A 111836-nucleotide genomic window follows, 5' to 3' on the forward strand; every position below is an offset into this window, starting at 1 on the left:
TATCGCCTGCGCGGCCGCTGGCCGCTCGGCGACCTGCTGATCTCGGTCTACGAGCTGCCGGCGGCCCGCAATGGCGCGGCGTTGCGCAACAGGGCCGGCTCGCGGGCAAAAATGCGGCGGATCGCATCGGCGGCCGAATAGGTGTCGCGCGCGCGATAGGTCTCGGCGAACAGCGGGTCGGCGAGCTCGGCGAAACCGCCCTCGTCGGGCCCGATCAGCGGCAGGCCCGAGGCAAGCGCCTCGGACGCGACCAGGCCGAACGGCTCGGCGTCCGATCCGTGGATCAGCGCATCGCAGCTCGCCATGATCCGCGAGAAGCGGACGCGGTCGTATACGGGTCTGAAGATCTTGATGTGCGGGCTGCCGGCGATGCGCTGTTCCAGCGCGCCGCGTTGCGGGCCATCGCCGATCAGCATCAGGCCGACGGGCAGGTCGTTCGCCGCCGCCTCGACCGCATCGATCACCAGCGGCCAGCGCTTTTCCTTGTGGTGTCGGCCAAGGCCGAGCAGCAGATGGCCCTCGGGCGGCAGGCCAAGCTGGGCGAGCAGCGCCACCCGCAATTTCTCGTCACGCAGATCGGGCGAGAACCAGTTTCGCTCGATCCCCAGCGGCATCGACGCATCGACCTTCATCCCGCGGCGGCGGAAGCGCTTGGCGAGTGCCGGGCCGTTGGTGACGAACGCGTCGTAATATTTGAGGAAGTCGTTCATGTAGCGCGTGTACCAGGCGAATGCCTGCTCGACCTGGATCGGCGTGGCCACGCTATCCAGCCAGCGCTGCGGATAGGCGCCGATCTGGTCGCCGTGCGCGAAGAACACCTTCACGGCATCGCCCTTCCAACGCGCCACCGTCCAGGACGGGCGCCAGGGCGAGCTGCACTCGACGATATCGGGCTGCAGCTCGTCGAGCAGGTTCCAGATCGGCTCGTCGAGGACGAAGATGCCGTAATTGCGATCGAGGATGAGCGGCGGCGCCTTCATCCAGTAGATCTTGCCGCCGCCGGGACGCTCTTCGATCGAATTCTCCAGCGCGGGCGCGACGACGATCAGTTCATGGCCCATATCGGCCATGATCCCCATCTTGCGATCGAGATAGGTACGCACGCCCCCGCCGGTGGGCGAGTAGAACTCGTTGACGTCGACGATGCGCATGCGCGGCACCTTCCTTAGTCTTCGAGCGGGCCGAAGCCGCCCAGGCCCTTCAGATATTGGGCCGTGATCGTGATCTGTCCACCACCGGGGCCGACATTGACCAGCGCCTGGCGCACCTTGGGCCGGCTGCGGCCGAGCTTCTGGTTGCTCGGAAAGCCTGCGCCGTCCTCCCAGAAGTTGAACTTGTTCTTGCCGTCGCGGTCGTGCGTGAACAGCACCGCCCAGGTGCCGGCGCTGGGCGCGCGGATGCACAGGCGGACCGGCCCGGAGGCGGGCGTGGTCGCCCAGATCCGGCGGAACGGCTTGTTCTCGCGCTTGAGCGAGGTGTCGTCGCGCAGGAAATCGGTCTCGTTCGGCGGATAAAGCTCAAGCTTCAGCCGGCCGGTGCGATCCTTGAGACCGGCGATGTTCACATAAAGCGAGACGCCGGCGCGGGTGGCGCAATTGCCATCGACCGGGTCCTGCTGCGCGGCGGCGGGCGTCGCAGCCAAGGCGAGCGCGGCGGCGAGGCCGGCGATCAGGGGGCGGATCATTGCTGCTTGTTCCTCGTGAGCAGGGCCTGGGCGCTGAAGCCCCCGATCAGCGCGACGTGCGTAAGTAGGGTAAGGCCGGCGATCAGCGCCATCAGTTCGGACATCGCCGAGCCCTGGCCGATCACCACGCCGGTGATCGCGGCGAAGGCGGCTTCCTTGCTCGGCACCAGCGGCAAGCGCCAGACGAGCAGGCGGCCGGCCGCCATCATCAGCCACACGCCGATCGACACGTTCGGCATCGCCAGATGCCAGGCGATCGAAACGAGCAGCGAACCGGTGACGATGCGGGCGCAATGCACCAGGAAGATCCACCAGAGCTCTCGGCGAGGCAGCGAGAAGACGCGCTTCGAGAAGATCAGGAAGGGCACCGACATCAGCACGAGCACCGCGACCGAGCCGACCACGGCCAGCTTGTAGTGCGGCGGCACCAGGCCGAGATAGAGCGGCAGGCCGACCAGCATCATGATCAGGGTGATCGCGTTGCCGGCGATTGCCGACAGGATCATCACGTCCTTCACCGCGCCGAAGGGCGCCGCCACCATCTGGGTGCGCTGGCGCGCCCAGGCGTAGAAATACGCCTCGCCCGAATAGCCGAACAGCACTTCGTTCGAGATGCGCTTCTTGTGGAGCGCGGCGAGCCCGGCGAGCGGGATCTGCCAGAGGCGCTTGAAAATCACATAGTCGAAGGTCGGCGGGCCGACATAATAGAGCGCGAAGACCAGGTAGAAGAGCGGGTTGGTCGGCAGGTTGCGATACAGGCCTGCCAGCCCCGATCCGAACAGCTCGCGGCCCAGCGCCACGATCATCAGCAGAGTCAGCGCGCCACCGACCAGCGCCGGCCAGCGCCGCTTGATCTTTTCGACGGGCTCCAGACCCGCAAGGTCGGGTGCGCCCGGGAGGGGGGCGGCCTCGACAACGCTCGTGTTCACCGAAGCCTCCAGACCTGGTTCATTCACCGATTCATGTTCCGCGGCCCGAGAATTCGAGCGATTACAGCATTTTATCCGCGCTTTGCGGCGTTCAGCCCCCCAGAAACGCCAACGCGAAAATGGCTGGTGACAGCAGAATGCGGTTTATTGCGGGGGCGATTTGGGCCTAAGAGTGGCAATCCGCAAGGGCTTATGTTGCACTGCACCCAAAACAAACCGGCTCAGCACATCCTCACCTATGCCCAGCGGCTGCAGGGCGGCGGGGTGGAGCGGGCGATGCTGCGCATGGCCGCGGGTTGGCTGAACGAGGGCCGCCAGGTGACGCTGGTGCTGGGCAGCCGCGAGGGACCGCTGGCCGCCGAAATCCCGCCGCAAATCGAGCTGATCGAGCTGGGCGATGCGCGCTATTCGGCGCTGCTGTCGCTCGCGGCGCACGTGCGCGACGTTCGCCCTGATCTGATCTTCTGCGCGGGCAATCACTATAGCGGGATCGCCGCGGCGACCCGGCTGCGGCTGGGACGCAACTGCCCGCCGATCGTCGCCAAGGTCTCCAACGCGCTGGTCCGCCCCGAGCTCTCGCCGGGCGCGGCGTGGCGCTATCGGCGATGGCTGAAGCTGCATCCGCGCTTCCTCGACCATGTCGTGGCGATGACCCCGGCGATGGCGGCGGAAGCGGTGGCGGAGATGGGCATGCCCGCGGACCGGGTGAGCGTGATCGCCAATCCGCCAGCGGCGGCGATCGCCGGAGCGGTGCCGGTGGTGCTGCCCGACGGCCGCTACCTGATCGGCGTCGGCCGGCTGGAGCCGCAGAAGCGCTGGGACCGGCTGCTCGCCGCCCTGCCCCGGCTGGCGGACCAGGAGATCAGGCTGCTGCTGCTCGGCGAAGGCGGCGCGCGGGCCGCGCTGGAGGCACAGGTGGCGGCGCTGGGGCTCGGCGACCGGGTGACCATGCCGGGGCACGCCGGCGATCCGTTGCCCGCGCTCAGGGAGGCCGCGGTAGCGGTGCTCACCTCGGACTATGAAGGCGTGCCCGGCGTGCTGCGCGAGGCGCTGTCGGTGGGAACGCCGGTGGTCTCGACCGAATCGAGCGTGGCGGTGCGCGAGATCGTACATGGCGCCGAACTGGGGACGGTGATCGACCGAGAAGATGCCGACGGGCTGGTCGCAGCACTCGACCATTGGTTGCGCGCCGACGCGGTGCGGCCCGCGCCGGTGGCGGCAGCGGGCGATCCGATCGCGGAGTATCTCGCGCTGTTCGATCGGGTGGTGGCGATATCCCAACTTCCGTCATCCCCGCGAAGGCGGGGCTGACGAATTAGAGTTCAGCGCAGCTTCAGCCGCGCCCCCACCCACAGGGTCCGCGGCATCGCGCGCTCGACTACCCCGGGGCCGCTGATCCCCGCCTGGACCTCGGCGTCGAAGATATTCTCCGCCCGGACCTGGAGCGCAAAGCTGCGGGTGAGCGGCAGCGCGGCGGTGGCGTCGAGGGTGACAGCGCCCTTCAGCGTGCGGCTGTTCTGGTCATCCTCGAACTGCGGACCGGCATAGCGGGCGGTGAGCGAGGCACCGGCATCTTCGTGTGCCCAGCCGAGCGTGGCGCTGGCCTGGTGCTTCGCGGTCTGGGCGGGACGCAGACCGTCCAGCGCGGCGGCAGCGCCCGAAGCGGAGACGCGCGAATCGGTGAAGGCATAGGAGGCGGCAAGGCTCAGGTCGCCTGCGGTCCAGCGGCCGTCGAGCTCGACGCCCTTGGCAGTCACCGCATCGAGATTCTGGCGCTGGCGGTAGAAGCCCGCCGCCGAAACCACCCCGACGCCCGGGAAGGTACCTGGCCCCTGGGCCAGCGTGACATTGGCGATCGCGCCGTCGAGCCGGTTCCAATAGCCCGTGGCGCGCAGGGTGAGCGCGGCGGTGGGATGCCAGTCCGCGCCGATCTCGGCACCCGTCAGCCGCTCGGGATCGAGCCCGGCATTGGCCGCGGTGGCGTCCGCGCCGACTCGGAAGGGGCGGTAGAGCTCGTTGAGCGTCGGCGGGCGCCAGCCGCGATAGGCCGCGGTGCGCAACGTCACCGTGCCGAGACGGTAGGCAGCGCCGGCGCGGCCTGAAGCTTCCCAGCCATGGCGATCGGGGAAGCGGCTGTCGGTGATCGTCGCGCCGCCGGCCAGCGGCGTTTCCAGCAGCGAGCCGTTGGTGATGTCCCAATGGTCGAGCCGGCCGCCCAGGCTGAGCGTCAGCGGGCCGCTTTCGTAGCTGGCGTCGGCGAAGCCGCCGAGGGTCAGGCTCTCGCCACCGGCGACGCGGCGCCGCGTGGGGCTGCCGGCGACATAGGTATAGAGCTCCTCGGTCTCGCCCGAGACGCGGCGCAGGTCGCTGCCGAGGCGCAAGGTCACGCCGCCACCCACGGGTGGCGCTATCTCGAAGCGGGCACCGATACCGGTGGCGGGGACCGCATATTGGTTCAGCGTCGGGGTGACACTGGTGCGCGCATCGTTGACGCTGGCGAAGCCCGAGGCGAAGCCGCGCGTCTGGAGATAGGCGAGCGCCGACCAGCCCCAGGCGCCCTTGCCGACGATCCGGACACTGGCATCGGCGCCTTCGCTCTTCACCTTGGTGAAATCGACGCCGCGGTCGCGGTGATCGGTGAAGGCGGAAAGATTGGCCTGGAGTTCGGTATCGCCGCCGAGATCGGTGACGGCGCGCAGGGCAATGGCGGCCTGCTCATAAGGCGCGGGACGATCGACCGGGCCGCGATTCGCTTCGACGATCGGCGTGAAACCGTCACCCCGGGCATATTGCGCGGCAAGCGTGACGAAGCCGCTGCCGAGATTTGCCGCGCCGACGCCGGAGAGGTCGATGCTGTCGCGGCTGCCGTAAAGCGCATCGAGGTTCAGGGCGCCGAGTTGCGCGGGACCGCCGCTCTCCAACTCGATCGTGCCGGCGAGCGCGCCCGGCCCTGCATAGCCGCTGCCGCTGCCGCGGACGATGCGAGCGCCGGCGAGGCGACTCGGGAGATAGGCGGGGAACGCCACCCAGCCGCCGAACGGATCAGCCTGGGGTACGCCGTCGAGCAGCAGCAGTGCGCGGCTGGAGGCGTTGCCGCCGAGACCGCGCAGCGTGATGCCCTGCGAGGTCGGGTGGGCCGAGCGCGAATCGGAGCGGCGGAACTGGGCGAGCCCGGCGGCGTCGCGCAGCGCGTCTTCGAGGCGCCCGCTCGCGGTACCGGCGATGCGGTCGCGGCCGATCGTGACCACATCATAAGCGGCGTCACCCGGCGGCGCTTCGAGCCCGCGGCCGGTGACCACGATCTGCGCTTCGTCCGCGTCCTGCGCGAAGGCGGGGGCGGCGAGCAACAAGCCCGCCGCCAGCCCGAGCCGCCTCACTTGGGCGCCACGGCGTCGGGATGGGCCGCGGCGAAGGCGGGCAGCGCGGTGGCGGCTGCGTCGATCGCGACGAGCTTTGGGAAGGCATCGAGCACCAGCTCGAAACGGCGGGCATTGTACATTTGCGGCACCAGGAAAAGATCTGCGACACCGGGAGCGGCGCCGCCGAGGAACGGACCGTCCCCCGCCATCGCCTCCAACGCAGTGAACCCTTCCGCGATCCAGTGGCGGGTCCATTCGTTGCGGCCGGCTTCGTCCACGCCCATTTCCTTGAGCCGCCGCATCACGCGGAGATTGTTGAGCGGGTGGGTGTCGGCGGCGATCACCAGCGCGCGGGCCATCGCGGCGGCGCGGGCATCGGGATCGGCGGGGATCAGCCGGGGCTCGGGATGGCGCGCGTCGAGCCAGTCGATAATCGCCAGGCTCTGGGTGATCACCGTGCCATCGACTTCGAGCGCGGGCACGAAGCCCTGGGGGTTGCGCGCGAGATGCTCGGGGCTGCGCTGCTGGTTCTCTAGCAGCAGGATGTCGCGGCGCTGGTAGGTCACGCCCTTCAAGTTGAGCGCGATGCGGACGCGGTAGGCGGCCGAGGAGCGGAAATAATCGTAGAGGATCATGCCGCGCCCGTCGGTGGATCAAGATGGGGCGGATCGAGCTGAGCCGGTGCCTCCTCCGCATAGCCCTTGCGCAGCCGCGCCCGCCATTTGAGGCGCGGGCCATGCTCGGGAGAAGACGCACGGTGCGCGCGCTCGGCCTCGCTCTCCAGCGCGACCTTGATCATCGCGACGATCGGATCCGCAAGCGCCAGACCGAGCACGCCGAACAGCGTGCTGGCGAGGATCTGCGACGAGAGCGTGAGCGCCGGCGGCATGTCCACCGTGCGGCGTGCCACCATCGGGATGACGACATAGCCGTCGAAATTCTGCACGCCGAAATAGATGATGATCGCCCAGATCCCGGTATCCTGCCCGGCGCTGAAGCCGACCGTGACCATCATCACGCCCGAGACGAAGGCGCCGATATTGGGGATGAAGGCCAGCACGCCGGTTATGATGCCGAGCAGCAGCGCCATCGGCACCCCGGCGATGCTGAGGAATATCCAGATCAGCACGCCCTCGACGAGCATGCCGAGCAGGCGCCCGGCGAGCAGGCGGCGCATCGTCGTCGCCATCCGGCCGATGGTGAGGGCGAACTGGTCACGCGCGTCGGACGGCACCAGCCATTGCAGCCCGCGCTCATAGATGCGCGGCTCGAGCGCCACGAACAGGCCGATGATGACGATCATCAGGAAGCTGGAAACGGCGCCGATCGCCGAGCCCACCGCCGAAGTGAGCCGGCCGACCGATCCCAGCGCCTGCTGGACGAGGCCGGTCAGGTCCGAGCGACCGGGCATCAGCCCGAGCTCGGCGACCCAGGCGGCGACCTTGTTGGCCTGGACTTCCAGCGTGTGGCGAAGCTGCTCGGCCTGGGCCGAGATCTGGACGCCGGTCATGTAGAAGATGCCGCCGAAGAAGGCGATCACCAGCACGATGACGATCACCAGCCGCAGCGTGCGCGGGATGGGCAGGATGCGCCCGAGCAGGCGCGCGCCGCCATTGAGCATCGAGGCGAAGACCAGGCCGCCGAAGATGATCAGCAAGGGCTGGATCAGCAGCACGACCAGCGCGACGGCGATCGCCATGCCGAACCACACGCTCGCCTTCTTGATCTCGGCGCGGACCATCGGATCGCGGAGCTCGTTGGGCCCCGGCTCCTGGACGACATCGATCTTGTCGGAGGCGAGCGGATCACTCATTGGCTGTCCCGTTGCGGATGGAGTGACGTGCCGGCGCGGCCGGGGCGGAAGCTTTGCGGCCAGGTCAGCGGGTTCCAGCTGGCGCTGCCGTCCAGGCTGAAGGTGATGAACTCGGCGCGGCCGCCGATATTCTCCCAGGGCACCGGGCCGCCCAGCCCGTTCTGGCTGAGCGGGAAGCGGCTGTCGGCCGAATTGTCGCGATTGTCGCCCATCAGGAACACCTTGCCCTGGGGCACGCGGATCTCGGGATAATTGTCGCCGCGGCCCGGGCGGAAGCCGAGGTCCACCGTGTCGTAGGAGCGGCCGCCCGGCAACGTCTCGCGGAAGATCGGCAGGCGGCAGAACTGCTTGCCGTTCCGGATGACGAGGAAACCGGGATAGTGATCCGCGTCGCAACGGGTGTTGGCATCGACCGCGATGTAGCGATCCTCCATCGCGCGGCGCGGGATCGCCTGACCGTTCAGATAGACGATGCCGCCGCGCACGCCGATCGTGTCGCCGGGCAGGCCCATCACGCGCTTGATGTAATCGGTGTTGGTGCCGGGCGGCGTGACGATCACCACGTCCCCGCGCTCGGGCAGCTTGCCCAGGATGCGGCCCGGCATGTGCGGCAGGACGTGGAAGGTCGGCGTCACCCAGCTGAAGCCGTACGGATATTTGGTCACCACCAGCCGATCGCCGACGAGCAGGCCGGGGAGCATCGATTCGCTGGGGATGAAGAAGGGCTTGGCGATCAGGCTGTGGAAGCCGAGCACGGCGAGCACGAGCCAGAAGATGCCGCGCGCCTCTGCCCACCAATCGGTGCGCGGGCGGGCATCCGCCTCCTCCTCATATGCTTCCTGTCCGAGTGCCAACTCGTCCGCCGCCATCAACCTTCCTTCACCGCCTCGATCATCACCATGGCAAACGCCCAGGGATGATCGTCCGTCAGCGTCAGATGCACCTTGGCGACGTGACCTTCGGGGGTGATGGCGTCAAGCCTGGCCTTCGCGCCGCCGGTCAAAGCCAAGGTAGGTGCCCCCGATGGCGAATTGACGACGCCGATGTCCTTCATGAACACGCCTGCGCTGAACCCGGTTCCCACCGCCTTGGAGAAGGCTTCCTTGGCGGCGAAGCGCTTGGCGAGCGTGGCGGCGTAATTGTGCGGGCGGGTCCTGGCCTTGGCGATCTCGGTATCGGTGAAGCTGCGCTGCTCGAAGCGTGTCCCGAAACGGTCCAGCGACTTCTGGATGCGCTCGATATTGCACAGGTCGGAGCCCAGGCCGAGGATCATCGCCCTACCCTCACCGCGCCGCGTCCATCAGGTCGCGCATGCGGCGGATCACCGGGGCGAGTCCGTCGAAGATCGCCTCGCCGATCAGGAAATGGCCGATGTTGAGTTCCATGATCTGCGGGATCGCGGCGATGGGAATGACATTGTCGAAGGTCAGGCCGTGGCCGGCATGCGGCTCCAGCCCGGCCTTGACCGCCAGCGCGGCGGCATCGGCGATGCGGCGCAGCTCGGCCTCCCGCCCATCCTCGGCCAGTTCGCAATAGCGACCGGTGTGCAGCTCGACCACCGGCGCGCCAAGGCGCAGCGCCGCGTCGATCTGGCGCTCGTCGGGCTCGATGAACAGCGAGACCCGGCTGCCATTCTCGCGCAGCCTGGCGACCATCGGGGCGAGGTGGTTGTGCAGGCCCGCGGCATCGAGCCCACCCTCGGTGGTCCGCTCCTCGCGCTTCTCGGGCACGATGCACACCGCGTGCGGGCGATGGCGCAGCGCGATCGCCAGCATCTCTTCGGTCGCAGCCATCTCCAGATTGAGCGGCACGGTAAGTTCGGCCGAGAGGCGCGCGATATCCTCGTCGGTGATATGACGGCGGTCTTCGCGCAGGTGCGCAGTGATGCCGTCGGCGCCGGCCTCTGCCGCGAGCAGCGCCGCGCGCACCGGATCGGGATAGCCCGAGCCGCGCGCGTTGCGCACGGTGGCGACGTGATCGATGTTCACGCCGAGGCGGAGAGGGCCTGTCTCGTCAGGCAATTGCGCGACTGCCAGGCTTGGTCGCGGGGATCGCCGCCAGCTCGGGGGGTAGCTGGTCGGCCGGATAGGCCGGCACGTCCATCTTGAGCAGCGAGACCAGCGGCACGCCGACATCCGCGGTGCCGTTGGAACGGTCGACGATGCAGGCAGCACCGAGCAGCACGCCCGGATGCTTGCGGATCGCGGCGATGCATTCGCGCGACGAAAGCCCGGTGGTTACGATGTCCTCGACCATCACTATGCGGGCGCCTTCGGGGATCTCGAAGCCGCGGCGGAGCTGGAACTCGCCGTCCTCGCGCTCGACGAACAGCGCCTTGCAGCCGAGCGCGCGCGCAGTTTCATAGCCGGGGATGATTCCGCCGATCGCCGGCGAGACGACCATATCGACCTGCCCAAAACTCTCGCGAATCAGCTTTCCTAGTGCACTGCACACACGTTCGGTGCGGGCAGGGTCTTCGAAAATACGCATCTTTTGCAAGAAGATGGGAGAGCGAAGGCCAGAAGAAAGAATGAAATGGCCTTCGAGCAACGCACCTGCAGCACGAAACTCGTCCAGAACTGCGTTGCCTTCCAATGTTCGCTCCATCGTCTTCGGGATTGTCATTTTCCCTTAGGACCAGCGCCTATCGACCGCAACGGGCGATCAAAAAGGGTTGAGAATGGATGCGTGCCTCGTATACGCCAGTTGCACTGGGGGTAATCCTTTCCCAGCCCGGGGCTCTCGCGGAACAGGGTGAAAATTGACGATGCGCATGCTTGGGTTGACTTCGACTCTCCTGGCAGCGGGGCTGGCTTTCGCTATGCCCGCTTCGGCCCAGGGGCCAGTTACGAACACTGCCGCCCCGGCGGCCAGCACGGCCGCTCCGGCGCCGGCTGCAGCCGCCACGCCGACCGTGGCCGATCCCACCCTCGATGCCGCTGGCAAGCCGTTGACCAAGGCGGCCCCGGGCATCGGCCAGCCGACCGCGGATGCGATCACGCTGCAGGAGCAGGTTACGCCGACCGGGCGCGAAGCGCACTGGTTCCACAATGTGGTGCTGGTGCCGCTGATCACTGCGATCTCGATCTTCGTGCTGGTCCTGTTGCTCTGGGTGATCGTCCGCTATCGCCGGGCCGCGAATCCCGAGCCGAGCAAGACCGCGCACAACACGACGATCGAGATCATCTGGACGCTGGCGCCGGTGCTGATCCTGATCGCAATCGCGGTCCCGTCGATCCGCCTGCTCGCCGCGCAGTTCAAGCCGGCGCCCAAGGACGCGATCACGCTGAAGGCGATCGGCAACCAGTGGTTCTGGAGCTATGAATATCCGGACAATGGCGGCATCCAGCTGACCGCCAACATGCTGAAGGAGCGGGCCGACGTGCCTGCCGGCCAGCGCTACCGCACCGACGCCGACGGCCCGCGCCTGCTCGCGACCGACACCCGCGTCGTTCTGCCGGTCGGCGTGCCGATCCGGCTGGTCACCACTGCGCAGGACGTGATCCACAGTTGGGCGATGCCCGCCTTCTGGATCAAGCTCGACGCGGTGCCGGGCAAGCTGAACGAAACCAGCTTCATCATCGAGAAGCCGGGCCTGTATTTCGGCCAGTGCTCCGAACTGTGCGGCGCGCGCCACGCGTACATGCCGATCGCGGTGGAGGCCGTGTCGCCGGCCGAGTTCGCCCAGTGGGTGAAGTCGAAGGGCGGCACCATGCCGGCCGAGGTCGCTGCGGCGGCTGCTGCTGCCGCCACGGCAAACGCGGCGGCTCCGGTCGCTGCGGCCGAGGGCAACAGCGCCCAGCCGGCCACCGAGAACACCACCGCCACCCCGGCGACCACCAATCAGGCCGCGACCGCGAACCCCGCGGGCGCCGGCAACGCGGGCAACTGAGACCATGACCGATATCGCCCTCCACGCGCATGACCACGAGCATGCGCACGCCCATGACGACCACGGGCACCACGATGCCGATCACAAACCGGGCTTCTTTGCCCGCTGGTTCATGTCGACGAACCACAAGGACATCGGCACGCTCTACCTGATCTTCGCGATCATCGCGGGCATCATCGGCGGCAGCATCTCAGGCCTGATGCGCGCCGAGCTGATGCATCCGGGCATCCAGTATCTGCCGACCTGGCTGACGATGCTGCACGGGCACGGCTCGTTCGACGATGCGATGCACTTCTGGAACGTGCTGATCACCGCGCACGGCCTGATCATGGTGTTCTTCATGGTCATGCCGGCGATGATCGGCGGCTTCGGCAACTGGTTCGTGCCGATCATGATCGGTGCGCCGGACATGGCGTTCCCGCGCATGAACAACATCTCGTTCTGGCTGCTGATCCCGGCCTTCCTGCTGCTGCTCGGCTCGCCGTTCGTCGGCATCGGCGCGGGCACCGGCTGGACGGTCTATGCCCCGCTCTCCACCTATGGCGAGCCTGGGCCGTCGGTCGACATGGCGATCCTGTCGCTCCATCTGGCGGGCGCCAGCTCGATCCTGGGCGCGATCAACTTCATCACCACCATCTTCAACATGCGCGCGCCGGGCATGACGCTGCACAAGATGCCGCTGTTCGTGTGGTCGGTGCTGATCACTGCCTTCCTGCTGCTGCTGGCGCTGCCGGTGCTCGCCGCCGCGATCACCATGCTGCTGACCGACCGCAACTTCGGCACCGCCTTCTACGATCCGCAATATGGCGGCGATCCGGTGCTCTACCAGCACCTGTTCTGGTTCTTCGGCCACCCCGAAGTGTATATCATGATCCTGCCGGGCTTCGGCATCGTCAGCCAGATCATCGCGACATTCAGTCGCAAGCCGGTGTTCGGCTATCTCGGCATGGCCTATGCCATGGTCGCGATCGGCCTGGTCGGGTTCGTCGTGTGGGCGCACCACATGTTCACCACCGGCATGTCGGTCACCGTGAAGATGTACTTCACGGCCGCGACCATGGTGATCGCGGTGCCGACGGGCGTGAAGATCTTCTCGTGGATCGCCACGATGTGGGGCGGCTCGATCAGCTTCAAGACCCCGATGGTCTGGGCGATCGGCTTTATCTTCATGTTCACCGTCGGTGGCGTGACCGGCGTCGTGCTCGCCAATGGCGGCGTCGACGACTATATGCAGGACACCTATTACGTCGTCGCGCACTTCCACTATGTGCTGTCGCTCGGCGCGGTGTTCTCGCTCTTCGCCGGCTTCTACTACTGGTTCCCGAAGATGAGCGGCCGCATGTACAGCGAGCTGCTCGGCCAGCTGCACTTCTGGGTGTTCTTCATCGGCGTGAACGTGATGTTCTTCCCGATGCACTTCCTGGGCCTGCAGGGCATGCCGCGCCGCTATCCCGACTATCCCGATGCCTATGCGCATTGGAACTATGTCGCGACGATCGGCTACATGATCATGGCCACGTCGATGCTCATCTTCTTCGTCAACATCATCTGGTCGCTGTTCGCCGGCCGCAAGGCCGAGGGCAATCCCTGGGGCGAAGGTGCGACGACGCTCGAATGGACGCTGTCGAGCCCGCCGCCGTTCCACCAGTTCGAGACGCTGCCGGTCATCGAGGACGGGCATCACCACTGATGCTCGGCCTGACGGGCTGAAACGAGAAGGCGCCCCGGGAGGAAACTTCCGGGGCGTTTTCTTTGGTCCGCCTTGGTCGCGCGCCGGGCGGCTTTGGTCGCGGCACAGGTGGCGGTTCATCGCCGCGAAAGATGCGCAGGCGGAACGAGAGGAAAATATCCAGGGAGACCGACGATGAAGTTCCTGTCCGGCGCATTCGCGATGCTGCTCGCCATGCCCGCCGCCGAGGCGCAGGCACTGCCCGCGACGCCCGATGCGGTGATCCAGATGCAGCCGTGGCGCACCCGCTGGGCGCTGGAGGCGGAGATCGGCGGCAGGAAGCACCTCTATCTGTTCGACACCGGCGCCGGCATCACGCTCGTCTCGCGCGAGACGGCGAAGCAGGCGGGCTGCGAGCCCTGGGGCCGCGCCACCGGCTACAACATGATGGGCACCCGCTTCGACGGGCCGCATTGTGGCGAGGATGTCGCGATTACGGTGGGCGGGATCACCGCCAGGCCACCGATGACTGGCCTGATCGACATGGCCGCGAACAACCCGCGCGATGCCGCGCTGGACGGGATCATCGGGCTGAACCTGTTCGAGGGGCGCACGGTGACGCTCGATTTCGCCGCGGGCACGATGACGCTCGAATCGGAAGCCAGCCGCGCCGCGCGCATCGCCGGCATGCGCCCGCTGCGTATCCGGCTGAAGCGCGAGCTCGACGGCAGCGCGCTGGCGGTGATGGCCGCCGTGCCGACCAAGAAGGGCGCGCTGTGGTTCGAACTCGATTCGGGCAATGGCGGCACGGTGCTCGTCTCCAGGCCGGTTGCGGCGCTGGTGGGCATGGATCCCGGGCAGGAGGGCAAGCAGGCGGCGGACTTCGAAGTGCTGGGCGACATCCGCGCGACAACCGCCGACGCCTTCACGCCCGACATGATCATGGACGGCAATCTCGGCATGCCCTTCCTGCGCAACTGGGTGGTGACGCTCGACCTGGCGCGCGGCCTTGCCTGGATCGGCAAGCCGCCGGTGCCGCCCAATCCCGCCGTGCCGCTCGAGCAGGCAGTGCAGCACTGATCGTCGCAAGACGGGGCAAATCGTCCACTTTGCCGCGGACGCCACCTGCCCTATAGGCCGGGGCGACATCATGAGCACTTCCGCATCCACCATCACCCTGCCCGCCGAGTGGCGCGACTTCCTGGCGCTGACCAAGCCGCGGGTGATGACGCTCGTCGTCTTCACCGGCCTGTGCGGCATGCTGGCGGCGCCGGTGCCGATCCACCCCGTGCTGGGCTTCACTGCGATCCTGTGCATCGCACTGGGTGCGGGCGCGGCGGGCGCGCTCAACCAATGGTATGAGGCAGATCTCGACGCCAAGATGAAGCGCACCGCCAAGCGGCCGCTGCCGGCGGGGCGGATGGACAAGCAGTCGGCGCTGCACTTCGGCGTGGGGCTGGCCGGGTTCAGCCTGGCGCTGATGTATTTCGCGATCAACCTGACGGCGACGCTGATCCTGGCGGCATCGATCCTGTTCTACGTCTTCGTCTACACGATCTGGCTCAAGCGCCGGACGCCGCAGAACATCGTGATCGGCGGCGCCGCGGGCGCATTCCCGCCGATGATCGGCTGGGCGGCCGCGACGGGCGACGTGACGACGCTGCCCCTGCTGCTGTTCGCGCTGATCTTCCTGTGGACGCCGCCGCATTTCTGGGCGCTCGCGCTGTTCGTGAAGACCGATTACGCCAATGCCGGCGTGCCGATGCTGCCGGTGGTCGCGGGCGAACGCTCGACGCGCATCCAGATCGGGCTCTACACGATCCCGATGATCCTGTGTGCCGCGTCGCCCTGGCCGCTGGGGCTGGCCGGGCCGATCTACGGGATCACCGCCGCGGTGATGTCCGGCCTGTTCCTCGCCATGGCGGTCCAGGTGGCGATCCGCCGCTCCGAGCCCGAGGACGACATGGCGCCCGAGAAGCGGCTGTTCAAATTCTCGATCCTCTATCTCTTTATCGTTTTTGGCGCGCTCGTCGCCGACAGGTGGTTCGCATGACCGATGATCTGATCCAGGCCCCGCCTGCCGCTGCTCCCAACCCGGTCGGCGAGACCGAGTTGATCCGCGCCCGCCAGCGCGCGCGCGCGCGGGTGATGGCGGTGCTGCTCGGCCTGTTCGTGGTGCTCGTCTTCGCCATCTCGATCGTGAAGATCCAGCTCGGCCATCCGGGATGAAGTGGCCGAGCCGGAACCTGCGCGTCGCGATCCTCGCCGGCATCGGCGTGTGCTCGATGACCGGGCTCGGCTTCGCGGCGGTGCCGCTCTACCGCATGTTCTGCGAGGCGACCGGGCTCAACGGCACCACCCAGCGGGGCCTGCGCGCGCCGGGCAGCGTCGGGCAGAAGATCACGATCGCCTTCGACAGCAATGTCGCCAAGGGCATCCCGTGGAAGTTCCAGCCCGAGCGGCGATCGGACACGATCGATATCGGCGGGCGCGACATGGCGTTCTTCACCGCCACCAACACCTCCGACCATGAAGTGACCGGCACGGCGACGTTCAACGTCACGCCCACCTTCGTCGGCAAGTATTTCACCAAGATCCAGTGCTTCTGCTTCACCCAGCAGACGCTGAAGCCGGGCGAGACGGTGCGCATGCCGGTGATCTTCTATGTCGACCCCAAGATCCTCGACGATCCGGACGCGCGCGACGTGCAGGAGATCACGCTTTCCTACACCTTCTATCCCGCCGAATCGCCGGCGATCGCAGCGGCCGCCGCCAAGGCGCACTGAACCCCTAGGGGCGTGCGCATCAGGGTTGTTGCGGGAAGCGAATTGGCACCGTAAAGCTTTGGCAAAAGCATAGGACAGGGAAGATCGATGGCCGGGGCAAAGAACCACCAATACCATATCCTTCCGCCCAGCATCTGGCCGCTCTTCGGCGCGTTCTCGGCGCTGGTGCTGGCCGCTGGCGGCATCATGGTGATGCACAGCTATCCAAGCGCCTACCTGGTGTTCTTCGCCGGCATCGCGCTGGTCGCGATCACCATGTTCGGCTGGTGGGGCAAGGTGATCCAGGAAGCGCATGCCGGCGATCACACGCCGATCGTGCAGCTCCATCTGCGCTACGGCATGATCCTGTTCATCGCCTCCGAAGTGATGTTCTTCGTCGGCTGGTTCTGGGCGTGGTTCGACTTCTCGCTCTTCCCCTCGACGGTCGAGGCGGTGGGCGGGCAATGGCCGCCCAAGGGCATGGAAGTGCTCGACGCCTGGAAGTTCCCGCTGCTCAACACGCTGATCCTGCTGCTCTCGGGCTGCACCGTGACCTGGGCGCATCATGGCCTGATCCACAATGAGCGTGGCGGTGCGTTGAAGGGGTTCTGGGGCCTGCTCGGCGTGGGCGAGAACGACACGGTCAAGAAGGGCCTGTGGCTCACCGTGGTGCTCGGCCTGCTGTTCAGCTGCCTCCAGGCATATGAATATAGCGAGGCGCCCTTCCCGTTTAAGGCGGCGTCGGAGCATGGCTCCAGCTATGGCGGCGCGTTCTTCATGGCGACCGGCTTCCACGGCTTCCACGTGATCGTGGGCACGATCTTCCTGATCGTGAACCTGGTGCGCGCATACAAGGGCGACTTCACGCCGAAGCAGCATTTCGGCTTCGAGGCGGCGGCCTGGTACTGGCACTTCGTCGACGTGGTGTGGCTGTTCCTCTTCGCCTCGATCTATGTCTGGGGCGGCTGGGGCGCGCCGGTCCACGCCGGCTGAGCGTGACCGACCACAATAGCGACTCTTCCGGGGGAGGCGGCCCAGTGTCGCCTCCCCCGATCCTTTCGGGGACCAGGGGCGCTTGCCCGCGCTGCGGGGCGCCGACCCTGTTCAGGAACTTCACCAGCTTCGCCGACAAATGCAGCGCCTGCGCGCTCGACTTCACTCGGTTCAATGTGGGTGACGGGCCGGTCGTGTTCCTTACGCTCGGCATCGGCGCGCTGGTCACCGGGCTGGCCTTGTGGGTGGAGTTCACCTTCCAGCCGGGCCTGCTGATCCACGCGCTCCTATGGATCCCGATCACCACCGCGCTGGTGGTGCTGGCGCTGCGCTTCTCCAAGGGGCTGCTGCTCGCGCTCGAATATCGCAACCGCGCGGGCGAAGGCCGCGTTCGAGACGCATGATGCCGCGCTTTCCGCTGATCCCGACGATCGTCGTCGCCCTGGCCGTCGCCGCGATGATCGGCCTTGGCTTCTGGCAGCTCCAGCGCCGAAGCGAGAAGTTCGCCGCGCTGCAGCTCTATGCGCAGAATCTGGGCAGGCCCGAAATGGCCTTCCCCCGGCTGCCGGTGGGCGACGAGAACCTGTTCCGCCGCGCCAACGCCTTCTGCCTCGAAGTGATCGGCTGGCAGAGCCAGGGCGGGCGATCGGTGAAAGGCACCAACGGCTATCGCCACATCGCCCAGTGCCGCACCGGCGCGGAAGGCCCGGTGCTGCTGGTCGACAGGGGCGTGGCGGCCAACCCGACGTTCGAGCCGGTGTGGAAGGGCGGCAAGGTGACCGGCACGATCACGCACGCGCCCGATCATCGCCCGATGCTCGCCGGACTGTTCGACAGCGAGCCCAAGCACCTGATGCTGATCTCGGATAGCGCCGCGCCGGGTCTGGAGCCGACCGCGCGGCCCGACCTGTCGAGCGTGCCCAACAACCACCTCTCCTATGCCGTGCAATGGTTCCTGTTCGCGCTGGTGGCGTCGGTGATCTACGTCCTCGCGCTGAAATGGCGGCAGAAGCCGAAGGCCTGATCGGTGGCGTGAGATGGCGGCGCTAAACATAGCCTATCTTGTTTGGCTTCCCCGCGCCCGCTAGGCCCCGCCCCATGCAATATCAGAGCACCCGAGGCAGTGCGCCCCTGCTTGGCTTCCGTGACGTGACGCTTGCCGGGCTGGCGAGCGACGGCGGCCTGTACGTCCCGACCCGCTGGCCCAGCTTCAGCCGCGAGCAGATCGAGGGGCTCAAGGGCCTCTCCTATGTCGAGACCGCGGTGCGGGTGATGCTGCCTTTCGTCGGCGAAGACCTCAGCGAGGACGAGCTGCGCGAGCTGTGCACCCAGGCGTATGGCCGCTTCGCCCAGGCCGCGGTGACGCCCCTGGTCCAGCTCGACCACCGCCATTTCCTGCTCGAGCTGTTCCACGGACCGACGCTGGCGTTCAAGGACGTCGCGCTCCAGCTGCTCGGCCTGTTCTTCGAGAAGTTCCTGACCGGGAGCAGCGAGCCGCTGACCATCGTCGGCGCGACCTCGGGCGACACCGGCAGCGCGGCGATCGACGCAGTCGCCGGGCGGCACGGCGTCGATGTCTTCATGCTGCACCCCAAGGGCCGGGTGTCCGACGTGCAGCGCCGCCAGATGACCACCGTGCTGGCCCCCAACGTCCATAACATCGCGATCGAAGGCAGCTTCGACGATGCCCAGGCGATGGTGAAGGCGCTGTTCAACGACCGCGACTTCACTGGGCGCTTCCGCCTGAGCGCAGTCAACTCGATCAACTGGGCCCGGCTGATGGCGCAGGTGGTCTATTATTTCTACGCCGCCGTCCGGCTGGGCGCGCCGGCGGGCAAGGTCGCCTTCGCCGTGCCGACGGGCAATTTCGGCGATGTCTTCGCCGGCTATGTCGCAGCCAGGATGGGCCTCCCCATCGAGCGGCTGGTGGTCGCCACCAACGTCAACGACATCCTCCACCGCGCGCTTTCGAACGGCGACTATTCGGCGGGCATTGTCACGCCGACCGCGGCACCGAGCATGGACATCCAGGTGAGCTCGAACTTCGAGCGGCTGCTCTCCGACCTCGCCGGCGGCAGCGTCGCCGAGCAGATGGCCGGCTTCGAATCAAGCAAGGCGATGCGGCTGACCAATGCGCAGCAGCAGGGCGCGGCGCAGATCTTCGCCAGCGACCGGATCACGCCCGACGAGATGAACGAAGCGATGCGCTGGGCCTCGGCCGAGACTGGGCAGGTGATCGATCCGCACACCGCGATCGGCCTCGCCGCCGCGCGCCGGGCGGACCTGCCCGCCGATGTGCCGGTGGTGACGCTGGCGACCGCGCACCCGGCCAAGTTCGCCGATGCCGTCGAGCGCGCGACAGGCATGCGGCCGGCGCTGCCCGCCCGCGTGGGCGACCTGTTCGACCGGCAGGAGCGCTATGACGTGCTGCCGGGGACGCTGGAAGCGGTGCGCGAGTACATCGCCGAGCGGGCCAAGCCGCGGGCATAACCCCTTTATCGTCATCCCCGAAGGCAGGGATGACGGATTTGGGATCGCGCACTAAGAGACCCCAATGGACCTGATCACTCTCACCGGCGAGCCCTGGGCGGACTATGGGCTGGTCGACAGCGGCCATGGCCGCAAGCTCGAGCGCTATGGCAAATACCGCTTCATCCGCCCCGAGCCCCAGGCGATGTGGGCGCCCGCGTCCGACAATTGGGACGCGCATGGCGAGTTCGTGCCCGGCGCCGACGAGGATGGCGGCGGGCGCTGGAACTTCACCAAGCCGGTGCCCCCGGAAGGCTGGCCGCTGCGCTGGGAGGAAGTGCGCTTCACCGCGCAGAACACCCCATTCCGCCACCTCGCCTTCTTCCCCGACATGTCGCCGGTCTGGCACTGGATGCGCGCCCAGATCGACGGGATGGATGCGCCCGAGTGCATGAATCTCTTCGGTTACACGGGGGTCGGCTCGCTCGCTTTGGCGGCCAAGGGTGCGAAGGTGACGCATGTCGATGCCTCGAAGAAGTCGGTCGCGGAAGGGAAAGCCAATGCCGCGCTGTCGGGCATGGAGGACCTGCCGATCCGCTGGATGATCGACGATGCCGGCAAGTTCACCGCGCGCGAAGTGCGGCGGGGACGCCGCTATGACGGGATCATCCTCGATCCGCCCAAATGGGGCCGCGGACCGAATGGCGAAGTGTGGAAGCTGGAGGAAGGCCTGCCCGGCCTTATCGCCGACACCACGAAGCTGCTCGACGCCAATTCGCGCTTCCTGTTCCTCACCGTCTATGCCGTGCGCATGTCGGCCCTGGCGATCGGCGAACTGCTGCGCCAGCATGTCGGGCATCTTCCAGGCAAGGTGGAATGCGGCGAGCTCGCCGTGCGCGAGGAAGCGCGCGGTCTGCAGCTGCCGACCGCGATCTTCGCGCGGTGGAGCCGCTGATGGGCCTCTCGGTATTCCTCGCCACCGCAGTCGCCGACACGGTCGAGGGCCGCCGGCCCGGCGGGCGCCACGCGATGCTGATCTATGTCTCCGCCGACAGCTTCGAGGCGGCGCAGGCCAAGGCCGCCGGCATTGCGCTCGGCACGGGCTGGATGCTGGTGCGGCTGGAGAAGGGCATGGAAGTCGCCAACCCGGCCGCCAATGACGATCCGATCCTGCGCGCCGCCGCCCAGGACGCGCTCGCAGAAGGCTCGGCGATGGTCATCTATGGCGACGAGCTGCCGCCCGAGGCCTAGCCGCGCTCACGGACCCCTGAAAACTCTCGTCATCCCGGCGAAAGCCGGGATCTCAGGCGAAGGCGCGGGGAAAGCTTTCGCCGGGATGACGGATCGACGCTAGCTCCGCCCCATCCGAATCGCCGCTCCGGCAACGAAGGGGCAGCCCGCCACCAGCAACAGGCTCACCGCGCCGAGCAGCTTGAGCGCGCCGGGCTGATCTGCGGTGGCGCCGAAGATCAGCAGCGGGACAGCGAAGGGCAGCATCACCAGCCCCGCCAGCGCCCCCGCCCCGCGCAGGCCCGCGACCAAAGCGGCGGTGGCGACGCCAAGTGCAGCCAATCCCGGCGTGCCGATCAGCAGCGCGATCAGCAGCGGGACAAGCGCGTCGCCGGGAAGCTGGAGCAGGCCCGAGGCGATCACCGTGGCGGCGAGCAGGGCGGGCGCAAAGCCGAGCCAATGGCCGGCGACCTTGGCCGCCGCGATGCCGGCATCGGGAAGCCCGCGCACCGCGAGCTGGTCGAGCACGCCGCTCTCGAGGTCGGGCGCGACCAGCCGTTCGACCGGGAGCAATGCCGCCAGCAGCGCCGCCGCCCAGATCACGCCCGGCGCGATGCGGGCGAGCAGCTTCGAATCGGGGCCGACCGCGAAGGGGAACAGGGTCGCGACGAGCAGGAAGAACACCACGGGCAGCGCCAGCCCGCCGGTGCTCCAGGCGCGACGCAGCTCGCGCCGGACGATCGCGGCGTAGGTGCTCACAGCGCCACCGCGCGGGCATCGGGGAGCGCAATGGGCAAGTGCGTGGCGACCAGTGCGATGCCGCCAGAGGCGCGGTGCGTGGCGATCAGGCCTTCGAGCAGCGCTGCCGAGGCAGCGTCGAGGCCATTGGCGGGCTCGTCGAGCAGCCAGACCGGCGCACCGCTCGCGACCACCCGGGCGAGCGCGGCGCGCCGACGCTGGCCGGTGGAGAGCAGGCGGACGGGCACCGGAGCGAGATCGGCGAGGCCGACCGCGGCCAGCGCCTCGGCCACCACTTCGCGGCGGCCGTCGAGACCGGCCCAGAAGCGCAAGGCGGCGCCGAGCGGAAGTTCGGGGTCGAGCGCCGGTACCTCGGCCATCAGCGCGCGGGCGCCCTCCCCTTCCACGCTGCCGGCGGCAGGGGCGAGCAGGCCTGCGGCGATGCGGATCAGGCTCGACTTGCCGGCGCCATTGGCGCCGGTGACCAAAGCCGCCTCACCCGGCGCGAGCGCGAGGTCGAGCCCCTCGAACAGCAGCCGTCCGCCGCGCAGGCACGCGACGCCGCGCAGGGCAAGGCGCGTCACTCCGCAGAATCCTCCAGCGCGTGCATGTCGTCGTCGGAAAGCCCGAAATGATGGCCGACCTCATGGACCACGACATGGGTGATCAGCGCCTCCAGCGTCACGCCGGTGTGCACCCATTCGTCGAGCAGCGGGCGGCGAAAGAGATGGATCTCGTCGGGCATGCTCACACCGTCCCAAGCCGATTTCTCGCCGACCGGGCGACCTCGATAGAGGCCGGTCAGGTCGAACGGATCCTCGATCCCCATCTCGTCGAGGGTCTCGTCATCGGCGAAATCCTCGACCACCAGCACGATGTCGGCAAGATAGGCGTTGAACGGATCGGGGATGCGCGCGAGCGCGGCGCGGGCTAGCGCCTCGATCGCGGCGGCGTCTGGGGCTTGCCCGGTCATCGCTGCGGGCATAGGCCGGGGAACGGAGCTACGGCAAGGGAGGCAGGGGAAATGGTGGCGCGGTTGACCGACGGACTTCGCGAGGAATCGCTCGCGGCGCTGCCCGACTGGCGCTGGGAGCCGGAGCGCGATGCGATCACGCGGCATTTCGCGTTCAAGGACTTCAACCAGGCCTTCGGCTTCATGACCCGCGTCGCGCTGATCGCGGAGAAGGCCGACCACCACCCCGAATGGTCGAACGTGTGGAACAAGGTCGACATATTGCTGACCACGCATGACGCAGGCGGGCTTTCGACGCGCGATATCCAGATGGCGCAGGCTATCGACGCGCTGCTCTGACTATTTGAACGCGCGGCCCTGGAGCTTGCGCAGCGTGCCGGGCATCCAGCGCTGCATGAACCACAGCCGGTGCGCGGTCTTGCCGACGCGGGTGTGCACGTCGCGACGGATGACGAGCATGTGGCGGACGGTCTTCACCACTTCGCCGACCGGCGTGATCTCCAGCCCCGCCGCGCGCACCGATTCGCGCACGTTGCGGTTCGAGTCCTGGGTGACGTGGTCGAGCAAAGGCGTGTCGATGAAGCTGGGCATCAGCGAGCCGACATAGATGCCTTCCTTGCCCCATTCGGCGTTCAGCGCCTCGGCAAAGCCGCGCATCGCGAACTTGCCGGCGCTGTAGATCGACATGCCGGCATTGCCCGAGATTCCCGCCGCCGAGCTGGTGATGATCATCGCCGATCCCGGCGTCGCCTTGAGCAGGTCGTGCGCGGTGCGGGCGCCGTAGACGACGCCGTTGATGTTGATCGACAGGCCGCGATCCACGTCCGCGTCCGACATCGTCTCGAGCTGGCCGCCAACGGCGATGCCGGCATTGTTGAACAGGAAGTCGAGCCGGCCGCCGCTCTTCGCGACGAACGCGGCTAGTGCGGTTTCCCAGGCGGTTCGGTCGCGCACGTCCATCGTGTAGGCCTCGGCGCCAGGGATCGCGGCCTTGGCGGCTTCGAGGCCGGCGGCATTGATGTCGGCCAGGCCGACCAGCCAGCCGTCCGCCGCCAGGCTCTTCGCGACCGCGAGGCCGATGCCCGATGCGCCGCCGGTGATGAATGCCGCCTTCGTCGCCATGTCCCCGCTCCTGTTCTTTTGACCTTTGCGACTTCATCCCGCACAAACACGATCGATGCCAGAGCAAAGCCGCTCCGTTACCTTCAAAAATGTCAGCAAGGTCTGGCCGGGGGGCGTCAGGGCCGTAGATGGCGTGTCGCTGGAGGTGGCCGCGGGCAGCTTCGTCGCGCTGGTCGGTGCATCGGGATCGGGCAAATCGACATTGCTTAAGATGGTCAACCGGCTGATCGCGCCGAGCGAGGGCCAGGTGCTGGTGGGTGGCGAACCGGTGGATGCCGGGCCCGCGCCCGAGCTGCGGCGGCGGATCGGCTATGTCTTCCAGAATGTCGGGCTGTTCCCGCACATGCGCGTCGGCGAGAATGTCTCGATCGGACTGAAGCTGGCGGGCGAGAAGGACACGGCGGGGCGCGTGGCCGAGCTGCTGGAACTGGTCGAGCTTTCGCCAGGGATCGCGACACGGATGCCCGATGCGCTTTCGGGCGGGCAGCGCCAGCGTGTCGGCGTGGCGCGGGCGCTGGCGACCGGGCCGGGCATCATGCTGATGGACGAGCCGTTCGGTGCGCTCGATCCGGTGACGCGCGACGGGCTGGGCAAGGCGATCCGCGCGCTGCACGACCGGATGGGCCTCACGACGATCCTGGTGACGCACGACATGGCCGAGGCGCTGCTGCTCGCCGATCGCGTGCTGGTGATGGAGAAAGGGCGGATCGTCGCCGATGCCACCCCGCGCGAGTTGCTTGCCGGCAAGGGCGGCCCGGCGGCGGGCGCGCTGGTCGCGGTGCCGCGCGAGCAGGCGCACCGGCTGGCGGAGCTGGAGAAGTGATCGGCGCCCTTGCCCGCGTGCCCGAGCTGCTGGCGCAGCATCTGCTGCTGGCGTTCGCGGCATTGCTGCTTGGATTGGTGATTGCGCTGCCTTTGGCGGTGCTCTCCTCGCGAAACCGTATCGTGGGCAAATTCGCCCTGGGCTTTGCCAGCCTGGTCCAGACCATTCCGAGCCTGGCGCTGCTCGCGCTTTTCTACCCGATCCTGTTGTCGCTCTCGACCTTGGTGGGAGGCGGGATCCCGGCGCTGGGTTTCCTGCCCTCGCTGCTCGCACTGTCGCTCTACGCGCTGCTGCCGATCCTGCGCAACGGTGTGACCGGACTTGCGACGATCGATCCTGCGGTGATCGAAGCGGCGGACGGCGTGGGGATGACTGCGGCGCAGAAGCTGTGGCTGGTCGAGGCCCCCTTGGTGCTGCCCGTGCTGATGGCCGGCATCCGCACGGCCGCAGTGTGGACGATCGGCGCGGCGACGCTGTCTACCACCGTTGGCCAGCCGAGCCTGGGCGACCTGATCTTTGCCGGGCTTCAGACGCAGAACTGGTCGCTGGTGCTGACCGGGTGCGTTGCCGCCGCAATGCTGGCGCTGGCGGTGGATGGGCTGCTGGGGCTGGCCGAATATGGCCTGGCTAAACGCAAACGCAGGCTGGTCTGGGCGAGCCTAGGGATGTCGCTGGTGGCCGTCGTCATCGCGCTGGTCCCCGCATTGCCGGCGGCGCGGGGCACCGTGACCATCGGCGCCAAGGGCTTTTCCGAGCAATATATCCTGGCCCGGCTGATCGGGCACCGGCTGGAGGCAGCGGGCTACAAGGTCCGCTACCGTGAGGGGCTGGGTTCGGCGGTGGCGTTGAGCGCGCTCGCGGGCGGCGATGTCGATGTCTATGTCGATTATTCAGGCACGATCTGGACCAACGAGATGCAGCGCAGCGACGTGCCACCGCGCGACGCAATCGTGAACGGTGTCGCGAGCTGGGCACGCGACAAGCACAAGGTGACCTTGCTGGGCTCGTTGGGTTTCGAAAATGCTTATGCCTTCGCGATGCGCGGCGAGGACGCAAAGAAACGCGGGATCGCCAGCATCGCCGACCTTACCCCGGTCGCCGGCGGCCTGAACCTGGCCACCGATGTCGAGTTCCTGGAGCGCCCAGAATGGGCGGCGGTGAAGAAGGCCTATGGCCTGAGCTTCAAGTCCGCCCATCCCTACCAGCCGACCTTCATGTACCGCGCATTGGAAAGCGGGACGGCGGACGTGATCCCCGCCTTCTCCTCGGACGGGCGAATCGCGGCGGACAAGCTGACCATCCTCAAGGACCCCAAGGGCGCGATCCCGGGTTACGATGCGATCCTGCTGCTAGCGCCCGCCCGCGCCGATGACCTGCGCTTCCAGGCAGCGCTCAAGCCGTTGATCGGCGCGATCAGCGTCGAGCGGATGCGCGAGGCGAATTACATGGTCGATCGCGACAGCAACAAGGCAAGTCCCGATGACGCCGCAAGGTGGCTGGAGCGTGGACTCGCGCGATGATCTTCTGTTATCGCTACCAGAAATAATAAAGAGGAGAGAGAAATGCGGCCTGGCCTGAAGCTGTTGCTGTCGACCACGATCATCTGGGCCGCATCGCCCGCTTTCGCGCAGCACGCGCCGACAGCGCTGTCGGATGCCGCCACCGCGCGTCCGGAGAAATGGCCGACCGCCGGCTCGCAGGGCCTGGTCGATTCCGCCACCGAAAAGTTCGTGACCGATCTGATGGCGACGATGACGCTGGAGGAGAAGGTCGGCCAGATGATCCAGGCGGACATCGGCGCGATGAAGCCCGAGGAACTGCGCCAATATCCGCTCGGCTCCATCCTGGCCGGGGGCAGCTCGCCGCCGCTGGGCGCCCCCGATCGCTCGCCCCAGGCCGATTGGGTCAATACCGCCCAGGCTTTCCGCAAGGTGGCGATGGAGCCGCGCGGCAAGCATGCGCCCATCCCGCTGCTGTTCGGCATCGACGCGGTGCACGGCAACAGCAATGTCGTCGGCGCGACGATCTTCCCGCACAATGTCGGGCTCGGCGCGATGCACGATCCCGCGCTGATGCGCCGCATCGGCAAGGCGACTGCCGAGGAGACGGCGGCCACCGGTCCCGAATGGGCGTTCGGCCCTACCCTCACCGTGCCGCAGGACGAGCGCTGGGGCCGCGCCTATGAAGGCTATTCGGAAGATCCCGCGATCGTGCGCGCCTATGCCGGCGAGATGGTCATCGGACTGCAGGGCGAACCGGGGACGAGGGACCGGATCCAGAAGGGCTATGTCGCCGCATCGGCCAAGCATTTCCTCGGCGACGGCGGCACGTCCGGCGGCGTCGACCAGGGCGATGCGCGCGTGTCCGAGGACGAACTCATCGCCATCCACGCCCAAGGCTATGTCCCCGCGATCCAGGCCGGCGCACTCACCGTGATGGCCAGCTTCTCGAGCTGGAACGGCACCAAGATGCACGGCAACAAGTCGCTGCTGACCGATGTTCTCAAGGGGCGGATGGGCTTCCAGGGCTTTGTCGTCGGCGACTGGAACGGCCATGGCCAAGTGCCCGGCTGCACCACCACCGATTGCGCGGCGACCTTCAATGCCGGACTCGACATGGCGATGGCGCCAGACGGTTGGAAAGGGTTGTTCGAGAGCACCGTCACGCATGCGAAGGACGGCACGCTCCCGATGGCCCGCATCGACGACGCAGTGCGCCGCATCCTGCGGGTGAAGGCGAAGCTGGGGCTGTTCGATCCCGCCCGCCCCTTCGAGGGCAGGGCCGGGGTGATGGGCAGTGCCGAGCATCGCGCGATTGCGCGCGAGGCGGTGGCCAAGTCGCTGGTGCTGCTCAAGAACCAGGGTGTGCTGCCAGTGAAGGCATCGGCGAACGTGCTGGTCGCCGGGCCCGGCGCCGATTCGATGGGCCAGCAGACCGGCGGCTGGACGCTGAGCTGGCAGGGCGACGGCAACGACAATTCGATGTTTCCCAATGGCCAGACGATCTTCTCGGGCATTGCTGAGGCAGTGAAGGCCGGCGGTGGCACCGCGACGCTCTCCGCGGATGGCAGCTTCACCGCCAAGCCCGATGTCGCGATCGTGGTGTTCGGCGAGCAGCCCTATGCCGAGATGCGCGGCGACATCGCTACGCTGGAATTCCAGGCCGGCGACAAGCAGGCGCTGACCTTGCTCAAGAAGCTGAAGGCGGCGGGCGTGCCGACCGTCTCCGTGTTCCTGTCAGGCCGGCCGCTCTGGGTGAACCCGGAGATCAACGCATCGGATGCCTTCGTCGCCGCCTGGCTGCCGGGCAGCGAGGGCGCGGGCGTGGCCGACGTGCTGATCGGCGACAAGGCGGGCGGGCCGCGCAAGGACTTCGCCGGCACGCTGTCGTTCAGCTGGCCCAAGACCGCCGGCCAGTTCACGCTCAACAAGGGCCAGCCGGAATACGACCCGCTGTTCGGACTCGGCTATGGGTTGAGCTACGCCAAGCCGGGCAAGTTGGCTGCGCTGGCCGAAGCGCCCGGTTTCGATGCCTCATCACTCAACACCAGCGTCTATTTCGCCAAAGGCGTGGCGCCCAAGCCGTTCAGCTTCGCCGCCGAGGCGGCAATCACGCGCGCGCCGATCGACGGACCGCAGACCCAGGAAGGCGCGCAGCAGCTCAGCTGGACCGGAGGGCCGGCAAAGCTCAGCATCGGCGGCGCGCCGATCAATCTCAGCCGCGAGACCAATGGCGATCTGTCGCTCCAGATCCTCTACCGGCTCGACCGCGCGGCGACGGGTCCGGTCACGCTGACCATGGGCGAGGGCAAGGGCTTTGACGCAAGCAGCCTGTTCACCGGCGAGACCGGCAAGTGGCGCACAGTGAAGGTCCTGCTCAAATGCTATCAGCAGAACGGCGTCGACGTGAACGCAGTCGGCGCGCCGTTCGTGGTGAAGGCGGCGGCACCGTTGAGCTTCAGCCTGGCGGACGTGCGGATCGTCTCGGATCCCGCCAATTCGATCTGCCCCGGCAGCAAGTGACGATCGAGACGGTCGCGATCGCCCGCGGCCCCTATCGCGCCGAGCTGATCACGCTCGGCGCGGCGCTGCGCGTGCTGCAGGTGCCCGACCGCAACGGCGCGCGGGCGAATGTGGTGCTCGGCTTCGCGGAACTGGACGACTATCGCGGGGCGCCGCGCTTCTATGGCGCGGTGACCGGACGCTATGCCAACCGGATCGGCGGCGCGCGCTTCACGCTGGACGGGGTGGAGCACGAGATCGCGGCGAATGACGGGGCGAACAGCCTGCATTCGGGCCCGCTCGGACTCGACCAGCAGCATTGGGACGTGGTGGCGCTGACCGAGGACGCGGCGACCTTCCGCCATGTCAGCCCCGCCGGGCATAACGGCTTTCCCGGCACGCTGACGGTGGAGGCACGCTACCGGCTGGAAGACGACGGCCTGGCCGTGGTGCTGACGGCGACCACCGACGCGACGACGGTGGTGAACCTCACCCACCACGCCTATTTTAACCTGGCCGGCGAGGCGAGCGGGGCGACTATCCTCGACCATGTGCTGCACGTGCCCGCGGGCCGGACGACGCCGGTCGATGCCGGACTGATCCCGACGGGGGCGCTGGCGGACGTGGCCGGCACGCCCTTCGACTTCCGCACGCCTACACGGATCGGAGAGGAGATCGATGCGGCGGACGAACAGCTCCGCATCGGCCAGGGCTATGACCATAATTTCGTGATCGACGGCGCGGACGGCGCGCTGCGCCGGGTCGCGACGCTGTTCGATCCCGCCTCGGGCCGGGTGCTCGATCTCCATTCGAGCGAGCCGGGACTGCAATTTTATTCGGGCAACCATCTCGCCGGCGGCGCAGCCGGAACCAGCGGGCGCGTCTATGCGGCACGCGACGGGCTGTGCCTGGAGCCGCAGAAATTTCCTGACAGCCCCAACCAGCCGAACTTCCCCTCGCCGCGGCTCGATCCGGGCGAGGTGTATCGGCACGACATCGCCTTCCGGTTTCGGATGGCGACGGACGTGAGCCAGGCTTTCGGCTCTTAGCGCGCCTCCCTGAAAGGGAAGGGTTGGGGGTGGGTGGTTGACCGCGATACGGCAACCATCACGCTTGGCGCATCAGTATCACTTGGACCCGACCCACCCCCTCGACCCCCTCTCTTCCAGGGAGGAAATCAGGTTACGCTACCACCTTGCCATCCACGCGGCGCGGGATGCCCGCATCACCGTCGCGCAGGTCCGCGGGCAGCAACGCCGCCGGCAGGTCCTGATAGGCAACCGGGCGCAGGAAGCGATCGATCGCCAGCGTGCCGACCGAGGTGCTGCGGCCATCCGCCGTCGACGGATAGGGGCCGCCATGGACCTGCGCGTCGGTCACTTCGACGCCGGTCGGCCAGCCATTGGCGAGGATGCGGCCGGCAAGGCGCTCGAGGATCGGCAGCAGCTTGGCCGCGGCTTCGGTATCGGCATCGTCGAGGTGCAGCGTCGCGGTGAGCTGGCCTTCGAGCAGCGACACGACCTTGAGCAGCTCCTCGATGTTCGCGCAGCGCACAAGCAGCGAGGCGGCGCCGAAGACTTCCTCGGCATGGCTCGGATCGGCGATGAAGTCCGCGCCGGTCATTTCGAACAGCGCGGCGCGGCCGCAGCTGTCGGAACCTTCCTGGCCCTGCGCCACTTGCTTGAGGCCGGGTGCCGATGCCCAGCGCGCGACACCGCTCTCATAGGCCTTGAGGATGCCTGGGGTGAGCATGGTCTGCGCAGCCGCGCCCGACACCGCTTCGGTCGCCGCCGCGAGGAAGCGGTCGAGCGCCGGGCTCTCGAGCGCGAGGACAAGGCCGGGATTGGTGCAGAACTGGCCGGCGCCCATCGTCAGCGAGCCGATATACGCCTTGCCCAGCGCCTCGGCGCGCGATTCGAGCGCGGCGGGGAGCAAAAAGACCGGATTGATGCTGCTCATCTCGGCATAGACGGGAATCGGCACCGGACGGCTCGCGGCAAGCTTCATCAACGCCGTGCCGCCGCCGCGCGAGCCGGTGAAACCGACTGCCTTGACGATCGGGTGGCTGACCAGCGCCGAACCGACTTCGTTGCCCGCACCATTGATCAGCGAGAACACGCCGGCGGGCATGCCGGTCTTCTCCACGGCGCGGGTGATCGCGGCGGCGACCAGCTCCGACGTGCCGGGATGCGCCGAATGGCCCTTCACGATCACCGGGCAGCCCGCGGCCAACGCCGAGGCGGTGTCGCCACCGGCGACCGAGAAGGCGAGCGGAAAGTTCGAGGCGCCGAAGACGACGACCGGGCCGAGCGGGATCATGCGCAGCCGCAGGTCCGGCTTGGGAGCAGGCTGGCGATCGGGAACGGCGTGATCGATGCGCGCGCGCAGATATTCGCCGAGGCGCAGTTCCTTGGCGAACAGGCGCAGCTGGCCCGAGGTGCGGCCGCGCTCCCCGGTGAGGCGGGCATGCGGCAGGCCGCTTTCCTGCATCGCCCGCTCGGTGAGCGTTTCGCCCAGCGCGTCGATCTCGTCGGCGATCGCTTCCAGGAACACGGCGCGGGTCTCGCGCGGCAGGGCGGAATAGATCGGGAAGGCGGCTTCGGCGGCCGCGGTGGCAGCCTCGACATCTTCCTTGGTCGCCATGCTGAAGCTCGGCTCGAGCGGTGCCCCGGTCGAGGCGGCGACGGCCTGGAAGCCGGGTCCGTCACGGCGGACGCGCTTCGATGCAATGAACAATTCGCCGGTCAGCGCCATGCCTGCTCTCCTGTCGTACATTCTAAAAAGTTAGCGGTAACATTGCCCGAGGGGGACTTAGGCAGCGCCATAGCAAATTGCAATTGGGCGGTACGATCGAAACTGCGTCCGGTTTAGCAGGAGATCCGGCGGCGGGGCACTTCACCCGACACCGGCTTGCGCGCTTCCATCGTGTCCGCGAAGCCGCGCTCGACGAGCCGGGCCATCGCATCGTGCGCGCGCTCGGCATCCTGCGCCTCGATCGCTTCGAGCACCGCGAGGTGGACGGGCAGCGCATCGTGCGGCGCCGGCAGATGCTGCTGCTTGAACGCCGTGGTCAGCTCGATCGCCGCCGCGACGCCACTGGTGAGCGAGATGATGAAATCGTTGCCCGACGCTTCGAGCAGCGAGGAGTGGAATGCCTCGTCGCAGCAGCGGCCCTCCTCAGAATCGAAGCCGTGCTTGTCCACGCCGGCCAGCCCTTCCTGCATGCGGACGAGTTGCTCGGGTGTACGACGGAGCGCAGCGAGGCGGGCGGCGTCGGGCTCGACGATGCGGCGCAGCTCGAACAGGCTCTCGATCAGGGCATCATCGGGCTCGCCGGCGAAGATCCAGGTCAGCACATCGGGATCGAGCAAATGCCATTCGCGGCGCGGGCTCACCTGGGTACCGATCTTGGGGCGCGAATGGACTAGGCCCTTGGCAGCCAGGATCCGGATTGCTTCACGATAGGCAGTGCGGGAGACCTTGAACTGCTCACTCGCGGCGATCTCACCTTCCAAGATCTCGCCGGGGGCCAACTCGCCTGACACGATCCGGATGCCGAGCGTGCGCGCCACCGTGCCGTGGAGGCGCAGCGAGCGCGGCCGCGGCTTGCGGGCACGGGACTTTTTCTCTGTGCGCGGGATCGACGCTTGGGGCTGCCTGCTGGGCATGGCCCTGCCTAAGCGCTTTGCATCCTACTGCCAAGCCTGCGCGAATCACTAGGAGGTGTAGGAATTCCTGGGCACGCGGAACCGCCGCTTGGGCGGGGCACCCCAGCTAAAACATCAATATTATCAGTGGGGTAGCGAGATGGCGGAGACGGAGGGATTCGAACCCTCGATACGGTTTCCCGTATGACGCTTTAGCAAAGCGTTGGTTTCAGCCACTCACCCACGTCTCCGGATCAGGCTAGAGGGATGGGCCTATAGCAGGGGTTTCGGCAGGATCAACGCCCCGTTTGACGCGAAATCGACTCAATTTGACGATCGTTCATTGCCGGGACAGGCGCGCCCTCTAAAAGACGGGCATCTGGTGGACTGGGGTAATTCGACCATGCGCGTTCGGGATCTGGTGCTGATGGCGGCGACGGCCGCGCTTGGAATGGGAGCCTTGCCCGCTTCCGCGCAGCAGCAGCAGATGACCACGATCGACCCCAACACCGCGATCGATTCGGACCTGAACACGCCCCCGCCGGCCAAGGACCCCTATGACCGCCCGGCGCAGCAACAGGACGTGCCGCCGGCGCAGCAGCCCCAGCCCTATCCGCAGCAGGCGCCGCAACAGGGCCAGCCCTACAACGGCAACCTCAGCCCGCGCCAGCAGGCCACCACCTATCAGCGCGACGAGCTGGTCGGCGCCGCCGAAGGCGTGTTCGGCAAGGGCGCATCGGGCCTGGCCAAGCTGCTGGAAGACATATTGAAGGACCAGGGCCAGCCCAACGGCTATATCGCCGGCAGCGAAGCCTCGGGCGCGGTCGGCGTCGGCCTGCGCTACGGATCGGGCATGCTGTTCCACAAGGTGGAAGGCGAGCGGAAGGTCTATTGGACCGGCCCGTCGATCGGCTTCGACCTGGGCGGCGACGCCAACAAGGTGTTCGTGCTGGTCTACAACCTCTATGACAGCCAGGAGCTGTACAAGCGCTTCCCCCAGGGCGAAGGCCATGCCTATTTCGTCGGCGGCCTCTCGGCATCCTATCTGCGCCGCGGCGACGTGGTGCTGATCCCGGTGCGGCTGGGCGTCGGCTGGCGGCTGGGCATCAACGCGGGCTATATGAAGTTCAGCGAGAAAAAGCGCTGGATGCCCTTCTAAAAGGGCCCCTTCCCCCTTCCCGTCCTCTCCCGCGAGCCGGAAAACGCACCAGCTAACGAACCATATAGGCACTTTTCTCTTGACAGCGTCACGCTGATGTGGCACAAGTAGAGCACGCTGAAGAATTGCGAGTCGGGCCGGGGCGGCAACGCCTTCCGGCCCTTTTTCTTGTCGGGAGAGGAGCCGTGGAGAAGAAACAACGGAGCTGGACGCGCTGGACCACGAAGAAGCGCACGGCATTCCTGGATGAGCTGGCGGGCACCTGCAACGTTCGGGCGGCAGCGGTCGCGGCCGGAGTCACGCCGCAATGTGCCTATCGGCTGCGCCGCAAGGACATCGGCTTTGCGGAGGAATGGCATCAGGCGTTGCTGGCCGGGTACGAGATGCTGGAGACCGAGCTGCTCGGCCATCTGCTCTCGGGCAGCTCGGAAGAGGCATTCGAGCGGCCCGACGGCATGCGCGTCAACCTGAAGGACGTGATGCACCTGCTCAAGCTGCACCGCGACAGCCTGCAGGGCAAATGGCGCGGCGGGCCGCCGATCCGGCGAGCGGATCCCGAGGACACCAACAAGGCGATCCTGAAGAAGCTGGACGCAATCGACCGGGCGCGCGCAGCGGAGCGGGAAAGTGATTGACGCCGAGGCGCTGTTCGAGCGGATGCTCGCGCTTTCGCCCTCCGAACGCGTGAGCGTGCTCTATTCGCTGAGTGCGCCGCAACTGCGCGAATATGGCGAGCGCTGGTGGCAATGGGCGCATGGCGGCCAGCGCGAGCCGCGCGGCGATTGGCGCATCTGGATGATCCGGGCCGGCCGCGGTTTCGGCAAGACACGGGCCGGCGCGGAATGGATTCATGCCCGGGCGCGTGCCAATCCCGGTGCGCGGATCGCGCTGGTGGGTGCCAACCCGGAGGATGTGCAGCGCGTGATGATCGAAGGGACGAGCGGGCTGCTTGCCGTGGCGCGCCCGGACGAGACTTTGGTGTGGCATCGTAGCCAGGGTGAACTGCGCTTTCCGAGCGGCGCCTATGCGCAAGTCTATTCGGCCAGCGCCGCCGACAATCTGCGAGGGCCCGAGCATCACTATGCCTGGTGCGACGAGCTGGCGAAATGGGGCCGCGCGGGTGTGATCGCCTGGGACAATCTGATGTTGGGGTTGCGGCTGGGCGAGGCATCGCAAGTGCTGGTGACCACCACGCCGCGCCCGGTAAAACTGATGCGCAAGGTGATGGCGCTTCCGGGCTTCCAGGAGACGCGAGGGCGGACCCGGGGCAACCCCTGGCTGCCGAGGAGCTTCGTCGAGGCGATGACGCTGGATTATGGCGGCACGCATCTCGGCCGGCAGGAACTGGATGGCGAGTTGATCGACGAGCTGCAGGGCGCGCTGTGGCAGCGCGCGCAGATCGAGGCATGCCGCACCGCAAGGCTTCCCGAGCGGGTGCGCACGGTGATCGGCGTGGATCCGCCGGCGGGGGTGGGCGGCGATGCCTGCGGGATCGTTGCCGCTGCGCTCGCGCGCGACGGCAGGGCCTATATACTCGAGGATGCCAGCGTGCAGGGCGCGACACCCGAAGGCTGGGCGCGGGCGGTGGCGGCCTGTGCCGCGCGGCACGGCGCCGATCGGGTGGTGGCGGAGAAGAACCAGGGCGGCGCGATGGTGAAGAGCGTGCTGCTCGGCGCCGATAGCGGCCTGCCGGTGACCCTGGTGCATGCCAGCCAGGGCAAGGTGGCGCGGGCCGAGCCGGTGAGCCTGCTCTACGAGGCGGGCAAGGTCCGGCATTGGGGCAAGTTCCCCGCGCTGGAGGACGAGCTGTGCGGGCTGGTGCTGGGCGGCGGCTATGAAGGGCCAGGCCGTTCGCCGGACCGCGCCGATGCGCTGGTCTGGGCGCTGACCGAGCTGATGCTGCGCCGGCGCGCGCAGGCGGCGGTGCGGGGACTGTGAGGGGCTCGGCTCTCCCTGCCCTTTCATCGTCATCCCCGCGCAGGCGGGAATCCAGGATAACAGCGCGACGTCCTGCCTGACCCTGCATCCCCGCCTTCGCGGGGATGACGGAAGAAGAAGCGGGCGGGGCGATCAACCAGGAGAAACCGACATGACGGAACGGACATCGTTCCGGCGGGCGATGGCGCTTGCCGGGGTGCTGGCGCTGTGCGGCTGCGCGATCGGCGGCACCATGCTGGCGAGTGCGGCAAGCACTGCGCTGATCGCGCGCTTCGATGCGGACAAGGACGCTGCGCTCGACGGCGCGGAAGTGGCGGCGCTGGTCGCGGCCACGGTGCCGGGCAAGGGCCGCGAGCTGGAGGTGCTGCGGGCCGGCATCGCGGCGGGATATTGGACGCGCGACTGCGATCGGGATGGGCGACTGACTGCGGGCGAGCTCGCTGCTGCGAAATGCCCCTCCTTTCTTTCCCCGGCGAAGGCCAGGGCTCGGCCTTGAAGTTTCTACGCTGAGTCTGGGCCCCGGCCTTCGCCGGGAAAAGATGCTCGGCCGTCCGGCAATTCAGGAGATCTCGTATGAAATGGTTCGGACGCAAGTCCGCGCGCGATGGCGCGCGGCCGGCCTTGTCGCCGGGCGGAAGCTTCATTGGCGGCGTGGGCGAATGGCCGCGCAGCTATGAGGCGCAGGTCCGCGAGGCCTATTGCCATAATCCGGTGGCGCAGCGGGCGGTGAAGCTGGTCGCCGAAGGTGCGGGCAGTGCGGGGCTGAAGGCAAGCGACCCCGCGCTGCTCGCGCTGGTGAGCGCACGATCGGGCGGGCAACCGCTCATCGAGACGCTGGCAGCGCATCTGCTGCTGCACGGCAATGGCTATGTCCAGATCCTGACCCACGATGGCGGCGCGGTGCGCGAGCTCTATGCGCTGCGGCCCGAGCGGATGTCGGTGGAGCCCGATGCACGCGGCTGGCCGGTCGCATATCGCTACAAGGTGGGCGAGAATGTCGCACGGCTCAGCGCGGAGGACGAGGCCGGGCGCCCGGCGGTGGTGCACATCAAGGCCTTCTCCCCGATCGACGATCATTATGGGCTGGGCTGCCTGGGCGCGGCGGCGGGCGCGGTGGCGATCCACAACATGGCGGTGCGCTGGAACAAGGCGCTGCTCGACAATGCGGCGCGGCCCTCCGGGGCGCTGGTGCATGATCCGGGCGATGGCAGCGTGCTGGCGCCCGACCAGTTCGCCCGCCTCCCTGACCTTCGAGGTGGAGGCCGATGCGGCGCCGGTGGCGGCAGGCGATATCGCCGTGGCGCTGGGCGCGGTGGCGGCGAGCGACGCCAGCGTGGCGCTGGCGGGCTTTGCGGCGCAAGGGACCAGCCTAGCGGCGGTTACCGAGGCGCTGGCGGGCGCGGCGGGCGGCTGGTTCGGCGAAGGGCCGGTGCTGCGCTGCGGGCCGGGCGAAGCGACGCTGGTCGCGGACAAGGGTGTCGACGGGGGCGGACGGGGGAACCGGGCGATTGCCGCGGCGACGGGTGTGCCGGGGACGCTGACGCTCAGCCATTACGACCCGGCGCGCGACTATCAGATCGGCGTGCAGCGCGCCGGCCGCGCCGGCACGGGGCTTCGCGAGACGCGGATCGAGCTGCCAGCCGCGATCGATGCGGGCACTGCACGCATGCTCGCCGAGGCGGCCCTGCTCCGCGCCGATACCGAGCGGACCCGGCGCAGCGTGCGCCTGGGATGGGAGGCGCTGGCGGTTCCGCCGGGCGCGCGCGTGCGGATCACCGGCACGCCTGGCCTCTGGCGCGTCGACGGGTGGAAGTTCGAGGCGATGGCGGTGACGCTCGATTGCGTCGCGCTCGCACCCGAAATGGCGCCCATCGCCGCGAGCAGCGGGAGGATGCTGGCCGCCGAGGACGTGTCGATCGGCCGGACCGTCGTGCACGCCTTCGAACTGCCGCCGATCGACGATACCGGCTCGACCGGTCCGCGGCTCGCCGTGGCCGCCGCCGGTACGGCGGCTGGATGGCGCCGGGCGGCGCTGCTGCTAAGCACGGATAGCGGGGCCTCCTGGCAGGCGATCGGCGGCACGCAGGGCACCGCGGTGCTCGGGACGGTGGTTATTCCGCCGGGACCCGCATCGGCAGGACTTGAGGACCGGCGCAATAGCGTCGAGGTCGAACTCGCCGATGCTGCGATGCAACTGGACGATGCCGACGCGGCAGCGCTGGACGGCGGCGCGAACCTGGCGATGCTGGGCGACGAGCTGATCCAGTTCGCACACGCACAATCGCTGGGCGCGCGGCGCTGGCGGCTATCCGGCTTGTGGCGCGGGCGGCGCGGCACCGAACATGCCATCGGCAGCCAACAGGCCGGGGACCGGTTCGTGCGCATCGAAGCGGACTCCCTGGCGCTGATCGACCTGCCGCTCGCGACGCTGGGAGGAACAGCGCGGGTACTGGCGGAAGGCGCAGGGGACAGCGGCGAGGCCGCGCAAGCCCAGGCGGCCGTGGTTGGCATCTCGCTATTGCCGCTTCCACCGGTGCATCTGGCCGCGCGCCTGATGGGCGATGGCGGCGTGCAGCTACGCTGGGCCCGCCGGAGCCGCAGCGACTGGGCCTGGAAGGACGGCGCCGATGCCGCCTCCGCGCCGGGCGGCGAGCGCTATCGCCTTGCCGTTTTTCCAGACCACGGGCCCGCGTGGGAAGTGGATCTGCACGCGGCGGAAGCGACGCTGAGCGCCGCCATCTGCGCCGAACCGCTCCGGATCGAGGTTCGCCAACTTGGCGTTGCAGGGCTCTCGCGCGCCGCGACCCTGGCACTGCCGATATCGGGAGACGATGCATGACCGACACGACCGACCGACTCGCCCTGCCACTGCTCGTGGCCGGACAGGCGCAGAAGGAGATCTACCATAATGAGGCGATCGTCCGGCTCGACCTGCTGACCCAGGCGGCAGCGGAGGCAATCGGCGTCGACGCACCGCCAGCGGCGCCGCTGCCTGGCCAATGCTGGATCATCGGCGGCGCGCCCGAGGGGGATTGGCTGGGGCATGCCAGCGAAATCGCCGGCTGGACGGAGAGCGGCTGGCGCTTCGTCACGCCGCGCGAGGGCATGCGGCTGTGGCTGGGCGAGACGGCGGGATTCGCTCTTTTCAGCGCAGGCAGCTGGCGCACCGGCGAGGTGCATGGCCGGGTTTTCGTCGGTGGCGAGCAGATTATTGGTGCACGGGCGAACGGAATCGCGGAACCAGTTGGCGGTACGGTGGTTGATGCCGAAGCGAGGGCCGCAATTTCTGCGGCGCTCGTCGCCTTGCGCGTACACGGTCTGATCCAACCAGACGAACTGTGACGTTCATGCAACAGTACCGGGATTTGTGCGCTTGCGTAGAAACTTTCGTTTCGGTACTGAGTTTTTGCTGTCCGTAGTGACATCATGAAAGGGGATTAAAATGCGGAAGCTTGCCGTAACTCTGGCACTTGCGACCACCGCGCTGAGCACGCCCGCCTTCGCCCGCGACGACGCGTGGTATGTGGGTGTCGAAGGCGGCGCCATGCTCGTCGAGGACATCAAGTTCGACGTCGGCACTGCGAAGGATGCCGCCACCGCCCACCACAAGGCCGGCTACGACGCCGACGCCGTTGTTGGTTATGACTTCGGTCCATTCCGCGCTGAAGCCGAGGTCGGCTATCGCGCCGCTTCGGTCACGCGCCTCAACAGCGCAGTGACGACTCCGATCCGCAACGCCGCTGGCGCTGCGCTCAACGCACCTGCCGGCGACTATTCGTATGCCGGTGGCCGTTCGTCGGCGCTCAGCTTCATGGTCAACGGCCTGCTCGACTTCGGTGAAGACACCGGCGTGCAGGGCTTCGTCGGCGGTGGTGTCGGTGTGGCGCGCGTGAAGAACAACATCGCGCTCAACACCTATGGCGACTCGCTGGACGATTCGGACACCGTGTTCGCCTGGCAGGCGATTGCGGGCATCCGCGCTCCCCTGTCGGACTCGATCGACGTCTCGCTGAAGTATCGTTTCTTCAACGCCGACAATGTGAAGCTGACCGACGTTTCGGGCCGTGCGCTGGAGACCCGTTTCCGCTCGCACTCGATCATGGGCGGCCTGATCTTCAACTTCGGTGCGCCGGAGCCGGTTCCGACCCCGACCCCGACCCCGGAAGTCACCCCGACCCCGACCTGGACCCCGACTCCGGAACCGACCCCGACGCCGACCGTGGTCTGCACCCCGGGACCGTACATCGTGTTCTTCGACTGGGATAAGTCGGACATCACGCCGGAAGCCGCGAGCATCCTCGACAACGCCATCAGCAACTACCAGAACTGCGGTAACGCGCAGGTCATGCTGGCTGGCCACGCCGATCGCTCGGGTTCGGCAAGCTACAACGTTGGCCTCTCGCAGCGTCGTGCCGACTCTGTGAAGGGCTACCTCACCTCGCGTGGCATTGGCGCCGGCGCTATCTCGACCGAAGCTTTCGGTGAGAGCAAGCCCCGCGTCGAGACCGCCGACGGCGTTCGCGAACTGCAGAACCGTCGCGTGGAAGTCACCTACGGTCCGGGTTCGGGCTACTAAGCCAGACCCGTCCGGAAGGACTGAGAATTGGGGAGGTCGGGAAACCGGCCTCCCTTTTTCTTTGGGTAGGCAGGATTGCGCCGTCTTGCCCAACGCGGCTAGCGGAACGGCATGGCTGATCCCTCGGGCGCCCTGAAGCTCGGCAATGACGGTGCCGAACATTTGCCGGGCGCGGCCGCAGCCGTTCGCGAACGGCTCGAGGCCGTGCTGGCAACCCTGCCCCAGGATCGCCCGGGGCTTCGGCTCCATGGTATTGACGGGCTGAAGCCGCTTCTCGATGCAAAGGGAGCAATCGGGCAGCTAGCCGCCGAACCGCTGGGAACGCTGCGACCCCCGTTCGCGCGATCCTCTTCGACAAGGCCCCTGGCGCGAACTGGGGGCTGGGCTGGCATCAGGATCGGACGATCGCCGTCGCCGCGCGGCGGGATGTACCGGGGTTCGGCCCGTGGACGATCAAGCGAGGCATGGTCCACGTCGCGCCGCCCTTCGCGTTGCTATCAAACATGCTGACGCTGCGCGTGCATCTCGACCCCGTACCGGAGGATAATGCCCCACTGCTGATCGCGCCGGGATCCCACCGGGCGCTCGTTCCCGAGGATGCGATCGAGCACATTGTGGCGAAGCAGGGCGTGTTCACCTGCCTGGCCGAAGCCGGAGATGTCTGGATCTACGCCACGCCGATCCTCCACGCCTCCGAAGCGGCCAGGCGGCCGATGCGGCGACGCGTGCTGCAGGTCGATTATGCCGCAGCCTGTCTCCCGCAAGGCCTCGACTGGCTGGGAATCTAGGCGCCTTCCGCCTGAAGCGCGCCGGCCAGCCACGCCGGCACCAGCGCGTCGCCCAGCGCCTCGACGCGTCGCAGCTCGACCATCAAGCCAAGTTCCGGATAGAGGGCACGCGTGCGATCGCCTGGTTCGCTTGGCGGTGCGACCACCAGCCGGCGATTGACCTTGGCGCGGTAATGCATGCGCGCGGTGTTCTCCTGGCCGACATAACAGCCCTTGGCGAAGCTCACGCCGCCCAGCTCGGAAGCGTTGCATTCGAGCCACAATGTCTTGTCCTGGCCGAGTTCCTCGGCGCCTTCGGTCACGCCAAGGCGGAGGCGATGCTCCTTCCAGCCGGTGGCGGCCTCCCCCTTCGCAACCCCCAGCCAGCGATGGCCGAGCACGGCAAGACGCGGATCGGGGACGCCTTGCCCCGACCGTAGCGACCAATGCACGCCGCCCTCGACCGGCTCGATCGCGATCGCACGGCGCAGCCGGTAGATCGCCAGACGCCGGACCAGCGCCTCGCGCTGCGCAGCCTCGCAATCGACCAGAATCGCCTCCCCGTCTGCCCAGAGGATGAAATCGAACAGCGCCTTGCCCTGCGGCGTGAGCAGCCCGGCCCATTGCGGTGTCTGAGGCGTCACCGCATCGAGATCCTGGGTTACCAATCCCTGGAGAAATCCGCGAACATCTTCGCCCGAAATACGGATGAGGGCGCGGTCGGGTAGCCAAGTGCTGGAATCGCTCATCCCGAACAGGTAGGGGGTGGGCGGGGGCGACGGAAGAGGCGCGGATATGAATGTCGATCTGAAGCTCAAGGGCGGGCGCGTGCATCTGCCCGGTGGACAGGCCGAAGTGGATGTCGGCGTCTCGAACGGCCGCATCGTCGCGATCGGCGGCGCGCTGGAAGCAGGCGAGACGATCGACTGCACCGGGCTCGACGTGCTGCCCGGCGTGATCGACAGCCAGGTCCATTTCCGCGAGCCGGGGCTCGAGGCCAAGGAAGACCTGGAGAGCGGCGCGCGCGCGGCAGTGCTGGGCGGCGTGACCGCGGTGTTCGAGATGCCGAACACCAAGCCCAACACCGATTCGGCCGAGGCGGTGCAGGACAAGCTCGCCCGCGCCAAGGACCGGATGTGGTGCGACCACGCCTTTTATGTCGGCGCGACCAACAACAATGCCGAGCAGCTCGCCGAACTAGAGCGGCTGCCCGGCACTGCCGGCATCAAGATCTTCATGGGCGCCTCGACCGGCGACCTGCTCGTCTCGGACGACGCGAACCTGGCGCGCGTGCTCGCATCTGGGCATCGCCGCGTGGCGATCCATGCCGAAGACGAGTTCCGCATGCAGGATCGCCTGGGCGAGCGCGTGCCCGGCGATCCTTCGAGCCATCCGGTTTGGCGCGACGACGAAAGCGCGATGCTGGCGACACGGCGCATCCTGGGCCTGGCGCGCGCGGCGCGGCGGCGCATCCATGTGCTGCACGTGACGACCCCGGCCGAGCTCGAGCTGCTCGGCCAGAACAAGGACATCGCGACCTGCGAAGTCACGCCGCAGCACCTGACGCTGGCGGGCGAGGAAGCCTATCCCACGATCGGCACCTTCGCGCAGATGAACCCGCCGATCCGATCGGGCGCACACCGGGCCGGCCTGTGGCACTGGCTCAACCAGGGCGTGCCGGACGTGCTCGGCTCCGACCATGCGCCGCACACCCTCGCGGAAAAGGCTAGGCCCTATCCCGATTCGCCCAGCGGCATGCCCGGCGTGCAGACCTTGCTGCCGCTGATGCTCAACCATGTCGCGGAGGGACGCACGACGCTCCAGCGCGTGATCGACCTGACCAGCGCCGGCCCGCAGCGGATCTTCGGGATCGCGGGCAAGGGCCGCATCGCAGTGGGTTATGACGCCGACTTCACCGTGGTGGATCTGAAAGCGCGCTGGACAGTGGAGGAGAGCTGGCTCGCCTCGCGCTGCGGCTGGTCGCCCTTCACCGGCATGCAGCTCACCGGCAAGCCGGTCGGCACGATCGTGCGCGGCAACCGGGTGATGTGGGAAGCCCAGCTTGCCAACCAGGCGATTGGCCGGCCAATCCGCTTCGAGGCGGTGGAGTTCGGGTGAGGACCATCTCGCGCACCGATCGCGCATCGCGGCTGATCAAGGCGCCGGCCAGCCAGATCTATCGCGCCTTTATCGATCCCGAGGCGCTGGTCCGCTGGCTGCCGCCCGAGGGGATGACCGGCGAAATGCTGGAACTCGATGCGCGGCCGGGCGGCGGCTACCGGATGGCGCTGCACTATGAAGACGCCGAGCATGCCGCGCCGGGCAAGACGTCCGAGCATAGCGATGTGGTCGAAGCACGCTTCGTCGCGCTGAACCCAGGCAGGGGCATCGTCCAGTCGGCGGTGTTCGAGTCGGAGGATCCTGCCTTTGCCGGCACGATGCGGATGCGCTGGACCCTCGAGCCGGCCGAGGGCGGCACGCGCGTCGCGATCACCTGCGAGGACGTGCCGCAGGGCATCCGCAAGCAGGACCATCTTCAGGGACTGAAGTCGTCGCTCGCCAATCTGGCGCGCTTCGTCGGGGGCTAGGCCGGGATGGCGGCCCAGGCCGCGGCTTCGTCCTCGCGCCGGGCATGGACCAGCGGCGGTTCGGCACTGGCGGTTGCCGGATCGACTTCGATCGTCGCGTCGTAGAGGAACGTGGCGTTGCCGAGGATGGTGACCATCCCGTCGGCATCGGACGCGCCCATCACCAGCCCGCCCTTGTTGAACACCTTCATCGCGGTGCCGAAGGGGATGCGCCCGGTGCGGCCGGCGGCATAGACCGAGGAGGCCATGGCGCTGCCGCAACTGTCGGTCAGGCCGACGCCGCGCTCATAGGTGCGCACGAACAGGTCCTGCCCGCGCAGCTCGACGAAGGAGAGGTTGGCGCGCGCCGGGATCAGGTCCGGCCCGGCCTCGCACCAGTCGCCGAGCGCGACCAGCTCGGCCTCGTCAACCGAATCGACGAAAGTGACGAGGTGCGGGTTGGGCATCGCGATCGCGGTGAAGGCACGTGGGCTTGGCAGGCCGGGGACCGGCTCGTCGATCAGCTTCTCCGCCGCGACGCACAGGCCGACATCGGCGGTGCGGGTCGAGGCCGGGCCCGCAGTCTCGCGGATCGTCGCTACGCCCGGCGCCAGCGGATCGGCGCGGGCGACTTCGGCGCTGCTCGTCTTCAGCCGAACCCGCGCCGAGTCGAGGCCGAGCAGCTCGAAGCCCAGCCGTGCGACGCAGCGCAGACCGTTGAGGCAGGTTTCCGCTTCCGAGCCGTCCGAATTGAACATGCGCATGCCGAAATCATGGCCGGCATCGTCGCCGGCGGTGAGCAGCAACAGCCCGTCCCCGCCTACCGGCCCCTCGCGGTCCGCGAGCGCACGCGCCACGCCCGCCCAATCCGCGTCGGAAAGGTCGAGCGTGCGCGCGTCGATCATCGGGAAATCATTCCCGGAGCCATGGCATTTGATGAAGGACAGCCGCATGCCGCCCCTCTAGGCGCGCAGCGGCCCGCTGGCTAGCCGGCGACCACCTCACGCGGCACCGGGCCGCCCATCGCATCCACCACCGCCTTGTCCTTTGCGATGATCGCCGCGAAGCTCGGCCGCGCATGCATCGCCGCCACCCAGTTCGCGAGCCGCGGATAGGCAGCGGGATCCACCGTCACGCCGATACAGCCAAGCGTGGCCAACGGGCTCGCCACTGCGATATCCGCCAGCGTCAGCCGGTCTTCGACCAGGAAGCCGCTCTCGGGGACAGCATGCTCCAGATATTCGAGGATCGGCGGCAGCAGATCGCGCTCGGCAGCGTCGGCGGCATCGTGGTCGCACTCCATCTTGAGCACGCGCGGCCGCACGAAGCGCTGGCCGAAGATCGCGCCGCCCGCCGCCATCATCAGCGTATCGGCGAGCTCGTCGAACCAGATCGTTCGCGCGCGCGCACGCGGTTCTGCGGGGATCAGGCTCGGCTCGGGATATTTCGCATCGAGATAGGCGACGATCGCCGAGCTGTCCGAGATCAGGAAATCGCCGTCCTTGAAGCCGGGCATCTTGCCGAACGGGCTGGCGGCCATGAACTCCGGCCCGCCACGACCCATGCCCGCCGCCTGCAGCTCGAGGTCGAGCCCCTTCTCGGCGCCGAACACCATGACCTTGCGCACATAAGGCGAAAGCGTCGAACCAAACACGATCATGCCAACCTCTCCTCGACTTTGGCACTCAGGCTAGTGAACGAGTTGCAACTGGCAACCCGCTTCCGCGCGACAGGTGCACTCCGGATCGGCCACCGTCGTCCCGGGCGCTGCTGCGGCCTCTTATCGTGCTGTTGCGCGCCGCTCGTTCTGGAACAAGATCGCACCCAAGTCCAATCCCGGTAGCCCGGAAATGGGTCAAGCGCGCATTGACCACGCCTCGCTATCCCAGCCCGTAGAAATCGGCGATGCGATCCAGCGCGAAGCACAGCACCAGCTTTCCTGCGCGGCTCGGCCAGCCGAGCGCCTTTTCCGCCGGGCCAAGCCCCTCGCCCGCACAGACCACCCGCCATACTATGTCGGCAAGCCCCGGCCCCGCCACCGCCACCGCGCCATCGAAGCGACGCCGCGCCGCGATCTGCGCCAGCGTGGGGTCGAGCCGCTCCGGCGCCGCGCCGCGCAGCGCAACCGGCGAGGCGTCCCAACGCATGGTGACGCGCGGGCCCAGCGCCGCCATCTCATAGTCTGCGCGCAGCCGATCCCCCGCTTCTAGCTGGCGCAGGCTCACATGGCCCCGCGCCGCCAGCCAGGCCATCGGCGATTCGGCCTGGTTTACCTGGACGCGACGCCGGCCGCCCGCATCTTCGATCTCCCACTCCACCAGCTCGCGCATTTCGATCTCCTTTTGTTCCGATTCGATTGACTTGCCATGGCGGCACGATTGTAGGAAAGAAGGAAACCGATTTGGTTAGGATACTGCCCGATGATTACCGCCATTCGTGAAGTGCGCCGCGCCAAGGGGCTGACGCTGGAGGAAGTGGCCGCGCGCTGCGTGCCGCCCACCACCGCCCAGACGGTCGGGCGGCTCGAAACGGGTACGCGCACCGTGTCGGTGGGCTGGCTCAACCGCATCGCGGCCGCGCTCGGCGTCGATGCAGCCGATCTCGTCAAGCTCCCCGAGCGTCCCGAAATCCCGGTGGCAGCCTTGCTCGAGACCAGCGGAGCGCAGGCGCCACGCCGGGCCGCTTCGGTGGTGCCGCCGCATGCCGAGCCGGGGATGGTCGCGGTATCGGTGACGGCAGGGGTCGGCGATTATCGCACAGGCGACGAGATCTGGTGCCGCACGCTGGCACCGGAGGGCTTTGCCGGCGCGCTCAACCGCGACGTGCTCGTCCCCCGCCCCGCCGGACGCTTCCTGTTCGGCCGGCTGATCGGGCGCGAGGGTGACCGCCTGCACCTGCTTCCGCTGGGCGCCGGCGCGCGGCAGCAGGTCGTTGCCGATCCGCCCTGGATCGCGGAAGCGATTCGCCTAGTACGCCCCCTCTGAAGCATCCTGCGACCGCTTCTGAATCACCTTGCGGAGAACCGCGGAGAGGCGCATTTTGCGGCAAAAGCAGGAGGGGCATATCATGCTGAAACTGGGCCTTGCGGCAGCTGCCGCAATCATGATCGCAGCGCCCGCGATGGCGGACGCTTGGGATTTCGTACTGATCAACAACAGCGGCAAGCCGATCAAGACGGTAGAGATCGCGCCGACGGGTACCACGACCTGGCAACCCAACAAGGTCGATCCCGATTTCAAGAAGGAAGGCGATGTGAAGTCGGGTGGGCGGATGACCGTCCATTTCGACAAAGGCATCGGCTGCAAGTACGATGTGAAGCTCAACTTCGCCGACAGCAGCAATGCCGTCTGGACCGGCATCAACTTGTGCGACAATTCCTATGTCACGGTGAAGTACAACGCCGCGGGCGCGACGGCCTTCACGGCGAACTGACGCTGGTGCCGGCGGCAGGGGACAGACCCTGCCCCGGCCATGGTGGGCGCTGACGGGCTCGAACCGCCGACCCGTTCGGTGTAAACGAACTGCTCTACCAACTGAGCTAAGCGCCCGGCACATGGCCGATAAGGCCCGATGCCAAAGCCGGGCCTTCGGGGCAAGCCCTTAGACCAGATTCAGCCCCGCGCGGCGCAGCGCGCCGATATAGGCGCGCATGCCCTGCTGTGCCTTTTCGCTCAGCACGATATAGGCGCGGCGCCGGTCCCCCGGATCCGCCTCGCGGCCGAACAGCCCGGCATCGTGCATCGTTCCGATCCAGCGCAGCGCCGTGGTCGGCGGCACGGCGGCGGCGATGCACAGGCTGGAGACGGAAACCCGCCGCCGTTCAAGGCTGGCTGCGAACAGGTCGAGCAGCATGTCCCAAGCGGGATCGGCGAACAGCTCGGCTGCGAAGAACTGGTTGCGCAGGCGACGCGCGCGGATCACCGCGCGAATCTCCGCCGCATCGATGTCAGGTGGCGAAGTATCGGGCCCGCGATAGGCCATTTCCGGCTCGCGGATCCCGCCGCGCCGCTCGATCTCTTCGTCCTCCGCCAGTTCTCCCCGAGTCAGCCGGGCAAGCGCATCGGCGATGCGCGCGACTTCCTCGTTGAGCCGCCGCAGCCGCACCGTTTCCGAATCGCGCGTGATGTCCTGTACGCCGAACAAGGGCGTAGGCTCCGACTCCGCGCGGGCGAGCACGAGCGCTGCGAAAAGCTCCGAGGCACCCGGATCGCAAAGCAACTGCACGCCGCGCGCGCCGAGCAGCGCAGCGGCGAAGTCGAGCTGGCCAGGGGTGAACAGGCCGATCAGCGCCGGCCCCGCTTCTCCGTCCCGCGCCTCGATCGCCGCCAGCAACGGCAGGAGCGCAGGCTCTGTGGTCCGGCGCGCGTCGAGCACGACCAGCTTCACTCCCGGCTCATCGAGAAAGGCCCCGTCAGCAGCGAAATCGGCGCGGGCGCGTAGCCGAATGCCGGCGAAAGCCAGCGCATCGACGATGTCGGCGGACGCAGCGTCGGCAATCAGCAGTGCGTCGATGCCCATCGCATAAGGGGCACCGGGGTGCAGGGGGGCCGCGGTCGGGTTCGCCATCGCCTCTCGGAGTCGTGCTGTGCTCCGGAGAGGCCCAACCTCCGAAACGGATTGCTCGATCCGCTCCGTTACGGAGCTTATGGCGCGACCCGGATGGGCAGGGGAATCATTGCCCGTCCGTTACGGATCAGTCCAACACTGATCCGTCGGATTCGGCTGCAAATACCGCAGCTTCGCCGGGATCGCCGAGAAGTTCGCGTGTCGCACTGGCGAGCAGGCCCGGGCCGAGCACCAGCGCCACGGCGAAGAACACCGCCCCGATCACGCCGAACAGGATCTTGGTCGCGATCGGCATGGCGAATTGCTGGGCGGCGAACGCCTCGCCGGCGATGCGGATCTGGTCCCCATCGCCATGCGTCCCGGCCAGTGCGGCGAAATAGCTGCCCATGGTGAACCAGAGCACTGCGAAGGTAGCCAGAGCGAAGATCAGGGTGACCAGGAAATAGCTGCCGAACAGCAGCCAGAAGCGGCCGCGCGTCAGATCCCATGCAGCATCGACGCTGATCCGGCGGCGATAAAAGCTGAGTGGAAAGACCAGCGAGAGACGCACCTCCGCCCAAACCAAGGCGCAGATGAACGCCAGTCCGAGCAGGAAGGACAGCGCGGCGGTGATCATGCTCTGGCCAAGCGTGAAGGCGAGCACGCCGATCACCAGCAGAAGCAGCAGCTCGCCGACGAAGATCACGACGAAGGCGGCGATGACGGCCAGGACCACCAGTCCCATCATGCGGAATTCGTCCATGCCCAGCCGCATGAACGCGAAGCCACCCTCCTCTGGCCGCAGCATCGCTCGGAACACGGCATTCATCAGCACCACGGCGAGCAGCAACAGGCAGAGGTTGAGCAGCAGGATCAGGTTGCCCATCGGCCCCATCCAGACCTGCATGACCGTTGCGCCATCGGCACCGCCGGGCATCAGTACGCCGAACATGGCGGCGCTCGTCGCCAGCGAGACGATCAGCGAGCCGATGCAATAAGTGACCGCCCATATCGCGATCGCGCCCGGCCGATCGCGCAACAGGCCGAACGCGCCGCCCAGAATCGAACCTACGCTCGCCATGTCGCTTCCCCCCATTCGCCCCGCCGCCGCGTCCTCAGTCGAGGTTCTTGACGATTTCCTCGACCATCTTCTTCGCGTCCGCCAGCAGCATCATCGTGTTGTCGCGGTAGAACAGCTCGTTATCGACACCGGCATAGCCGACACCACCCATCGAGCGCTTGATGAAAAGCACCGTCTTGGCTTTTTCGACGTCGAGCACCGGCATGCCGTAGATCGGCGAAGTCTTGTCGGTCTTCGCCGCCGGGTTGGTCACGTCGTTGGCGCCGATCACGAAGGCGACGTCGGTCTGGGCGAACTCCGAGTTGATGTCCTCCAGCTCGAACACTTCGTCATAGGGCACGTTCGCCTCGGCAAGCAGCACGTTCATGTGCCCCGGCATGCGGCCGGCAACCGGGTGGATTGCGTATTTCACCCGCACGCCATGCTCCTTGAGCTTGTCGCCCATCTCGCGGAGCGCATGCTGCGCCTGGGCGACCGCCATGCCATAGCCCGGCACGATGATGACCTGCTCGGCCTGCTGCATCAGGAAGGCCGCGTCCTCGGCCGAGCCGCGCTTCCACGGCCGGTCGATCGCGGCACCGCCGCCGCTCGTATCGGCGACAGCGCCGAAGCCGCCGGCGATCACGCTGATGAAGCTGCGGTTCATCGCGCGGCACATGATGTAGCTGAGGATCGCGCCCGACGAACCGACCAGCGCGCCGGTGATGATCATCGCGCTGTTGTGCAGCGTGAAGCCCATCGCCGCCGCCGCCCATCCGGAATAGCTGTTGAGCATCGAGACGACGACCGGCATGTCCGCGCCGCCGATCGGCACGATCAGCAGGAACCCGATGACGAAGCTGAGCGCAGTGACGGTCCAGAACACCCAGGGGCTCTGATCGGTGACGAAATAACCGATCAAGCCGAGGATGCCGGCGAGCACGCCCAGGTTGATCACGTGGCGGCCGGGCAGCAGGATCGGCTTGCCGCTCATGTTGCCATTGAGCTTGAGGAAGGCGATCACCGATCCCGAGAAGGTGATCGCGCCGATCGCCACGCCCAGGCCCATCTCGATCCGGCTGACGCTGAGGATCTCGCCGTCCGCGCCGAGGATGCCGAACGCCGCCGGGTTGAGGAACGCCGCCGCCGCGACGAGCACCGCCGCCATGCCGACCAGCGAGTGGAAGGCGGCGACGAGCTGCGGCATGTCGGTCATCGCGATCCGCCGCGCGGTGACGAAGCCGATCGCGCCGCCGATCGCGATCGCCGCGCCCAGCTCGATCGGGCTGGCGATCTTGTGCGTGATCAGCGTGGTGACCACGGCGATGCCCATGCCGAGCATGCCGAGCCGGTTGCCCCGCCGGCTGCTCGCCGGGCTCGAGAGCCCGCGCAGTGCGAGGATGAAGCAGATGCCGGCGACCAGATAGGCCAGCGCTACCCACGGATTGACAGGCGCCCCCTCGTGCATCGGCTCAGCCCTTCTTCTTGTACATGGCGAGCATGCGCTCGGTGACGGCAAAGCCGCCGAAGATGTTCACGGATGCCAGCGCCACGGCGACGAGGCCGAGCCACTTGGCGATCTCCGCGCCCGAGGCGGCCGACGCGATCAGGGCGCCGACGATGATCACCGACGAGATCGCGTTGGTCACCGCCATCAGCGGCGTGTGGAGCGCCGGGGTGACCGACCAGACCACGTAATAGCCGACGAAGCACGCCAGCACGAAGATCGACAGGATCGAAATGAAGTCCATTTATTCCTCCACGCCCAGCGTTTCGCGGGCATCGGCGAGTGCCAACCGCGCGGCGGTCACCGAGGGGCGATAGCGCCCCCACCGCTCGCAGCCTTCGCCGTGATAGCTTATCCAATAGTCCAGCGGAGGCTTTCCGGCGCGCCGTTCGTAGCGAGCAGCCAGCTGCTCATAATCGCGTTTGATCCTGAGCAGTTCGGCATCGCGCCCGCGATCGCCGCAAATGCTCGTGCGCGCCGCCCATTCCGCGTCATAAGCTATCTTCAACGCCGCCTGCGCTCGAATGAGCCCACTATCGCTTGCCGGCTGCACGATCCCGAAGAGCACGAGCGCTGCGATCGCGCTCACCCGAGCAGCCTCTCGTTCACCACCTTGCCGCCCTGGGTGAGGCAGATCGCGTTGCCGATCTCCTCGTCGAGCACGGGCTTGCCCTGCTCCTTGTCCCAGAAGGCGGAGAGGAAGTTGAACAGGTTGCGGGCGAACAGCGCGGAGGTGTCGGCGGCGAGGCGCGAGGGCACGTTCTTGTGCCCGACGATCTTCACCCCATGCTTCTCAACCACCTCGCCGGCGACCGCGCCTTCGACATTGCCGCCCGCCTCGACCGCGAGATCGACGATCACGCTGCCAGGCTTCATCGTCGCGATCTGCGCGTCGGTGATCAGGCGCGGCGCGGGGCGCCCCGGGATCAGCGCGGTGGTGATGACGATGTCCTGCTTGGCGATATGGCTGGAGACGAGCTCGGCCTGCGCCGCCTTGTACTCGTCGCTCATCTCGGTGGCATAGCCGCCGGTGCCTTCGCCCTCGATGCCCTTCACCGCCTCGACGAAGATCGGCTTGGCGCCGAGCGACAGGATCTGCTCCTTGGTCGCGGCGCGCACATCGGTCGCGGAGACCTGGGCCCCGAGGCGCCGCGCGGTGGCGATCGCCTGGAGGCCCGCGACGCCGACACCCATCACGAAGACCTTGGCGGCGGAGACGGTGCCCGCCGCAGTCATCATCATCGGGAAGGCGCGGCCATATTCACCCGCCGCATCGAGCACGGCCTTGTAGCCCGACAGGTTCGACTGCGAGGACAGGATGTCCATCGACTGCGCACGCGTGATGCGCGGCATGAATTCCATCGCCAGCGCCTCGAAGCCGCCTGCCGCATAGGCGTCGATCTTGGCGCGCTCCCCGAACGGGTTGAGCCCGGCGACGATCCAGGCGCCGGGCCTGGTGCCCTTGAGCGCCGCCGGATCGGGACCCTGCACGCCGAGCACGATGTCGGCGTCCTTGAGCGTCGCCGCAGCGGTGCCGACGCTGGCGCCGGCATCGGCATAGGCCTGGTCGGCGATCGACGCGGTATCGCCCGCGCCCTTCTCGACCGCCACTTCGGCCCCGAGGGCCACGAACTTCTTCACCGTTTCCGGAGTCGCGGAAACGCGCCGCTCGCCGGCGGCGGCCTCCTTCAGAACCGCGATCTTCACTTGGCGGAGATCAGGAACACGACGAGGGCAGCGATCAGGGCGACGCCCACCGTGCCCCACAACATCATTGCCTTGAACCCGGTCCAGGTCTGCTCGTGCGCCTTGAGCTGTTCGGCGCTATCGACCCCATCAGCCATTCGTCTCTCCCCTTGAAACGGTATTTGGCCGGACCTTAGCCCCGTGCCGACAGCCGCTCAACCCTCGTGCCGCTACGGCACGCTTAAGCCCGCCTTTACCCATCCGTTTTATAACGGACGACCTGAAACGGGACATTGGGGACAGTAGAGCGATGACGCGCAACGGCCAGCGCCTCCTGATGCTGATCGACGACGAGCCGGCACAGCGCCGACTCGTCGCTGCGATCGCCGCACGCCGCGGATGGCGGACCATCTTCGCGGGCGAGGCCGAAATCGGCATCGCCACGCTTGGCACCCCCGACGGAATGGCGCTCGACGCGGTGATCCTCGACCATAGCTCGCCCGATGCCGACGCGGCCGCGCTGATCGCCGAACTGCGCGCCAGGCGGCCGCAGCTGCCGATCCTGATGCTCACCGCCAACGGCTCGGTCGCCAATGCGGTGAACGCGATGCGTGCAGGCGCCACCGACTTCCTGGTGAAGCCGCTCGCTTCCGAACGGCTGCTCGCCGCGCTCGAGGCCGCGGTGGGCGGCAAGACCGCGGGCGAGCTGCGCCCGCTCACCGAAAAGCTTTCCGCCCCGCTCGCATTCGACGAGATCGTCGGCAGCGCGCCGCAGTTCCGCGCGGCGCTGGCGATCGCCGCCAAGGCCGCCCGGGCGCGCGTGCCGGTGCTGATCGAAGGCGAGAGCGGCGTCGGCAAGGAAGTGGTCGCCGAGGCGATCCACGCCGCTTCCCCGCGCAACAAGAAGGACATGGTCTGCGTCAATTGCGGCGCGATCCCCGCCAATCTGGTGGAGAGCGAGCTGTTCGGGCACGAGAAGGGCGCCTTCACCGGCGCCTTCGAGCGCAAGATCGGCCGATTTGCCGAAGCCGATGGCGGCACGCTCTTCCTCGATGAAGTCGGCGAAATGCCGCTCGACGCGCAGGTCAAGCTGCTGCGCGTGCTCCAGTCGGGCGAGATCCAGCCGATCGGCGCGCGCCATGCCCGCGAAGTCGATGTCCGCGTGATCGCAGCGACCAACAAGACGCTGCAGGCCGAAGTCGAGGCCGGGCGCTTCCGCGAGGACCTGTATTACCGGCTCAACGTCGTCCAGGTGACGATCCCACCGCTGCGCGAGCGCACCGGCGACATTCCGGGCCTCGCCCGCCATTTGCTCGCACGCATTGCCGAGCAGCCTGGGCTTCGCGAGCTCGGCATCACCGACGACGCGCTCCAGCTGCTAGGCTCGTACGACTGGCCGGGCAATGTCCGCCAGCTTCAGAACGCGCTGTTCCGCGCCGCGGTGCTCTGCGACGGTGACGGGCTGACCCGCGCCGACTTCCCGCAGATCGCCCAGCTCGCCGCCGGCCGCCCGATGGGCAATGGCCAGCAGGCGCAGGGGTCGAACAATGCCGGCGTTACGCTCTTCCGCCCCGACGGCAATCTGCGCGCGCTGGACGAGATCGAGGCCGATGTGATCCGCCTCGCCATCGGCCATTATCGCGGCCGGATGACCGAGGTTGCCCGGCGCCTGGGGATCGGTCGCTCGACGCTCTACCGCAAGCTCGGCGAGTTGGGGATCGACCAGAGCGCCGCCTGAACCGCGCTCAGTCCCACCAGAAGAACCACCAGCCCGAATCCATCAGGCTCGCCGCCAGCGGACGCAGCGCGCCGATGCCCTGATCGACGATATCAGTGCAGTAGAGATATTGTTCGCGGGCCAGTGCCAGCGCTTCGTCGCGGGTCGCCGGACGCCGTGCCACGCGCAGGTTCATCGTGTCGCCCGACAGGCCGACCAGCTCGGCGCCGTAACGCCGCTTCCATTGACGCAGCAGCGCCACGTGCAGTTCCGGTGCCGGACAAGCATTCCAGCCGCCCCAGCCCAGATAGGCGGGCGCCTCGCTTCCGTCCGCAATGGGCAACAACACGATGTGCACGCGCTCATAGGGCTTGCCGGTCAGGATGTCCGACGCAACGGTGAGCCCCAGCTGCTCGCCTTTGCCCAACGCCGGCCATTCGCCAAGGTTGGGCATGGCGGCATCTGCGCCATGTTCGTCGGTGAATGCCTTTTGAAGGGCATCGGCGAGCTTCACCTTGCCGGCGGCAGCAAGAATTGTAGCCGGTTTCTGATCGGGGTTGGCAGCATGGCCGTCGGCCAACTGGGCGAGCTCGGCATCGTTGCCGACGATCACCGGCCAGCCCTTGCCCTCGCGCCGCAGCCTTTCCCAGGCGGCAAGTGCCTCGGTGCCCGCGACGGTGACATGGGGATAGGGGAAATCGGGAAGTGCGACGACAGGAACGCCGATCCCGTCCCGCATGTCCGGCGATCGGGCCACGGCGCGCGCGCCAAACAGCCCCGTCACCGCACCGATCATCAATGCCAGCACGCCCCGTCGTTTCATCCCCAGTCCCCATCCCGCGACCCGACGCCCAGCCTATCTCGTCATCGGCCGTGGGGAAACCTCGTCACAGCATCAGCCAGTGCCAGAGCAGCCGGCCGGGCAGGAAGGCGAACATGCCCGGCAGCAGCAGCCCGGCGGAATAGAGCGTCCACATCAGCCTTTTGTGCAGGGCGATCCTGCCCATGCGGGCGGCGCGGATGGCGCGGAACAAGGCGAGGAAGACGACCGGCACGAACAGGTGGATCAGGCTGAACTGGCCGTGGTTGATCGTGCGGATGAAGATCGCCGAGGTTGCCGCCACCAGCATCAGCACCGCCCAGACCCGGCCGAGCATCTTATGGCGTGCATCACCCTTTCGAGCCAGCAGCACCCAGAGGCCAAGCGGGATCGCCGGCAGCACGGTGGCGAGATGGATCAGGATCGCGACCTGCTTCGCCTCATAGGTCGAGGGTGTCATGCCCGTCAGCACCTGGGCGACCGCGATCGCGGTGGCACCCGCCAGGACCGTGGCACCGGCGAGCAACGCGCCCTTGGCGATCCGCGGCAGATCGATTGCGATTTCTTCCCGAACCAGCGTGGTCACTTCTTGCCTCCCGACTTTATTGGCAGGACCAGATTGGCGGCTGGCGACATGCCCGCAATCGCGGCTACGTGTGCAGGCATTTCGCTTCGCCGGCGGGCGGCGGCGCACAGAGCACTGCCATTTGGCGAAGCGCGAACGGGAGGGACGAAAGGCGAGATGGGCGGCACGCGGCGAATCCTGATCGGCTGCGCGATCATCTTCGGCGTGGGGATCGTCGCAGCGCTGGTCGGGCCGTTCGGCAGCTTCGAAGCGCCGTTCGGCCTGCGGCTGCTCTACTGGCTGGCGATGAGCTATGCCGGCTATTTCCTCTATTTCCCCGCCATGGTCGCGGCGCGTGCGCTTGCCCCGAAGCTGGAGCTGCCCGAACCGGCGCTCTGGGCCGCGGCCTGCCTGATCGCCACGCTGCCGATGACCGCAGTGACCTGGGTTGCCAATTTCCTCTGGCACCGCGCAAGCTGGCCGACGCTGGAGCAGGCACTGGCGCAGTATTTCAACGTCCTCATCCTCGGCGCGCTGGTCTGCGCGCTGTTCTGGTTCGTCCAGCAGCGCCGCGATGCTCCTACCACGCCGGTGGCCGAGTCCGGCGAAGCGCCCCCTCCCCGGCTGCTCGAGCGACTGCCGCCGCATCTGCGTGCGCTTCCGATCGCGCTGGAGATGGAGGATCATTATGTCCGCGTGCACACCCCCCATGGCTCCACCCTGCTGCTGATGCGCCTACGCGATGCCGTCGCCGAGCTGGACGGCATGCCGGGCGCGCTGGTCCACCGCAGCTGGTGGGTGGCGCAGGGTGCCGTCCAGGGCGTGCGGCGCGAGGGGCGCAATGTCCGCCTGCAACTTGCCGGCGGGATCGAGGCGCCGGTCGCCCGGGCCCAGATCACGCCACTGGAAGCCGCGGGCTGGTTCTAGCGGACCGCTACCAGCTTCGCTTTCGACAGGTGCCAGAGGGTATCGGCGGGGTTGCTGCTGACGCCCTTGGCCACGCGGTGGAGCGTGTAGCTGCCGCGGAAATGCTGGCGCTTGCCGTTCTTGAGCGTGGCATAGACATCGACCGGCACGATGATCCAGCGCTGGCTCATCCCGGCGTCACCCTCGCGCGGCGTGCGCGTCTCGACCCGGCTGTGCGCGGTCCCGGCAAAACCCTGGCGGAAGCTTGCGTAGCTCTTGCCGCTCGCCTGCCCGCCACGGTCCCACAGGCCATAGGCGGTGCGGAAGTCGCCGCGCTCGATCGCGGCATAATAGGCATTCACCGTGTCGCGCGCATCCTGCGGGCCCGGCTCCTGGGCAAAGGCGGGCGCGGACAGGGTCAGCAGGGCGGCTAGGGCAAGAACACGCATCTAAATCTCCTTCGAACCTGCGAACGGCCCTTCCTGCGCCCCGGTTCCTTAGCCTGCGATGAGCGCCGCATCGCGCAGGCCGCGCCACACGCGCAACGCCTGGACCGTCTCGAACACGTCGTGCACGCGGATCAACTGCGCCCCGGCATCGGCGGCCTTGAGCGCAAGCGTCAGGCTGCCGCCGAGCCGCTGGTCGGCCGGCGCCTCGTTGCCGAGCGCGCCGATCATCCGCTTGCGGCTGGCGCCGAAGACGATGCCGCAGCCCAGCCCATGGAACAGCGCCAGGCCGTTGATCAGCGCGAGATTGTCCTGGAGCGACTTGCCGAAGCCGATGCCGGGATCGACCAGGATCTTCGCGCGATCGACACCGGCTGCGGCGACCTCGTCGACACGCTTCTCCAGCCAGTCGTAGACATCGAGCAGCACATCGCCATACCCCTCGCCGCCATGCGGCCCCTTGGCCGGATCGGGCGAATGCATCAGCACCACCGGGCAGCCGGCCTCGACCACCACTGCGAGCGCGCGCGGATCGTAGAGCAGAGCGGCGACGTCGTTGACGATATGCGCGCCTGCAGCGAGCGCGGCGGCCATCACCGAGGCACGGCGGGTGTCGATCGAAATCGCCGCGCCGCCGCGGGCGAGCGTCTGGATGACCGGGACGACGCGTTCGATCTCCTCACCTTCCCAGACCTCCGCCGCGCCGGGACGCGTCGATTCGCCGCCAATATCGAGGATTGCCGCACCCGCCGCCGCCATGTCGACGCCCGCGCTCGCCGCGGCGTCGGCATCCTGCATGTGGGTGCCGGCATCGGAGAAGCTGTCCGGCGTGCGGTTGAGGATCGCCATCACCTGGGGCTGGTCGAGCCGCACCACGCGCTCGCCAAGCTTGAGCGGCGCGCGCGGGGCGGTGATGCGCTGGACGATCGCGCCGATGCGGGGATCGTCGGGGAGATCGGCGACAGCGACCGTGCGCTGGACGACGCGCCTGCCATTGTCGCGCGCGATCAGCTCGAAGGCGGAGCACCAGCTGAGGCCCCCGGCGAGGCGGGTGACGTCGCCGTCGCGGTTGACCGGCGAATCCGCGAGCTGGACGGGGCGGAGATAGAGCCGCGCCGAGGGGGACAGATCGAGGGTCATTCGGCGCGGAAGTTTACGAAGTTGATGCTACGGTGCCCCCGATTCCACCCCTCGTGCAGTGGCGCCATGGTTGGCGAGCGAGACAGGGCCGGAAAGCGGTTGGGCATGCGCAACCGATCTCAGACGAAATCCTACATTGGAAGCGGAAAGTGGCTTGGATGCTGAAACAAGTTCAGCATGACGGGTGGGGAGCGGCGATGCGCTCCCCTCGAACGTCAATTACGGCTGCGTCGCCAGCAGATAGGTCTGGCGCAGCGCGTCTATCGGCTTGAGCCCGTCCACCGCTTCGTAGTGCCAGAAGGTCCAGCCATTGCACGACGGCGCGTTCTGCAGCGTGGCGCCGATCTTGTGGATCGAGCCGGCCTGGCCGTCTTCACAGCGCAGCGAGCCATCGGCACCGACAGTCGCGCGCCAGCGGCGCTTGGTGTCCATCAGCACGGTGCCCGGCGCGAGATAGCCATTCTCGACCAGTTGGCCGAAGGCGACGCGCGGCTGGCTCTTGGGTGCCTGCATCGTCTTCAGCGCCGATTCGTCGAGCGGCAGGGCTGCCGCGATGCGCTCCTGCGCCGCCTCGACATAGGCGCTCTCGCGCTCGATGCCGATCCAGCGGCGGCCGAGACGCTTGGCGACGGCACCGGTGGTGCCGGTGCCGAAGAACGGGTCGAGCACGACGTCGCCCGGCTTGGTCGACGCGAGCAGCAGGCGATACAGCAAAGCTTCGGGCTTCTGGGTCGGGTGGACCTTGGTGCCGCCCTTCTTCAGCCGCTCCTGGCCGCCGCAGATCGGGAATTCCCAGTCCGAGCGCATCTGGAGCTCGTCGTTGAGCGTCTTCATCGAGCGATAGTTGAAGGTGTATTTCGCCTTCTCGCCGGTGCTCGCCCAGATCAGGGTCTCGTGCGCGTTGGTGAAGCGCGTCCCCTTGAAGTTGGGCATCGGGTTGGCCTTGCGCCAGATGATGTCGTTGAGGATCCAGAAGCCCAGGTCCTGGATCGCCGAGCCGACCTTGAAGATGTTGTGATAGCTGCCGATCACCCAGATCGAGCCATCGTCCTTCAGGATGCGGCGCGCCTCGGCCAGCCATTCGCGGGTGAACGCGTCATAAGCGGCGAGGCTGTCGAACTTGTCCCAATCGTCGGTGACCGCGTCGACGGCGCTGCCGTCGGGACGGTTGAGGTCGCCGCCGAGCTGAAGATTATAGGGCGGATCGGCGAAGATGCAGTCGATCGACTTGGCCGGCAGCGCGCGCATGGCCTCGATGCAATCCTGCTGCAGGATCGTGTCATAGGGCAGCACATCCACCCAGCTGCGAACCGTCGCCGGCTTCAGCCTGCCCTTTTCGAGAACCCCCATTAACCTCTTTCCCCTTGTTGGAGAGGCGGTTTCTGTCGCGGAACGACTCCACGTCAAGGGAAGATTGGTTAACGAAAAAGCCTGCGATTCCGTTAACTTGTGGAACGCTCCACGAACTTATCCACATGCTGAGTCAAGAAGTTATCCACAGGCACAAGATATGGGGTGTGGCGAAAAAGACTCAGCTCAGCCGAGCGCGATCGCTTCGCCGCCCAGGGTCACGCTTTCATTGAGCCGGTAGCGCGCCTGCTGCGCGAAACCGAGTTCGTAGAGCGCCTGCGCCTCGATCTGGAGCAGGCTGTGGTCCCGCGGAAACTTGATTCGGCCGGCGACGCAGAGCGCGACACGGCGGATCGCATTGGCGCCCGCGGCGCGGATCGCATCAGCCAGGGTCTCGCGGCTGAAATCGGGCCCGAGCGAATCGGACGGCAGCTCGGCTTCGAGCGCGCGATCGCGCCAGTGGCTGACATCGTAGAGATGGGCGATATCCTCGCCCAGGATCGGATCGCGCAGCGTCTCCAGGAAGGCCGGATGCAGCGGATGCGCCGGATCGCCGACATTGCAGCGCGTGAAATAGGGCGCGAGGTGCCCGCCGGTATTCTGGATCATGTAGAGCCGCATCGAATCGGCGCCGAGCTGCTTGGCCAGGCGCATCAGCGCCGGCATCTCGTGGAAATTGTCGAGCTGCACCGTGGCGTTCAAGTGGAACTCGCGGAACTCGCCACGGGCATATTTGGCGGCGATGAACTGGAGGTTGGTGTAGAGCTTGTCCCACTTGCCCGGGCGGCGGACATGCTCATAGACCCAGGGCGTGCAGGCATCGATCGAGACATTGACCATCGCACGGTAGCGATCGAGCCCGGCATATTGCGCCCAGCGCCCCTCGCCCATCAGCAGCGCGTTGGTGTGCAGCTCCATCTCCACGTCGAGTTCGTGGTCGGCCATGTAACGCAGGATCGAGCGGTAATGCGGGCTCGACCAGGGATCGCCCTGGCCCGAGAGCGAGATCATCACCTTCTTGGCGCCGTCTTCGGTGGCGCCTTCGAGCATCGGACGGAAGACCTGCTGCTCGATCTTGTCGAAGCGCAGCTCCTGCGCCTCGTCGGCCGCCTCGATGCCGTCGCGGCACGAGGGGCAGGCAAGGTTGCAGGTGACGTCATGGGCGAGGAACAGCCAGCGCGGGCCCTGCTCCATATGCGTGATGTTGCCGTCGATCACCGCGCGCATCGCCGGATCGCTGACTTCTTCGCGGGTCGGCAGCGCGTCTTCGTTGATGAAGGTGCAGCGCTGCTTGTGGCAATGGCGATAGGAGCCATCAAGGATACTGGCGCGCATCTGCTGCGCGGGCGCGCTGTTCCAGATCTGTTCGGCAGTGTTGCCGTCGAGCTGGCCGAGCCGCTGCTGCGTCCAGATCGAGCAACAGGGCGCGACGGTGCCGTCCATCAGCGTCTCGAACTTGACGAAGGGCGCGTCGCAGAAGCGGTTGGAAAGGTCGGCGGACTTGTCGGTGCCGTGGCGCTCGAGGAAGAAGATCGCGCCGGCGATCTGCGGGCAATGCGCATATTCCGCCGCCATCTGGGCGAGGAAGGTAAGGCCGCGCTCACGGTCGACCGACAGGGCATGGAGCATGCCGCCGAGCAGGTTGAGGCCCTTGCGGGCGGAGCCCGACTGCGCGGGTTCGAGGACTTCGATCAGGTCACGCAGCTCCACGACATCGTCCTGGCCGGCGGCATCGGCGAGCAGCGGCCAGACTTCGGGATGGTCGAGGCCGTCGTTCAGCCGATCGATCAGGCTGGCCAGCACCGGGAAGAAGCGGCTCGCCATCGGATCGGCAATGGCCGGCCCGGCATCGGGGCCGAAACCCTGCGCCTCGGCATTCGGCAGATAGGACATGCGATCACTCCGGAAATGGCTTTGTTCACCATTTTAGGAGGCGTGCGCGGCGAACGCGTGCGGAAGGCGGCAAATTTTGCCGGGTAGCCTATTCGGCAGCGACGATCCTGGGCCCGAAATCGAAATGCGCCTGGGCGACGGGCGCGAAGCTGCGGCGGTGATGCGGCGTGGGGCCCAGGGTGCGCAGCGCTTCTTGGTGGACCTTGGCGCCATAGCCCTTGTTGCTCGCCCAGCCATAGCCCGGGTGAAGCGCGTCGAGTTCGATCATCATGCAATCGCGCCGGTGCTTGGCGACGATCGAGGCGGCGGCGATCGACAGGCAGAGCGCGTCGCCGCCGACGATCGGGTGGCTCTGGTGCGCCCAATCGGGGCAGCGATTGCCGTCGACCAGCACGAAGGCGGGGACGAAGCCGAGCGCATCGACGGCGCGGGTCATCGCCAGCATCGTCGCCCAGAAGATGTTGAGGCTGTCGATCTCCTCGACCGTGGCCATGCCGATGCCGACCTTGGCGCAGGCGAGGAGTTCCGCGCACAGCCGCTCGCGCTTGCCGGCGGTGAGCGCCTTGGAATCGTCGATTCCCTCGGGGATGCACTTGGGGTCGAGCACCACGGCGGCGGCGACCACGGGCCCCGCCAAAGGCCCGCGGCCGGCCTCGTCCACGCCGGCGACATGGCCCTTGTGAAGGCGCGTATATTTCCGCTCGAACTTGAGGTCAGGCATCTTGGATCCGCCATGGCGGATACCGGCGCATCTCGCCAGCCTGGTAGAGACGAACCGAGTTGCCGGCCGGATCGCGCAGCCGCGCCTCGCGCCAGCCCCAGCTCTCGTCCCTGGGCTCGGCCTCGAACTTGATGCCCTGTTGCTGGAGGTATGCGACGGTGACGTCGAGATCGCCGCATTCGAAATAGACGACGGGTGCCGTGTAGTCGGGATCGGTGGCGATGCTGAAGGTGGCGCCGCCCTCGGTCTCGAACCGGGCATAGCGGGGGGATGCGCGAACGACCTGGCGCAGGCCGAGCAGCCGGTAGAAGCGCTCGCTCGCGGCCAGGTCCTGCGCGGGGACGGTGACCTGGTTCAGCATCGGCTCGAAGAAGCTCATGTTGAGATCGAGGCGGACCGCCTGGTGCCCCATCGGCCCATGACCGCGACCCAGGCCCGGCGCCTCGCGCATTGCGATACGGACAAAGCGTCGTGCGCGATTGACCGCTTCGGGCAGGTCCCACTCCTCGGCCAGCCCGCAGGCGATGGCGGAGGAAAGCGTGCAGCCGGTGCCGTGGGTCGAGTCGGTCTCGATGCGCGGCCCCGACCATTCGATCTCGGGCGGGTCCTCGGGGTCGGCGGAATAGAGCCGGTCGGTGATCACCGGGCCTTCGACATGGCCGCCCTTGACCAGCACGGCACAGCGATGCGCCGCGACCAGCGCGCGGGCGTCGCCGCCCAGAGCCGCCAGTTCCGGGAGGTTGGGGGTGACGACGGCGGCGCGGTCCATCAGCCGCTCGAACGCAGCGATGGTCGCGTCGTCGGCGAGCGTGGCCCCGCTGGTCGCGACCATGACGGGATCGAACACCACCGGCACGCCGGGCAATTCGGCGAGCTTCCCGGCCACCGCCAGCGCGGTGCGTGCCGACCCGATCATGCCGATCTTGATGGCATCGACGCCGATATCGCTGACGCACGCCTCGATCTGGGCGAGGACCATGTCGGTGGGGATCGGGTGGACGCCGCTGACGCCGAGCGTGTTCTGCGCGGTGATCGCGGTGACCGCCGTCATCGCATGGCCGCCGAGCATGGTGACGGTCTTGATGTCCGCCTGGATCCCGGCGCCTCCGCCCGAATCGGAGCCTGCGATGATCAGGATGCGCGGCGTCATATGCGTTCAGCCTTTAAACCGGCGCTCCGTGCTCGCCGGATTGTTCGCCAGCGCCTTACCCGTGCGCGCCGGCCGATCCAACAGCTCGCCGCCGCAATTGGGGCAGCGTTCGTCGAGCGCGTCGGCGCAATCGGCGCAGAAGCTGCATTCGAACGAGCAGATGAAGGCGCCGGCCTCGTCGGCGGGCAGGTCGGTGCCGCAGCGTTCGCAGTCGGGGCGCATCTCGAGCATGATTTCCGCCTTCCGTGACCAGTCGCGGAATCTGTGCCGAAGCGGTTGTATCGACGCAATCCTTATTGCGTCCGCAGCGGCATCCGATGTTCAACCGGCGCGGGGAAAACTCCGAGAATCAGGTCGCATTTCAACCGGCGCGACGCGGTGCGCGGGCTTGCCGCGCGGCGCGAAGGCCCATGCCTGCCGCACATCCACTTGGGGGAACATGAAATGGCGACGACACCGACATCCGACCGCATCCGCATCGGCGGAGGCCAGCAGGGGCAGGTCGTCCTTGCCGACGCGCCGATAACCCCGCCCGACCTCAGCCTGCCGCTGATCAACGAGCCTGCTCAGCCCAATCCGCCGGCGGTGGACCAGCCGGAGGAGATCGGGCCCCTGTTCAACCTGATCGGCACCTGGACCAACCAGGACCTGACCAGCGGGAACGGCGGACCGGAAAACCCCTATTCCTACAACCTCATGCCCTTGCCGCAGAATGATCCCGCCGCCACCAGCGGCGCACTCGGCTTCATCCTCAAGAACCTGACCTATTACGAGGAGATCACCTTCTCGCCGATCCACGGCACTGCGGCGAACCGCGGCGGCGCGGGCACCCAGGTCTCCAACGCCCTGCTCTACGAACAGCGCGTCTATATCGCCGATGGCCCGGCCAAGGACACGCTCGTCCATTTCGAGAACGGCATCTGGGGTTTCCTCACGCCGGCGGCGCAGCTGGTCGGCCCTTACGGCGATGACGACGGGGATACCACCGGCACCGAAGCGTTCGGCGACTCCCCACCGCCCGAGCCCGAGAACATCTTCAAGCAGATCTCGGTCCCGCACGGCAATTCGGTGCTGGCGACCGGCAATGCGGCGCTCTTCACCTTCCCGCCGACGCCGGTCACGCCGCCGATCAAGACCAACCTGCCGGTCAAGCAGAGCGGCGCGCCCACCATCCCCGTTTCGGTCGTGCTGCCGCAGGACGTGCCGGGGAACGCCATTCCGGCGCAGGTCGCAGCGGAGATCGCGACGATGTACGCCACCGCCTCGGTCGAAAATCCGCTACCGGCCTATACGCAGAACCCGAACCAGGCGCTGACCGATGCGCTGGGCCAGCGCACCATCGCGCAGTTCATCCAGCTCGACGTCGATACCAATACCGGCGGCGGCGCGGTGGCCAATATCAGCTTCGAGCAGAGCCATGCCGAGGTCGCGCAATATTCCGCGACCTATTGGATCGAGGATGATGGGACGAACAGTTTCGACCAGCTGCAATATTCGCAGACGATCATGCTGACGATCCCGATCCTGTTCCCGGGCGCCACCGAGACAGTGCCGATCACCTTCCCGCACATCACGGTGAACACCCTGCGCAAGGTCGGCGGCGCACCGGCACCCTCGCCAACACCTTCACCGGCGCCTTCGCCGACACCTTCCGCCTGATCCATCCGGGCGCCTCTTCCGCGCGCGGAAGGGGCGTTCAGGCGGCGGCGGCGCGCACCACGTCGCAGATCCGGTCGACCACCGTTTCCACCTGCGCCCGATCATCGCCCTCGGCCATCACGCGGATCACCGGCTCGGTGCCCGAGGCACGGATGACCAGGCGGCCCTTGCCTTCCAGCTCGGCCTCGGCGGCGGCGATCACGTCCTTTACGCGCGGGTCTTCCAGCGGCTTGCCACCCTTGAAGCGGACATTCTTGAGCAGCTGGGGCAGCGGATCGAAGCGGTGGAGCACTTCGCTCGCCGGCGCGCCGGCACGGACCAGCTCGGCGAGCACCTGGAGCGAGGCGACGAGGCCATCGCCGGTGGTGGCATAATCCGACAGGATGATGTGGCCCGACTGCTCACCGCCGACATTATAGCCCGATGCGCGCATCTTCTCGAGCACATAGCGATCGCCCACCGCGGTGCGGATCAGGCCGAGGCCCTGCGCCGAGAGGTGCCGCTCGAGCCCGAGATTCGACATGACGGTGGCGACTAGGCCGCCGCCCGCCAGCCGGCCCTGGCGCGCCCAGCCGCCGGCGATCGTCGCCATCAGCTGGTCGCCATCGACCACCTTGCCGTTCTCGTCGACCACGATCAGCCGGTCGGCATCGCCGTCCAGCGCGATGCCGATATGCGCACCCGCGGCGACCACCGTCTCGCACAAAGTCTCGGGTGCCGTGGAGCCGACGCCGTCATTGATGTTCTTGCCATTGGGCGTGACGCCGATCGCGATCACGTCCGCGCCGAGTTCCCACAGGGCCGAGGGGGCGACCTGGTACGCCGCGCCATTGGCGCAATCGACGACGATCTTGAGCCCGTCGAGCGTCAGATCCTCGGGGAAGGTCGACTTGGCGAAATGGATGTAGCGGCCGCGCGCATCCTCGACCCGGCGGGCACGGCCGATATCGGCGGAGGGCGCGAGCGGCACTTCGCCGTCGATCAGCGCCTCGATCGCCAGTTCGTCCGCATCGGAAAGCTTGAAGCCGTCGGGCCCGAACAGCTTGATGCCGTTATCCGCATAGGGATTGTGGCTGGCGGAGATCATCACGCCCATGTCCGCGCGCATCGAATGGGTGAGCATCGCCACTGCCGGCGTAGGCATCGGCCCGACCAGCACGACGTCCATGCCCACCGACGTGAAGCCCGCGACCAGCGCGTTCTCGAGCATATAACCCGAAAGCCGCGTGTCCTTGCCGATCACCACCCGGTGCTTGTGATCGCCGCGCGCGAAGTGCGCACCGGCGGCCATCCCCACCTTCATCGCCATCGCCGCCGTCATCGGCGACAGGTTCGTCGCACCCCGGATTCCGTCCGTACCGAAATATTTTCTTGCCATGTCTCGTTTTCTCGCGACCTTGCGGGTCCTCAACCGCCACCGGATTAGCGCGGAAACTCCAAAAGGGCGAGCATGTCGCAACCAACTCGTATTCTATTGTCCCTGATCGCGGGACTGATCCTTGGCGCGGTGCTCGCCGCCTGGGCTCCCGCCGCCGCGACGATCGCCGCGGACTTCGCCCAGCCGATCGGCCAAGCCTGGCTCAACGGCCTGCAGATGACGATCGTGCCGCTGGTCGTGGCGCTGCTGATCACCGGCGTCGCCGCGACTGCCGAGGCTGCGCAGGCCGGGCGCCTGGCCGGCCGGGCGATCGCGCTCTACGTCGTCGTGCTGTTCCTGTCGGCGACCGCCGCCGCGATCCTGACGCCGCTGTTCCTCCATCTGGCACCGCTGCCGCGCGAATCGGCCGACGCACTGCGCGCCGCGCTGGCGGGCGCCGAGAAGATCGGCCCGGTACCGCCGATCGGCCAGTTCCTGGCGGCGATCATCCCGTCGAACATCGTCAAGGCCGCCGCCGAGAACGCCTTCCTGTCGCTGATCATCTTCTCGCTGATCTTCGCCTTCGCGATGACGCGAGTGGGCGGCGAGGCGCAGCGGCTGCTCACCGACTTCTTCAAGGCATTGCGCGACGTGATGCTGGTGGTGATCGACTGGGTGCTGTGGGTCGGGCCGCTCGGCGTGTTCGCGCTCGCCCTGGTCGTCGGCGCCAAGGCCGGCACCGGCGCGTTCGGCGCGCTGATCCATTATATCCTGACCGTGGCGGGCGTCGGCCTGGCGGTGACGATCTTCGCCTATCCGGTCGCGGTGTTCGGCGGACGCATGGGCCTGGGCAAATTCGTCCGGGCCGCGCTGCCCAGCCAGGCCGTGGCGCTCAGCACCCAAAGCTCGCTCGCCACGCTGCCGGTGATGATCGAGGGCACCGGCAAGCTTGGCGTGCCGGTGGCGGTATCGGGCGTGACGCTGCCGCTGGCGGTGGCGATCTTCCGCGCGACCGGGCCGGCGATGAACTTCGCCGTCGCCATCTATGTCGCCGAATGGTTCGGCGTGCCGCTGAGCCCCGCCACGCTGGCGGTGGGCATCGTCGTCGCGACGCTGACTTCGCTCGGTTCGGTGAGCCTGCCGGGCACCGTCAGCTATGTCAGCGCGATCGCCCCGGTGGCCGCGACGATCGGCGCGCCGGTGAGCCCGCTCGGGCTGCTGGTGGCAGTCGAGACGCTGCCCGACATCATGCGCACCGTAGGTAACGTCACCTGGGACATCGCCGCGACGACCTGGCTCTCACGCCGTGCGGGCAAGGTGCCGCTGGACGAGGCGGACACGATCCTCGCCCACGACAGTTGAGCACGCGCCGCGCCGGCCCGTGGCTGGCGCTGCTCGGCGCCTCGGCGATCGGCATCGCGCTGCTGGAATGGATCGGCCTGTCGGCCGGGCTGCTGCTCGGGCCGATGCTCGCCGCGATTGCCTTCGCGGCGCGCGGCGCGGGGCTGAGCCTACCCAAACCGCTGTTCGTCGGTGCGCAGGCGGTGATCGGCTGCCTGATCGCCGGCACGCTGGACATCGGCACCTTCTCCCGCGTGGTGACCCAGTGGCCGATCTTCCTGGGCGTGACCGCGGCGACGCTGGGGGCGAGCAGCCTGCTCGGATACCTGCTCAGCCGGTGGAAGGTACTGCCGGGGAGCACGGCGATCTGGGGATCGATGCCGGGTGCTGCCTCGGCGATGGTGGTGATGGCCGACGCGTTCGGCGCGGACGCGCGGCTGGTGGCGTTCATGACCTATACGCGCGTCGTGTGCGTGGCCGGCGCCGCGTCGATCCTGGCCGCTGTTTTAGGGGCGCATCACGGCGGTGACTGGCTGGTGACGATGCTGGCGCCTGCCCCGCTGATTCCTTCGCTGGCGACACTGGCGGTGGCGGGGATCGGCGCATTCGTCGGCCTGAAGCTGCGAATTCCCGGCGGCGCGCTGCTGGTGCCGATGGCGGCGGGGATCACGCTCCACGCACTGGGCGTATTGCGCATGACCCTGCCCGAGCCGGTGCTGGCGGTGAGCTATGCGTTGGTCGGCTGGCGGATCGGCCTCGCCTTTACCCGCGAGACGCTGGCGGTAGCGGCCAAGGCATTGCCGCGGGTGTTGGTCGCGACCGCCACGCTGATCGGCTTTTCCGCTGCGCTGTCGCTGGTCGTCGCCCGGATGACCGGGATCGACCCGGTCAGCGCCTATCTGGCGGTGAGCCCGGGCGGGCTCGATTCGGTGGCGATCATCGCGACCTCCGTGCCCGTCGACCAGCCCTTCGTGATGGCGATGCAGGCGCTGCGCTTCCTGGCGGTGCTGGCGCTGGGGCCGGCACTGGCAAGGATGGCGGCAGCGCGGTTTGCGACGTCCATGGCCGAGGCCCCGCCCAGCCGCACGCTCCCTCCGGGGGAGTGACCGGCGAAGGCTGCCCCGCAGCCTTCGGTTCACGCCTTCGGCATGAACTTCCCGCTCACTTCATCAGCACAAGCTCTTCCGACATGGTCGGGTGCAGGGCCACGGTCTGGTCGAAGGCGTCCTTGGTCAGCCCGGCCTTCACTGCCACCGCCGCCGCCTGCAGGATCTCCGGCGCGTCCGGGCCGATCATGTGGAGGCCGACGACCTTGCCCGTCGTGCCGTCGCAGATCATCTTGTAGAGCGCGCGCTCGTTGCGGTCGGCCAGCACGTTCTTCATCGCGCGGAAATCGGACTGGTAGACGGCGATCGAGCCGAGCTTGTTGCGCGCCTCGCTCTCGGTCATGCCGACGCTGGCCAGCGGCGGATGGCTGAACACCGCGCTCGGTATGCAGCTGTAATCGACGCGGTGCGGCTTGTTGCCGAAGATCGTGTCGGCGAACGCCTGGCCCTCGCGGATCGCGACGGGGGTGAGCTGGATGCGGTTGGTCACGTCGCCAACCGCATAGATCGAGTCGATCGAGGACTGGTTGTCCGCATTGACCTGCACCGCGCCCTTGCCGTCGAGCTGGACACCGACCTCCTCCAGCCCAAGGCCCGTGGTGTTCGGCACGCGGCCGGTGGCGAAGAGCACGCAATCGACTTCGATCGGCTCATGCTTGGTCAGCGTGACCTTGAAGGCGCCGCTGTCGAGTTTCTCGATGCCGACGAATTCGGCGTGGAAGCGAAAATCGATGCCCTTCATCAGCGAGATCTGCAGCAGCCGGTCGCGCATCGAATGGTCATAGCCGCGCAGGATCACATCGGTGCGGTTGACCATCGTTACATGGCTGCCGAACTCGTTGAAGATGCCGGCGAACTCGTTGGCGATATAGCCGCCGCCCGCGATCAGCACGCGCTTGGGCAGCTTCTCCAGGTGGAAGACTTCGTTCGAAGTGATGCCGAGATCGCTGCCGGGGAATTCAGGAACGTGCGGGTGCGCGCCCGAGGCAATCAGGATATATTTGGCGGTGACCTTTCGGCCCGAAGCCAGCGTCACTTCGTGCGGCCCGGTGACGGTGGCGCGCTCGAGGAAGGTCTCGACGCCGTTATTGTGCAGCGTCTGGGTGTAGAGTCCGTTGAGCCGATCGACGTCCGCCATCACATTGTCGCGCAGCACCGCCCAGTCGAAGTCGCATTCGGGCACGTTCCAGCCGAAGCGGCGCGCGTCCTTGAGGTCCTCGGCGAAATGCGCGCCATAGACGAGCAGCTTCTTGGGGACGCAGCCGCGGATCACGCAGGTGCCGCCGACGCGATATTCCTCGGCCACCGCGACCTTGGCGCCGTGCGCGGCCGATACGCGCGAGGCGCGGGTGCCGCCCGAGCCGGCGCCGATCACGAAGAGATCATAATCGTATTCGGCCACGCGCAGTCCTTCCACTGATTGGAGGCAGGGAGATAGGGCGCGGGCGGCGCGATGCCAATGCGGCGCGTCAGCCTTGCGAAAGATCGATCCGGCGCGAGAGGAAACAGAGGAGCCAGGCGACGCCGACCGCACCGATGCCGGAGAGGAATGCCCCCGGGCCGATCGCGTCGGGCGGCACGAAATGGATCGACAGGAGCGCGATCGCGATCAGGCTCCACGCCCATATATGAAGCGCGATCCGCCAGACATTGCCGAGCCGGTAGCGGCGGGCAAGCTCCTCGGGTATCGGCGAGCGCAGGAGGAGCGACGCGGCGATGCGGGCGCGCAGGGCGACCTTCGTCGGGATGACGGGGTTTAGCGCTTGCGGACGAACTCGGCGCGCAGGACGAGGCCCTTGATGCCTTCATACTTGCAGTCGATCTCCTGGGGATCGCCGGTCAGCCGGATCGACTTGATCAGCGTACCGCGCTTGAGCGTCTGGCCCGCGCCCTTCACGGTCAGGTCCTTGATCAGCGTGACCTGGTCGCCGTCCTGGAGGATATTGCCGACCGAATCGCGCACTTCGACCGCGTCGATGGCGCCGGCCTTGGTTGCGGCTTCGGCGGCGGAGATCCACTCGCCGCTCGCTTCGTCATAGACATACTCATCGTCGCTCATCCGAATGCCCTCGCGATCAGGTCGTTGGTGGAAGCGTCGAAATCCTGGTCGCCGGCGCCCGCCGCCTTGGCCATTTCCTTGCCGAGCTCGACGCCGAACTGGTCGAACGGATTGATGCCGAGCAGCACTGCGTTCACGAAGGTGCGCTGCTCGTAGAAGGCCAGGATCGCGCCGAGCGTGCGCGGATCGACGCGGTCGAGCAGCAAAGTCGCCGAGGGGCGGTCGCCCGGATAGTCGCGCGCCAGATCGTCATTCTTGCGGCCGGCCATCAGCGCGGCGCCTTGCGCGAACATGTTGAGCAGCAGCTGGCGGTGATGCTCGTCCGCCAGCCCGTCGCCCGGCTCTATCGCGCCGATGAACTCGAGCGGGACCAGGCGAGTGCCCTGGTGGAGCAGTTGGAACACCGCATGCTGGGCATCGGTGCCGACGCCGCCCCAGGTGATCGGCGCGGTCGGATACGTCACCGGCTGGCCTTCGGCAGTGACGCGCTTGCCGTTCGACTCCATCTCGAGCTGCTGGAGGTAGCTGGGCAGCAGCCCCAGCCGCTCGTCATAGGCGAAGGTGGCGCGTGTTTCGCAGCCACGGACCTGGGTGTAATACAGGTCGGCGAAGGCCGCGAGCACCGGAGCATTCCGTTCGAACGGCGTCAGGCGGAAATGGCGGTCCATCTCGGCGGCGCCTTCCAGCAGTTCCTCGAACGCTTCCCAGCCCAACGCCAGCGCGGCGGGGAAGCCGATCGACGACCACAGCGAATAGCGCCCGCCCACCGACTCGGCGAAGGGCAACACACGCGTCTCGTCGATGCCGAACGCGATCGCCTTTTCAGGGGCTGCGGTGAGCGCGACGAGCTGGCCATAAGGATCGGCGACGCCGCCCTGCATCAGCCAGGAGATCGCGCTCTCGGCGTTGAGCATCGTCTCGGTGGTGGTGAAGGTCTTCGACGCGATCGCGATCAGGGTGGTCGCGGGGTCGAAGCGATCGAGCGCAGTTTCCAGCGCGACGCCGTCGACATTCGAGACCACGGCGACTTCATAGCGATCGGCATCGCGGCCGAGCGCATCGACGAGCAGGTCCGGCCCCAGCGCCGAGCCGCCGATGCCGATATGGATGATGCTGCGGATCGGGCCGAACGCCTCCGCCTCGATCGCGTCGATCAGCGCGCGCATCCGGGCGTGGTACGACTGGGCTCGCGAGACGCTGTCGGGCGAGCCTTCGCCGCGCTCGGCGGTGTGCTCGACGGCGCGGCCTTCGGTGACGTTGATCTTCTCGCCGGCGAACAGCGCGTCGCGCTTGGCGACCAGGCCCATGTCGGCGGCGATCTTCGCGAAAGCCGAGATCAGCTCGGTGGTCAGATGCGTCTTCGACCAGTCGAAATGGATGCCGGAAACATCGGCCGACAGCGCAGCGACTCGGCCAGGATCGCGCGCGAAAAGCTCGGTGAGCGTGGACGCTTCGAACGACTTTACGGCGGACCAGTCGGGCAATGCCATGTTCATCTCCTGTGGGACAGCTAGGCCCCTATCGTCCCGAGTTCATCGCTGCCACCCCCATTCATCGGCTTGACCTCTCCGCCCGCCCCAAGCAGAGCAACGCACTATGGAAAACACCCCCGCCGATTCCCTCGACGAGAAGCCCGCCCCCGCAGCCGCTGCGGTGCGCGAGGAGAAGCCCAAGAACGAGTGGAAGGAGCTCGGCGTCTTCCTCGTCAAGCTCGCGCTGATCGTCTTCGTGGTGCGCAGCTTCATCTTCTCGCCCTTCTCGATCCCGTCGGAATCGATGATGCCGCGGCTGCTGGTGGGCGACTATCTGTTCATCACCAAATGGAATTACGGCTATTCCAAGCACTCGCTGCCGTGGAGCGTGCCGTTGATCCCGGGCCGGATTTTCCCGGGCACGCCGACGCGCGGCGACGTGGTGGTGTTCAAGGCGCCGGGCCATAATGGCGAGGACTGGATCAAGCGCGTCATCGGCCTGCCGGGCGACTCGATCCAGATGACCAATGGACAGCTGATCCTGAACGGCAAGGCGATCCCGAAACAGCGCATCGGCGATCTCGAGTTGCCGATCACGCCGAATGTCCGCGAGTGCAATGCGCTGTTCCAGGCGATCGACGCCAAGGGCAATCCGGTGTGCAAGACGCCGCAGTTCCGCGAGACGCTGCCGAACGGCAAGACCTATAACGTCCTTGATCAGGGGCTGACCCCGCAGGACAATACCGAGGTGTTCCACGTCCCCGCCGGCCATGTCTTCCTGATGGGCGACAACCGCGACAATTCGACCGACAGCCGCTTCGCCCAGCCGCCCGAGAACCAGGGCATCTCCTATGTCCCGATGGAGAATATCGAGGGCAAGGCGGTGCTGAGCTTCTGGTCCACCGATGGCAGCGCCAGCTGGCTGCTGCCCTGGACCTGGTTCACCGCGGCGCGCTGGAGCCGGATGGGGGAAGGCTTTTGAGCGCTCCCGATCTGGGGGGATGGATCAGCAGGACCTTTGGCCAGCGCCCGGCGGATTTGTCGGCGTATCAACGCGCGCTGACGCATGGCAGCCAGGCCGCGGATAATTACGAGCGGCTGGAATTCCTGGGTGACCGGGTTCTCGGCCTGGCCATCGCCGAATGGCTGTTCGAGCGCTATCCCGGCGAACCCGAAGGCGCGCTTTCGCGGCGACTCAATTCGCTGGTTACCGGCGCCCAGTGTGCCGATGTCGCGCGCGAAGTGGGTGTCGCGCCGTTCCTGCGCCTGGGCAAGCAGGCGCGCGGCGACGGCGCTGCGGACAGCGACAATGTGCTGGGCGACGTGATGGAGGCTCTGATCGGCGCGCTCTATCTGGAGTTCGGTTTCGCCCCCGCGCGCGATTTCGTCCGCAAGGCCTGGGCAAAGCACATCGACGCGCATGCCACCGCGCCCCGGCATCCCAAGTCGGCGCTGCAGGAATGGGCGGCCGCCAATAATCGCCGCCCGCCCGAATATGAAGTGACCGACCGCTCGGGCCCCAACCACGCACCGCGCTTCACCGTGAAGGTGTCGATCGGGACCTTCGCCGATGCAAGCGCGGAAGGCACGAGCAAGCAGGAAGCGGAAACCGCTGCGGCGGCGGCGCTCTTGGCGAAGCTGGAAAAATGAACCGCGCCCTCTCCGCTCGCCCTTCGACAAGCTCAGGGCGAACGGTGTAGGGGCTCGGCATGACTTCAGAGAATCAAATCCCTCCCGAAACCCAGCGCTGCGGCCTGATCGCCATCGTCGGCGCCCCGAATGCGGGCAAGTCGACGCTCGTCAATGCGCTGGTCGGCCAGAAGGTCGCGATCGTCAGCCCGAAGGCGCAGACCACGCGCGCCCGGGTGATGGGCATCGCGATCGACGGCGATGCGCAGCTGATCCTGGTCGATACGCCGGGCATCTTCACCCCCGAGCGCCGGCTGGACCGCGCGATGGTCGCCGCCGCCTGGGAAGGTGCCGAGGGCGCGGACCTGATCGCGCTGGTCGTCGACGGCAAGGGCGGCATCGGCTCCAAGGTGAAGGACGTCATCGAAAGCCTGGCCGCGCGGCGCGAGCGCAAGATCCTGATCCTCAACAAGGTCGATATCGCCGACAAGCCAAAGCTGCTCGGTCACGCGGCGAAGCTCAACGAGCTGCTGCCGTTCGACGAGACCTATTTCGTCTCGGCGCAAACCGGCGACGGCGTGCCCGAGCTGAAGGCGGCGCTGGCGAAGGCGATGCCCGACAGCCCCTGGCACTATCCCGAGGACCAGGTCTCCGATGCGACCGACCGCATGGTCGCCGCCGAAGTGACGCGCGAGCAGATATATCTTCAGCTCCACAAGGAGCTGCCCTATTCGAGCGCGGTCGATACCGAGAAATATACCGAGCGCGAGGACGGATCGGTAGAGATCCACCAGCAGATCCTGGTCGAGCGCGAGACGCAGCGCGCGATCATGCTTGGCAAGGGCGGCGCCCGGATCAAGGAAATCGGCGCCAAGGCGCGCGCCGAGCTTTCCCGCATCATGGGCGTGCAGGTGCATCTCTATCTTCACGTGAAGGTAAGGCCCGAATGGCAGGAAGACCGTTCGCTGTATCGTGAGATCGGGTTGGATTGGGTCGAGTGACGCGAAAGCTCAAAGTCGCCATCGTGCAGGATTCGCCGGTTCCGCTGGCCGTGGACGCGGGCCTGGAACGGGCCATCGCCAAGGCGCGCGAGGCGATCGAGAAGGGCGCCCGCGTCGTCGCGTTCGGCGAAGGTTTCCTGGGCGGCTATCCCGTCTGGCTCGAGCATATCGCCCCGGCGCGGCTATGGGACCATCCCGGCACGCGCGAACTGCATGCTCTGCTGCTGAACCAGGCGATCCGCGGCGAGGATCCGCGCTTCCAGCCGCTGCAATGGACGGTGGACATCGCCAATGTGACGGTCTCGATCGGCGGATATGAGCGCGTGCGCCAGAGTCTCTACGCCACCCAGTTCCTGTTCCGCCCCAAGGCGCCGGTGCTGCGCCACCGCAAGCTGATCCTCTCGCCGGCCGAGAAGCTGATGCTCGGCCAGGGCGACGGCTCGACGCTCGGGCTGCACGAAGCGCCCTGGGGCAAGATCGGCCAGCTTGCCTCGACCGAGCATTGGATGCCGCTCGCCCGCGCGGCGATGCACCACGAAGGCGAGACGGTGCATGTCGCCGCCTGGCCGGAGCTGAGCGACATCTCGATGCTCGCCTCGGCGCATTACGCCTTTGAAGGGCGCAGCTTCGTGCTCGCGGCCGGCACCATCCAGTACAAACAGGAAGTGATCGCAGGCTATGAGCGCGCCGGTGGCGACGGTTCGGCGCGCAAGCTGCTCGACCGGATTCCGGAAGGGCAGATCCAGCACGGCCACAGCGCGATCATCGCGCCCGACGGCGTGGTGATCGCCCAGGCCGGCACCGCTCCCGAAATATTGATCGCCGAGCTCGACCTCGACGAAGTCGGCCGCGGGCTGGCAACGATGGACGTCGATGGCGCCCAGGCGCGGCACGACGTGTTCGAGCTGAGCGTGGACCGCCGCACCCGCGCCGGAACCGTCGAGAAGGACGAGAGCGCGGCGGCCTGAGCGTTATTTCTCCAGCGTGAAGACGACCTGATAGAGCCCCGGATGGGCTTCGCCGTAGCGCTTGTTCCCCTCGATCAGGCCCTTGGCCTTGAGGTGCGTGAAGACGCGCTGCGCCGCATCGGCATCGGCGCTCTGCGCATAATTGACCACGCGCGTGCCATCCAGACTGCGATGCAGGCTGGCGGACACCCACCCCTCGACTTCGCGCGCCCCCTCGGCGGCTTCACGCAGATAGGCGATCAGCGCCGCCTGCCCGTCCTCGGGCACGGTGAAGAGGTTTATCTGCGTGATGATGTCGGTGTTCGCGGTGATGATCGGCATGTGCTTGCTCCCAATTGGGGCGCCGCCATCGGGGACAGGACACAGGTGTGCGCCAAGCCCCCGACGACGCGCGCCGGTTGCTTGTCGCGGGTTCGCCCGGGAGCGACACGGAGCCTCGGGAGCGAGGGAGCGGGCTTACCGATGCCGCTCGGGTCCTTTTCGACGCCGCCAGTCTAGCCTTGGCCGAGCATCTGCGCCACCCATTCCTGCACCAGGGTCCCCGCCGGACCCAGCCGGCTCTCGCCGAACCAGCTGCTCCCCGCACTCGGATCGAGGTTCAATTCCAGCGTCTGCGCGCCGCGGTAGCGCGCGGTCTGGACGAAGCCCGCCGCCGGATAGACCGCGCCCGAAGTGCCGATCGAGACGAACAGGTCGGCATCGGCCAGCGCCTGCTCGATCACGTCCATATGATAGGGCATCTCGCCGAAGAACACGATGTCGGGCCGCAGCGCCGGGGTGCCGCAATCGGGGCATTCGCTTTCGGGCGGCAGCGAACCTTCCCATTCCACGCTGTCCCCGCACGCCGCGCACAGTGCCGACTTCAGCTCGCCATGCATGTGGAGCAACCGGTTCGTCCCGGCGCGCTCGTGCAGGTCATCGACATTCTGGGTGACGATCAGCAGCCCGCCCTGCCATTCGGCATCCAGTCGGGCGAGTGCGTGGTGCGCAGCATTGGGTTCGACCTCCGCCAGCTTGGAGCGGCGCGCGTCATAGAAACGGTGGACCAGCTCGGGATCCTGCGCGAGCGCCTGGGGCGTGCAGACATCCTCGACGCGGTGCCCCTCCCACAGGCCGCCCGGACCGCGAAAGGTGGCGATGCCGCTCTCCGCCGAAAGCCCGGCGCCGGTGAGGATGACGATGTTGTGGATCTCGCGCATGCCGCGGTCAGCCATCCGCGCGGCGGCGATGCCCCCGCCAGCTTTTCCAGAGCGCGCTGACGAGCAGCTGGACGGAGAAAAGCAGAAGCCCGGCAAGCGGCGCCAGCCCCATCCAGGCGATATAGTCGACCAGGCTCCGGATTTCGGGCGGGATATCGGAAAGCGAACCGCCGGGGATTCGAATGAACAGCGTCACCAGCGGGATCAGCGCGGCGCAGAAAAGCAGCGCGCCGGTCTTGATCTGCCGGTCGAGCGGATCGGTCTTGAGGCGGCGATCGGCCAGCAGGAACAGGAGCATGACGGGGAGCATAATCGTGGCCCGCAGGAAATAGTCGATCATCTGCCGAGCTCCGATAGCCTGCTGTCAGTCTAGGCGCGAACGCCCGGCACTCGCAACCGCCCCGCCCCACCCTTGCCGCAAATCGCGTGTTGATTTGCCCCATGCTCGCCGCGCTCCTTCTCGTTTCGCTGGCTCCGCAGGACCATGCGCCGATCTTCCCCAGCCCCGACGAGGCGGGCGATGCCGCGCTCACGCCAAAGCGGCCCTGCCGGGCGGGCGCGGACACGATCACCGTGTGCGGGAGCCGGACCGGCATGCGCCTGCCCACGCTCGACGAGGCGCGCTGGGCCGAGAAGCCGCTGCGCCCCGATTTCCGCTTGCCCGGCGGCGGCAAGGGCACGGTGGAAGGCGTGCAGCGCTCGATCGCGCCGGGCGTGAGCGTCCCGTCGCTCATGGTCACCGCGACGATTCCGCTCGGCAAGAAGCCCAGGAAGGCGGATACGGACGCGAAATAACCCCTGTCGCGCGGGCCCCGGGCTGTGCAAGAGGAGCGCATATGACCAGCATCGGCATTTACGGCAGCCTCGGCCGGATGGGGCAGGCGATCGCGAACGTCGCGCCCGACATGAACGCGCGTATCGCAGGCGGCGCGGATGCCAAGGACGATCCCGCAGGCGTCGCCGCTGGCGCCGATGTGCTGATCGACTTCTCCGCTCCCCAGGCGCTGGAGGCGCACCTCGCCGCCGCGCGCGCGGCGGGCAAGCCGATCGTGGTCGGTACCACTGGCCTCTCGCCGCATCATCACGCGCTGATCGACGCGGCGGCGCAGGACATCGCGGTGCTGCAGACCGGCAACACCTCGCTCGGCATCGGGCTCCTACAGCGGCTGGTGCGCGAGGCGGCGCAGCAACTGGGGCCCGACTGGGACATCGAGATCCTCGAGATGCACCACCGCCACAAGGTGGATGCGCCGTCGGGCACCGCGCTGATGCTCGGCCATGCCGCGGCAGCCGGCATGGGGACGACGCTCGCTGAAGCCGAAGTGACCGACCGCGCCGGCCTCACCGGCGCGCGCGCATCCGGCACGATCGGCATGGCCTCCTTGCGCGGCGGTTCGGTGGTGGGCGACCACATGATCGTGTTCGCCGCGCCGGGCGAGCGGATCGAGCTCAGCCACCGTGCCGACGACCGCGCGATCTTCGCCCGCGGCGCGGTGCGCGCGGCACTGTGGCTCGCCGGCAAGCCGGCCGGGCGCTACACGATGGACCAGGTGCTGGGCGGCTGATGAAGAAGGCGCCCAAATCGTCCGAAAGGACGATGTCCCGCGAAAAAATCTTCGAGTTCTTCTCGCGCCTGGCAGCGGACAATCCCCATCCCGAGACCGAGCTCGAATCAGTCAACACCTACACGCTGCTGGTGGCAGTGGTGCTCTCAGCCCAGGCGACCGATGCCGGCGTGAACAAGGCGACCCGCGCGCTGTTCCGCGAAGTCGACACGCCGGAAAAGATGGTCGCGCTCGGCGAAGACGACCTCAAGCAGCACATCAAGACGATCGGGCTGTTCAACACCAAGGCGAAGAACGTGATCGCCCTGTCCGAGGCGCTGATCCGCGATCACGGCGGTCAGGTGCCGGCGGACCGCGACGAACTCGAGAAGCTGCCGGGCGTCGGCCGCAAGACCGCGAACGTGGTGATGAACGTCGCGTTCGGCGCGGAGACCTTCGCGGTCGACACGCACATCTTCCGCGTCGGCAACCGCACGCGGCTGGCGCCGGGCAAGACCCCGCTCGCAGTGGAGAAGAAGCTCGGCAAGGCCGTGCCCCAGCCCTTTCGCCTGCATGCGCATCACTGGCTGATCCTGCACGGCCGCTACACCTGCAAGGCGCGCACGCCCGAATGCTGGCGCTGCGTGGTCGCGGATCTGTGCCCCTACCAGCCCAAGACCCCGGCCCCGAAAAAGCCGAAGACGGTCGCGGCGCATTGAGGGACTGGCGCCGCCGCAAAGGCTTTGCTAGGCGCCCTGTTCCAGGCACCCGTAGCTCAGCTGGATAGAGCGCTGCCCTCCGAAGGCAGAGGCCACAGGTTCGAATCCTGTCGGGTGCGCCATTACAAAACCTAGGTTTCCTCGGTTCGGCCGATTTCCTTACTCCGGTGACAGTCCGGTGTCGGGAGCTGGAACATCGCGCGCGCCAGCCACCAAGCTTCGATATTGCGGAATTAGCAGGGTCTTGCAAATTTGCAGGAAGTTGCTAAATATGCTCCTGCGTCCCTCATTAGGAGGTCGCATCGCCCGCATTGGGGCGATTAAAGAGGAGGTTACCGTGACGCCCTTTGGAAAGCTTCTTCGTCGCGAACGGCAGGAGCGACAGCTTCTGCTCGGCGACCTAGCGAAGCTGCTGGGGATCAGCACCCCTTACTTGAGCCAGCTCGAAACCGGTCAACGGTTCGTGCCGGACGGGTTTGAGGACAAGGTGATCAAAGCGCTTTCGCTGACACAAGCCGACGCCAACGAACTGATCCGCGCCGCTGCGCTCTCGCGCGGCGAATTCCGCATCTCTCTGGATAAGGATGCCAGCCTCGACGACCGCTCTCTCGCTTCTGATCTGGCCGAATCGTTCGCCCGCCTCACCCCGGAAGCGAAGGCAGCCCTTCGCCAGATGCTGATGGGGGACCGGAAGAATGGCTAAGGCCAAGCCCTACAAGGTGGTCCGCGCCCGGTCGCGCGACGAAATCGAAGAACTGGCGTGGCGCGCCCGGGCCCAACTGGGCCTGGCGCCCCGCGACCGGGTGCCTGCGGCGCGGATCATCGAATGGGCCCTCCCGATGGTGGTGCCCGAGTACGATTGGGGCATCGCCAACGAAGGAGAGCTCGGTGACGCGGAAGCGGTCACCGACCTCCACCGTCCCGTGATCACCTTCGCGCCGCGCACCTACGATGCCCTGTACCGGGACAATCCGCGGGCGCGGATGACGGCACTGCACGAAGTCGGCCACCTGCTGCTCCACACGCAGCAGCCGGTCGGCTTCGCCTTCATGAAGAAGTACGATGCCCGGGTCGATCCGGAGGCTCAGGCCGACATGTTCGCCTCGGCGTTCATGATGCCCGAGTTCGCCTTCCGGGAAGTGCGATCGATCGAGGAAGCCATGCGTCGCTTCGGTGTGAGCCGTGGCGCAGCAAGCTACCGCGCTCGTACCCTCGGCATGTACCGCCAGCTTGTCGTGAAGCGCGGCGCGCTTCGCGCAAAGAAAAAGGGGGTCAGCAAGCGCCGAACCCCCTAGGAAAAGCCTGGATCAGAATGCGGCCCCTGAAAAGGGTGAGCTATCCCAAACCGGCCCAAGTCAACTGCCCACGTAGGCGGTATCGGTAAAGGAAGCAAGAACGTGAGGCCGCGCCGATTGGAGAACCCCTCGTGGAATCCAGCGACATCCCTCCCGGGAAGAAGCGGATCTGCGTTGCATGGATCACCCGGAACGGCAAACGCATCTATGCCAGCTCGTATGGCTTGAAGGCGTTCTGCTTCCTGGTGGACGCGTAACGCGGACCCGGTTTCTGACCGACATTCCAAACGGGCCTCGTACCTCCGGGTACGGGGCCCGTGGCTCAATTAGGCCATATCGGTCTCATCAGAATATCTTAGCGTGTTCCTCGACATGGGCGTGATACGACTCAAGAGAGGCGCTGATCGCGGAGTGGAGCGCGTCGCACCAGTTCCGCACGCTGACTCTGGAACGCTTCCTTGGCCTGAAGGTCGATTACGAGCCCGCGACACCGCGGCTTCTCGGACTGCGCTCGGACGGCACGAGCCTGGTGCCGATCGACGGCATGAGCGAGGGCACCGCGGACCAGCTCTTCCTGGCACTTCGGCTTGCCGCCGTCGAGCAGTCGATCGCTTCCGGGGTCCGCATGCCGTTTCTGGCAGACGATCTGTTCGTCAATTTCGACGATGACCGCGCAGAAGCGGGCCTGCGCGTGCTGGCCGAACTCGCCAGCGCCACGCAGGTCCTGTTCTTCACGCATCACGCGCATTTGCGGGAAATCGGACGCCGCGTGGTCGGGGACGGCGCCTTCTCGCAGGGTGCGCTGCTCTAAGCGTCTCTTGCGAACGCGGCTTATAGCCTGTCGCGGGCGCAGGGTACCGGCTGCCGCATCTGTTCAGCGCAGCGCGGAGACGGAAGGGGGCTTTAGCCGCTTCTGCCGATCGGCGCATCGAGCGGCAGGCCGGCATGTTCATAGCCACGGCGGAAATCGGCCATGTGCCGCTGCATCCACAGCTTGGCGGCGGCGAGATCGCGGCCGGCCAGCGCAGTGACGATCTCGCGGTGCGCCTCCAGGATGCGGCGCGGCGAGCGGTCGCGGGTCTTGGGGTGCGTGAACAGCCGGTCGAGCGACGGATAGAACAGCAACGACACGGGCTCGCGCGACATCAACAGCACGCGGTTGTGTGTCGCATGCGCGAGCAGCGCGTGGAATTCGACATCGAGGTCGCTGATCGACTCGCCACGGTTCAGCGCTGCCGCCATGGCGGCGACGTTGGCCTCCAGCTTCCCGACCAGTTCGTCATCGACCTGCCCGGCGAGAAGATCCATCGCAAGCAATTCGAGCTGCATCGCCACTTCCCAGATCTCGCCGAACGAGACCTGCTGCATCATCAGCGCGCGCGAGCTCTGGGTGGCGAGCGCGTCGTGCTTGGGCCGCGTGACGTGCAGCCGCCGCCCGGCGTCGCGCTTGACCAGGCCGCTCTGCTCGAGCGCGCGCATCCCCTCGCGCACCGTGTGGCGCGTCACCCCGAACTTCTCGGCAAGCTCGGTTTCGGTCGGCAGCGGCTCGCCCGGCGCCAGCGCGCCGCTGAGGATCGCCTCCTCCAGCGCCTGCTGCACCGCCTGATAGGCACGCGCGATCGCCAACTTCTCGAATGCCATCAAAATCCCTTTGTCCAACAATCCAACATTTGATACGCGCTCCCCCGAACGCTGCCAATGGGAGAGCTGGTTTGCAAGTCGAGGTCGAGCGGCATGGCACGGTGGCGCTGCTGCGTTTCTCCAATCCGCCAGTGAACACCCAGTCGGTGGCGGGCGTCGGCGTGATCGCCGAGGCGTTCGCGGGCCTGGCGGCCGATACCCACGTGGCCGCGATCGTCGTCAGCGGCGGTCCCAGGATCTTCAGCGCCGGCGCGCAGATCACCGAGTTCGACGGCGACCCCTCGAAGATCGACGCCAATCGCGCGATGATCGAAGCGATCGAGGCTTCGCCCAAGCCGGTTATCGCCGCGATCAACGGCGTGTGCATGGGCGGCGGGCTCGAGCTGGCGCTGGCCTGCCATTACCGCGTCGGGGCGGAGAATGCGCGGATCGGCCTGACCGAAGTGACGCTGGGCGTGCTGCCCGGTGGCGGCGGCACGCAGCGGCTGCCGAGGCTGATCGGCGCCAGAGCCGGGCTCGAGTTGATGCTGAGCGGGCGCGTGCTCAGCGGCGCCCAGGCCCATGCTGCCGGCGTGGTCGATCAAGTCGTCGAAGGCGATGCCGAAGCGGCGGCGCTAGCGCTGGCCGAGACGCTGCCGCCGGTGCGCCGCACGGGTGAGATGCCGGTACCCGCCGACCTGACCGAGGCGCTTGCCGGCGCCAGGCCCCGCTCGCTGGCCCAGCGCCGCATCGTCGAATGCGTCGCGGCGATCGGATCGCACGACTTCACAAGCGGACTGAAGGTCGAAGCCGACCTGTTCAGCGAGCTGCTCGGCTCGGCGGAATCGCGCGGCCTGCGCCACGCATTCTTCGGCCGCCGCATCGCCGCGCGCGTACCCGGGCTGGGCGAGGTGAAGCCGCGCAGGATCGCGCATGTCGCAGTGATAGGCGGCGGGCTGATGGGCACGGGCATCGCGCTTGCGTTGCTCAACGCCGGGCTCAAGGTGACGCTGGTCGAGCCGCGCGCCGAAGCGCTGGAAAAGGCTGCGAAGGGCATCGCCGGCACGATCCGCCGCGACGTCGAGAGGGGCCGTATCGACGGCGAAACGGCAGACGCCCGCGTCGCCGCCCTCGCCACCGCGCAGGAAATCGATGCCGCCGGGGAAGCCGACCTGCTGATCGAAGCCGTGTTCGAGGACATGGAAGTGAAGCGCCAGGTGTTCATGGGCATGGAGCGCGTCGCGCGGCCCGACGCCATCCTGGCGAGCAACACCTCGACGCTCGACCTCGAGGCGATCGCCGCCTTCACCGCCACGCCCGAGCGTGTGGTCGGGCTGCACTTCTTCTCGCCCGCAAACGTGATGAAGCTGCTCGAAGTCGTGCGCGGGGGGAAGACGTCGCCGGAGACGCTGGCGACGGCGATGGCGTTCGGCAAGGCGATCGGCAAGAGCGCCGTGGCCGTGGGGGTTTGCGACGGGTTCGTCGGCAATCGCATGTTCGAGGAATATCTCCGCCAGGCCTGGTTCCTGCTCGAGGAAGGCGCGCTTCCCGCCCAGCTCGACGGTGCGCTCAAGCACTGGGGCATGGCGATGGGCCCGTGCGCGGTGATGGACCTGGCCGGCCAGGATATCGGCTGGAGCATTCGCAAGCGCCGCGCCGTCGAACAGCCCGACCGCCCCTATTCGCGCATCCCCGACCTCGTCTGCGAACTCGGCCGCTTCGGGCAGAAGACCGGCGCCGGCTTCTACCGGTATCCCGATGGCCGCACCGCCGAGCCCGATCCCGAGATCGATGCGCTGATCCTGGCGGAGTCCGCCCGGATCGGCCTCGAGCGCCGCGCAGTCTCCGACGCGGAGATCGTCGAGCGCTGCATCTACGCGCTGATCAACGAAGGCGCGAAGATTCTCGGCGAAGGCGTCGCCTATCGCCCGGTCGACGTCGATGTCGTCTATCTCGACGGCTATGGCTTCCCCGGCGAGCGCGGCGGGCCGATGTATTTCGCCGACCGGATCGGCCTCCCCGCCATCCTCGAACGCATCGAGCAATTCGCCGCCGGCCCGCAGGGCTGGGCCTGGGTGCCCGCCCCTCTGCTTTTCGAACTCGCACGCTCGGGCCGCGATTTCGCGTCGCTCGACGCGGCAAACTCTGAAAGGAACTAGGATGGGGATCGATCTCTCGACCCGCGTGGCGATCGTCACCGGCGCCGGTGGCGGATTGGGCGCGGCACATGCGATCGCGCTGGCGAAACGCGGCACCAAGGTCGTCGTCGCGGACATGAACGGCGAGGCGGCAAAAGCCGTCTGCGCGCAGATCGAAGCGGACGGCGGCGAAGCGATGGCCGCAGCGGTGAGCGTCACCGATTTCGCCGGCGTCCAGGCGATGTGCGAGGACACGCTCGCCCGCTGGGGCCGCATCGACATCCTGGTCAACAATGCCGGCATCCTGCGCGACAAGAGCTTCGCCAAGATGGAGCTGGAGGATTTCCGGCTGGTGCTCGACGTCCACCTGATGGGCTCGGTCAACTGCACCAAGGCAGTGTGGGACACGATGCGTGCGCAGAATTACGGGCGCATCATCTTCACCACCTCGTCCTCGGGCCTGTACGGCAATTTCGGCCAGGCCAACTATGGCGCCGCCAAGATGGCGCTGGTCGGGCTGATGCAGACGCTGGCGATCGAAGGCGAGCGCTATGGCATCCGCGTCAACAGCCTGGCGCCGAGCGCGGCGACGGGGATGACCAACAACCTCTATTCGCCCGAGATGCTCGCCGGCCTCGACGCGTCGCTGGTGAGCCCCGCGATCGTCGCGCTCGCCGCCGAGGACGCCCCCACCCGCGCGATCCTGCTTGCCGGCGCCGGCAGCTTCGAGCAGGCGCATATCACGATGACGCGCGGGCTGTTCCTGGGCGATGGCGAGACCGTCGCCGACACGCTGCTCGAGCGGCTGGATGCGGTTTCGGCGCGCGACCACGATACGGTTCCCGCCCGCGGCGAAGAGCAATATCAGTATGAAATGGCCGCCCGCGCCGAGAAGGTGAACGCATGACCCAGTCCGTCTACATCGTCGCTGCCCGCCGCACCGCGATCGGCACCTTTGGCGGTTCGCTCAAGGACGAGACGCCCGCCAGCCTCGCCGTCACCGCGACCAGGGCGGCGCTCGAAGCCGCCGGCATCGCGCCGGAAGCCGTCGGCCATGTCGTGTTCGGCCAGGTGATCCCCACCGCACCGCGCGACGCCTATCTGGCGCGCGTCGCCGGGATCGAGGCGGGCATTCCCAAGGAAGTGCCGGCGCTCACCGTCAACCGCCTGTGCGGGTCGGGCGTGCAGGCGATCGTCTCCGCCGCGCAGATGCTGATGCTCGGCGATGCCGAGATCGCCGTCGCCGGCGGCAGCGAAGTGATGAGCCGCGCGCCTTACTATGCCCCCGCCACGCGCTGGGGCCAGAAGATGGGCGACGCCACGATCATCGACGGCCTCAACGGCGCGCTGACCGATCCGTTCGGCGGCGGGCTGATGGGGGTGACCGCGGAGAATGTCGCCGAGCGCCACGGCATCGACCGTGCCCGGCAGGACGCATACGCCGCCGAAAGCCACGCCCGTGCCGCCCGCGCGATCGCGGAAGGCCGGTTCGAGGGGCAGATCGTGCCGGTCGAAGTGAAGGCCGGACGCGCAACCAAGTCGTTCGATACCGACGAGCATGTCCGCGCCGATGCCAATGCCGCCGACCTCGCCAAGCTGCGCACGATCTTCAAGCCCGACGGCAGCGTCACCGCGGGCAATGCCTCGGGCATCAACGACGGCGCCGCCGCTTTGGTGCTCGCCAGCGAGAAGGCCGTCGCCGAGCACGGCCTCACGCCGATGGCGCGCATCGTCGCCTATGGCCACGCCGGCATCGACCCGAATTTCATGGGCATGGGCCCGGTGCCGGCCACACGGGCGGCGCTTGCCCGCGCAGGCCTGTCGATCGCGGACATGGACGTGATCGAATCGAACGAAGCCTTTGCAGCGCAAGCCTGCGCCGTCTCCGACGCGCTTGGCTTCGACGCCGCGAAGGTGAACCCCAATGGCAGCGGCATCTCGCTCGGCCATCCGGTCGGCGCGACCGGCGCGATCATCGTCACCAAGCTCGTCCACGAGCTGGCACGGACCGGCGGGCGCTATGGCCTGGCGACGATGTGCATCGGCGGCGGCCAGGGCATCGCGCTGATCGTCGAGCGGGTTTGAGACAGCCTGCACTCCTTCTCCCCTTGTGGGAGAAGGAAGGGGCCCGCGAGGCGAAGCCGAGTGGGAAGGATAAGGGGGAACAGGGGCAGTAACGCCTGCTTCCCCCTCCCTTCCGCCGCCTTCGTCGGCTCCCTCCCTCTCCCACAGGGGAGAGGGAAATTCAGCTCACCCCGCGCTATACGCAGCCCGCAGCTGCAGCTTGTCGATCTTCCCCGTCGACCCGCGCGGCATGGCGGACACGCGCACCACCGCATCGGGGATCCACCAGGACGCAACCTGCCCCCGCAGCGATCCCAGCAGCTCCTGGTCGCTGATCTCCTGGTCCTCGCGCAGCTCGACCAGCAGCAACGGCCGCTCGCCCCACTTCACGTCGCTGCGGCCGATCACGGCGGCGAGCGAAACCTGGGGCAGCGCGCAGACCACCGCTTCGATCTCGGCCGGGTTGATCCACTCGCCGCCCGACTTGATCAAATCCTTGGCGCGCCCGGTGATCATTAGATTGCCGGCGCGATCGATCCTGGCGAGGTCGCCGGTGTCGAACCAGCCTTCCGCATTGGTCGCGCTGCGGTCCTGGCCGAAATAGCGGTCGATCACCGCGCCACCGCGCACATGCAGCCGCCCTTCGACATCGCGCTGCTCGGGGAGCGGCACGCCGCTCGCGTCCATCAGCATCAGGTCGACGCCCAGCGCCGGCCGGCCCGAGATCGCGGCATCGCGCGTCGGCGCACTGAGCACGCCGAAGGTGCCGACGGGGGACAGCTCGGTCATGCCCCAGCTGGTCTGCACCGGAATGCCCAGCTGTCCTTCGATGCGCTCCATCAGCGCAGGCGGCATCGATGCGCCGCCGACGAGGATCCGGCGCAGCGACGGCAGCGTCATGCCGGTGGCGTCGAGATGGTCGCACAGGCCCAGCCACACGGTCGGCACGCCCACGGCAAGGGTAACGCCTTCCGCCGCGATCAGCCGGGCGAGGCTCGCACCGTCGAGATGGCGGCCGGGCAGGACGAGCTTTGCCCCCGCCGCCGGCACCGCGAAGGGCAGGCCCCAGGCATTGGCGTGGAACATCGGCACCACGGGCATGACGACGTCCTGGCTGGTGATGCCCGACACGTCCGCCTGGAGCAGCCGCAGCGTGTGCAGGAAGCTCGAACGGTGGGTATAGGTCACGCCCTTGGGCGCGCCGGTCGAGCCCGACGTGAAGCATAGCCCGCTCGGCGCCTTCTCGTCGAAATCGCCCCAGGCCACGCCCGCGTCGTCGGCCTGGCCGAGCAACGGCGCGAGCGGCACGATCTCGGCCTTGCCATAGCGCTTTGGCGACATCTCGCCGTCGATCACGAAGACGCGCTCGATCCCCGGCGCATCGTCCAGGACCTTGAGCGCCATCACCATCAGGTCGGCGCTGACGATCAGGATCCGCGCGCCCGATTGCGCCAGCATCCAGGCGAGCTGGCTGGGCGTGAGGCGCGGGTTGAGCGTGTGGCACACCGCGCCCATGCCCATGATCGCGTACCAGCTCTCGACATGCGCCTGGCTGTTCCACGCCAGCGTCGCGACGCGGTCCCCCTGCCGCACGCCTCGTTCGGCGAGCAGGCGCGATATTTTCCGGGAACGCACGCGCAGGTCGGCATAGGTCGTCCGGCCGATCGCGCCGCCTTCGCCCGCGGTCGCGACCTCGACCCCGGGATGCCATTTCGCCGCATGCTCGACGATCCGGTCGAGCGTCAGCGCGAAGTCCTGCATGGAGCCGTCGATCACTTGCAGCTCTCCGTGGCAGCCGGCAGCGGCGGCGCGATCACGCCGACATTCCAGTTCCAGGGCAAATTGCCCGCGGCGCGGCGCCGGCAGAAGACCTGGTCGTGCAGCGCATATTCGGCCGGTTTCAGGTCCGCCGCGAGATGCGGCTTGTCGGTGAAGTTCATATAGGCGGCTCGTTCATCATGAGAGGGCCAGCGCGGCTGGCCGGGGGCGCTCGGCGCGCCGGACCTGGCGAAGCTCGCCCAATAGCCGACCATCGCGTCGGAGAGCGCGCGCTCGCCCGGCGTGTTCGGAATCGCCGGCCACAGCGCGGTCACCCGATCGATCGTGCCGAACATGTACGGCACTTCGGACACGTGGAAGGCATGAATGCCCGCCTCGTCCGCGGCCGGATAGCCATGGTCGAAATAGTACAGGTACGCCGGCTGTCCGACCTTCGCCTGCTCGCGCACCAGCTTCTGCGAGTTCCAGGCGAAGAAGCCGTCGCGCGCGGCGGCGAGCAGGTTCCTGCCAATATCGCTGGCCGGATAGAGCCGCAGGAATTCGTCGGCGAGCGGGCCATAATTGGCGCGGATCTTCGCCTCATAGCTCTCGGGCGTGAAGGTCGATGCCTCGGGCAGGCCGGGCAGGATCGACTTCATCGTCGCGATCTCGCCGGAAGTGAAGCCGGTCATCAACGGCACCCGCGCCTGCTCACCGCGCTCGAACGTATCGAGCAGCTGGCGAGGGATCACCTTGCCGTCGACGATCGCGGTCGAGGCGAAGCCCGCCTTCACCGCGCGGGCGGCGAGATCGGGGCCGGGAATCGCGCGCAGATCGGCGACGGTCTTGGCGCCCATCGCCGCGGCATAATGCGCGCCCAGCGCCTCGCCCGAAGGCACGCCGTGCGCCGTCGCCTTCAATTCGGGCAGGTTCATCAGCGAGGCGCTCTGCACGATCGCCTTGGCGAACAGCCCGCGCGCCTGGGGCGCGACGAGCAGGTGCAGGATCGCGAGGCCACCGGCGGACTCGCCCGCGATCGTGACGTTGCCCGCATCCCCGCCGAACGCGGCGATGTTGGCCTTCACCCAGCGCAGGGCCGCGATCTGGTCCATCACGCCATAATTGCCCGAAGTCCCGTCGGGCGATTCCGCGCTCAGCCCGGGATGCGCGAAATAGCCGAACACGCCGAGCCGGTAGTTGATCGACACGACAATCACGCCGCGCCGCGCGAGCGCCGCGCCGTCGAACATCGCCTGTTGGGACGATCCGCGCACCAAATTGCCGCCATGGATCCAGACGAACACCGGCGCCTTCTTCGCCTTGGCCGGCGCCCAGACGTTGAGCGACAGGCAATCCTCGCTCATCGCCGGATAGGTCTCGGCATAGATGCTGCTCGGCGGCGCCGGCGGCTGCTGGCAGGCGGCGCCGAACTGGGTCGCGTCGCGCACGTCGCGCCAGGCCGGGACCGCCACGGGCGGCTTCCAGCGCCTCTCGCCGACCGGCGGCAGCGCATAGGGAATGCCCTTGAACACCCGCTGCCCCTCGGCCGCGACGCCGCGCACGGTGCCGGCGGGCGCCTTGACGATCGACTGGGCTTCCGCCGGCGTAGCGCCGACAAGCGCCAGGCCCAGCGCCGCGAAGCGGTGCGCTATCCCCATCTCACTCTCCTGGATTCTGTTCGGATCAAGCGCCGGCGTTCAGCCGATCACCTTGTTGAGCCGCAGCCACAGCTGCTGGTCGAATTCCTTGTCGGGCGCGGTCGCCCCCGTGCGCACCACCACCAGCTTCCTGCTGGGCACGACATAGAGCCGGCGGTTGAACGCCCCCAAGGCGGCGACCATGTCGGCCGGCGCCGCGGCGACCAGCGGGCCTTCCTTGCGGTTGCCCAGCGCGCCCATCATGTACTCGCCGCCGTTCAGCCACCACAGCCGGCCATAGGCAGGGTTGGTCGGCGACCGCTCGAACATCCGCTTGAGGCTGGCTTCGGAGACAACGCGCTTGCCGGAGTTCGACACGCCGTTGTGGAGGATCATCAGCCCGAACAGCGCCGTATCGCGCGGGGTGGTGACCAGCCCGGTGTCGTTGCCGATGCTGGCCAGCGCCGGCGGGCGCTTGCGCCACGCGGTGTTGGCCATGCCCGCCGGCACGGTCAGCCATTCGCTGGTGAGCGTCTCGAGCGGCCGCCTGGCCGCCGCCGCGACGATGCGCTTGCTGATCGCGTAGACCGGCGTGTTGTAGAAGAAGACGCTGCCCGACGGCGCGACATACCCGAACTTCTCGTCCAGCCCCGAGCTCATGTGGAGCACGTCGATCACGCGGATCTTGGCTTCCTGCTCAGGCGATGCCTTGGACCAGCCGGCGCCTATATAGTCAGACACCGGCTTGGTGACGTCGATCAGCCCCTTGTCGATCGCGACCGCGATCAGCACCGAGACGAAGCTCTTCTGCTGCGAGGCGACGTCCTCGAGCAGCGCGCCGTCGCCGGTCTTGCCATAGACGAAGAGCGGGAACTGGCGTTCGCCCTCGGGCGCCGGGAAGTTCTTCTCGACCAGTATCTTGCCGTCCTGGATCACCAGGAAGCCGGTGGTGTTCTGGTTGCGCAGATAATCGAGCAGGTTGTTCGTCGCCGCGTCGGCTGCCGGGGCGACAGTCGGTGTGCCGGTCCGGGCCGGCGCGGCGGGCGCGATCGTCACGGCGGCGATGGCCGCGAGCAACAATGCCTTGATGTGCGATCGAGCCTTCATCCTCATCTCCTGTTCGCGGCGCGTTTTCTTATCGGGGGTGCAGGGGCGGGAAGCGGCGCATCGACACGGACGCGGGGGCCGCGCGCGAGCATGATCCGCGCGACTTCGCCCTGCATGAAATAAAGTATCTCGCGCGCAGCCTGGCTCGCCTTGTCGGCATCGCGCTCGACCAAAGCGGCGCGCACCTTGCGCCAATGCTCATAGGGGCCGGGGCCGTTGGCGTTGAGCGCGAGTGCTGCATAGGAGAAGTGGAAGCGCGTCTTGCGGCGCACCGCCTCGATCATCTTCTGCGCATCGGGGCTGGCGGACTCGGCCATCTCGCTGAAGATCTCCTCGGAGACCTGGATGATCTGTTCCGCCGGCACGCCGCTCGCCGCATCGCTCAGCATCCGGTCGATATTGACCAGCATGTGGCGGATCGCCGTGTCGGTGCCGCGCAGGCAGGCGAAGCGCGCCGCCAGGCCATAGAGCGCGGCGCGCACCTCATAGAGGTCGAACACTTCCTCGACGGTGGTCGAGGAGACGCGGGCGCCGCGATTCTCCTCGAGCTCGATCAGCCCGTCATCGGCGAGCGTGCGCAGCGCGCGGCGGACGATCGAGCGCCCGACTCCGAATTCGCTGCACAGCCGCGCCTCGCGCAGCCATTCGCCGGGGGCAAGCTCGCTCTTCTGGATCTGCAGCCGCAGCGCATGCGCGAGATCGTCGGCGGTCGGCGAAGGGCCGGCCATGGCCGTTTCCCCTGCGTCTCCGCCATGCAGATCCTCTGCTGATTCCTGATTGTCGCTCAAAGCCTTGCCCTCTCACGGAATGGATGCACCTGTGTCGATGCTACCAGCCCTGCACGACCATTTCTATTGTGGCGGCTGGCTGGGAGCAAGGGATTTGTCGCACCATAAAACAAAGATTGTCGTACAATCTGTTGACACAATGCCCCGTTCGACGGATGAAAAGGGCAGGCGCCGCAAAAATGCGCGCCATGGGAGGATGCATGCGAGATTTTCTTGCCACTACGGCAACCCTTGCGCTCGTCGTCGCGACGCCGGCCCTGGCGCAGACCACGACCGCCACTTCCGATAGCGCCGAGAGTGCGCCTGCCCCGCAGGATGCCCCGGCCGCCGCCGACGCAAAGCGTAGCCAGGACGACATTGTCGTCACTGCGCGCCGCCGCGAGGAGAGCATCCGCGACGTGCCGGGCACGATCAACGCCGTGACTGCCGACCAGCTCGAATCAAAGGGTCCGGTCGCGGGCAGCGGCGATCTGCTCAGCACCACGCCCGGCGTGCGCTTCAACGACGTCGCCAGCGAGAACCTTGCCGAGGTCTCGATCCGCGGATCGGGCACGGCGCGTGCCACCGGCGCGGATTCGGGCGTCGGCCTGTTCGTCAACGGCGCCTATGTCGGCAGCTCGACGCTGGGCGGGCGCAATTTCAAGACGCTCGACTATTTCGACATCGAGCGCGTCGAATCGCTCCAGGGGCCGCAGGGCGCGCTCTATGGCCGCAACTCCGAGTTCGGCGTGGTCAACATCGTGCTGGCCAAGCCCAAGTTCGAAAGCTCGGGCTATGCGCGCGACATGTACACTTTCGGGCTGAACCAGAACCGGTTCTCCGCAGTGGTCAACGAGCCGCTCAGCGACCAGGTCGCGATCCGCGTCGGCGGCGAGATCTATGCCCAGAGCGGCGGCTTCTATTCCAACCCCAACCGCGATGCCTATTACGACCGCACCCGCGGCTGGAACGGCCGTGCGCAGCTGCGCTACCGTTCGGGCGATCTCGACGTGAACCTGCTCGTCGACGGACAGGACCTGAAGCTGCCCAGCTTCGTCAACAGCCTGACCATCGCGCCGGGCACCAATGCCGCGGTGCCGCTGGGCTATTACCAGTCGCGCTACGTCCTGCCGCATGACGGCAAGGACAGTTTGCAGCAGAAGGTCGGGCGGGTGATGCTGAACGCCAGCTACGACCTTGGCTGGGCCAAGCTCGAATCGACGACGATGGCGACGCGCTGGCGCTCCAGCCAGTTCTACGGCGCGGCGATCGACTTCGCGACGCTCCAGTCGATGCGCCGGCAAGGCGAGCTCGGCATCTATCCCTTCACCCAGGTCCACACCAATGTGGTCGATCGCACGCTCTACCAGGACCTCCACCTCACCGGGACGAGCGGCAATCTGAACTGGATCGTCGGCGGCGAAGGCCTGTACCAGAACGACGATTACCGGCTGGCGATCAACTCCTCGCCCTGCGCCTTCACGCTGGTCACCCAGAGCGTCTGCACGGGCACGCCGACCGACAGGGTCTGCCTCAAGCCGCTGCCGACCTCGGCCAACTGCCCGGCGGTGCCGGCAGGAATCTACGGCACCGACAGCAACACCAGGCAGCGCATCTATTCGATGGCGGCCTATGCCTCGCTGACCTACCAGCTCGGCAACTTCTCGCTGGCCGGCGAGGCGCGCATCTCGCACGATTACAAGACGGCGACGCAGTTCATCTACGCGCTCTACACCACCAACTATACGCGCCAGCCGACGACCTTCGTGTTCAAGTCCGAGCAGCCGGCGTTCACCGCGACCGCGAGCTACAAGATCCCGGGGCCGACGGGCACCCTGCTCTACGCCAAGGTCGGCACCGGCTACCGCGCGGGCGGCGTCAACAACGGCTCGCTCAATGCGAGCGCCCCCAATCCCTTCCAGTTCACCTATGGCAACGAAACCACCATCGGCTACGAAGCCGGCGTGAAGTCGACCGTCACGCGCGGCGTCTTCGTGCGGCTCGCGGGCTATCTGCAGCGCACCAAGGATGCGATCACCAGCATCAATGACGGCTGCACGCTCACCAATGCCTGCGGCGCGGCGGGGCAGCAGTTCAACCTCAATGGCGGCACGATCGAATCCAAGGGGATCGAGGCGGCGCTCGACGGGCGCTGGAAGCTGGCCGGCGGCACTTTCTCGCTCGGCCTGAACGCTGCCACCCAGCGCGCGCATTTCGTCAAGATCCCGGCCGGGGTGACCGGCCTGCCGACGCTCGACAGCTCGGTCGCCCAGATCCCCGACTGGACGATGTCGGCGAGCGTCGATTACCGCCATCCGATCGGCGAAAAGGCCAACGCCTTCATCAACTTCAACTATCAGGGCCAGCGCGGCGGCATCCAGGACACGGTGACCGCAGCGACTCCCGCCATTCCGATGACCGATTTCGATCTGTTCGGCGCGCGGGCGGGCCTCAACCTCAACAAGATCCAGATCGCGGCGTTCGTGCGCAACATCACCGATCGCCAGATCCAGGTGCTGAAGTTCATGTCGGCGGGCTATCCGCTCTCGGTGCGCTACAACAAGCCGCGCACCATCGGCGTGAGCATGTCCACCCGCTGGTAAACTCCGGGGCGGTTCTTCCATCTCCGCCTTCACCTACCTGCCGGCTCCCCTGTTTAGAGGAGCCGGCAGCCTTTATCCCCAGCGCATCGGGAGGGCCGGTCCTTGGCTACGCAACAATCGTCCGGCAAGGCGCCGAGCCTGAAGATCGCGGCAATGGCCTCCGCCGGCGCGGCGATCGAATGGTATGATTTCTTCATCTACGGCACCGCCGCCGCTTTGGTCTTCCCCAAGCTGTTCTTCCCCGCCGACATGCCGCTGTTCGTCGCCCAGATCGCCGCGTTCAGCACCTTTGCCGTCGGCTTCATCGCCCGCCCGATCGGCGGCATGGTCTTCGGCCATTTCGGCGATCTCCACGGCCGGAAGAAGGCGCTGGTCGCGGCGATGTTCATCATGGGCGCGGCGACCACGCTGATCGGCCTGCTGCCCACCTATGCGACCGCGGGCGTGCTCGCGCCGCTGATGCTGGTCGTGCTGCGCTTCCTCCAGGGGCTTGCGGTGGGCGGCCAATGGGGCGGGGCGGCGCTGATGGCGATCGAGAGCGCACCGCCGAACCGCCAGGGCTTCTACGGCAGCTTCGTCCAGGTCGGCGTGCCGCTGGGCGTGGTGCTCGCCAATACCGTGTTCCTGATCGCCAGCACGCTGATCGATGCCGAGAGCTTCGCCGCCTGGGGCTGGCGGATCGGCTTCCTGCTCAGCATCTCGCTGATCTTCGTCGGCATCGTCATGCACCGCACCGTCGCCGAGCCGGAGCCCGCGGGCGCGGCGCCCGCCAAGGAGGAGGCGGCCAGGTCGCCGCTGTGGACGGTGCTGCGCGAGCATGGCGACCAGGTGCTGCTCGCCGGCGGTGCGTTCATCGCCAACAATGTCTGCTTCTACATCGCGATCACCTATGCGGTGGCGTACGGCACCACCACGATCGGCATCGAGCGCGAGACGATGCTGTTCGCCGTGATGATCGGCAGCCTGGCGATGATGCCCGCGCTGATTCTGTGCGGCGCATTGTCGGACCGGTTCGGCCGCAAGCCGATCTTCGTCTTCGGCGCGATCTTCTCCGCGATCTGGGCCTTCGCCGTCTTCCCGCTGATCAACAGCGGCGCGCCCGTCGCCGTCACGCTGGCGATCACCATCGCCTTGTTCTTCGTCAGCATGATGTACGGCCCCCAGGCCGCCCTGTTCGCCGAGCTCTTCCCCAAGGAAGTGCGCTATTCGGGCGCCTCGCTCGGCTATCAGATCGGTACCGTCGCCGGCGGCGGCTTCGCCCCGATCGTCGCGACTGCGCTGTTCGCGCATTACGGCACCAGCGCGCCGATCTCGGTCTATCTCGCCGCGACCTGCGTGATATCCTTGGTCTGCGTGCTGTTGCTCGGGAGAAAGCGGAATGCCTAGTCGGCGAGGATTCCTGGCAGGCGGCGCCGCACTGCCGGCGACCGCAGCGATGGCCAAGGTCCCGGAGGACCTGGCCGCGAAGGTCGCCGCCGATCTCGCCAGATATATCGGCTTCGGCAGCAAGCAGGCCGGCGGCGCGGGCGACACTGCCTGTGGTGCCTGGCTCACCGCCGAACTCGAAACGCTCGGCTTCAAGGTCGAGCAGCAGCCGGTCTCCGTCCCCTATTTCGTGCCCCGGCAATGCGAACTGCGCAGCGGCCAGGCGCAGGCGGCGGTGTGGCCCCAGCCGATCGTCATGCCCACCGGTCCCGAGGGCATCACCGCCCCGCTGGTGCGCGTCGATGCCGGCGGCCGGGCGGAAGGCCCGCTCACCGGCGCGATCGCCCTGATCGACTTGCCCCATGGCCGCTGGTCGACCGCGCTCTCCAAGCCGATCCACGACCCGATCGCCGCGGCCTTCGCAGCCGGCGCCAAGGCCGTCGTCGCGATCACCAATGGCCCGACGGGCAAGGTGATCGCGCTCAACGCCGATGGCCGCAAGCCGATGTTCACCGGCCCGGTCGCGCTGCTCGCCCCCGCCGATGCCGGCCCCTTCCTCGCCGCGGCGATTCCGGGCGACCGCGCGACGCTGACCCTCGCCGGCGAGAATGGCCGCCGCCCCGCGTCCAACTTCATCGGCCGCCTCGATCGCGGCAAGCAGAAGTGGCTGGCGATCTCGACCCCCCGCTCCGGCTGGTACGGTTGCGCCGGCGAGCGCGGCGGCGGCATCGCCGCCTGGCTGTGGCTGGCGCGCTGGGCGAGCAAGGCGGTGACCGGCTACAACCTCGCCTTCATCTGCAACACCGGCCACGAATATGAAAATCTCGGCGCCGCCGAAGCGCTCAAGGCAACCGCGCCCAGGCCGGCGGACACGCATTTCTGGCTGCACCTCGGCGCCAATGTCGCCTCGCAGGACTGGCACGACATCACCGGCCAGGTGCTGCCGAGCGTCGATACCCAGCGCTATCTCTCGGTAACCCCCGACCTGCTGCCGCTGGCCCGCGAGATCTTCGCCGGGCTTCCGGCGCTCGAGGCACCCTATTCGAGCGCGACCATCTCGGCCGGCGAGCAGATCGAGATCCTCGCCGCGGGCTATCCGAGCGTCGCGGCGGTGTTCGGCATCCACCGCCACCACCATGTCGCCAGCGACGATGCACGCTGCGTGTCGGCGGCGAATGTCGCCCGGACGGCGCAGGCATTCCAGCACCTGATCGAGCGCGCCGCTCGAACCTAGTCCATCCCGAACGTCCAGGCATGGCCGAACTGGATGTAGAAGACGAAGCCGCCGGGCCCATAGGCGAAGTCGAGCCCGGCATCGAGGCCGAGCTTGCGCGCGATCCGGTAGCGGAAGCCCGCGCCGCCGGCGAAGATCGCGCCGCTGTCCTTGTAGACGCGCCGGTCGCCGCCATCGGTGGCGCCGACGCCCCCGAACGCCAGCAGCGACCAGCGCGGGTTCAGCTGCCAGGTCAGCTCCAGCTCGGAGCTCGCCATGTTCATCCCCTGGTAGCGCCCCGCCTGCACGCCGCGCAGGTCGATCGACGGCGCGAAATAGGCCGGGAAGTCGCCGCGTATGCCCTTCATCTCGAGCTTCTGGCCGATGCGCCATTTGGGTCCCAGCCGGTCGAACGAATAGCTCTCGATCGTGAACAGCGTATAGTCGCGGTCGCTGCCGAAGGCGCCGCGATTGAATTTGGCTTCCATATAGGCGTTGGTGCCGCGCGTCGGCGTGATCGGGTTGTCGCGGTCGTCGAAATGAAAGCCCAGGCCGAGCGCGCCGGTGTGCAGCGTCTTGCTGAAGTCGCCGGCGAACTTGTCGGGCACCTTGTCGCCCAGGTCGAGCTCGGAGCGCAGCTTGCGGAAATCGAACAGCGGGCCCGCGGAGAAGCGCGCATCCTTGAAATGCCACATCGCCGAGCCGATGACCCCATAGTCGTAATGGTTGGTGTATTCGATCCCGTCGGCCGCGAAGCCCGGATAGGTGGTCAGCGTGATCTTCCCCCGGCCGACGCCGATCTTGTAGTTGAGCCGCCCGTCCAGGACATAGCCGCTGCGGAACGCGCCATAGCCATAGGAGCCGTTGCCGGTCTTGAACGCGGCGGCGGCGGTCTTGGTGATATTGCGCGGATTGTCGGGATCCTTGGTCAGGAATGCCAGGGCGACGCCGTACCCGCCATCGACCGCGGGCTCGGTGATGATGATCGGCACCGGCAGGAAGCCGCCCTTGGCGAGCACGTTGGAGAAGTCGAACTTGCCGTCCTCCTCGTCCTTCAGGCGCGCGAACAGGCCCTTGTGGTGCGGCGCTTCGGGTTGCGCCTCGGGCTCGGGCGGCGGCGCTTGCTGCGCACGCACCGGCGCCGCGCAAGCGAGGAGCAATGCCATCGCCAATATGGGTTTTCCGCGCATCGCCTTCCCTTCGCCTGACCTCCCAGCGCTAGGGGAAGGCAACTAGGCCAGCCATCGGGGGCAATCCCGCTTTCGGGCGCCGAGAACCCCGAGACGAAGCGAGGGAACAGCCAGAGCCCGCCGTCGGTTCTGCCGTGCGGAGGTTGGCCATGATGACGGCGCGAAAAGCATTGCTGGCATGCGGCGCGGCCGCGCTGCTCGGTGGCGGATTGGTCGGCATGGGGCTCGGCAATTATGCCCAGTCCGGCGCCTTCGAATTCTACAAGCAGGCGCCCCCGCCGGCGATGCAGAGCGACTTCGCATCGACGGCGGACGATGCGGGCTATTATCCGCTGAGCCGCGCCGCGGCGACGCCCGCCTATCCCGAGAACCCGTCCCCGCCACGCATGACGATCGCGCGCGCCGCCGAGCCCGCGGACTATCGCCCAGTCCCCCGGATTAGAGACGAGGCGCCGCCGGCGATCGAGGAAGCGTCGGTGCCCGACGACCCCGCGCCGGTGATCGCGCCGCAGCGCGGTTCGTGGAGCGCGCCCGAGGAGAGTAGCGCCGCACCCGCCGAAGCGGCGGCCGGGGTGGTGACTTCCTAGCTCGAGGCAATCCTTCGCGACTTGCCCCAATGTTCCCGGCCTGCACCGGGGCACCTATATCGCTTTAGCCGAGCAGCTCGCGCTTGAGCTGCGCGCCCAGCGCCTCTGCTCCACCCCCGACGATCAGATGGAGCCGCTTTCCCGACAGGCTGGCCGAACGCACCACGGCGCTCAGCGCGGCGAGGTCGACAGGACCCGCATCCTCGACATCGATCAGCACGCGCGTTGCATTGGCGGCAACGGCGCGCACCCTCGCCTTGCCGAGCGCAGCGCGGATGCCGCCGGTATCGCCGCTTGCCACAGGCGGTGCCGTCACGGGCGCAGCAACCGGCACCGCAACCCCCGCGCCAACCGCCGCGCGCACTTCTGCCGCAACCTGGTCGGCGATCGGCCCCAGCACCACCTGCAGCCCGCCGCCCTGCAGCTTGACCACGCCGCGCGCGCCCAATGCCTTCAGCCGCGGCTCGTCCGCCTTGCCGATGTCGACCAGCACCAGCCGCAGGCGCGTGGTGCAGGCATCGACCGAGCGGATGTTCGCCGCCCCGCCCAGCGCCAGCGCGATGGCGGTGCCGCGGTCGCCCGCAACCTCCAGCGGAGCCGCATCGGCCTCGATCGGCTCGCGCCCGGGAGTCTTCAGGTTGAACTTGCGGATGCACCAGCTGAAGGTGAAGTAATAGATCGCGGCATAGACCAGCCCGACCGGGATCAGCAGCAGCGGCTTGGTCGCCAGCCCGAAGTTCAGCACATAGTCGAACAGGCCGGCCGAGAAGCCGAAGCCCAGCTTCACGCCGAGCAGGTCCATCACCACCATCGCCACGCCGGTCAGCACCGCGTGGATCAGGTAGAGCACCGGCGCCAGGAAGATGAAGCTGAACTCGATCGGCTCGGTCACGCCGGTGAGCAGCGAGGTCAGTGCCAGCGACAACAGCAAGCCGCCCACCGCCTTGCGCCGCTCGGGCAGCGCATTGCGGTACATCGCCAGGCAGGCAGCAGGCAGGCCGAACATCATCACCGGGAAGAAGCCGGCCATGAACGAGCCCGCGCTCGGGTCGCCCGCGAAGAAGCGCTTGATGTCGCCGGTCGCGCCATGGAAGTCGCCGAGCAGGAACCAGGCGATATTGTTGATGATGTGGTGCAGCCCGGTGATCAGCAGCAGCCGGTTGAGCAGCCCGTAGAGGAACAGGCCGAGCGGGCCGGCGCCGAGTACCCAGCGGCTGAGCGCGTCGATCCCGGTCTCGATCCAGGGAAATCCCAGCCCGAAGGCGGCGGCGAAGACCAGGCCGGCCAGCCCCGAGACGATCGGCACGAAGCGCCGTCCGCCGAAGAAGGACAGGTAATCGGGCAGCTTGATCGCGTGGAAGCGATTGTAGAGCAGCCCCGCGACGATCCCCGAGGAGATGCCGACTGGCACGCTGAGCTTGGAGATTTCCTTGGCCCGCCACGCCGCCTGTTCGAGCGCGCTGGCCGAGACCAGGTCGGTCGGCAGGTGCAGCAGCACCTTGGCGCCTTCGGTCGCGACCAGATAGGTGACTACGCCGGCCAGCGAGGCCGCACCGTGATTCTCCTTGGCGAGCCCGACGGCGACGCCCGCCGCGAACAGCAGGCCGAGGTTCGAGAAGATCGCATCGCCCGCCGCCGCGATGAAGGGGATGTTCAACATGTCCGCCTGGCCAAGCCGCAGCAGCAGCGCCGCGATCGGCAGCACGGCGATCGGCAGCATCAGCGCGCGGCCGAGCGGCTGCGCCTTGGAGAGCAGGGCGGAGGGACTGAAGCTCATGCTTGCGCTTCCATGGCTAGGGCGCGGACTTCCGCCGCGGATTGGGCGTGGCACGCGCGTTCGGCGAGCGCGATGCAGGCAGGCATGTCGAACGCGGCGACCGCGGCCTTGACCGCCGGCACCTGCGCCGGCGTCGCGCTCAATTCGGTGATGCCAAGCCCGATCAGGATCGGCGCGGCGAGCGGATCGGACGCGAGCCCGCCGCACATGCCGGCCCAGCGGCCCGCCTCGGCAGCGCCCTTGCCGACTTCGCGCACCAGGCGAAGCACTGCCGGGTGCATCGCGTCGATCCGCGATGAGACCGACGCGTTCCCGCGATCGGCGGCGAGCGTGTACTGGGTCAGGTCGTTGGTGCCGATCGACAGGAAGTCGGCTTCCCTGGCGATCTGCCCGGCGAGCAATGCGGCGGCGGGCGTCTCGATCATCACGCCGAGCGGGATGACATCGGTGATGCCAAGCTCGGCGCGCACTTCGTCCAGAAGCGCACGGACCGGACGATAGTCGCCCAGGTCAGCGACCATCGGCAGCATGATCCTGCACTGCGCCGCCGGCACCGCGCGGAGGATCGCGCGCAGCTGGATGCGCATCAGGTCGGGCCGCGCCAGCGTCAGCCGCACGCCGCGCAGGCCGAGCGCCGGATTCTCCTCCGCGTCCATCGGCAGATAGGGCACCGGCTTGTCGCCGCCGATATCGAGCGTGCGGACGATCAGCGGGCGCTCGCCCAGCGTCGCGGCGATCGCCGAATAGGTCTCGCGCTGCTCCTCCTCGGTGGGCGCGGTCTCGCGCTCGAGGAACAGGAACTCGGTGCGCAGCAGCCCGCAGCCTTCGGCGCCGGCACTCACCGCGGCGGCGGCATCGCGCACCGAGCCGAGATTGGCGAAGACGTGGATGCGCACTCCGTCCGCAGTGTGCGCCGATAGTTGCGCGGCGGCCAATTGGCGGGCGCGGCGCTCGCGCTGGGCGGAAAGGCGGGTGCTGGCGTCGGCCAGCGCATCGGCATCGGGATCGACGCTCAGCGTGCCGGCATCGGCATCGAGGATCACCGGGGTGCCGTCTGCGATGGCCAGCACGCCCTCTCCGGCGGCCACCAGCATCGGCACGCCGGCCGAAGCCGCGAGGATCGCGACATGTGAGGTCGGACCGCCCTGCGCTGTGGCGATCCCGGCAAGGCGCGCCGTGTCGAGGCTGAGGAATTGCGAGGGCAGCAGATCCTCGGCGAACAGGATCGCGCCCTTGGGCAGCGCGGGCGCGGCTGGCGCGCTGCCGCCCAGCAGCCGCCCGATCACCTGGCGTTCGAGATCGGTGAGATCGGCGATCCGCTCGATCAGCAGCGCATCCCCCGTGGCGTGCAATGCCCCGGCGGCCTGCGCCGTGGCGGCGCGCCAGGCGAACCCGGCGCTGCGTCCTTCGGCGAGGTGGCGCGCGGCAGTGGCGGCAAGCTCGGGATCGGCGAGCAGCGCACGGTGCGCCTCGGCGATCTCGGCGGCGGTGCCATGCGCGCCGTCCAGGCTCGCGGCGGTGTCGGCAAGCGCCTTGGACAGCGCAGCCTGCTCGGCAGCGACACCGGCGCCGTCGGCCGGCACGTCGAGATCGGCGCTGCGCAGCTGGAAGGCCTGGCCGATGGCGAGGCCGGGCGCGGCGCGGACCGGGCCTATGCTGGTTGCGGACACTCTGGGCGCGGATGCGTGCGCGGTCTCGTGGAAATTGGCGAGGATCAGTTCGGCGACGGCGTCGACCGCGGCCTGGGCGTCGCCGCCCCGCGCGACGATGCGCACCTCGTCGTCCTTGCCCGCGCCCAGCCCCAGCAGCGCGATCGTGCTGCGCGCGTTGGCGCTACGATCGGCGGCGTGAATGGCCACGTCGGCAAGAAACGGCTTGAGCGCCGCGGCGATGCGCGCCGCCGGCCGGGCATGGATGCCATTGGCCGCCGTGACCCTTACGCGCCGCTCTGCGCCAACATCCGAGGCCATAGCGTCCACTGTTGCAACATCCGCACGCGAAACCCGCCCGACGACCGCTCCGGCCGCGACCGTTCGGCCCAAGGGTTCAAGCCCGAGCGCGTAACCTTCGCTAGCAATGATGACCGGAGTGATCAGAGCCTTGGCCTCGGTGGCAATGGCATCGAGGTCGAAGGCGATCAGCACGTCCCCGGCCTGCACCCGGTCCCCCGCGGCCACCTTGGCCTCGAAGCCCCTGCCCCCCAGCGCCACCGTCTCCAGCCCGATATGCAGCAACAGCTCGGCACCATTGCCCAGCCGCAGCGTCACTGCATGCGCGCTTTCCGGCACGTTGATCACCTCGCCGGCGGCCGGCGCGCGCAGCACGCCTTCGGTCGGGTCGATCGCGAAGCCGTCCCCCATCATCCGCTCGGCGAACACCGCGTCGGGCACGTCTTCCAGGGGTGCCAGCCAGCCCGCGAATGGGGCGACCAGCGGTATCGTATCGCTCAAGGGACCAGCTCCACCGACTCCAGCGCCCACATCGGATTCACGCCATTGGCGGCGTAATCGATGCAGATATCCTCATTACCCTGCCTGAGCGGCAGCGGCGCGAGCAGGCGGGTCAGCCCCGGATTGCCCACTGCCGAGGCCAGCGGCAGCGTCGCCAGGATCGGGCCCTTGCAGGTGCCGGCATGGACCCGGAACTCGCCTGCGGGCGTGGCCGCCGGGGGAATCTTCACATGGTCGATGTCCTTGCCCAGCTGGAAGTTGAACGGGATCTGCCCGACGGTGAGCGCCACCGCCTTCCCCCCGCCCGTGGGGGCGTCGTTCCACTGCCAGCAGGGCTGGAAGATATCGACCAGGAAGGTCGCGCGCGGACCCGCCGCGGGATAATCGTCCTCGATCCCCAGCACGACCTTGCCGGCGCAGGTCTTGATGTCCTCGTCGGTGCGGGTGCGCACCGCGCGGCCGTCGATCGTCCGGTCGATCGCGGCGCTCACGCTGCTCCCTTCGAGGAAGCTCGCGGCGCGCAGGCGCGTCGGCAGCCGCAAGTCGAGCGGCGCCGAATAGAGCGGCGAGCGAGCCGTCACCGGCGTGCCGTCGGTCGTGTAGCGCATCGGCAGGCCCGACTGGTTCTCCAGCGCCACGGACACGGTCTTGGCGCCGGCGCGATAGTCGAGCTTGGGATGCACTTCGAACGCGCTGGTCGCGGCGTTGAGACCGAGCGGCTTCATCCGCTCCAGCTGCGGTACCAGCCGCTGGACGAACTCGTCATAGTTGCGCCCTTCCGGCTTCGACCAGCCGATCTCGGCGATCGCATTGCCGCGCGGGAACATCGCCCAGGCGGCCCGCGCATCGGTGCGCATGCGCTCGGACCAGAGATTGCCCTGGACGCCAAGCACGTGATGCTGCTGCTCGGCCGGAATCTGGTCGACCGGATCATAGCCATAGACTTGGCGAAGATCGATCAGCGTGCCGCGCGCCGGCGGCTCGTTCGGGCCCCAGCCCTGGCGGTTGTCGAGATAGAGGATCGGCGACGGGCTCATCACTGCGTCATGGCCCTTCTTCGCCGCCTCGATCCCGCCCTTGATCCCGCGCCACGACGTGACGGTCGCATCGGCGGGCATGTCGTCGCCTTCCAGGATCTCGTCCCAGCCGATCAGCTTGCGGTCGTGGGCCTGGAGATAGGTGGCGATGCGGTGGATGAACCATGCCTGGAGCGCCGTCTCATCCTTCAGGCCGAGCGCCTTGATCTTCGCCTGGATGACCGGCGACGCCTTCCACTGGTCCTTGGTCGCCTCGTCGCCGCCGACATGGATATACTTGGACGGGAACAGCGCCATCACTTCGCCGAGCACGTCCTCGAGGAAGCCGAAGGTCTTGTCGTCGACATTGTAGAGCCAGGGAAAGATGCCCGCGTCGCTCTCGATCCCCACCGGCACCGGTGAGGCGCTGGCGAGCTCGGGATAGGCGCGGATCGCGGCGAAGGCGTGGCCCGGCATCTCGATCTCGGGGACGACGGTGATGCCGCGCTTGGCGGCATAGGCGACGATCTCGCCGATCTCGGCCTGGGTGTAGAAACCGCCCATCTTGGGCAATTTCGGCGCGCCGGGCGCCACCGCCGGAGTGCGCCAGCCCGAGACGCTGGTCAGCTTGGGGTATTTCTTGATCTCGATCCGCCAGCCCTGGTCGTCGACCAGGTGCCAGTGGAGCGTGTTGAGCTTGTTGACCGCCATCCAGTCGATCAGCTGGCGGACATAGGCGGGCGAGCGGAAGTTGCGCGCGACGTCGAGCATCAGCCCGCGCCAGCCGAAGCGCGGCGCGTCGTTGATGGCAAGGCCGGGGATCGTCACCGCGCCGGTGCCGCTCGCCTGGGTCGCGGCCTGCCACAAGGTGACCGCGCCGTAGAGCAGCCCGGCATCGTCGCCCGCCGTGATCGTCGCGCCGGTCGCGCCGATCTCCAGCCGATAGCTCTCGGCCTTGCCGGTGGCGCCGCGCACGAAGCGGATGGCGGCATGCGGCGAAGTGGCGGCGGTGCGCAGCGCGAGCCCGCGCGAAAGCTTGAGCAGCTCGATCAACCGTTCCGCCGCAGCGCGTGCGCCGGCATCCCCTGCGGGCACCAGCACCGGCGTCGTCGCAGTGAGCGCAAAATGGCCCGGCGCGGGCTGCATGTCGGCGGGCGCCGGGAGCAGCCGCGGCAATTGCTGCGCGCTGGCGGGAACGGCCGCCAGCAGGGCAGCGGCGGCGAGGAATGCGAGACGGATGGAGATCACGCTGAGGCTCCCGGCTTTGGATCGCGCGAGCTTAGGCGGCTTCCTGGCCCAGGCAATCGCGGCATGCAGTGCAGGCATGCGCTGCAGACAAGAAAAAGGGCAGACAAGAAAAAGGGGCGGCGGCTGGTGCGATTGCTCGTCCATCCGCCGCCCCAGTGCACTACACCAGGTTGGAGATCAGAAGTTGACGTTCACGGTCGCCAGCGCCTTGCGGCCGCTCTTGTAAACGCCGCGCGGCAGCTGCTGCGTGTTGGCGTATGCGTAATATTGGCTGTCGGTCAGGTTCATGCCCGAAAGCGTGAGCCCGATTTCCTTGGTGAAGTTCCAGGTCGCCGAGACGTCCACATTGGCGGCGTCGCGGACATACATCTGATCGCCGCGGTCGATGCCGGTGAAGTACTTCGAGCGCCAGGTATAGGTCGCGCGCAGCGCCACCGGGCCGGTCTCGAAGAACGGGCTCAGGCTTGCCTGGTGCCGCGAGTTGTAGGGCAGGTCGGCACCGTTGTTCGCCGAGCCGTCCGAATAGGTGTAGTTGGCGAGGATGCCGAGGCCGAAGGGCAGGCTCTGCTGATAGGCGATGGCGAAGCCCTTCACCTCGGCCGAACCCGCATTGAACGGACGGGCGATCTGATAGGTCGTCACCATGTTCTGCGACGTGTTGAAGTGCTGCTCCGGCGCGGTCTGCGTCAGGATGTAGTTGCTGATGTCCTTGTAGAACACTTCGGCCGACAGGATCGCGCGGGGCGCCAGATACCATTCGAGCGACGCGTTGAAGTTGTTCGACTTGTAGGGCTTCAAGTCCGGATTGCCGCCGCCGCCGGTGAGGATCTGGTCGGAGAGCCAGAAATAATTGGTCTCGTCGGCATAGTTCGGGCGGGCGATCACCTGGGCCGCGGCGAAGCGGAAGATCAGGTCCTTCTTCACATCGGCGATGATGTTCACGCTCGGCAGGACATTGTCATAGCTGCTCTTGGTCGTCTGCCATACCCAGTCGGTCTGGGCCGTGCAGGTCGCGCCCGGCTTGCAGACATAGCCCGCGCTGTCAGTCGCGGTGTGGACGTAGCGCACGCCGAAATTGCCGCGGAAGCCGCCGGCGTCGAAATTCGCCTGGGCATAGAAGGCGTGGATCTTCTCCTTGATGTCCCAATTGCCCGCGGTGAACTCCGCCGCGGCGAACTTGGACGGAGTCGGCAGGTTCGGACGGCCCTGCACATAGTTCACCATCGAGTCGCCGTTGATGATGAAGCGGCCGGCCATCTGGTCGTTGATGCCGTCGAAGCCCGACAGGTAGTTGTCGGCGACGGTGCGCGTGTCGAAGATGCTCGCCGGCTGGGTGAAGCCATTGGCACCCGCAAGCGCGACGCCTTCATATTGCTGGCCGGTCTCGTGCTGGCGATATTTGTAGCCGAGCTGGATGCGCTTCAGCACGCCGTCGAACTTCAGGCCGAAATCGGCCTGGCCATAGCGCTCCTTGTCGGTGGTCGGCTTGTTGACGAGGTTGCCGCTCCAGCCCGAGTCGGTGACGAAGGCCGCCGGGTTGCCGAGCACGTTGCTGGTATAGCTGATCGTGCCGGGCTTGTCGGGCGCGCCGCTGATGTCGACGGTGTAGTTCGCCCAGTTGAGGAACTCGAGGAACACCTGCTTCTTGGTGCCGCCGTCCGCGTCGGACACGCCGCCTTCGACATTCAGGTCCCAGTTCACATCGTCCCAGCCGACCTGGCCATGGAAGGTCTGCGAGTGCATCTCGGCGACGCGGTACTGCGCGTCGAGCACCGACAGCGCGTTGTTGAAGGTCGCCGACTTGACGATGCCGTCCTGCACGGTCAGCCCGGTGAGCCGGCCGGCGCTGTTCCAGACATTGCCCGGGAAGGCGTACATCGACTGGTTGAGATTGTCATAGGTCGCATCGATGCGCAGCCAGTCGGCGGTGATCGTCAGCTCGTCGACCGGCTTCCACTGCGCCGTCGCCGAATAGGTCAGCCGCTCGCGGTCCTGCGCGAAATAGGAGGTGCCGAACGCGTTCGGGAACTTGGCGTTAGGGTTCGCCGCCAGCGTGGTGGCGCAGGTGGCGGTGCAGAGACCCGTATAGGTACGGCCGGCGGCCGGAACCGCAGGCGCCGCGAGCGAGCTGGTGTTGGCATCGTTCGCGCCGGCCCAGAAATTCGCGGTGATCGTGCCATAGCTTTCCAGGCCGTCGCGGCGCAGCTGGTCCTTGCTGCGCTGGAACGAGGCGAGGATGCCGAAGGTCTTGCTGTCATTGTGCCAGCTGACCAGCGCGGCGCCCTGCACGTCGCCCTTCTCGGAACGGTCATTGTAGAGATAGCCGAGCGAACCGGCGACCACGAGCGGCTTGAGGTCGAGCGGCTTGCGGGTCAGCACGTTGACGGTGCCGCCGATCGAGCCTTCGTCGATGCGCGGCTCGGGCGACTTGTAGACGTCGACGCGGTTGACGAGCTGCGGCGCGAGCAGCGCGTAGTTGAAGGTGCGGCCCGGATTGTCGAGGATGAACCAGTCGGCCGAGGCGACCGTCTGGCCGTTCAGCAGCGTGCGGTTCAGTGCCGGATCGGTGCCGAGGATCGAGACCTTCTCGCCCTGGCCGAACGCACGGTCGACGGTGACGCCCGGAACCAGCGTCAGCGCTTCCGCGACGTTGGTGTTGGGAAACTTGCCGACATCTTCGGCCGAGACCGAGTCGATGATCGCATCGGCCTTGCGCTTGGCATCGATCGACTGGGCGAGCGATGCGCGGAAGCCGGTGACGACGATCTCGCCGTCATCCTGCGCCGGCGGCGTGGTGTCTTGTGCATGCGCGGTGCCGCTGAGCAGCGCCATGGCACTGGCCGTGCCGATAAGAAATCCCCGGATCCCCATGTCTCATCCCCTTGGTCAGATGGTTCTGAACGTACTTATGATTCATTGTGGTATGGCACTGGCAGACCAGTCGCATACCAATATCTGTACCATTCCCCACTGGGCAGAGGTCGTCAAGACAGATTCTTACAGCTACATTACAGACCGGTGTAATTTTTCGCTGGCGTGTGGTCTGTTATTGGTACTAGTGTTGCATCAGGCACACAGCCGACCGATTAGGGGAACCGATGCCGCTGCTGGCGCAAAAGATCAGGCCGCTCGAAGGAGCAGGCAGGGGGCCGCTTTACCGGCAGCTCGAGACCGCGTTGCGCGAGGCGCTGCGCGACAATGTGCTCAAGCCCAACGAAGCGCTCCCCGCCGAGCGCGACCTGGCCGCCGATCTCTCCGTCTCGCGAATCACCCTGCGCAAGGCGATCGACAAGCTGGTGGACGAAGGCCTGCTGGTCCGCCGCCACGGCGCCGGCACCTTCGTGGCGGGCCGCGTCGAGAAGCAGTTCGCCAAGCTCTCCTCCTTTTCCGAAGACATGGCCTCGCGCGGCCGCACCGTGCGCAGCGAATGGCTGATCCGTGAGGCCGGCGTGGTGACCGGCGAGGAATCGCTGACCTTCGGCCTGAGCCCGGGCACTGCGGTCTATCGCTTCCACCGCATCCGCTATGCCGACGGCGTGCCGATGGCGGTCGAATTCGCGATCATCCCGGGCTTCGGCCTGTCCGAGCTCGAGGACGTCGATTCGTCGCTTTATGCCGCGCTCGAAGCCACCGGCAACCGCCCGGTGCGTGCGCTCCAGCGGCTGCGCGCCGCGCTATGCGATGCCGAACGTGCCGCCTTGCTGGGCGTAGAGGTCGGCGCGCCGGTCCTCTACATAGAGCGCCGCGGCTTCCTGGCCGATGGGCGGGTGATCGAAGCGACCACCAGCTGGTATCGCGGCGACGCCTATGACTTCGTCGCCGAACTCGACATGCGGGGCTGAGCCGATGAACCCCGAAACCACCAAGATGTTCGCCGAAGCGGGCGAGGCCGGCGCGGCCGTCCGCCGCCAGCTGGACCAAAATGCGCAAGTGGTACGCGAATTGGGCGCAGACCTCCGCGCGCGCCGTCCCCGCGGCGTGCTCACCTGCGCGCGCGGCAGTTCGGACCATGCCGCCACCTTCGGCCGCTATCTGATCGAGACGCGGCTGGAGCTGCTGACCACTTCGGTCTCGCCCTCGGTTGCCTCCGTCTACGGTGTCGAAACCGATTATTCGGACATGCTCGCGCTCGGCATCTCGCAATCGGGCAAGAGCCCCGACATCCTGGCGGCGATGCGCGCGGCCAAGGAAAGCGGCGCGCGCACCGTGGCGATGGTCAATGTCGAGACATCGCCGCTTGCCCTGGAATCGGACACGCTCGTCCCGCTCCAGGCCGGCGCCGAGGTCAGCGTCGCCGCGACCAAGTCGTACATCGCCGCCCTCGCTGCCCAGCTCCACCTGGTCGGCGAATGGGCGAATGACGATGCGCTGAAAAGCGGGATCGCCGCGCTGCCCGATCTGCTGGAGACTGCCTGGGCCGCCGACTGGTCGCCCTTGGTCGAGCGGCTGCACGATGCGCGCGGGCTCTATGTGATCGGCCGCGGCATGGGCTTCGGCGTGGCACAGGAAGCCGCGCTCAAGTTCAAGGAGACCTGCGGGCTTCATGCCGAGGCGTTCAGCGCCGCCGAGGTCCGCCACGGTCCGATGGCGCTGGTCGGTCCGGACTTCCCGCTGCTCGTCTTCCGCCAGGACGATGCCACCGCGGATGGCGTCGACGAACTGGTCGCCGATGTGCTGGCGCGCGGCGGCGACGTGCTGGTGAGCGGCGGGCATGTGCCGGGCGCGATCCACCTTCCCCATCCTGCGGCCGGCCCGGCAATCGAGCCGATCCTGCAGATCCAGGCATTCTACCGCGCCGCCAACGCGCTCTCGATCGCGCGCGGCTTCGATCCCGATCGGCCGCCGTCGCTCGCCAAGGTGACCGAGACGATCTGATGCAGGCGCTGATTCCGACTCGCGCGCTGGTGGACGGCGCGCTGCAAACCGGCGTCGCCGTGCTGATCGATGGCGCGCGCATCGCCGGCGTGGTGCCGGCCGATGCGATTCCCGCCGATGCCGCGATGCGGCATCTCGCCGGCACGCTCGTCCCAGGCTTCATCGACACCCAGGTCAATGGCGGCGGCGGCGTGCTGTTCAACGATGAACCCACGGTCGAAGGCATCGCCGCGATCGGCGCCGCGCATCGCCGCTTCGGCACCACCGGCTTCCTGCCGACGCTGATCAGCGACGATATCGAAGTGGTCCGCCGTGCGGTCATCGCGGTCGATGCGGCGATCGAAGCGGGCGTGCCCGGTGTGCTCGGCATCCATATCGAGGGCCCGTTCCTCAACGTCGACCGCAAGGGCATCCATTCCGCCGACAAGATCCGCCCGCTCGATGCCGAGGGCATCACGGCGCTGACCGGCCTCCAGCGCGGCCGCACGCTGGTGACGCTTGCCCCCGAGCGCGTGGCGATCTCGGACATCGAGCAGCTCGTCGCCGCCGGCGTGATCGTCGCGGCAGGGCACACCAATGCCCGCTACGACCAGGCCAAGGCGGCGGTGGCCGCCGGCATGCGCGGCGTCACCCATCTGTTCAACGCGATGTCGCCGCTCGGCTCGCGCGAGCCCGGCATGGTCGGCGCCTCGCTCGACTCCGGCGAACTGGTCTGCGGCATCATCGTCGATGGCCATCATGTGAATCCGGCGACGTTGCGTCTCGCGCTGCGTTGCAAGCCGGCGAGCGGCTTCATGCTGGTGACCGATGCGATGCCTTCGGTCGGATCGGACGCGGGCGATTTCATGCTCCAGGGCCGCCACATCACCGTGAGGGACGGCGCCTGCCGCAGCGACGACGGCACGCTCGCCGGATCGCATCTCGATATGGCGGCGGCGGTGCGCAACACCGTCGAAATGCTCGGCGTCGATCTCGCCACTGCAGTCGAAATGGCCAGCGCCAGCCCCGCTACGCTGATCGGCCTCGCCGACACGCATGGCCGCATCGCCACGGGCATGGCCGCAGACCTGGTGCTGCTCGACGATGCGGGAGAGGTCAGCGCGACCTGGATCGGCGGGGCTTAGAGGCTAAGCCCAAAGCGCGCCGACAGTATTTCGTCATCCCCGCGAAGGCGGGATCCAGGGTAGTTCGGGAAATCGCAGCATTCGCGCATTGGGATTCCGGAACGGCCAAAGCGCCCCGCGCACGCGCAGCTCTTGGCTCTGGATCCCCGCCTTCGCGGGGATGCGATGGGAAGGGCAATGAACCGCGGCTTGCAATGTAGGATTTCGCCTGCTCCAAACTGGTGGATGCAAGCCGTCCTTCTTTTCCCCATCTATCGCACCCGCGGAAACGCGCGTGAGAGGGGAAAACAGGCTCCCCGTAGCGTATGTTTCGTAAACTTCCGCGGCCCTCGACCTATCCGAATCGGCTGCGAATCGCTGCCTGGCCCCGGGGCTTCACCGCACCGGCTTGCCCCGCTTTGCCCACAGGCGTAGCGCTTCCGCATGACCGACTCCACCAAGCAGCTCGACTATGTCGAGGCGCATCTCGACGATAGCCTGGACCGACTCTTCGCGCTGATGCGCGTCCCCTCGGTCTCCACCGACCCGGCCTATGCCGAGCAGTGCCAGCATGCCGCGACTTTGCTCTCCGACGAGCTGAACGGCTTGGGCTTCACTGCCCGCGTCGCGCCGACGCCCGGCCATCCGATGGTGGTCGCGCATCATGACGGGGATGGCCCGCACATCCTGTTCTACGGCCATTACGACGTGCAACCGGTCGATCCGCTCAATCTGTGGAAGCGCGATCCCTTCGATCCGGTGATCGAGACGCGCGCCGATGGTGCGAAGCAGATCGTCGGCCGTGGCGCCTCGGACGACAAGGGCCAGCTGCGCACCTTCGTCGAGGCCTGCCGTGCCTGGAAGGAGACCGAAGGGCGCCTGCCCTGCAAGGTCACCATATTGTTCGAAGGCGAGGAAGAATCGGGCTCGAAGAGTCTCGAGCCCTTCCTCCACGCCAATGCCGAGGAGCTGAAGGCCGATTTCGCGCTGATCTGCGACACGCTGATGTGGGACACCGAGACGCCAGGCCTCACCATCGGCCTGCGCGGCATGGCCGCCGGCCAGGTGACGATCCGCGCGGCGTCGCGCGACTTGCATTCGGGCCTTTATGGCGGCGCGGCGCGCAATCCGATCCAGCTGCTCTGCTCGATCCTCGGCGAGATTAAGGACGCCGATGGCCGGGTGACGCTCGACGGCTTCTATGACGGCGTGCCCGAGGTGACGCCGGAAGTCCGCAAGAGCTGGGACGCGCTCGGCTTCGACGCCTCGGAGTTCCTGGGCGAGATCGG

The 111836-nt window shown here is 67.6% G+C and carries 109 protein-coding genes, 3 tRNA genes and 1 pseudogene (1 of these 113 only partly in view); 58 read left to right on the top strand and 55 right to left on the bottom strand.

Annotated elements, in window-relative coordinates; translation table 11 throughout:
• Positions 1 to 47: 47 nt before the first annotated feature.
• The 3 genes from AC1RPL_RS18770 to AC1RPL_RS18780 are packed head-to-tail and all read right to left on the bottom strand — an operon-like array spanning position 48 to position 2613.
• The gene (locus tag AC1RPL_RS18770) at positions 48 to 1151 is read right to left on the bottom strand and encodes a glycosyltransferase (protein WP_493071518.1); all 1104 of its coding nucleotides are present in this window, start codon (positions 1149 to 1151) and stop codon (positions 48 to 50) included.
• Positions 1152 to 1165: 14 nt separating this feature from the next.
• The gene (locus tag AC1RPL_RS18775; RefSeq protein WP_493071520.1) at positions 1166 to 1684 is read right to left on the bottom strand and encodes a DUF2141 domain-containing protein; all 519 of its coding nucleotides are present in this window, start codon (positions 1682 to 1684) and stop codon (positions 1166 to 1168) included.
• A complete protein-coding gene (locus AC1RPL_RS18780) occupies positions 1681 to 2613 on the bottom strand; it encodes a hypothetical protein (RefSeq protein ID WP_493071522.1) in 933 nt (310 codons plus the stop codon). Before AC1RPL_RS18780 ends, AC1RPL_RS18775 begins: the two co-directional genes overlap by 4 nt.
• Before the next feature lie 195 nt (positions 2614 to 2808).
• On the opposite strand from AC1RPL_RS18780, the gene AC1RPL_RS18785 reads away from it, so the two are divergent.
• Positions 2809 to 3924, top strand: coding sequence for a glycosyltransferase (locus tag AC1RPL_RS18785; protein ID WP_493071523.1), 1116 nt, complete (start codon positions 2809 to 2811; stop codon positions 3922 to 3924).
• A gap of 11 nt (positions 3925 to 3935) precedes the next feature.
• Here AC1RPL_RS18785 and AC1RPL_RS18790 read toward each other — a convergent pair whose 3' ends face one another.
• Genes AC1RPL_RS18790 through pyrE form a run of 7 tightly spaced genes read right to left on the bottom strand, consistent with a single transcriptional unit; the run spans position 3936 to position 10392 of the window.
• The gene (locus tag AC1RPL_RS18790) at positions 3936 to 5990 is read right to left on the bottom strand and encodes a TonB-dependent receptor (protein WP_493071525.1); all 2055 of its coding nucleotides are present in this window, start codon (positions 5988 to 5990) and stop codon (positions 3936 to 3938) included.
• Positions 5987 to 6607, bottom strand: coding sequence for a maleylacetoacetate isomerase (gene maiA, locus AC1RPL_RS18795; RefSeq protein WP_493071526.1), 621 nt, complete (start codon positions 6605 to 6607; stop codon positions 5987 to 5989). Before maiA ends, AC1RPL_RS18790 begins: the two co-directional genes overlap by 4 nt.
• A complete protein-coding gene (locus AC1RPL_RS18800) occupies positions 6604 to 7785 on the bottom strand; it encodes an AI-2E family transporter (protein ID WP_493071527.1) in 1182 nt (393 codons plus the stop codon). Before AC1RPL_RS18800 ends, maiA begins: the two co-directional genes overlap by 4 nt.
• On the bottom strand, positions 7782 to 8654 hold the full coding sequence (lepB, locus tag AC1RPL_RS18805) for a signal peptidase I (RefSeq protein WP_493071529.1): 873 nt from the start codon (positions 8652 to 8654) through the stop codon (positions 7782 to 7784). The genes AC1RPL_RS18800 and lepB (AC1RPL_RS18805) overlap by 4 nt, the downstream gene beginning before the upstream one ends.
• Complete coding sequence (gene acpS / locus AC1RPL_RS18810) at positions 8654 to 9058, bottom strand: holo-ACP synthase (RefSeq protein ID WP_493071531.1); 405 nt, start codon at positions 9056 to 9058, stop codon at positions 8654 to 8656. Before acpS ends, lepB (AC1RPL_RS18805) begins: the two co-directional genes overlap by 1 nt.
• A gap of 10 nt (positions 9059 to 9068) precedes the next feature.
• On the bottom strand, positions 9069 to 9806 hold the full coding sequence (locus AC1RPL_RS18815) for a pyridoxine 5'-phosphate synthase (protein ID WP_493071533.1): 738 nt from the start codon (positions 9804 to 9806) through the stop codon (positions 9069 to 9071).
• Positions 9799 to 10392: an orotate phosphoribosyltransferase gene (gene pyrE, locus AC1RPL_RS18820; protein WP_493071805.1), complete on the bottom strand. Its 594-nt coding sequence runs from the start codon at positions 10390 to 10392 to the stop codon at positions 9799 to 9801. The genes AC1RPL_RS18815 and pyrE overlap by 8 nt, the downstream gene beginning before the upstream one ends.
• 160 nt (positions 10393 to 10552) lie before the next feature.
• On the opposite strand from pyrE, the gene coxB reads away from it, so the two are divergent.
• The 12 genes from coxB (at position 10553) to AC1RPL_RS18880 (ending at position 20824) form a co-directional block, all read left to right on the top strand.
• Positions 10553 to 11677, top strand: a complete 1125-nt coding sequence (gene coxB / locus AC1RPL_RS18825; RefSeq protein WP_493071807.1) for a cytochrome c oxidase subunit II — start codon at positions 10553 to 10555, stop codon at positions 11675 to 11677.
• Positions 11678 to 11681: 4 nt separating this feature from the next.
• Positions 11682 to 13367 (top strand): cytochrome c oxidase subunit I, encoded by a 1686-nt coding sequence (gene ctaD / locus AC1RPL_RS18830; RefSeq protein ID WP_493071535.1) that lies wholly within the window; start codon positions 11682 to 11684, stop codon positions 13365 to 13367.
• Positions 13368 to 13541: 174 nt separating this feature from the next.
• Entirely contained in the window at positions 13542 to 14426 is an 885-nt protein-coding gene (locus AC1RPL_RS18835) for an aspartyl protease family protein (RefSeq protein ID WP_493071537.1), read from the top strand.
• A gap of 70 nt (positions 14427 to 14496) precedes the next feature.
• On the top strand, positions 14497 to 15399 hold the full coding sequence (locus tag AC1RPL_RS18840) for a heme o synthase (RefSeq protein WP_493071539.1): 903 nt from the start codon (positions 14497 to 14499) through the stop codon (positions 15397 to 15399).
• Positions 15396 to 15575 carry a cytochrome c oxidase system small membrane protein gene (locus AC1RPL_RS18845; RefSeq protein ID WP_493071541.1) on the top strand — a complete coding sequence of 60 codons (180 nt, stop codon included), beginning with the start codon at positions 15396 to 15398 and terminating at the stop codon, positions 15573 to 15575. Before AC1RPL_RS18840 ends, AC1RPL_RS18845 begins: the two co-directional genes overlap by 4 nt.
• Positions 15572 to 16132 carry a cytochrome c oxidase assembly protein gene (locus AC1RPL_RS18850; RefSeq protein WP_493071543.1) on the top strand — a complete coding sequence of 187 codons (561 nt, stop codon included), beginning with the start codon at positions 15572 to 15574 and terminating at the stop codon, positions 16130 to 16132. Before AC1RPL_RS18845 ends, AC1RPL_RS18850 begins: the two co-directional genes overlap by 4 nt.
• Before the next feature lie 87 nt (positions 16133 to 16219).
• Complete coding sequence (locus AC1RPL_RS18855; RefSeq protein ID WP_493071544.1) at positions 16220 to 17104, top strand: cytochrome c oxidase subunit 3; 885 nt, start codon at positions 16220 to 16222, stop codon at positions 17102 to 17104.
• Between the two features lie 44 nt (positions 17105 to 17148).
• Positions 17149 to 17508 (top strand): DUF983 domain-containing protein, encoded by a 360-nt coding sequence (locus AC1RPL_RS18860; protein ID WP_493071546.1) that lies wholly within the window; start codon positions 17149 to 17151, stop codon positions 17506 to 17508.
• Entirely contained in the window at positions 17508 to 18128 is a 621-nt protein-coding gene (locus AC1RPL_RS18865; RefSeq protein WP_493071809.1) for an SURF1 family protein, read from the top strand. Before AC1RPL_RS18860 ends, AC1RPL_RS18865 begins: the two co-directional genes overlap by 1 nt.
• Positions 18129 to 18202: 74 nt before the next feature.
• Entirely contained in the window at positions 18203 to 19594 is a 1392-nt protein-coding gene (thrC, locus tag AC1RPL_RS18870) for a threonine synthase (protein WP_493071547.1), read from the top strand.
• Between the two features lie 64 nt (positions 19595 to 19658).
• Positions 19659 to 20528 (top strand): class I SAM-dependent rRNA methyltransferase, encoded by an 870-nt coding sequence (locus AC1RPL_RS18875; RefSeq protein WP_493071549.1) that lies wholly within the window; start codon positions 19659 to 19661, stop codon positions 20526 to 20528.
• Positions 20528 to 20824 (top strand): hypothetical protein, encoded by a 297-nt coding sequence (locus AC1RPL_RS18880; RefSeq protein ID WP_493071550.1) that lies wholly within the window; start codon positions 20528 to 20530, stop codon positions 20822 to 20824. The genes AC1RPL_RS18875 and AC1RPL_RS18880 overlap by 1 nt, the downstream gene beginning before the upstream one ends.
• A gap of 99 nt (positions 20825 to 20923) precedes the next feature.
• On the opposite strand, the gene AC1RPL_RS18885 is transcribed toward AC1RPL_RS18880, so the two are convergent.
• Genes AC1RPL_RS18885 through AC1RPL_RS18895 form a run of 3 tightly spaced genes read right to left on the bottom strand, consistent with a single transcriptional unit; the run spans position 20924 to position 22514 of the window.
• Entirely contained in the window at positions 20924 to 21562 is a 639-nt protein-coding gene (locus AC1RPL_RS18885) for a heme exporter protein CcmB (RefSeq protein ID WP_493071551.1), read from the bottom strand.
• Complete coding sequence (gene ccmA / locus AC1RPL_RS18890) at positions 21559 to 22125, bottom strand: heme ABC exporter ATP-binding protein CcmA (protein ID WP_493071553.1); 567 nt, start codon at positions 22123 to 22125, stop codon at positions 21559 to 21561. Before ccmA ends, AC1RPL_RS18885 begins: the two co-directional genes overlap by 4 nt.
• Positions 22122 to 22514, bottom strand: a complete 393-nt coding sequence (locus AC1RPL_RS18895) for a metallopeptidase family protein (protein WP_493071555.1) — start codon at positions 22512 to 22514, stop codon at positions 22122 to 22124. Before AC1RPL_RS18895 ends, ccmA begins: the two co-directional genes overlap by 4 nt.
• Between AC1RPL_RS18895 and AC1RPL_RS18900 the strand changes: the two genes are divergently transcribed.
• A complete protein-coding gene (locus tag AC1RPL_RS18900; RefSeq protein WP_493071557.1) occupies positions 22503 to 22853 on the top strand; it encodes a 4a-hydroxytetrahydrobiopterin dehydratase in 351 nt (116 codons plus the stop codon). The two genes, AC1RPL_RS18895 and AC1RPL_RS18900, sit on opposite strands and share 12 nt — an antisense overlap.
• Here the strand turns inward: AC1RPL_RS18900 and AC1RPL_RS18905 are convergent, their stop codons facing one another.
• Positions 22854 to 23636: an SDR family oxidoreductase gene (locus tag AC1RPL_RS18905; RefSeq protein ID WP_493071559.1), complete on the bottom strand. Its 783-nt coding sequence runs from the start codon at positions 23634 to 23636 to the stop codon at positions 22854 to 22856. It lies immediately after the preceding gene.
• A 55-nt stretch (positions 23637 to 23691) separates the two neighbouring features.
• Here AC1RPL_RS18905 and AC1RPL_RS18910 point away from each other — a divergent pair, with 55 nt between their 5' ends.
• From AC1RPL_RS18910 to AC1RPL_RS18925, 4 genes are read left to right on the top strand one after another with little or no spacing between them, the layout of a single operon-like run.
• Entirely contained in the window at positions 23692 to 24459 is a 768-nt protein-coding gene (locus AC1RPL_RS18910) for an ATP-binding cassette domain-containing protein (RefSeq protein WP_493071560.1), read from the top strand.
• Positions 24456 to 25979: an ABC transporter permease/substrate-binding protein gene (locus AC1RPL_RS18915; protein ID WP_493071562.1), complete on the top strand. Its 1524-nt coding sequence runs from the start codon at positions 24456 to 24458 to the stop codon at positions 25977 to 25979. The genes AC1RPL_RS18910 and AC1RPL_RS18915 overlap by 4 nt, the downstream gene beginning before the upstream one ends.
• A gap of 42 nt (positions 25980 to 26021) precedes the next feature.
• Positions 26022 to 28481: a glycoside hydrolase family 3 protein gene (locus AC1RPL_RS18920; protein WP_493071563.1), complete on the top strand. Its 2460-nt coding sequence runs from the start codon at positions 26022 to 26024 to the stop codon at positions 28479 to 28481.
• A complete protein-coding gene (locus tag AC1RPL_RS18925; RefSeq protein ID WP_493071565.1) occupies positions 28478 to 29509 on the top strand; it encodes an aldose epimerase family protein in 1032 nt (343 codons plus the stop codon). Before AC1RPL_RS18920 ends, AC1RPL_RS18925 begins: the two co-directional genes overlap by 4 nt.
• A gap of 133 nt (positions 29510 to 29642) precedes the next feature.
• On the opposite strand, the gene AC1RPL_RS18930 is transcribed toward AC1RPL_RS18925, so the two are convergent.
• The 3 genes from AC1RPL_RS18930 to AC1RPL_RS18940 form a co-directional block, all read right to left on the bottom strand.
• The gene (locus AC1RPL_RS18930; RefSeq protein ID WP_493071566.1) at positions 29643 to 31214 is read right to left on the bottom strand and encodes an aldehyde dehydrogenase (NADP(+)); all 1572 of its coding nucleotides are present in this window, start codon (positions 31212 to 31214) and stop codon (positions 29643 to 29645) included.
• Positions 31215 to 31327: 113 nt separating this feature from the next.
• Positions 31328 to 32128 (bottom strand): FadR/GntR family transcriptional regulator, encoded by an 801-nt coding sequence (locus AC1RPL_RS18935; RefSeq protein WP_493071568.1) that lies wholly within the window; start codon positions 32126 to 32128, stop codon positions 31328 to 31330.
• Between the two features lie 140 nt (positions 32129 to 32268).
• Positions 32269 to 32358 (bottom strand) — tRNA-Ser (locus tag AC1RPL_RS18940).
• 152 nt (positions 32359 to 32510) lie between these two features.
• Between AC1RPL_RS18940 and AC1RPL_RS18945 the strand changes: the two genes are divergently transcribed.
• From AC1RPL_RS18945 to AC1RPL_RS18985, 9 genes and pseudogenes are all read left to right on the top strand, one after another.
• Positions 32511 to 33266, top strand: coding sequence for a DUF1134 domain-containing protein (locus AC1RPL_RS18945; RefSeq protein ID WP_493071811.1), 756 nt, complete (start codon positions 32511 to 32513; stop codon positions 33264 to 33266).
• A 185-nt stretch (positions 33267 to 33451) separates the two neighbouring features.
• Positions 33452 to 33901: a hypothetical protein gene (locus AC1RPL_RS18950; RefSeq protein WP_493071569.1), complete on the top strand. Its 450-nt coding sequence runs from the start codon at positions 33452 to 33454 to the stop codon at positions 33899 to 33901.
• Between the two features lie 22 nt (positions 33902 to 33923).
• Positions 33924 to 35204: a DNA-packaging protein gene (locus AC1RPL_RS18955; protein ID WP_493071812.1), complete on the top strand. Its 1281-nt coding sequence runs from the start codon at positions 33924 to 33926 to the stop codon at positions 35202 to 35204.
• 151 nt (positions 35205 to 35355) lie between these two features.
• A complete protein-coding gene (locus AC1RPL_RS18960; RefSeq protein WP_493071570.1) occupies positions 35356 to 35700 on the top strand; it encodes an EF-hand domain-containing protein in 345 nt (114 codons plus the stop codon).
• Positions 35701 to 35777: 77 nt separating this feature from the next.
• A pseudogene (locus AC1RPL_RS18965) lies at positions 35778 to 36386 on the top strand (phage portal protein); the annotation flags it as partial.
• Between the two features lie 10 nt (positions 36387 to 36396).
• On the top strand, positions 36397 to 38043 hold the full coding sequence (locus AC1RPL_RS18970; protein ID WP_493071572.1) for a phage tail protein: 1647 nt from the start codon (positions 36397 to 36399) through the stop codon (positions 38041 to 38043).
• Positions 38040 to 38546, top strand: a complete 507-nt coding sequence (locus AC1RPL_RS18975; RefSeq protein ID WP_493071574.1) for a DUF2793 domain-containing protein — start codon at positions 38040 to 38042, stop codon at positions 38544 to 38546. The genes AC1RPL_RS18970 and AC1RPL_RS18975 overlap by 4 nt, the downstream gene beginning before the upstream one ends.
• Before the next feature lie 100 nt (positions 38547 to 38646).
• A complete protein-coding gene (locus AC1RPL_RS18980) occupies positions 38647 to 39780 on the top strand; it encodes an OmpA family protein (RefSeq protein ID WP_493071576.1) in 1134 nt (377 codons plus the stop codon).
• Positions 39781 to 40160: 380 nt separating this feature from the next.
• Complete coding sequence (locus AC1RPL_RS18985; RefSeq protein WP_493071814.1) at positions 40161 to 40568, top strand: phytanoyl-CoA dioxygenase family protein; 408 nt, start codon at positions 40161 to 40163, stop codon at positions 40566 to 40568.
• Here the strand turns inward: AC1RPL_RS18985 and ygfZ are convergent.
• Entirely contained in the window at positions 40565 to 41296 is a 732-nt protein-coding gene (gene ygfZ, locus AC1RPL_RS18990) for a CAF17-like 4Fe-4S cluster assembly/insertion protein YgfZ (RefSeq protein WP_493071578.1), read from the bottom strand. The two genes, AC1RPL_RS18985 and ygfZ, sit on opposite strands and share 4 nt — an antisense overlap.
• Positions 41297 to 41342: 46 nt before the next feature.
• On the opposite strand from ygfZ, the gene AC1RPL_RS18995 reads away from it, so the two are divergent.
• Both AC1RPL_RS18995 and AC1RPL_RS19000 read left to right on the top strand, forming a co-directional pair.
• Positions 41343 to 42665: a dihydroorotase gene (locus AC1RPL_RS18995; protein WP_493071580.1), complete on the top strand. Its 1323-nt coding sequence runs from the start codon at positions 41343 to 41345 to the stop codon at positions 42663 to 42665.
• Positions 42662 to 43135: an SRPBCC family protein gene (locus AC1RPL_RS19000; protein WP_493071582.1), complete on the top strand. Its 474-nt coding sequence runs from the start codon at positions 42662 to 42664 to the stop codon at positions 43133 to 43135. The genes AC1RPL_RS18995 and AC1RPL_RS19000 overlap by 4 nt, the downstream gene beginning before the upstream one ends.
• Here the strand turns inward: AC1RPL_RS19000 and dapF are convergent.
• The 3 genes from dapF to AC1RPL_RS19015 all read right to left on the bottom strand — a co-directional run bounded on the left by dapF (position 43132) and on the right by AC1RPL_RS19015 (position 45444).
• Positions 43132 to 44067, bottom strand: a complete 936-nt coding sequence (dapF, locus tag AC1RPL_RS19005) for a diaminopimelate epimerase (RefSeq protein WP_493071583.1) — start codon at positions 44065 to 44067, stop codon at positions 43132 to 43134. The two genes, AC1RPL_RS19000 and dapF, sit on opposite strands and share 4 nt — an antisense overlap.
• A gap of 32 nt (positions 44068 to 44099) precedes the next feature.
• Positions 44100 to 44774: a glutathione S-transferase family protein gene (locus AC1RPL_RS19010; RefSeq protein WP_493071585.1), complete on the bottom strand. Its 675-nt coding sequence runs from the start codon at positions 44772 to 44774 to the stop codon at positions 44100 to 44102.
• A 220-nt stretch (positions 44775 to 44994) separates the two neighbouring features.
• Entirely contained in the window at positions 44995 to 45444 is a 450-nt protein-coding gene (locus AC1RPL_RS19015) for a DUF6456 domain-containing protein (protein WP_493071586.1), read from the bottom strand.
• Positions 45445 to 45534: 90 nt separating this feature from the next.
• Here AC1RPL_RS19015 and AC1RPL_RS19020 point away from each other — a divergent pair, with 90 nt between their 5' ends.
• The gene (locus AC1RPL_RS19020) at positions 45535 to 46098 is read left to right on the top strand and encodes a helix-turn-helix domain-containing protein (protein ID WP_493071588.1); all 564 of its coding nucleotides are present in this window, start codon (positions 45535 to 45537) and stop codon (positions 46096 to 46098) included.
• A gap of 82 nt (positions 46099 to 46180) precedes the next feature.
• A complete protein-coding gene (locus AC1RPL_RS19025) occupies positions 46181 to 46546 on the top strand; it encodes a hypothetical protein (RefSeq protein WP_493071590.1) in 366 nt (121 codons plus the stop codon).
• Between the two features lie 40 nt (positions 46547 to 46586).
• Here AC1RPL_RS19025 and AC1RPL_RS19030 read toward each other — a convergent pair.
• The 8 genes from AC1RPL_RS19030 to AC1RPL_RS19065 form a co-directional block, all read right to left on the bottom strand.
• Positions 46587 to 46662, bottom strand: a tRNA-Val gene (locus AC1RPL_RS19030).
• A 52-nt stretch (positions 46663 to 46714) separates the two neighbouring features.
• Positions 46715 to 47680 (bottom strand): hypothetical protein, encoded by a 966-nt coding sequence (locus tag AC1RPL_RS19035; RefSeq protein ID WP_493071592.1) that lies wholly within the window; start codon positions 47678 to 47680, stop codon positions 46715 to 46717.
• A 127-nt stretch (positions 47681 to 47807) separates the two neighbouring features.
• Positions 47808 to 48740 (bottom strand): hypothetical protein, encoded by a 933-nt coding sequence (locus AC1RPL_RS19040; RefSeq protein WP_493071594.1) that lies wholly within the window; start codon positions 48738 to 48740, stop codon positions 47808 to 47810.
• A gap of 34 nt (positions 48741 to 48774) precedes the next feature.
• Positions 48775 to 50187 carry an NAD(P)(+) transhydrogenase (Re/Si-specific) subunit beta gene (locus AC1RPL_RS19045; protein WP_493071596.1) on the bottom strand — a complete coding sequence of 471 codons (1413 nt, stop codon included), beginning with the start codon at positions 50185 to 50187 and terminating at the stop codon, positions 48775 to 48777.
• A 4-nt stretch (positions 50188 to 50191) separates the two neighbouring features.
• Positions 50192 to 50470 carry an NAD(P) transhydrogenase subunit alpha part 2 gene (locus AC1RPL_RS19050; protein ID WP_086127554.1) on the bottom strand — a complete coding sequence of 93 codons (279 nt, stop codon included), beginning with the start codon at positions 50468 to 50470 and terminating at the stop codon, positions 50192 to 50194.
• Positions 50471 to 50815: a hypothetical protein gene (locus AC1RPL_RS19055; RefSeq protein ID WP_493071598.1), complete on the bottom strand. Its 345-nt coding sequence runs from the start codon at positions 50813 to 50815 to the stop codon at positions 50471 to 50473. It lies immediately after the preceding gene.
• Complete coding sequence (locus tag AC1RPL_RS19060; RefSeq protein WP_493071600.1) at positions 50812 to 51933, bottom strand: NAD(P) transhydrogenase subunit alpha; 1122 nt, start codon at positions 51931 to 51933, stop codon at positions 50812 to 50814. Before AC1RPL_RS19060 ends, AC1RPL_RS19055 begins: the two co-directional genes overlap by 4 nt.
• Entirely contained in the window at positions 51930 to 52070 is a 141-nt protein-coding gene (locus AC1RPL_RS19065; RefSeq protein ID WP_493071602.1) for an aa3-type cytochrome c oxidase subunit IV, read from the bottom strand. The genes AC1RPL_RS19060 and AC1RPL_RS19065 overlap by 4 nt, the downstream gene beginning before the upstream one ends.
• Positions 52071 to 52222: 152 nt before the next feature.
• Here AC1RPL_RS19065 and AC1RPL_RS19070 point away from each other — a divergent pair, with 152 nt between their 5' ends.
• The gene (locus tag AC1RPL_RS19070; RefSeq protein ID WP_493071603.1) at positions 52223 to 53650 is read left to right on the top strand and encodes a sigma-54-dependent transcriptional regulator; all 1428 of its coding nucleotides are present in this window, start codon (positions 52223 to 52225) and stop codon (positions 53648 to 53650) included.
• Positions 53651 to 53657: 7 nt separating this feature from the next.
• Here AC1RPL_RS19070 and AC1RPL_RS19075 read toward each other — a convergent pair whose 3' ends face one another.
• Both AC1RPL_RS19075 and AC1RPL_RS19080 read right to left on the bottom strand, forming a co-directional pair.
• Entirely contained in the window at positions 53658 to 54452 is a 795-nt protein-coding gene (locus AC1RPL_RS19075) for a DUF4253 domain-containing protein (RefSeq protein WP_493071605.1), read from the bottom strand.
• A gap of 64 nt (positions 54453 to 54516) precedes the next feature.
• A complete protein-coding gene (locus AC1RPL_RS19080) occupies positions 54517 to 55035 on the bottom strand; it encodes a DUF2306 domain-containing protein (RefSeq protein ID WP_493071607.1) in 519 nt (172 codons plus the stop codon).
• Between the two features lie 156 nt (positions 55036 to 55191).
• Between AC1RPL_RS19080 and AC1RPL_RS19085 the strand changes: the two genes are divergently transcribed.
• Positions 55192 to 55941, top strand: a complete 750-nt coding sequence (locus tag AC1RPL_RS19085; protein WP_493071609.1) for a LytTR family DNA-binding domain-containing protein — start codon at positions 55192 to 55194, stop codon at positions 55939 to 55941.
• Here the strand turns inward: AC1RPL_RS19085 and AC1RPL_RS19090 are convergent.
• The 7 genes from AC1RPL_RS19090 to AC1RPL_RS19120 all read right to left on the bottom strand — a co-directional run bounded on the left by AC1RPL_RS19090 (position 55938) and on the right by AC1RPL_RS19120 (position 62851).
• The gene (locus tag AC1RPL_RS19090) at positions 55938 to 56369 is read right to left on the bottom strand and encodes a hypothetical protein (protein ID WP_493071610.1); all 432 of its coding nucleotides are present in this window, start codon (positions 56367 to 56369) and stop codon (positions 55938 to 55940) included. The two genes, AC1RPL_RS19085 and AC1RPL_RS19090, sit on opposite strands and share 4 nt — an antisense overlap.
• Positions 56370 to 56417: 48 nt before the next feature.
• Positions 56418 to 57506 (bottom strand): dihydropteroate synthase, encoded by a 1089-nt coding sequence (gene folP, locus AC1RPL_RS19095; RefSeq protein WP_493071612.1) that lies wholly within the window; start codon positions 57504 to 57506, stop codon positions 56418 to 56420.
• 219 nt (positions 57507 to 57725) lie between these two features.
• The gene (locus AC1RPL_RS19100; RefSeq protein WP_493071614.1) at positions 57726 to 58856 is read right to left on the bottom strand and encodes a site-specific DNA-methyltransferase; all 1131 of its coding nucleotides are present in this window, start codon (positions 58854 to 58856) and stop codon (positions 57726 to 57728) included.
• Positions 58857 to 59042: 186 nt separating this feature from the next.
• Positions 59043 to 60749 (bottom strand): SPASM domain-containing protein, encoded by a 1707-nt coding sequence (locus tag AC1RPL_RS19105; RefSeq protein ID WP_493071616.1) that lies wholly within the window; start codon positions 60747 to 60749, stop codon positions 59043 to 59045.
• Between the two features lie 88 nt (positions 60750 to 60837).
• The gene (gene rnhB, locus AC1RPL_RS19110) at positions 60838 to 61470 is read right to left on the bottom strand and encodes a ribonuclease HII (RefSeq protein WP_493071618.1); all 633 of its coding nucleotides are present in this window, start codon (positions 61468 to 61470) and stop codon (positions 60838 to 60840) included.
• Positions 61463 to 62620, bottom strand: a complete 1158-nt coding sequence (thiD, locus tag AC1RPL_RS19115) for a bifunctional hydroxymethylpyrimidine kinase/phosphomethylpyrimidine kinase (RefSeq protein WP_493071620.1) — start codon at positions 62618 to 62620, stop codon at positions 61463 to 61465. Before thiD ends, rnhB begins: the two co-directional genes overlap by 8 nt.
• Before the next feature lie 6 nt (positions 62621 to 62626).
• The gene (locus AC1RPL_RS19120) at positions 62627 to 62851 is read right to left on the bottom strand and encodes a DUF1272 domain-containing protein (protein ID WP_493071622.1); all 225 of its coding nucleotides are present in this window, start codon (positions 62849 to 62851) and stop codon (positions 62627 to 62629) included.
• Positions 62852 to 63064: 213 nt separating this feature from the next.
• On the opposite strand from AC1RPL_RS19120, the gene AC1RPL_RS19125 reads away from it, so the two are divergent.
• Entirely contained in the window at positions 63065 to 64279 is a 1215-nt protein-coding gene (locus AC1RPL_RS19125) for a heme-binding protein (protein WP_493071624.1), read from the top strand.
• A 37-nt stretch (positions 64280 to 64316) separates the two neighbouring features.
• On the opposite strand, the gene glmM is transcribed toward AC1RPL_RS19125, so the two are convergent.
• The gene (gene glmM / locus AC1RPL_RS19130; RefSeq protein WP_493071625.1) at positions 64317 to 65657 is read right to left on the bottom strand and encodes a phosphoglucosamine mutase; all 1341 of its coding nucleotides are present in this window, start codon (positions 65655 to 65657) and stop codon (positions 64317 to 64319) included.
• Positions 65658 to 65729: 72 nt separating this feature from the next.
• Between glmM and AC1RPL_RS19135 the strand changes: the two genes are divergently transcribed.
• Entirely contained in the window at positions 65730 to 66998 is a 1269-nt protein-coding gene (locus AC1RPL_RS19135; RefSeq protein WP_493071626.1) for a dicarboxylate/amino acid:cation symporter, read from the top strand.
• Positions 66995 to 68083 carry an AbrB family transcriptional regulator gene (locus AC1RPL_RS19140; protein WP_493071628.1) on the top strand — a complete coding sequence of 363 codons (1089 nt, stop codon included), beginning with the start codon at positions 66995 to 66997 and terminating at the stop codon, positions 68081 to 68083. Before AC1RPL_RS19135 ends, AC1RPL_RS19140 begins: the two co-directional genes overlap by 4 nt.
• A gap of 55 nt (positions 68084 to 68138) precedes the next feature.
• On the opposite strand, the gene gorA is transcribed toward AC1RPL_RS19140, so the two are convergent.
• The 3 genes from gorA to pgi form a co-directional block, all read right to left on the bottom strand.
• A complete protein-coding gene (gene gorA / locus AC1RPL_RS19145; RefSeq protein WP_493071629.1) occupies positions 68139 to 69485 on the bottom strand; it encodes a glutathione-disulfide reductase in 1347 nt (448 codons plus the stop codon).
• A gap of 354 nt (positions 69486 to 69839) precedes the next feature.
• A complete protein-coding gene (locus AC1RPL_RS19150; RefSeq protein WP_493071630.1) occupies positions 69840 to 70142 on the bottom strand; it encodes an alkylphosphonate utilization protein in 303 nt (100 codons plus the stop codon).
• Entirely contained in the window at positions 70139 to 71632 is a 1494-nt protein-coding gene (gene pgi, locus AC1RPL_RS19155) for a glucose-6-phosphate isomerase (protein WP_493071631.1), read from the bottom strand. The genes AC1RPL_RS19150 and pgi overlap by 4 nt, the downstream gene beginning before the upstream one ends.
• A 106-nt stretch (positions 71633 to 71738) precedes the next feature.
• On the opposite strand from pgi, the gene lepB (AC1RPL_RS19160) reads away from it, so the two are divergent.
• From lepB (AC1RPL_RS19160) to AC1RPL_RS19175, 4 genes are read left to right on the top strand one after another with little or no spacing between them, the layout of a single operon-like run.
• A complete protein-coding gene (gene lepB, locus AC1RPL_RS19160; protein WP_493071632.1) occupies positions 71739 to 72596 on the top strand; it encodes a signal peptidase I in 858 nt (285 codons plus the stop codon).
• Positions 72593 to 73264: a ribonuclease III gene (rnc, locus tag AC1RPL_RS19165; RefSeq protein WP_493071633.1), complete on the top strand. Its 672-nt coding sequence runs from the start codon at positions 72593 to 72595 to the stop codon at positions 73262 to 73264. The genes lepB (AC1RPL_RS19160) and rnc overlap by 4 nt, the downstream gene beginning before the upstream one ends.
• A 59-nt stretch (positions 73265 to 73323) precedes the next feature.
• Positions 73324 to 74244, top strand: a complete 921-nt coding sequence (gene era, locus AC1RPL_RS19170) for a GTPase Era (protein ID WP_493071634.1) — start codon at positions 73324 to 73326, stop codon at positions 74242 to 74244.
• Positions 74241 to 75212, top strand: a complete 972-nt coding sequence (locus tag AC1RPL_RS19175) for a nitrilase-related carbon-nitrogen hydrolase (protein WP_493071635.1) — start codon at positions 74241 to 74243, stop codon at positions 75210 to 75212. The genes era and AC1RPL_RS19175 overlap by 4 nt, the downstream gene beginning before the upstream one ends.
• 3 nt (positions 75213 to 75215) lie before the next feature.
• Here AC1RPL_RS19175 and AC1RPL_RS19180 read toward each other — a convergent pair whose 3' ends face one another.
• The 3 genes from AC1RPL_RS19180 to AC1RPL_RS19190 all read right to left on the bottom strand — a co-directional run bounded on the left by AC1RPL_RS19180 (position 75216) and on the right by AC1RPL_RS19190 (position 76751).
• Positions 75216 to 75533 (bottom strand): antibiotic biosynthesis monooxygenase, encoded by a 318-nt coding sequence (locus AC1RPL_RS19180; RefSeq protein ID WP_493071636.1) that lies wholly within the window; start codon positions 75531 to 75533, stop codon positions 75216 to 75218.
• 173 nt (positions 75534 to 75706) lie between these two features.
• Complete coding sequence (locus AC1RPL_RS19185; RefSeq protein ID WP_493071816.1) at positions 75707 to 76411, bottom strand: NAD-dependent deacylase; 705 nt, start codon at positions 76409 to 76411, stop codon at positions 75707 to 75709.
• A gap of 7 nt (positions 76412 to 76418) precedes the next feature.
• On the bottom strand, positions 76419 to 76751 hold the full coding sequence (locus AC1RPL_RS19190; RefSeq protein ID WP_493071638.1) for a hypothetical protein: 333 nt from the start codon (positions 76749 to 76751) through the stop codon (positions 76419 to 76421).
• Positions 76752 to 76852: 101 nt separating this feature from the next.
• On the opposite strand from AC1RPL_RS19190, the gene AC1RPL_RS19195 reads away from it, so the two are divergent.
• The 7 genes from AC1RPL_RS19195 to AC1RPL_RS19225 all read left to right on the top strand — a co-directional run bounded on the left by AC1RPL_RS19195 (position 76853) and on the right by AC1RPL_RS19225 (position 80780).
• Positions 76853 to 77206 (top strand): hypothetical protein, encoded by a 354-nt coding sequence (locus AC1RPL_RS19195; RefSeq protein ID WP_493071640.1) that lies wholly within the window; start codon positions 76853 to 76855, stop codon positions 77204 to 77206.
• A 41-nt stretch (positions 77207 to 77247) separates the two neighbouring features.
• The gene (dapB, locus tag AC1RPL_RS19200; protein ID WP_493071642.1) at positions 77248 to 77976 is read left to right on the top strand and encodes a 4-hydroxy-tetrahydrodipicolinate reductase; all 729 of its coding nucleotides are present in this window, start codon (positions 77248 to 77250) and stop codon (positions 77974 to 77976) included.
• Positions 77977 to 78008: 32 nt separating this feature from the next.
• Complete coding sequence (gene nth, locus AC1RPL_RS19205) at positions 78009 to 78674, top strand: endonuclease III (protein ID WP_493071643.1); 666 nt, start codon at positions 78009 to 78011, stop codon at positions 78672 to 78674.
• Positions 78675 to 78719: 45 nt separating this feature from the next.
• A tRNA-Arg gene (locus AC1RPL_RS19210) sits at positions 78720 to 78796 on the top strand.
• A gap of 149 nt (positions 78797 to 78945) precedes the next feature.
• On the top strand, positions 78946 to 79377 hold the full coding sequence (locus AC1RPL_RS19215; RefSeq protein WP_493071645.1) for a helix-turn-helix domain-containing protein: 432 nt from the start codon (positions 78946 to 78948) through the stop codon (positions 79375 to 79377).
• On the top strand, positions 79370 to 79969 hold the full coding sequence (locus AC1RPL_RS19220) for an ImmA/IrrE family metallo-endopeptidase (protein ID WP_493071647.1): 600 nt from the start codon (positions 79370 to 79372) through the stop codon (positions 79967 to 79969). The genes AC1RPL_RS19215 and AC1RPL_RS19220 overlap by 8 nt, the downstream gene beginning before the upstream one ends.
• A 529-nt stretch (positions 79970 to 80498) precedes the next feature.
• The gene (locus AC1RPL_RS19225; RefSeq protein ID WP_493071649.1) at positions 80499 to 80780 is read left to right on the top strand and encodes an ATP-binding protein; all 282 of its coding nucleotides are present in this window, start codon (positions 80499 to 80501) and stop codon (positions 80778 to 80780) included.
• Between the two features lie 92 nt (positions 80781 to 80872).
• On the opposite strand, the gene AC1RPL_RS19230 is transcribed toward AC1RPL_RS19225, so the two are convergent.
• On the bottom strand, positions 80873 to 81610 hold the full coding sequence (locus AC1RPL_RS19230; RefSeq protein WP_493071650.1) for a FadR/GntR family transcriptional regulator: 738 nt from the start codon (positions 81608 to 81610) through the stop codon (positions 80873 to 80875).
• Positions 81611 to 81681: 71 nt separating this feature from the next.
• Between AC1RPL_RS19230 and AC1RPL_RS19235 the strand changes: the two genes are divergently transcribed.
• From AC1RPL_RS19235 to bktB, 3 genes are read left to right on the top strand one after another with little or no spacing between them, the layout of a single operon-like run.
• Positions 81682 to 83748, top strand: a complete 2067-nt coding sequence (locus AC1RPL_RS19235; protein WP_493071652.1) for an FAD-dependent oxidoreductase — start codon at positions 81682 to 81684, stop codon at positions 83746 to 83748.
• 1 nt (position 83749) lies between these two features.
• Complete coding sequence (locus AC1RPL_RS19240; RefSeq protein ID WP_493071654.1) at positions 83750 to 84634, top strand: SDR family NAD(P)-dependent oxidoreductase; 885 nt, start codon at positions 83750 to 83752, stop codon at positions 84632 to 84634.
• Positions 84631 to 85812 (top strand): beta-ketothiolase BktB, encoded by a 1182-nt coding sequence (gene bktB, locus AC1RPL_RS19245; RefSeq protein WP_493071656.1) that lies wholly within the window; start codon positions 84631 to 84633, stop codon positions 85810 to 85812. The genes AC1RPL_RS19240 and bktB overlap by 4 nt, the downstream gene beginning before the upstream one ends.
• Positions 85813 to 85977: 165 nt before the next feature.
• Here bktB and AC1RPL_RS19250 read toward each other — a convergent pair whose 3' ends face one another.
• From AC1RPL_RS19250 to AC1RPL_RS19265, 4 genes are read right to left on the bottom strand one after another with little or no spacing between them, the layout of a single operon-like run.
• On the bottom strand, positions 85978 to 87567 hold the full coding sequence (locus AC1RPL_RS19250) for an AMP-binding protein (RefSeq protein WP_493071658.1): 1590 nt from the start codon (positions 87565 to 87567) through the stop codon (positions 85978 to 85980).
• Positions 87564 to 89207 (bottom strand): carboxylesterase/lipase family protein, encoded by a 1644-nt coding sequence (locus AC1RPL_RS19255; RefSeq protein WP_493071659.1) that lies wholly within the window; start codon positions 89205 to 89207, stop codon positions 87564 to 87566. The genes AC1RPL_RS19250 and AC1RPL_RS19255 overlap by 4 nt, the downstream gene beginning before the upstream one ends.
• 39 nt (positions 89208 to 89246) lie before the next feature.
• Positions 89247 to 90293, bottom strand: coding sequence for a serine hydrolase domain-containing protein (locus AC1RPL_RS19260; protein ID WP_493071660.1), 1047 nt, complete (start codon positions 90291 to 90293; stop codon positions 89247 to 89249).
• Positions 90294 to 90295: 2 nt separating this feature from the next.
• Positions 90296 to 91021 carry a GntR family transcriptional regulator gene (locus AC1RPL_RS19265; protein WP_493071662.1) on the bottom strand — a complete coding sequence of 242 codons (726 nt, stop codon included), beginning with the start codon at positions 91019 to 91021 and terminating at the stop codon, positions 90296 to 90298.
• Positions 91022 to 91281: 260 nt separating this feature from the next.
• Here AC1RPL_RS19265 and AC1RPL_RS19270 point away from each other — a divergent pair, with 260 nt between their 5' ends.
• The 3 genes from AC1RPL_RS19270 to AC1RPL_RS19280 all read left to right on the top strand — a co-directional run bounded on the left by AC1RPL_RS19270 (position 91282) and on the right by AC1RPL_RS19280 (position 96322).
• Positions 91282 to 93663 (top strand): TonB-dependent receptor, encoded by a 2382-nt coding sequence (locus tag AC1RPL_RS19270; RefSeq protein WP_493071664.1) that lies wholly within the window; start codon positions 91282 to 91284, stop codon positions 93661 to 93663.
• A 102-nt stretch (positions 93664 to 93765) separates the two neighbouring features.
• Positions 93766 to 95049 carry an MFS transporter gene (locus AC1RPL_RS19275; protein ID WP_493071666.1) on the top strand — a complete coding sequence of 428 codons (1284 nt, stop codon included), beginning with the start codon at positions 93766 to 93768 and terminating at the stop codon, positions 95047 to 95049.
• 49 nt (positions 95050 to 95098) lie between these two features.
• Positions 95099 to 96322 (top strand): hypothetical protein, encoded by a 1224-nt coding sequence (locus tag AC1RPL_RS19280; protein WP_493071668.1) that lies wholly within the window; start codon positions 95099 to 95101, stop codon positions 96320 to 96322.
• Here the strand turns inward: AC1RPL_RS19280 and AC1RPL_RS19285 are convergent.
• The gene (locus tag AC1RPL_RS19285) at positions 96319 to 97491 is read right to left on the bottom strand and encodes a hypothetical protein (RefSeq protein WP_493071670.1); all 1173 of its coding nucleotides are present in this window, start codon (positions 97489 to 97491) and stop codon (positions 96319 to 96321) included. The genes AC1RPL_RS19280 and AC1RPL_RS19285 overlap by 4 nt on opposite strands.
• Positions 97492 to 97643: 152 nt before the next feature.
• On the opposite strand from AC1RPL_RS19285, the gene AC1RPL_RS19290 reads away from it, so the two are divergent.
• The gene (locus AC1RPL_RS19290; protein ID WP_493071672.1) at positions 97644 to 98078 is read left to right on the top strand and encodes a hypothetical protein; all 435 of its coding nucleotides are present in this window, start codon (positions 97644 to 97646) and stop codon (positions 98076 to 98078) included.
• 64 nt (positions 98079 to 98142) lie between these two features.
• Here AC1RPL_RS19290 and nagE read toward each other — a convergent pair whose 3' ends face one another.
• From nagE to AC1RPL_RS19310, 4 genes are all read right to left on the bottom strand, one after another.
• A complete protein-coding gene (gene nagE, locus AC1RPL_RS19295; protein ID WP_493071673.1) occupies positions 98143 to 99855 on the bottom strand; it encodes an N-acetylglucosamine-specific PTS transporter subunit IIBC in 1713 nt (570 codons plus the stop codon).
• Positions 99852 to 102305 carry a phosphoenolpyruvate--protein phosphotransferase gene (gene ptsP, locus AC1RPL_RS19300; protein ID WP_493071674.1) on the bottom strand — a complete coding sequence of 818 codons (2454 nt, stop codon included), beginning with the start codon at positions 102303 to 102305 and terminating at the stop codon, positions 99852 to 99854. Before ptsP ends, nagE begins: the two co-directional genes overlap by 4 nt.
• On the bottom strand, positions 102302 to 104569 hold the full coding sequence (locus AC1RPL_RS19305) for a beta-N-acetylhexosaminidase (protein WP_493071676.1): 2268 nt from the start codon (positions 104567 to 104569) through the stop codon (positions 102302 to 102304). Before AC1RPL_RS19305 ends, ptsP begins: the two co-directional genes overlap by 4 nt.
• Positions 104570 to 104746: 177 nt before the next feature.
• Entirely contained in the window at positions 104747 to 107440 is a 2694-nt protein-coding gene (locus tag AC1RPL_RS19310; RefSeq protein ID WP_493071678.1) for a TonB-dependent receptor, read from the bottom strand.
• A gap of 227 nt (positions 107441 to 107667) precedes the next feature.
• On the opposite strand from AC1RPL_RS19310, the gene AC1RPL_RS19315 reads away from it, so the two are divergent.
• The 4 genes from AC1RPL_RS19315 to AC1RPL_RS19330 all read left to right on the top strand — a co-directional run.
• On the top strand, positions 107668 to 108411 hold the full coding sequence (locus AC1RPL_RS19315; protein WP_493071679.1) for a GntR family transcriptional regulator: 744 nt from the start codon (positions 107668 to 107670) through the stop codon (positions 108409 to 108411).
• Between the two features lie 4 nt (positions 108412 to 108415).
• Entirely contained in the window at positions 108416 to 109444 is a 1029-nt protein-coding gene (locus AC1RPL_RS19320) for an SIS domain-containing protein (RefSeq protein WP_493071680.1), read from the top strand.
• Positions 109441 to 110568: an N-acetylglucosamine-6-phosphate deacetylase gene (gene nagA, locus AC1RPL_RS19325; protein ID WP_493071818.1), complete on the top strand. Its 1128-nt coding sequence runs from the start codon at positions 109441 to 109443 to the stop codon at positions 110566 to 110568. Before AC1RPL_RS19320 ends, nagA begins: the two co-directional genes overlap by 4 nt.
• 423 nt (positions 110569 to 110991) lie before the next feature.
• Positions 110992 to 111836: the 5' portion of a M20/M25/M40 family metallo-hydrolase gene (locus tag AC1RPL_RS19330; RefSeq protein WP_493071682.1), read on the top strand. The gene runs 553 nt beyond the window's last position; only the first 845 of its 1398 coding nucleotides appear in the window; it begins with the start codon at positions 110992 to 110994; its stop codon lies beyond the right edge, outside the window.

Source organism: Sphingomonas sp. GW821-FHT12D09, from assembly GCF_058807215.1.

Coding starts and splice junctions, on each gene's coding strand:
- AC1RPL_RS19085 (WP_493071609.1), top strand. CDS start 55,192: ATGGGCGGCACGCGGCGAATCCTGATCGGCTGCGCGATCATCTTCGGC.
- AC1RPL_RS19075 (WP_493071605.1), bottom strand. CDS start 54,452: ATGAAACGACGGGGCGTGCTGGCATTGATGATCGGTGCGGTGACGGGG.
- AC1RPL_RS18865 (WP_493071809.1), top strand. CDS start 17,508: ATGCCGCGCTTTCCGCTGATCCCGACGATCGTCGTCGCCCTGGCCGTC.
- AC1RPL_RS19065 (WP_493071602.1), bottom strand. CDS start 52,070: ATGGCTGATGGGGTCGATAGCGCCGAACAGCTCAAGGCGCACGAGCAG.
- folP (WP_493071612.1), bottom strand. CDS start 57,506: ATGACCCTCGATCTGTCCCCCTCGGCGCGGCTCTATCTCCGCCCCGTC.
- AC1RPL_RS19045 (WP_493071596.1), bottom strand. CDS start 50,187: ATGCACGAGGGGGCGCCTGTCAATCCGTGGGTAGCGCTGGCCTATCTG.
- AC1RPL_RS18800 (WP_493071527.1), bottom strand. CDS start 7,785: ATGAGTGATCCGCTCGCCTCCGACAAGATCGATGTCGTCCAGGAGCCG.
- AC1RPL_RS18975 (WP_493071574.1), top strand. CDS start 38,040: ATGACCGACACGACCGACCGACTCGCCCTGCCACTGCTCGTGGCCGGA.
- AC1RPL_RS19150 (WP_493071630.1), bottom strand. CDS start 70,142: ATGAGCGACGATGAGTATGTCTATGACGAAGCGAGCGGCGAGTGGATC.
- AC1RPL_RS19040 (WP_493071594.1), bottom strand. CDS start 48,740: ATGGCGAGCGTAGGTTCGATTCTGGGCGGCGCGTTCGGCCTGTTGCGC.
- AC1RPL_RS19020 (WP_493071588.1), top strand. CDS start 45,535: ATGATTACCGCCATTCGTGAAGTGCGCCGCGCCAAGGGGCTGACGCTG.
- glmM (WP_493071625.1), bottom strand. CDS start 65,657: ATGGCAAGAAAATATTTCGGTACGGACGGAATCCGGGGTGCGACGAAC.
- AC1RPL_RS18770 (WP_493071518.1), bottom strand. CDS start 1,151: ATGCGCATCGTCGACGTCAACGAGTTCTACTCGCCCACCGGCGGGGGC.
- thrC (WP_493071547.1), top strand. CDS start 18,203: ATGCAATATCAGAGCACCCGAGGCAGTGCGCCCCTGCTTGGCTTCCGT.
- dapF (WP_493071583.1), bottom strand. CDS start 44,067: ATGCGGCTGTCCTTCATCAAATGCCATGGCTCCGGGAATGATTTCCCG.
- AC1RPL_RS18935 (WP_493071568.1), bottom strand. CDS start 32,128: ATGCCCAGCAGGCAGCCCCAAGCGTCGATCCCGCGCACAGAGAAAAAG.
- acpS (WP_493071531.1), bottom strand. CDS start 9,058: ATGATCCTCGGCCTGGGCTCCGACCTGTGCAATATCGAGCGCATCCAG.
- AC1RPL_RS19135 (WP_493071626.1), top strand. CDS start 65,730: ATGTCGCAACCAACTCGTATTCTATTGTCCCTGATCGCGGGACTGATC.
- pgi (WP_493071631.1), bottom strand. CDS start 71,632: ATGGCATTGCCCGACTGGTCCGCCGTAAAGTCGTTCGAAGCGTCCACG.
- AC1RPL_RS19215 (WP_493071645.1), top strand. CDS start 78,946: ATGCTCCTGCGTCCCTCATTAGGAGGTCGCATCGCCCGCATTGGGGCG.
- ctaD (WP_493071535.1), top strand. CDS start 11,682: ATGACCGATATCGCCCTCCACGCGCATGACCACGAGCATGCGCACGCC.
- AC1RPL_RS18945 (WP_493071811.1), top strand. CDS start 32,511: ATGCGCGTTCGGGATCTGGTGCTGATGGCGGCGACGGCCGCGCTTGGA.
- AC1RPL_RS18970 (WP_493071572.1), top strand. CDS start 36,397: ATGATCCGGGCGATGGCAGCGTGCTGGCGCCCGACCAGTTCGCCCGCC.
- AC1RPL_RS19320 (WP_493071680.1), top strand. CDS start 108,416: ATGAACCCCGAAACCACCAAGATGTTCGCCGAAGCGGGCGAGGCCGGC.
- lepB (WP_493071529.1), bottom strand. CDS start 8,654: ATGGCGGCGGACGAGTTGGCACTCGGACAGGAAGCATATGAGGAGGAG.
- maiA (WP_493071526.1), bottom strand. CDS start 6,607: ATGATCCTCTACGATTATTTCCGCTCCTCGGCCGCCTACCGCGTCCGC.
- AC1RPL_RS19070 (WP_493071603.1), top strand. CDS start 52,223: ATGACGCGCAACGGCCAGCGCCTCCTGATGCTGATCGACGACGAGCCG.
- AC1RPL_RS18960 (WP_493071570.1), top strand. CDS start 35,356: ATGACGGAACGGACATCGTTCCGGCGGGCGATGGCGCTTGCCGGGGTG.
- coxB (WP_493071807.1), top strand. CDS start 10,553: ATGCGCATGCTTGGGTTGACTTCGACTCTCCTGGCAGCGGGGCTGGCT.
- AC1RPL_RS19105 (WP_493071616.1), bottom strand. CDS start 60,749: ATGTCCTATCTGCCGAATGCCGAGGCGCAGGGTTTCGGCCCCGATGCC.
- AC1RPL_RS18930 (WP_493071566.1), bottom strand. CDS start 31,214: ATGGCGCTGACCGGCGAATTGTTCATTGCATCGAAGCGCGTCCGCCGT.
- AC1RPL_RS19280 (WP_493071668.1), top strand. CDS start 95,099: ATGGCCAAGGTCCCGGAGGACCTGGCCGCGAAGGTCGCCGCCGATCTC.
- lepB (WP_493071632.1), top strand. CDS start 71,739: ATGGAAAACACCCCCGCCGATTCCCTCGACGAGAAGCCCGCCCCCGCA.
- AC1RPL_RS18835 (WP_493071537.1), top strand. CDS start 13,542: ATGAAGTTCCTGTCCGGCGCATTCGCGATGCTGCTCGCCATGCCCGCC.
- AC1RPL_RS19185 (WP_493071816.1), bottom strand. CDS start 76,411: ATGCGCGAGATCCACAACATCGTCATCCTCACCGGCGCCGGGCTTTCG.
- AC1RPL_RS19090 (WP_493071610.1), bottom strand. CDS start 56,369: ATGCGTGTTCTTGCCCTAGCCGCCCTGCTGACCCTGTCCGCGCCCGCC.
- AC1RPL_RS19190 (WP_493071638.1), bottom strand. CDS start 76,751: ATGATCGACTATTTCCTGCGGGCCACGATTATGCTCCCCGTCATGCTC.
- AC1RPL_RS19220 (WP_493071647.1), top strand. CDS start 79,370: ATGGCTAAGGCCAAGCCCTACAAGGTGGTCCGCGCCCGGTCGCGCGAC.
- pyrE (WP_493071805.1), bottom strand. CDS start 10,392: ATGGAGCGAACATTGGAAGGCAACGCAGTTCTGGACGAGTTTCGTGCT.
- AC1RPL_RS18850 (WP_493071543.1), top strand. CDS start 15,572: ATGAAGTGGCCGAGCCGGAACCTGCGCGTCGCGATCCTCGCCGGCATC.
- AC1RPL_RS19035 (WP_493071592.1), bottom strand. CDS start 47,680: ATGGCGAACCCGACCGCGGCCCCCCTGCACCCCGGTGCCCCTTATGCG.
- AC1RPL_RS19195 (WP_493071640.1), top strand. CDS start 76,853: ATGCTCGCCGCGCTCCTTCTCGTTTCGCTGGCTCCGCAGGACCATGCG.
- bktB (WP_493071656.1), top strand. CDS start 84,631: ATGACCCAGTCCGTCTACATCGTCGCTGCCCGCCGCACCGCGATCGGC.
- AC1RPL_RS19290 (WP_493071672.1), top strand. CDS start 97,644: ATGACGGCGCGAAAAGCATTGCTGGCATGCGGCGCGGCCGCGCTGCTC.
- AC1RPL_RS18980 (WP_493071576.1), top strand. CDS start 38,647: ATGCGGAAGCTTGCCGTAACTCTGGCACTTGCGACCACCGCGCTGAGC.
- AC1RPL_RS18955 (WP_493071812.1), top strand. CDS start 33,924: ATGCTCGCGCTTTCGCCCTCCGAACGCGTGAGCGTGCTCTATTCGCTG.
- dapB (WP_493071642.1), top strand. CDS start 77,248: ATGACCAGCATCGGCATTTACGGCAGCCTCGGCCGGATGGGGCAGGCG.
- AC1RPL_RS19265 (WP_493071662.1), bottom strand. CDS start 91,021: ATGGCCGGCCCTTCGCCGACCGCCGACGATCTCGCGCATGCGCTGCGG.
- rnhB (WP_493071618.1), bottom strand. CDS start 61,470: ATGCCTGACCTCAAGTTCGAGCGGAAATATACGCGCCTTCACAAGGGC.
- AC1RPL_RS19260 (WP_493071660.1), bottom strand. CDS start 90,293: ATGAAGGCTCGATCGCACATCAAGGCATTGTTGCTCGCGGCCATCGCC.
- nth (WP_493071643.1), top strand. CDS start 78,009: ATGTCCCGCGAAAAAATCTTCGAGTTCTTCTCGCGCCTGGCAGCGGAC.
- AC1RPL_RS19285 (WP_493071670.1), bottom strand. CDS start 97,491: ATGCGCGGAAAACCCATATTGGCGATGGCATTGCTCCTCGCTTGCGCG.
- AC1RPL_RS18845 (WP_493071541.1), top strand. CDS start 15,396: ATGACCGATGATCTGATCCAGGCCCCGCCTGCCGCTGCTCCCAACCCG.
- AC1RPL_RS19180 (WP_493071636.1), bottom strand. CDS start 75,533: ATGCCGATCATCACCGCGAACACCGACATCATCACGCAGATAAACCTC.
- thiD (WP_493071620.1), bottom strand. CDS start 62,620: ATGACGCCGCGCATCCTGATCATCGCAGGCTCCGATTCGGGCGGAGGC.
- AC1RPL_RS19255 (WP_493071659.1), bottom strand. CDS start 89,207: ATGGGGATAGCGCACCGCTTCGCGGCGCTGGGCCTGGCGCTTGTCGGC.
- AC1RPL_RS19050 (WP_086127554.1), bottom strand. CDS start 50,470: ATGGACTTCATTTCGATCCTGTCGATCTTCGTGCTGGCGTGCTTCGTC.
- AC1RPL_RS18905 (WP_493071559.1), bottom strand. CDS start 23,636: ATGGCGACGAAGGCGGCATTCATCACCGGCGGCGCATCGGGCATCGGC.
- AC1RPL_RS18875 (WP_493071549.1), top strand. CDS start 19,659: ATGGACCTGATCACTCTCACCGGCGAGCCCTGGGCGGACTATGGGCTG.
- AC1RPL_RS18895 (WP_493071555.1), bottom strand. CDS start 22,514: ATGACCGGGCAAGCCCCAGACGCCGCCGCGATCGAGGCGCTAGCCCGC.
- AC1RPL_RS18995 (WP_493071580.1), top strand. CDS start 41,343: ATGAATGTCGATCTGAAGCTCAAGGGCGGGCGCGTGCATCTGCCCGGT.
- era (WP_493071634.1), top strand. CDS start 73,324: ATGACTTCAGAGAATCAAATCCCTCCCGAAACCCAGCGCTGCGGCCTG.
- AC1RPL_RS19230 (WP_493071650.1), bottom strand. CDS start 81,610: ATGGCATTCGAGAAGTTGGCGATCGCGCGTGCCTATCAGGCGGTGCAG.
- AC1RPL_RS19015 (WP_493071586.1), bottom strand. CDS start 45,444: ATGCGCGAGCTGGTGGAGTGGGAGATCGAAGATGCGGGCGGCCGGCGT.
- AC1RPL_RS19010 (WP_493071585.1), bottom strand. CDS start 44,774: ATGATCGTGTTTGGTTCGACGCTTTCGCCTTATGTGCGCAAGGTCATG.
- AC1RPL_RS18920 (WP_493071563.1), top strand. CDS start 26,022: ATGCGGCCTGGCCTGAAGCTGTTGCTGTCGACCACGATCATCTGGGCC.
- AC1RPL_RS19240 (WP_493071654.1), top strand. CDS start 83,750: ATGGGGATCGATCTCTCGACCCGCGTGGCGATCGTCACCGGCGCCGGT.
- AC1RPL_RS19310 (WP_493071678.1), bottom strand. CDS start 107,440: ATGGGGATCCGGGGATTTCTTATCGGCACGGCCAGTGCCATGGCGCTG.
- AC1RPL_RS18775 (WP_493071520.1), bottom strand. CDS start 1,684: ATGATCCGCCCCCTGATCGCCGGCCTCGCCGCCGCGCTCGCCTTGGCT.
- AC1RPL_RS19120 (WP_493071622.1), bottom strand. CDS start 62,851: ATGCTCGAGATGCGCCCCGACTGCGAACGCTGCGGCACCGACCTGCCC.
- AC1RPL_RS19100 (WP_493071614.1), bottom strand. CDS start 58,856: ATGGGGGTTCTCGAAAAGGGCAGGCTGAAGCCGGCGACGGTTCGCAGC.
- AC1RPL_RS19315 (WP_493071679.1), top strand. CDS start 107,668: ATGCCGCTGCTGGCGCAAAAGATCAGGCCGCTCGAAGGAGCAGGCAGG.
- AC1RPL_RS18910 (WP_493071560.1), top strand. CDS start 23,692: ATGCCAGAGCAAAGCCGCTCCGTTACCTTCAAAAATGTCAGCAAGGTC.
- ygfZ (WP_493071578.1), bottom strand. CDS start 41,296: ATGAGCGATTCCAGCACTTGGCTACCCGACCGCGCCCTCATCCGTATT.
- AC1RPL_RS18840 (WP_493071539.1), top strand. CDS start 14,497: ATGAGCACTTCCGCATCCACCATCACCCTGCCCGCCGAGTGGCGCGAC.
- AC1RPL_RS18880 (WP_493071550.1), top strand. CDS start 20,528: ATGGGCCTCTCGGTATTCCTCGCCACCGCAGTCGCCGACACGGTCGAG.
- nagE (WP_493071673.1), bottom strand. CDS start 99,855: ATGAGCTTCAGTCCCTCCGCCCTGCTCTCCAAGGCGCAGCCGCTCGGC.
- AC1RPL_RS19270 (WP_493071664.1), top strand. CDS start 91,282: ATGCGAGATTTTCTTGCCACTACGGCAACCCTTGCGCTCGTCGTCGCG.
- AC1RPL_RS19025 (WP_493071590.1), top strand. CDS start 46,181: ATGCTGAAACTGGGCCTTGCGGCAGCTGCCGCAATCATGATCGCAGCG.
- AC1RPL_RS18855 (WP_493071544.1), top strand. CDS start 16,220: ATGGCCGGGGCAAAGAACCACCAATACCATATCCTTCCGCCCAGCATC.
- AC1RPL_RS19125 (WP_493071624.1), top strand. CDS start 63,065: ATGGCGACGACACCGACATCCGACCGCATCCGCATCGGCGGAGGCCAG.